109 protein-coding genes (1 of these 109 cut by a window edge) are annotated in these 115343 nt (G+C 51.5%); 52 read left to right on the plus strand and 57 right to left on the minus strand.

Features of this window, described 5'->3' with window-relative positions; translation table 11 throughout:
* The 4 genes in view from Kalk_RS14110 to Kalk_RS14130 are tightly spaced (each overlapping or abutting the next) and all read left to right on the plus strand, a layout consistent with a single transcriptional unit that may run on beyond the window.
* Window positions 1–27: the 3' end of a type I restriction-modification system subunit M gene (locus Kalk_RS14110; RefSeq protein WP_101894858.1), read on the plus strand. 2409 nt of this gene lie to the left of the window's left edge; 27 of the gene's 2436 nt are visible here — the last part of the coding sequence; the start codon falls outside the window, past its left edge; it ends in the stop codon at window positions 25–27.
* Window positions 24–1412, plus strand: a complete 1389-nt coding sequence (locus tag Kalk_RS21235; protein WP_158643495.1) for a restriction endonuclease subunit S — start codon at window positions 24–26, stop codon at window positions 1410–1412. The genes Kalk_RS14110 and Kalk_RS21235 overlap by 4 nt, the downstream gene beginning before the upstream one ends.
* Window positions 1412–2251 (plus strand): hypothetical protein, encoded by an 840-nt coding sequence (locus tag Kalk_RS14125; protein ID WP_101894859.1) that lies wholly within the window; start codon window positions 1412–1414, stop codon window positions 2249–2251. Before Kalk_RS21235 ends, Kalk_RS14125 begins: the two co-directional genes overlap by 1 nt.
* Window positions 2244–2861, plus strand: coding sequence for a Fic/DOC family protein (locus Kalk_RS14130; protein ID WP_101894860.1), 618 nt, complete (start codon window positions 2244–2246; stop codon window positions 2859–2861). The genes Kalk_RS14125 and Kalk_RS14130 overlap by 8 nt, the downstream gene beginning before the upstream one ends.
* Before the next feature lie 43 nt (window positions 2862–2904).
* Here Kalk_RS14130 and Kalk_RS21370 read toward each other — a convergent pair whose 3' ends face one another.
* Window positions 2905–3072 (minus strand): hypothetical protein, encoded by a 168-nt coding sequence (locus tag Kalk_RS21370; RefSeq protein WP_199767922.1) that lies wholly within the window; start codon window positions 3070–3072, stop codon window positions 2905–2907.
* 171 nt (window positions 3073–3243) lie between these two features.
* Between Kalk_RS21370 and Kalk_RS14135 the strand changes: the two genes are divergently transcribed.
* The 6 genes from Kalk_RS14135 (at window position 3244) to Kalk_RS14160 (ending at window position 11185) form a co-directional block, all read left to right on the plus strand.
* The gene (locus tag Kalk_RS14135; protein WP_101894861.1) at window positions 3244–6336 is read left to right on the plus strand and encodes a type I restriction endonuclease subunit R; all 3093 of its coding nucleotides are present in this window, start codon (window positions 3244–3246) and stop codon (window positions 6334–6336) included.
* Window positions 6336–7049: a M48 family metallopeptidase gene (locus Kalk_RS14140; protein ID WP_101894862.1), complete on the plus strand. Its 714-nt coding sequence runs from the start codon at window positions 6336–6338 to the stop codon at window positions 7047–7049. The genes Kalk_RS14135 and Kalk_RS14140 overlap by 1 nt, the downstream gene beginning before the upstream one ends.
* A 61-nt stretch (window positions 7050–7110) precedes the next feature.
* Complete coding sequence (locus tag Kalk_RS21795) at window positions 7111–7695, plus strand: TniQ family protein (RefSeq protein WP_101894863.1); 585 nt, start codon at window positions 7111–7113, stop codon at window positions 7693–7695.
* A gap of 96 nt (window positions 7696–7791) precedes the next feature.
* Entirely contained in the window at window positions 7792–8343 is a 552-nt protein-coding gene (locus tag Kalk_RS14150; RefSeq protein WP_101894864.1) for a sigma-70 family RNA polymerase sigma factor, read from the plus strand.
* Window positions 8340–9050, plus strand: a complete 711-nt coding sequence (locus Kalk_RS14155; protein ID WP_101894865.1) for an anti-sigma factor — start codon at window positions 8340–8342, stop codon at window positions 9048–9050. Before Kalk_RS14150 ends, Kalk_RS14155 begins: the two co-directional genes overlap by 4 nt.
* Before the next feature lie 131 nt (window positions 9051–9181).
* A complete protein-coding gene (locus Kalk_RS14160; RefSeq protein ID WP_101894866.1) occupies window positions 9182–11185 on the plus strand; it encodes a TonB-dependent receptor plug domain-containing protein in 2004 nt (667 codons plus the stop codon).
* 6 nt (window positions 11186–11191) lie between these two features.
* On the opposite strand, the gene Kalk_RS14165 is transcribed toward Kalk_RS14160, so the two are convergent.
* The gene (locus Kalk_RS14165; RefSeq protein ID WP_267892394.1) at window positions 11192–12943 is read right to left on the minus strand and encodes an ABC transporter transmembrane domain-containing protein; all 1752 of its coding nucleotides are present in this window, start codon (window positions 12941–12943) and stop codon (window positions 11192–11194) included.
* A 193-nt stretch (window positions 12944–13136) separates the two neighbouring features.
* Here Kalk_RS14165 and Kalk_RS14170 point away from each other — a divergent pair, with 193 nt between their 5' ends.
* From Kalk_RS14170 to Kalk_RS14180, 3 genes are all read left to right on the plus strand, one after another.
* Window positions 13137–13613 carry a VOC family protein gene (locus Kalk_RS14170; protein WP_199767923.1) on the plus strand — a complete coding sequence of 159 codons (477 nt, stop codon included), beginning with the start codon at window positions 13137–13139 and terminating at the stop codon, window positions 13611–13613.
* Window positions 13614–13877: 264 nt separating this feature from the next.
* The gene (locus tag Kalk_RS14175) at window positions 13878–15029 is read left to right on the plus strand and encodes a GGDEF domain-containing protein (RefSeq protein WP_101894868.1); all 1152 of its coding nucleotides are present in this window, start codon (window positions 13878–13880) and stop codon (window positions 15027–15029) included.
* A gap of 56 nt (window positions 15030–15085) precedes the next feature.
* A complete protein-coding gene (locus Kalk_RS14180) occupies window positions 15086–16267 on the plus strand; it encodes a GGDEF domain-containing protein (protein ID WP_158643497.1) in 1182 nt (393 codons plus the stop codon).
* Between the two features lie 36 nt (window positions 16268–16303).
* On the opposite strand, the gene Kalk_RS14185 is transcribed toward Kalk_RS14180, so the two are convergent.
* From Kalk_RS14185 to Kalk_RS14210, 6 genes are all read right to left on the minus strand, one after another.
* Window positions 16304–18814 carry an acylase gene (locus tag Kalk_RS14185; RefSeq protein ID WP_101894870.1) on the minus strand — a complete coding sequence of 837 codons (2511 nt, stop codon included), beginning with the start codon at window positions 18812–18814 and terminating at the stop codon, window positions 16304–16306.
* A 190-nt stretch (window positions 18815–19004) separates the two neighbouring features.
* A complete protein-coding gene (locus Kalk_RS14190; protein WP_101894871.1) occupies window positions 19005–20474 on the minus strand; it encodes an alkaline phosphatase D family protein in 1470 nt (489 codons plus the stop codon).
* An 8-nt stretch (window positions 20475–20482) separates the two neighbouring features.
* Entirely contained in the window at window positions 20483–21349 is an 867-nt protein-coding gene (locus tag Kalk_RS14195; protein WP_158643498.1) for an N-acyl homoserine lactonase family protein, read from the minus strand.
* A gap of 66 nt (window positions 21350–21415) precedes the next feature.
* Window positions 21416–21616: a SlyX family protein gene (locus Kalk_RS14200; protein WP_101894873.1), complete on the minus strand. Its 201-nt coding sequence runs from the start codon at window positions 21614–21616 to the stop codon at window positions 21416–21418.
* Window positions 21617–21660: 44 nt separating this feature from the next.
* Window positions 21661–22548 (minus strand): DMT family transporter, encoded by an 888-nt coding sequence (locus Kalk_RS14205; RefSeq protein ID WP_101894874.1) that lies wholly within the window; start codon window positions 22546–22548, stop codon window positions 21661–21663.
* Window positions 22545–23141: a GNAT family N-acetyltransferase gene (locus Kalk_RS14210; protein WP_101894875.1), complete on the minus strand. Its 597-nt coding sequence runs from the start codon at window positions 23139–23141 to the stop codon at window positions 22545–22547. The genes Kalk_RS14205 and Kalk_RS14210 overlap by 4 nt, the downstream gene beginning before the upstream one ends.
* Before the next feature lie 137 nt (window positions 23142–23278).
* Between Kalk_RS14210 and Kalk_RS14215 the strand changes: the two genes are divergently transcribed.
* Window positions 23279–24124, plus strand: a complete 846-nt coding sequence (locus Kalk_RS14215) for a LysR family transcriptional regulator (protein WP_101894876.1) — start codon at window positions 23279–23281, stop codon at window positions 24122–24124.
* An 8-nt stretch (window positions 24125–24132) separates the two neighbouring features.
* Here the strand turns inward: Kalk_RS14215 and Kalk_RS14220 are convergent, their stop codons facing one another.
* From Kalk_RS14220 to Kalk_RS14250, 7 genes are all read right to left on the minus strand, one after another.
* Entirely contained in the window at window positions 24133–24327 is a 195-nt protein-coding gene (locus Kalk_RS14220; protein ID WP_101894877.1) for a PA3496 family putative envelope integrity protein, read from the minus strand.
* 165 nt (window positions 24328–24492) lie between these two features.
* On the minus strand, window positions 24493–24846 hold the full coding sequence (locus Kalk_RS14225) for a hypothetical protein (protein WP_101894878.1): 354 nt from the start codon (window positions 24844–24846) through the stop codon (window positions 24493–24495).
* Window positions 24847–24951: 105 nt separating this feature from the next.
* On the minus strand, window positions 24952–25968 hold the full coding sequence (locus Kalk_RS14230; RefSeq protein ID WP_233716653.1) for a TIGR00266 family protein: 1017 nt from the start codon (window positions 25966–25968) through the stop codon (window positions 24952–24954).
* 8 nt (window positions 25969–25976) lie between these two features.
* The gene (locus Kalk_RS14235; protein WP_101894879.1) at window positions 25977–26660 is read right to left on the minus strand and encodes a TIGR00266 family protein; all 684 of its coding nucleotides are present in this window, start codon (window positions 26658–26660) and stop codon (window positions 25977–25979) included.
* A gap of 10 nt (window positions 26661–26670) precedes the next feature.
* Entirely contained in the window at window positions 26671–27333 is a 663-nt protein-coding gene (locus Kalk_RS14240) for a TIGR00266 family protein (protein ID WP_101894880.1), read from the minus strand.
* Complete coding sequence (locus tag Kalk_RS14245) at window positions 27330–28502, minus strand: M48 family metallopeptidase (RefSeq protein ID WP_101894881.1); 1173 nt, start codon at window positions 28500–28502, stop codon at window positions 27330–27332. Before Kalk_RS14245 ends, Kalk_RS14240 begins: the two co-directional genes overlap by 4 nt.
* 5 nt (window positions 28503–28507) lie before the next feature.
* Entirely contained in the window at window positions 28508–29116 is a 609-nt protein-coding gene (locus tag Kalk_RS14250) for a DUF4136 domain-containing protein (protein WP_158643499.1), read from the minus strand.
* 109 nt (window positions 29117–29225) lie between these two features.
* Between Kalk_RS14250 and Kalk_RS14255 the strand changes: the two genes are divergently transcribed.
* Entirely contained in the window at window positions 29226–29870 is a 645-nt protein-coding gene (locus Kalk_RS14255; RefSeq protein WP_101894883.1) for an MBL fold metallo-hydrolase, read from the plus strand.
* Here Kalk_RS14255 and Kalk_RS14260 read toward each other — a convergent pair.
* The 9 genes from Kalk_RS14260 to Kalk_RS14300 all read right to left on the minus strand — a co-directional run bounded on the left by Kalk_RS14260 (window position 29815) and on the right by Kalk_RS14300 (window position 39887).
* The gene (locus Kalk_RS14260) at window positions 29815–30753 is read right to left on the minus strand and encodes an alpha/beta hydrolase (RefSeq protein ID WP_101894884.1); all 939 of its coding nucleotides are present in this window, start codon (window positions 30751–30753) and stop codon (window positions 29815–29817) included. The genes Kalk_RS14255 and Kalk_RS14260 overlap by 56 nt on opposite strands.
* The gene (locus Kalk_RS14265) at window positions 30719–32593 is read right to left on the minus strand and encodes a DUF7840 domain-containing protein (protein WP_101894885.1); all 1875 of its coding nucleotides are present in this window, start codon (window positions 32591–32593) and stop codon (window positions 30719–30721) included. The genes Kalk_RS14260 and Kalk_RS14265 overlap by 35 nt, the downstream gene beginning before the upstream one ends.
* Window positions 32594–32674: 81 nt before the next feature.
* Complete coding sequence (locus Kalk_RS14270; protein WP_101896335.1) at window positions 32675–33157, minus strand: DUF3015 domain-containing protein; 483 nt, start codon at window positions 33155–33157, stop codon at window positions 32675–32677.
* A gap of 148 nt (window positions 33158–33305) precedes the next feature.
* On the minus strand, window positions 33306–33719 hold the full coding sequence (locus tag Kalk_RS14275) for a PaaI family thioesterase (protein ID WP_101894886.1): 414 nt from the start codon (window positions 33717–33719) through the stop codon (window positions 33306–33308).
* Between the two features lie 15 nt (window positions 33720–33734).
* Window positions 33735–35411 carry an isovaleryl-CoA dehydrogenase gene (locus Kalk_RS14280; protein ID WP_101894887.1) on the minus strand — a complete coding sequence of 559 codons (1677 nt, stop codon included), beginning with the start codon at window positions 35409–35411 and terminating at the stop codon, window positions 33735–33737.
* A complete protein-coding gene (locus Kalk_RS14285; RefSeq protein ID WP_101894888.1) occupies window positions 35408–36043 on the minus strand; it encodes a TetR/AcrR family transcriptional regulator in 636 nt (211 codons plus the stop codon). Before Kalk_RS14285 ends, Kalk_RS14280 begins: the two co-directional genes overlap by 4 nt.
* A gap of 60 nt (window positions 36044–36103) precedes the next feature.
* The gene (locus Kalk_RS14290) at window positions 36104–38077 is read right to left on the minus strand and encodes a sensor domain-containing diguanylate cyclase (RefSeq protein WP_101894889.1); all 1974 of its coding nucleotides are present in this window, start codon (window positions 38075–38077) and stop codon (window positions 36104–36106) included.
* A gap of 145 nt (window positions 38078–38222) precedes the next feature.
* Window positions 38223–39413, minus strand: a complete 1191-nt coding sequence (locus Kalk_RS14295; protein ID WP_101894890.1) for a GGDEF domain-containing protein — start codon at window positions 39411–39413, stop codon at window positions 38223–38225.
* Between the two features lie 81 nt (window positions 39414–39494).
* On the minus strand, window positions 39495–39887 hold the full coding sequence (locus Kalk_RS14300) for a hypothetical protein (protein WP_101894891.1): 393 nt from the start codon (window positions 39885–39887) through the stop codon (window positions 39495–39497).
* A gap of 250 nt (window positions 39888–40137) precedes the next feature.
* Here Kalk_RS14300 and Kalk_RS14305 point away from each other — a divergent pair, with 250 nt between their 5' ends.
* On the plus strand, window positions 40138–41052 hold the full coding sequence (locus tag Kalk_RS14305; protein ID WP_101894892.1) for a metal-dependent hydrolase: 915 nt from the start codon (window positions 40138–40140) through the stop codon (window positions 41050–41052).
* Here Kalk_RS14305 and Kalk_RS14310 read toward each other — a convergent pair.
* The 8 genes from Kalk_RS14310 to Kalk_RS14345 form a co-directional block, all read right to left on the minus strand.
* Complete coding sequence (locus Kalk_RS14310) at window positions 41039–42691, minus strand: outer membrane protein assembly factor BamB family protein (protein WP_101894893.1); 1653 nt, start codon at window positions 42689–42691, stop codon at window positions 41039–41041. The genes Kalk_RS14305 and Kalk_RS14310 overlap by 14 nt on opposite strands.
* Before the next feature lie 121 nt (window positions 42692–42812).
* On the minus strand, window positions 42813–43535 hold the full coding sequence (pqqC, locus tag Kalk_RS14315; protein ID WP_101894894.1) for a pyrroloquinoline-quinone synthase PqqC: 723 nt from the start codon (window positions 43533–43535) through the stop codon (window positions 42813–42815).
* A gap of 12 nt (window positions 43536–43547) precedes the next feature.
* Window positions 43548–44687, minus strand: coding sequence for a pyrroloquinoline quinone biosynthesis protein PqqE (gene pqqE, locus Kalk_RS14320; protein ID WP_199768089.1), 1140 nt, complete (start codon window positions 44685–44687; stop codon window positions 43548–43550).
* Complete coding sequence (gene pqqD / locus Kalk_RS14325) at window positions 44650–44922, minus strand: pyrroloquinoline quinone biosynthesis peptide chaperone PqqD (RefSeq protein WP_101894896.1); 273 nt, start codon at window positions 44920–44922, stop codon at window positions 44650–44652. The genes pqqE and pqqD overlap by 38 nt, the downstream gene beginning before the upstream one ends.
* A 28-nt stretch (window positions 44923–44950) precedes the next feature.
* Window positions 44951–45862 (minus strand): pyrroloquinoline quinone biosynthesis protein PqqB, encoded by a 912-nt coding sequence (pqqB, locus tag Kalk_RS14330; protein WP_101894897.1) that lies wholly within the window; start codon window positions 45860–45862, stop codon window positions 44951–44953.
* Window positions 45862–45933: a pyrroloquinoline quinone precursor peptide PqqA gene (gene pqqA, locus Kalk_RS21800; RefSeq protein WP_101896336.1), complete on the minus strand. Its 72-nt coding sequence runs from the start codon at window positions 45931–45933 to the stop codon at window positions 45862–45864. Before pqqA ends, pqqB begins: the two co-directional genes overlap by 1 nt.
* A gap of 129 nt (window positions 45934–46062) precedes the next feature.
* The gene (locus Kalk_RS14340; RefSeq protein ID WP_101894898.1) at window positions 46063–46830 is read right to left on the minus strand and encodes an SDR family oxidoreductase; all 768 of its coding nucleotides are present in this window, start codon (window positions 46828–46830) and stop codon (window positions 46063–46065) included.
* Window positions 46827–47450 carry a TetR/AcrR family transcriptional regulator gene (locus tag Kalk_RS14345; protein ID WP_101894899.1) on the minus strand — a complete coding sequence of 208 codons (624 nt, stop codon included), beginning with the start codon at window positions 47448–47450 and terminating at the stop codon, window positions 46827–46829. Before Kalk_RS14345 ends, Kalk_RS14340 begins: the two co-directional genes overlap by 4 nt.
* A gap of 218 nt (window positions 47451–47668) precedes the next feature.
* On the opposite strand from Kalk_RS14345, the gene Kalk_RS14350 reads away from it, so the two are divergent.
* The 5 genes from Kalk_RS14350 (at window position 47669) to Kalk_RS14370 (ending at window position 52633) form a co-directional block, all read left to right on the plus strand.
* Window positions 47669–48721, plus strand: a complete 1053-nt coding sequence (locus Kalk_RS14350) for a helix-turn-helix domain-containing protein (RefSeq protein ID WP_101894900.1) — start codon at window positions 47669–47671, stop codon at window positions 48719–48721.
* Window positions 48722–48819: 98 nt separating this feature from the next.
* Window positions 48820–49596, plus strand: coding sequence for an alpha/beta fold hydrolase (locus Kalk_RS14355; RefSeq protein ID WP_101894901.1), 777 nt, complete (start codon window positions 48820–48822; stop codon window positions 49594–49596).
* A 99-nt stretch (window positions 49597–49695) separates the two neighbouring features.
* Window positions 49696–51753 carry a type VI secretion system Vgr family protein gene (locus tag Kalk_RS14360; protein WP_101894902.1) on the plus strand — a complete coding sequence of 686 codons (2058 nt, stop codon included), beginning with the start codon at window positions 49696–49698 and terminating at the stop codon, window positions 51751–51753.
* An 11-nt stretch (window positions 51754–51764) separates the two neighbouring features.
* Window positions 51765–52040: a response regulator gene (locus tag Kalk_RS14365; protein WP_158643502.1), complete on the plus strand. Its 276-nt coding sequence runs from the start codon at window positions 51765–51767 to the stop codon at window positions 52038–52040.
* On the plus strand, window positions 52037–52633 hold the full coding sequence (locus Kalk_RS14370) for an HD-GYP domain-containing protein (protein ID WP_101894904.1): 597 nt from the start codon (window positions 52037–52039) through the stop codon (window positions 52631–52633). Before Kalk_RS14365 ends, Kalk_RS14370 begins: the two co-directional genes overlap by 4 nt.
* 25 nt (window positions 52634–52658) lie before the next feature.
* Here the strand turns inward: Kalk_RS14370 and Kalk_RS14375 are convergent, their stop codons facing one another.
* From Kalk_RS14375 to Kalk_RS14390, 4 genes are all read right to left on the minus strand, one after another.
* Complete coding sequence (locus Kalk_RS14375; protein ID WP_101894905.1) at window positions 52659–52982, minus strand: putative signal transducing protein; 324 nt, start codon at window positions 52980–52982, stop codon at window positions 52659–52661.
* Window positions 52966–54960: a sensor domain-containing protein gene (locus tag Kalk_RS14380; protein ID WP_101894906.1), complete on the minus strand. Its 1995-nt coding sequence runs from the start codon at window positions 54958–54960 to the stop codon at window positions 52966–52968. The genes Kalk_RS14375 and Kalk_RS14380 overlap by 17 nt, the downstream gene beginning before the upstream one ends.
* Window positions 54961–55024: 64 nt before the next feature.
* Entirely contained in the window at window positions 55025–56188 is a 1164-nt protein-coding gene (locus Kalk_RS14385; protein WP_101894907.1) for an iron-containing alcohol dehydrogenase, read from the minus strand.
* An 87-nt stretch (window positions 56189–56275) separates the two neighbouring features.
* Window positions 56276–56998: a TetR family transcriptional regulator gene (locus tag Kalk_RS14390; protein WP_101894908.1), complete on the minus strand. Its 723-nt coding sequence runs from the start codon at window positions 56996–56998 to the stop codon at window positions 56276–56278.
* Window positions 56999–57195: 197 nt separating this feature from the next.
* Between Kalk_RS14390 and Kalk_RS14395 the strand changes: the two genes are divergently transcribed.
* The 4 genes from Kalk_RS14395 to Kalk_RS14410 all read left to right on the plus strand — a co-directional run bounded on the left by Kalk_RS14395 (window position 57196) and on the right by Kalk_RS14410 (window position 62358).
* Window positions 57196–58716, plus strand: a complete 1521-nt coding sequence (locus Kalk_RS14395; RefSeq protein WP_101894909.1) for a flavin-containing monooxygenase — start codon at window positions 57196–57198, stop codon at window positions 58714–58716.
* A complete protein-coding gene (locus tag Kalk_RS14400; protein WP_101894910.1) occupies window positions 58713–59555 on the plus strand; it encodes an SDR family NAD(P)-dependent oxidoreductase in 843 nt (280 codons plus the stop codon). Before Kalk_RS14395 ends, Kalk_RS14400 begins: the two co-directional genes overlap by 4 nt.
* Before the next feature lie 113 nt (window positions 59556–59668).
* Entirely contained in the window at window positions 59669–61288 is a 1620-nt protein-coding gene (locus tag Kalk_RS14405) for a long-chain fatty acid--CoA ligase (protein WP_324772167.1), read from the plus strand.
* A 179-nt stretch (window positions 61289–61467) separates the two neighbouring features.
* The gene (locus Kalk_RS14410; RefSeq protein WP_101894912.1) at window positions 61468–62358 is read left to right on the plus strand and encodes a metal-dependent hydrolase; all 891 of its coding nucleotides are present in this window, start codon (window positions 61468–61470) and stop codon (window positions 62356–62358) included.
* An 83-nt stretch (window positions 62359–62441) separates the two neighbouring features.
* Here Kalk_RS14410 and Kalk_RS14415 read toward each other — a convergent pair whose 3' ends face one another.
* Window positions 62442–63422 (minus strand): NAD(P)H-dependent flavin oxidoreductase, encoded by a 981-nt coding sequence (locus Kalk_RS14415; protein WP_101894913.1) that lies wholly within the window; start codon window positions 63420–63422, stop codon window positions 62442–62444.
* 147 nt (window positions 63423–63569) lie between these two features.
* Between Kalk_RS14415 and Kalk_RS14420 the strand changes: the two genes are divergently transcribed.
* Window positions 63570–64319 (plus strand): spermidine synthase, encoded by a 750-nt coding sequence (locus Kalk_RS14420; RefSeq protein WP_101894914.1) that lies wholly within the window; start codon window positions 63570–63572, stop codon window positions 64317–64319.
* On the opposite strand, the gene Kalk_RS14425 is transcribed toward Kalk_RS14420, so the two are convergent.
* Window positions 64303–65340, minus strand: coding sequence for a methyltransferase (locus Kalk_RS14425; RefSeq protein ID WP_101894915.1), 1038 nt, complete (start codon window positions 65338–65340; stop codon window positions 64303–64305). The genes Kalk_RS14420 and Kalk_RS14425 overlap by 17 nt on opposite strands.
* Window positions 65337–66032 carry a 16S rRNA pseudouridine(516) synthase RsuA gene (gene rsuA, locus Kalk_RS14430; RefSeq protein ID WP_101894916.1) on the minus strand — a complete coding sequence of 232 codons (696 nt, stop codon included), beginning with the start codon at window positions 66030–66032 and terminating at the stop codon, window positions 65337–65339. Before rsuA ends, Kalk_RS14425 begins: the two co-directional genes overlap by 4 nt.
* A gap of 341 nt (window positions 66033–66373) precedes the next feature.
* Between rsuA and Kalk_RS21240 the strand changes: the two genes are divergently transcribed.
* Window positions 66374–66526, plus strand: a complete 153-nt coding sequence (locus Kalk_RS21240) for a hypothetical protein (protein ID WP_158643504.1) — start codon at window positions 66374–66376, stop codon at window positions 66524–66526.
* 76 nt (window positions 66527–66602) lie between these two features.
* Here Kalk_RS21240 and Kalk_RS14435 read toward each other — a convergent pair whose 3' ends face one another.
* Window positions 66603–67697, minus strand: coding sequence for a choice-of-anchor H family protein (locus Kalk_RS14435; RefSeq protein ID WP_101894917.1), 1095 nt, complete (start codon window positions 67695–67697; stop codon window positions 66603–66605).
* A 153-nt stretch (window positions 67698–67850) separates the two neighbouring features.
* Here Kalk_RS14435 and Kalk_RS14440 point away from each other — a divergent pair, with 153 nt between their 5' ends.
* Entirely contained in the window at window positions 67851–68252 is a 402-nt protein-coding gene (locus Kalk_RS14440; RefSeq protein ID WP_101894918.1) for a hypothetical protein, read from the plus strand.
* Window positions 68253–68295: 43 nt separating this feature from the next.
* Here Kalk_RS14440 and Kalk_RS14445 read toward each other — a convergent pair whose 3' ends face one another.
* Window positions 68296–70242, minus strand: coding sequence for an ATP-dependent helicase (locus Kalk_RS14445; RefSeq protein WP_158643505.1), 1947 nt, complete (start codon window positions 70240–70242; stop codon window positions 68296–68298).
* A gap of 136 nt (window positions 70243–70378) precedes the next feature.
* On the opposite strand from Kalk_RS14445, the gene Kalk_RS14450 reads away from it, so the two are divergent.
* Both Kalk_RS14450 and Kalk_RS14455 read left to right on the plus strand, forming a co-directional pair.
* A complete protein-coding gene (locus Kalk_RS14450; RefSeq protein WP_101894920.1) occupies window positions 70379–71287 on the plus strand; it encodes a cation diffusion facilitator family transporter in 909 nt (302 codons plus the stop codon).
* A gap of 107 nt (window positions 71288–71394) precedes the next feature.
* Window positions 71395–72156, plus strand: a complete 762-nt coding sequence (locus Kalk_RS14455; RefSeq protein ID WP_101894921.1) for a TetR/AcrR family transcriptional regulator — start codon at window positions 71395–71397, stop codon at window positions 72154–72156.
* Window positions 72157–72192: 36 nt separating this feature from the next.
* Here Kalk_RS14455 and Kalk_RS14460 read toward each other — a convergent pair whose 3' ends face one another.
* The 11 genes from Kalk_RS14460 to sufB form a co-directional block, all read right to left on the minus strand.
* Window positions 72193–73797, minus strand: a complete 1605-nt coding sequence (locus tag Kalk_RS14460) for an acyl carrier protein (protein WP_101894922.1) — start codon at window positions 73795–73797, stop codon at window positions 72193–72195.
* A gap of 405 nt (window positions 73798–74202) precedes the next feature.
* A complete protein-coding gene (locus tag Kalk_RS14465; RefSeq protein WP_101894923.1) occupies window positions 74203–76026 on the minus strand; it encodes an acyl-CoA dehydrogenase C-terminal domain-containing protein in 1824 nt (607 codons plus the stop codon).
* Between the two features lie 270 nt (window positions 76027–76296).
* A complete protein-coding gene (locus Kalk_RS14470; RefSeq protein WP_158643506.1) occupies window positions 76297–78927 on the minus strand; it encodes an EAL domain-containing protein in 2631 nt (876 codons plus the stop codon).
* A gap of 232 nt (window positions 78928–79159) precedes the next feature.
* Window positions 79160–79705, minus strand: coding sequence for a hypothetical protein (locus tag Kalk_RS14475; RefSeq protein WP_101894925.1), 546 nt, complete (start codon window positions 79703–79705; stop codon window positions 79160–79162).
* 102 nt (window positions 79706–79807) lie between these two features.
* Window positions 79808–80242: a SufE family protein gene (locus Kalk_RS14480; RefSeq protein ID WP_101894926.1), complete on the minus strand. Its 435-nt coding sequence runs from the start codon at window positions 80240–80242 to the stop codon at window positions 79808–79810.
* A gap of 47 nt (window positions 80243–80289) precedes the next feature.
* Window positions 80290–80844, minus strand: a complete 555-nt coding sequence (gene sufT / locus Kalk_RS14485; protein WP_233716655.1) for a putative Fe-S cluster assembly protein SufT — start codon at window positions 80842–80844, stop codon at window positions 80290–80292.
* Entirely contained in the window at window positions 80844–81203 is a 360-nt protein-coding gene (locus tag Kalk_RS14490; RefSeq protein ID WP_101894927.1) for a HesB/IscA family protein, read from the minus strand. Before Kalk_RS14490 ends, sufT begins: the two co-directional genes overlap by 1 nt.
* Window positions 81204–81221: 18 nt before the next feature.
* Entirely contained in the window at window positions 81222–82445 is a 1224-nt protein-coding gene (locus Kalk_RS14495) for an aminotransferase class V-fold PLP-dependent enzyme (RefSeq protein ID WP_101894928.1), read from the minus strand.
* Between the two features lie 5 nt (window positions 82446–82450).
* Window positions 82451–83779: a Fe-S cluster assembly protein SufD gene (sufD, locus tag Kalk_RS14500; protein WP_101894929.1), complete on the minus strand. Its 1329-nt coding sequence runs from the start codon at window positions 83777–83779 to the stop codon at window positions 82451–82453.
* Window positions 83780–83791: 12 nt separating this feature from the next.
* A complete protein-coding gene (gene sufC, locus Kalk_RS14505) occupies window positions 83792–84529 on the minus strand; it encodes a Fe-S cluster assembly ATPase SufC (RefSeq protein ID WP_101896338.1) in 738 nt (245 codons plus the stop codon).
* A gap of 14 nt (window positions 84530–84543) precedes the next feature.
* Window positions 84544–85983, minus strand: coding sequence for a Fe-S cluster assembly protein SufB (gene sufB / locus Kalk_RS14510; protein ID WP_101894930.1), 1440 nt, complete (start codon window positions 85981–85983; stop codon window positions 84544–84546).
* 231 nt (window positions 85984–86214) lie between these two features.
* Here sufB and Kalk_RS14515 point away from each other — a divergent pair, with 231 nt between their 5' ends.
* The 3 genes from Kalk_RS14515 (at window position 86215) to Kalk_RS14525 (ending at window position 88847) form a co-directional block, all read left to right on the plus strand.
* Window positions 86215–86688 carry an SUF system Fe-S cluster assembly regulator gene (locus tag Kalk_RS14515; protein WP_101894931.1) on the plus strand — a complete coding sequence of 158 codons (474 nt, stop codon included), beginning with the start codon at window positions 86215–86217 and terminating at the stop codon, window positions 86686–86688.
* Window positions 86689–86798: 110 nt separating this feature from the next.
* Window positions 86799–87551 (plus strand): M48 family metallopeptidase, encoded by a 753-nt coding sequence (locus tag Kalk_RS14520; RefSeq protein ID WP_101894932.1) that lies wholly within the window; start codon window positions 86799–86801, stop codon window positions 87549–87551.
* Window positions 87552–87623: 72 nt separating this feature from the next.
* Window positions 87624–88847: an alpha/beta hydrolase family protein gene (locus Kalk_RS14525; protein ID WP_199767924.1), complete on the plus strand. Its 1224-nt coding sequence runs from the start codon at window positions 87624–87626 to the stop codon at window positions 88845–88847.
* Between the two features lie 64 nt (window positions 88848–88911).
* Here Kalk_RS14525 and Kalk_RS14530 read toward each other — a convergent pair whose 3' ends face one another.
* Window positions 88912–89217 carry a hypothetical protein gene (locus Kalk_RS14530; protein WP_101894933.1) on the minus strand — a complete coding sequence of 102 codons (306 nt, stop codon included), beginning with the start codon at window positions 89215–89217 and terminating at the stop codon, window positions 88912–88914.
* 221 nt (window positions 89218–89438) lie between these two features.
* Between Kalk_RS14530 and Kalk_RS14535 the strand changes: the two genes are divergently transcribed.
* The 7 genes from Kalk_RS14535 to Kalk_RS14565 all read left to right on the plus strand — a co-directional run bounded on the left by Kalk_RS14535 (window position 89439) and on the right by Kalk_RS14565 (window position 98765).
* Window positions 89439–89939 (plus strand): YfiR family protein, encoded by a 501-nt coding sequence (locus Kalk_RS14535; RefSeq protein ID WP_101894934.1) that lies wholly within the window; start codon window positions 89439–89441, stop codon window positions 89937–89939.
* 2 nt (window positions 89940–89941) lie between these two features.
* Window positions 89942–91375: an ATP-binding protein gene (locus Kalk_RS14540; RefSeq protein ID WP_101894935.1), complete on the plus strand. Its 1434-nt coding sequence runs from the start codon at window positions 89942–89944 to the stop codon at window positions 91373–91375.
* Window positions 91376–91497: 122 nt separating this feature from the next.
* Entirely contained in the window at window positions 91498–91938 is a 441-nt protein-coding gene (locus Kalk_RS14545; protein WP_101894936.1) for a response regulator, read from the plus strand.
* A 37-nt stretch (window positions 91939–91975) separates the two neighbouring features.
* Window positions 91976–93646 (plus strand): GGDEF domain-containing response regulator, encoded by a 1671-nt coding sequence (locus Kalk_RS14550; RefSeq protein ID WP_101894937.1) that lies wholly within the window; start codon window positions 91976–91978, stop codon window positions 93644–93646.
* Window positions 93647–93663: 17 nt separating this feature from the next.
* Window positions 93664–94830, plus strand: a complete 1167-nt coding sequence (locus Kalk_RS14555) for a hypothetical protein (RefSeq protein ID WP_101894938.1) — start codon at window positions 93664–93666, stop codon at window positions 94828–94830.
* 129 nt (window positions 94831–94959) lie between these two features.
* Window positions 94960–95904 (plus strand): ABC transporter substrate-binding protein, encoded by a 945-nt coding sequence (locus Kalk_RS14560; RefSeq protein ID WP_101894939.1) that lies wholly within the window; start codon window positions 94960–94962, stop codon window positions 95902–95904.
* A complete protein-coding gene (locus Kalk_RS14565; protein ID WP_101894940.1) occupies window positions 95901–98765 on the plus strand; it encodes an EAL domain-containing protein in 2865 nt (954 codons plus the stop codon). The genes Kalk_RS14560 and Kalk_RS14565 overlap by 4 nt, the downstream gene beginning before the upstream one ends.
* Window positions 98766–98774: 9 nt before the next feature.
* On the opposite strand, the gene Kalk_RS14570 is transcribed toward Kalk_RS14565, so the two are convergent.
* On the minus strand, window positions 98775–99539 hold the full coding sequence (locus Kalk_RS14570; RefSeq protein ID WP_101896340.1) for a DUF4126 domain-containing protein: 765 nt from the start codon (window positions 99537–99539) through the stop codon (window positions 98775–98777).
* 113 nt (window positions 99540–99652) lie between these two features.
* Between Kalk_RS14570 and Kalk_RS14575 the strand changes: the two genes are divergently transcribed.
* Both Kalk_RS14575 and Kalk_RS14580 read left to right on the plus strand, forming a co-directional pair.
* Entirely contained in the window at window positions 99653–101314 is a 1662-nt protein-coding gene (locus tag Kalk_RS14575) for a Na/Pi cotransporter family protein (protein WP_101894941.1), read from the plus strand.
* Between the two features lie 189 nt (window positions 101315–101503).
* Window positions 101504–102028 carry a hypothetical protein gene (locus Kalk_RS14580; protein ID WP_158643507.1) on the plus strand — a complete coding sequence of 175 codons (525 nt, stop codon included), beginning with the start codon at window positions 101504–101506 and terminating at the stop codon, window positions 102026–102028.
* 2 nt (window positions 102029–102030) lie between these two features.
* On the opposite strand, the gene Kalk_RS14585 is transcribed toward Kalk_RS14580, so the two are convergent.
* Window positions 102031–103074 (minus strand): M14 family metallopeptidase, encoded by a 1044-nt coding sequence (locus Kalk_RS14585; RefSeq protein WP_101894943.1) that lies wholly within the window; start codon window positions 103072–103074, stop codon window positions 102031–102033.
* The gene (locus Kalk_RS14590) at window positions 103071–104561 is read right to left on the minus strand and encodes a glutamate-cysteine ligase family protein (RefSeq protein WP_101894944.1); all 1491 of its coding nucleotides are present in this window, start codon (window positions 104559–104561) and stop codon (window positions 103071–103073) included. Before Kalk_RS14590 ends, Kalk_RS14585 begins: the two co-directional genes overlap by 4 nt.
* Before the next feature lie 174 nt (window positions 104562–104735).
* Between Kalk_RS14590 and Kalk_RS14595 the strand changes: the two genes are divergently transcribed.
* From Kalk_RS14595 to parC, 9 genes are all read left to right on the plus strand, one after another.
* Complete coding sequence (locus Kalk_RS14595; protein ID WP_101894945.1) at window positions 104736–106808, plus strand: neutral/alkaline non-lysosomal ceramidase N-terminal domain-containing protein; 2073 nt, start codon at window positions 104736–104738, stop codon at window positions 106806–106808.
* Between the two features lie 224 nt (window positions 106809–107032).
* On the plus strand, window positions 107033–107566 hold the full coding sequence (locus Kalk_RS14600) for a hypothetical protein (protein WP_101894946.1): 534 nt from the start codon (window positions 107033–107035) through the stop codon (window positions 107564–107566).
* 57 nt (window positions 107567–107623) lie between these two features.
* On the plus strand, window positions 107624–108469 hold the full coding sequence (locus Kalk_RS14605) for an N-acetylmuramoyl-L-alanine amidase (RefSeq protein ID WP_101894947.1): 846 nt from the start codon (window positions 107624–107626) through the stop codon (window positions 108467–108469).
* A 159-nt stretch (window positions 108470–108628) separates the two neighbouring features.
* Complete coding sequence (locus Kalk_RS14610; RefSeq protein WP_101894948.1) at window positions 108629–108898, plus strand: YiaA/YiaB family inner membrane protein; 270 nt, start codon at window positions 108629–108631, stop codon at window positions 108896–108898.
* 5 nt (window positions 108899–108903) lie between these two features.
* On the plus strand, window positions 108904–109596 hold the full coding sequence (locus tag Kalk_RS14615; protein WP_101894949.1) for a PspA/IM30 family protein: 693 nt from the start codon (window positions 108904–108906) through the stop codon (window positions 109594–109596).
* Window positions 109597–109657: 61 nt separating this feature from the next.
* Window positions 109658–110377, plus strand: a complete 720-nt coding sequence (locus tag Kalk_RS14620; protein ID WP_101894950.1) for a sterol desaturase family protein — start codon at window positions 109658–109660, stop codon at window positions 110375–110377.
* Between the two features lie 177 nt (window positions 110378–110554).
* Window positions 110555–111112 (plus strand): PEP-CTERM sorting domain-containing protein, encoded by a 558-nt coding sequence (locus Kalk_RS14625; RefSeq protein ID WP_101894951.1) that lies wholly within the window; start codon window positions 110555–110557, stop codon window positions 111110–111112.
* Between the two features lie 100 nt (window positions 111113–111212).
* Window positions 111213–111482, plus strand: a complete 270-nt coding sequence (locus Kalk_RS14630) for a hypothetical protein (RefSeq protein ID WP_101894952.1) — start codon at window positions 111213–111215, stop codon at window positions 111480–111482.
* A gap of 170 nt (window positions 111483–111652) precedes the next feature.
* Window positions 111653–113896 carry a DNA topoisomerase IV subunit A gene (parC, locus tag Kalk_RS14635; protein WP_233716657.1) on the plus strand — a complete coding sequence of 748 codons (2244 nt, stop codon included), beginning with the start codon at window positions 111653–111655 and terminating at the stop codon, window positions 113894–113896.
* 132 nt (window positions 113897–114028) lie between these two features.
* Here the strand turns inward: parC and Kalk_RS21245 are convergent, their stop codons facing one another.
* A complete protein-coding gene (locus Kalk_RS21245; protein ID WP_158643508.1) occupies window positions 114029–114193 on the minus strand; it encodes a hypothetical protein in 165 nt (54 codons plus the stop codon).
* 317 nt (window positions 114194–114510) lie between these two features.
* Between Kalk_RS21245 and Kalk_RS14640 the strand changes: the two genes are divergently transcribed.
* Window positions 114511–115038, plus strand: coding sequence for a hypothetical protein (locus Kalk_RS14640; protein WP_101894953.1), 528 nt, complete (start codon window positions 114511–114513; stop codon window positions 115036–115038).
* Window positions 115039–115343: the final 305 nt, after the last annotated feature.

The raw sequence follows: 115343 nt of genomic DNA on the forward strand, positions 1-115343 counted from the left end.
GCCATGGGCTTGGAGTGGGCGCTGTGACTGTGAATAAAGTGGCCGAAGTCAGCGCGCAGTATTTGGCGGAGCTGGATGAGAATGCTGTGCCTTCGGGTTACAAGCAAACGGAAGTTGGGGTGATTCCTGAGGATTGGGACGTTGAAAATTTGCAGAAGCTAACGGTACTAATAATCGATGGCACACATCATACGCCAAGGTATACAACTTATGGAGTGCCCTTTCTTCGAGTGACAGATATTCAGGGCGAGTTGGACGATAGTGAATTCAAATATGTTTCTGAAGAAGAGCATGCTTACTTGATTCGAAGATGTAGACCGCAAAAAGGTGACTTGCTACTTAGTAAGAATGGAACAATCGGGATTCCCAAAGTCGTTAGTTGGGAGTGGGAATTTTCCATATTTGTCAGTCTCGCTTTGATAAAATTGAAGAAGAACCTCCTTGAAGTCAATTATCTAGAACAATTCTTTAAGTCTGATTTCCTAGACCTGCAATTGGCGCAGAGAGCTAAACAGGGGACGGTAACGAATTTACACCTAGAAGAAATTCGGGAAATACTAATCCCTCTTCCGAGAAATAAAGAAGAACAAACCGCCATCGCCAACGCCCTCTCCGATGTCGATGCCCTAATCAGCGAGCTGGAAAAACTGATCGCCAAAAAGCAGTCCATCAAAACCGCCACCATGCAACAACTCCTCACCGGCCGCACCCGCCTGCCACAATTCGCCCTGCGCGAAGATGGCTCGAAAAAGGGCTATAAGCAAAGCGAGCTGGGTGAAATTCCGGAGGATTGGGATGTGGTAACGCTGGGAGAGATATGTAACTTTGAAAATGGAGACAGAAGTTCAAATTATCCTTCAGCACATGAGTTTGTTGAATATGGGGTTTCGTTTATAAATGCCGGTCATGTTGCTGATGGTCTTATTGATTTGAGGTATATGGATTATATTCCCGAACATGTTTATGAGCGTTTAGGAGGGGGGAAAGTTGCGGCGGGTGATGTACTGTTTTGTTTAAGGGGTTCATTAGGAAAATTTGGTGTGGTTCCAGAAGAGTTTGGATCAGGAGCCATCGCTAGTTCTCTGGTAATAATAAGACCAAAAAAGCATAGAACAACAACAGATTATGTTTCTGTGTATTTTAAGTCCGAATTTTCAAAGGAAATGATTACTCTATGGGCGGGTGGTGCTGCGCAACCGAATTTAGGTGCAAGAGAGTTGGCTAACTTTTTGGTTCCTTTATCTAGCAAGGAAGAGCAAGGTTGCATTGCCACAATCCTCTCCGATATGGATACCGAAATCCAAGCCCTGCAACAACGCCTCACCAAAACCCGCCAAATCAAACAGGGCATGATGCAGGAACTGCTCACCGGCAAAACCCGCCTTATCCAACCCGCCGGGAGCACAAACTAATGCACGCCGACGTTCCCGCTAATGCCCTCTACATAGGCTGGGACGTCGGCGGCTGGAACTGCGATAAAAACAAAAGCAGCCGCGATGTCCTGGTGGTGCTGGATGCCAACCGCACCCTGTTGGGCCAACCCTGGCGCGGCAATCTGCGCAATGCCATCAACCAAGCCAACACCACCGCCGAGTGGGTGCAGGCATTACTGGATTGTTGTCAGGTAGCGTATTCCCCCGATGATCTGCCACCCGTGGTATTGGCCATCGATACACCGCTGGGTTTCTCACAGGCCTTTCGGCAACTGATCAATGGAGAAGGCGCTGCCGGGCCCATCGCCGATTCCGCCACCAACCCTTACCTGTACCGCCGCACCGCCCGTTATCTGTTTGAACAGGGCCTGGCACCGTTGTCGCCGGTGAAGGATATGATCGGCAGTCAGGCCACCAAAGGCATGCACGCGCTGGCCCGGTTTGCACCCCGGCCCAATCAGGTGGGTGTCTGGCAGGGCCTGATTGAGGGGCAGATTGACGGGGTTACTAAAGGGAATCGCTACCTGCACGCCATCGAGGCCTATCCCGCTGCCTGCAAACACTCCGGCGATATGGGCAGGTTACTGGAGCCGTTTATTGTTGAGCAACACATTGAAATGTTGCCTCTGAATGCCGTATGGCAGGGCGCAAACTTTGTGCCCGGGATCGATCACGATGACAAACGCGATGCCCTGATCTGCGCCTTATTGGCCTGGATGTATGACAATGAGCCGGATCGGTTGCAGGAGCCCCTGCCGGATACGCCCCCGGCGGAAGGCTGGATTTTTGTGCCGAAGGATGGCTTGGAGCATGAGTAAATACGAACTGACAGAATCCCAGACCCGTTATCAACCCGGCTCCAATGATCAGGTGCTGGCGAATACATTGGGCATCACCGATCCGGCGGACATGGATGAGGCCGAACTGGCGTTGCTGGAGAAGTTGTATCAACACGTATTGCTGGATCAACCCCTGCCGGACGTCCTCAGCAGCCCATTAATCAAGTCCTGGCATCGGCAATGGTTGGGGGCCATTTACCCATGGGCGGGAGAGGAGCGTTCGGTTAACCTGAGCAAAGGGGACTTTCACTTTGCCGCCGCATCTCAAATTCCTAACCTCTTGCATAAGTTGGATCGGGACTACCTGAGCCAGTTAACACCCTGTACCGAGTTGACAGACGAAACCCTGATTAAAGCGATCGCCGAAGTGCATGTGGAGTTTATTCTGATTCATCCGTTTCGAGAAGGTAATGGCCGCATTGCCCGCTTGATCGCCGATGTGATGGCGTCACAGGCTGGTTATGGAACATTGGATTACTCGCCATGGGATGAGAATAAGGCCGATTATTTTGCGGCTATTCAGGCCGGGCTTGATATGAATTATAAACCCATGATGCATTGGGTAGAGCAGGCGTTTAATACGCAATAAGCCCGCTTTAGGGCTTATTGGATGTTATTTGTGAGAGTGTGGATCACGCGGAAAGACCAAGATGGCTGAATTTGTTGCGCTTGGACTTCAGTTTGGCTTCTACGGCTTTCACGCTTTGCCCTGTCTCAATGGCGGTAGAGCTGGCTACGGATCGCATCATCATTGCTTTGGCCACCGGCTGGGCGGGCTTGCGCTGGCGTTTGATTTTCATGCTAAAAGACCTGTAGAGTCAGATAATTATATAAATTATAACAGAATATTCCTGTTACAACAGGATATAAGGTTGCCAGATCCGGGGTTGGCTGCCATAGTCTCTAATAGGGTTAGGTGCTTTTAACCTGCTGATTTATAACAACATGATCTCAAAATAAACGGGTGAATCATGAGTAAAGTAGGGCAGCGCGAACGACTGACTCAGCAACGCGTTGTGCAGTTCTTTCAATCTGAACTTGGCTACCGCTATCTGGGTAACTGGGAGGACAGAGCCCAGAACCAGAATGTGGAGCAGGATATTCTAACGGGCTGGTTAGCATCGCGAGGCTATAGCTCGGCCTTAATCAATCGCGCCCTGCGCCAGCTGGATACCGCTGCGGCATTGGGTGAAGGCAAGAAGCTCTATTACGCCAACAAGGATGTGTACAGCCTGTTGCGCTATGGCGTGAAAGATAAGGAAGGCGCTGGCCACCACAATGAAACCGTCTGGCTGATCGACTGGCAAAATCCTGAGGACAATGATTTCGCCATCGCCGAAGAGGTTTCCATCAAGGGCGAAAATAAAAAGCGCCCCGATATTGTTTTATACGTAAATGGTATTGCCCTGGGTGTAATTGAGCTTAAACGCTCATCGGTTTCCGTGTCTGAGGGTATTCGCCAGAATCTGGATAATCAGAAGAAAGACTTTATCCGAAATTTCTTTACCACTCAGCAATTGGTGATGGCAGGTAATGATTCCCAAGGCCTGCGCTACGGCACCATTGAAACCCCGGAAAAGTATTATCTGGAGTGGAAAGAAGATGTTGCCAACCCGTATGAGCACAAGCTTGACTTTCACCTGAGCCGTATTTGCAACAAACTGCGTTTTCTACAAATTATTCACGATTTTATTGTGTTTGACGCAGGCACGAAGAAAACCTGCCGCCACAATCAATATTTTGGTATCGAGGCTGCTAAGAACTACATCGCCAAACGCCAAGGGGGCATCATTTGGCATACCCAGGGCTCCGGCAAAAGCTTGACCATGGTGTGGCTAGCCAAATGGATACGGGAACACGTCTCTGATGGTCGGGTTCTGATCGTGACCGACCGCACCGAGCTGGATGAGCAGATTGAGAAAGTATTCACCGGGGTAGAGGAAGACATTTACCGTACCACAAGCGGTGCGGATTTGATTGCGACCCTGAATCAACCCAATCCCTGGCTGGTGTGCTCACTGGTGCACAAATTTGGCCGGCAATCCGATGCAGAGAGCGATGCGGCCACAGATGAGTTTATCGCTGAACTGAGAAAGTCACTGCCTTCCGATTTTAAGGCCAAGGGCGATCTGTTTGTGTTTGTGGATGAGTGCCATCGTACCCAGTCGGGCAAGCTGCACGAAGCCATGGAATCTATCCTGCCAGAGGCCATGTTTGTCGGCTTCACCGGCACGCCGCTGATGAAGAAGGATAAAAAGAAATCGGTGGAAGTGTTCGGCCCTTATATTCACACCTATAAGTTCGATGAAGCGGTGTCTGATGGCGTGGTGTTGGACTTGCGCTATGAGGCAAGGGATATTGACCAGCACATCACCTCTCAAAAGAAAGTGGATGAGTGGTTTGAGGCCAAAACCCGTGGCCTTTCTCGCATTGCCAAAACTCAGATCAAGCAGAAGTGGGGCACCCTGCAAAAGGTGCTTTCCAGCAAGTCGCGTCTGCAACAGATCGTGAACGATATCTTGCTGGATATGGAAACGAAACCGCGGTTGATGGATGGGCGCGGCAATGCGATGTTGGTGTGCGCAAGTGTGTATCAGGCCTGTAAAGCCTATGAGATGTTTAGCCAAACCGACTTGGCGGGCAAGGTGGCTATTGTCACCAGTTACCAGCCCACAGCGGCCAGTATCAAAGGCGAGGAAACCGGCGAAGGTTTGACCGAGAAGCTGTTCAAATACGACATTTACCGCAAAATGTTAGCAGACTATTTTGAACAGCCCGAAGACAAAGCCGCAAACCGGGTGGAGGAGTTCGAAAAAGAGGTTAAAAAGCGCTTTATTGATGAGCCGGGCCAGATGCGCTTGTTGATCGTGGTAGATAAGCTGCTGACCGGCTTTGATGCGCCTTCGGCAACCTATTTATATATTGATAAGCAGATGGCCGATCACAACTTGTTTCAGGCGATTTGCCGGGTAAACCGGCTGGATGGCGATGACAAGGAATACGGGTACATTGTTGATTATAAGGATCTCTTCAAGTCATTGGATAAGGCGATATCTGACTACACTCAAGGTGCGTTTGAGGGGTATGACCAAGAAGACGTTGCCGGGTTGCTAAAAGATCGTCTGGAGCAGGCAAAGCTCGATTTGGATAACGCGCTGGAGATGGTGCGCGCTTTGTGCGAGCCGGTGAAGGCCCCGCGAGATCAGAAAGATTACTTTCATTATTTTTGTTGTGATCCTGGTGCCGACCCGGATGTACTGATAGAAAGAGAGGCGCTACGCGTCACTCTGTATCAGTTGGTGGCCAAGTTGCTGCGGGCATTTGCCAATATTGCCAATGAGATGCCCGATGCAGGCTATACCGCACAGCAGATCGAAGCGATTCGCGAAGAGATCGCACACTATGAAAAGATGCGGGATGAGATCAAGCTGCATAGTGGCGATTTAGTGGAGATGAAGCGCTTTGAGCCGGCCATGCGTCATTTGCTGGATATGTATATCCGCGCCGATGACAGTGAGACCTTGATGGATTTCGAAGAATTGGGCCTGATAGAGTTGATCGTGGAAAAAGGCGCGGATGCGGCAGGTGTACTGCCTGACAGTATCCGCCGCAACCCTGAGGCGATGGCAGAGACCATCGAAAACAACGTACGCAAAACCATTGTCGACGAAAACCCGGTTAACCCGAAATACTACGAGCAAATGTCGGTGCTATTGGATGAGCTGATAGAGCTGCGCCGACAGAAAGCCATTGAGTACCAGGAATATCTTGAACGCATTCGCGAGTTATCGCGCAAGGTTATTCGCCCCCAACAAGCTGACTCTAATTATCCTTACTCAATGGACACGCTGTCAAAGCGGGCGTTTTACGACAATTTTGGTCAGGATGAAGTGCTGGCAACCAAGATCGATGACGCCATTCGTTACACTAAAAAGGCCATGTGGAAAGGCGACCGCTTTAAGGAGCGGGAGATCGCCAATGCGGTGCGAGAAGAAACCGCAGGCTACGATGTGGATATTCAAAGTGTTATGGAGTTAGCGAAAGCACAACGGGATTACGATTAATGTCGCTGATCCAGATCGGACCTATTGAAGTGCAGCTTAATCGCAAGGCGATCAAAAATCTGCATATCAGTGTATTACCACCGGATGGGCGGGTGCGAGTATCTGCACCCAAAACCATGAGTGATAACGCCATTCGCATGGCAGTGATCAGCCGTATTCCCTGGATCAGGAAGCAGCAAAGTGATTTCGCCAAGCAACCCCGCCAGTCTGACCGTGAAATGGTTAGTGGTGAATGCCATTATTTGTGGGGTAAGCGCTATCGGTTGGATCTTATAGAGCGTAAAGGTCGCCATGAGATTAAGGTTGGGCGTGGGCGATTGCATCTGCATGTAAGTGAAGGGACTACATTCGAAAGAAAAGTGCTGCAATTGGACTCGTTTTACCGTGGTTTGCTTAAGGAGCGGATTAGCGAGTTGTTGCCCTCATGGGAAACGAAGGTTGGCGTTTCAGCCGCCGATTGGGGTGTAAAAAAGATGAAAACCAAGTGGGGTAGTTGCAACACCAATGCAAAGCGCATATGGCTAAATCTTGAACTGGCCAAAAAGCCACCTGAGTGCTTGGAATACATCTTGGTGCACGAGCTTGTGCATCTGCATGAACGCAAGCATAACGCAAGGTTTAAGCACTATATGGATACTTTTCTTCCAGACTGGCGAGAGCGTAGAGATTTGCTTAACAAGATGCCACTAGCAAACACTCGTTGGGTTTATTAATTTAGACGGTGTTAAAGCTTAGTAGACTTCGGAGCTGGAATCAGTGGAAGATCCTAGGAAGATGCTATTGTCTCGCCCCAAACTCAATCCGGATGAGAGTTTGGTAGGCTATTTTCATCGAGTAGCTCATTTGAATGGATTTCAGAAAGTTAATGCTTTTCTATGTCATCTCTTGGGGAGGAAAACAGATATTAAGTCTCTCCAAACTCTCAAAATTACTAGGGAAGTTACGAAGGCTCTCTTGTTGGTAACAGGGAATCGTCGCAGTTGGCCTTTAGACTTCGAGGGCTCACACAGGTTAATCAGATCTGATGGCTTAAGTTTAAAGATATGTGTAGAGTGCTTCTCTTCGAGACCACACATTAAATGGGAGTGGCTCGCAAAGAATAATAGTGTATGTCATGAGCATAAACGTTGTTTGGAGTACGTGCCTAATATTGATTTGAATTCTGAACACTACCCAAAACAGGCGTGCTTCATTATCTTTTGGACAGCAATCGCTTCCGTTGTGATATCGAGGATAGCATTATGGAGCTTTGCGTTCGCAATACTACGACTGTGTTTTGCAACCCTTGTAGTTTACTTCATAAAGTCAGGCCACAGCTCTTATATCGTTGACCGCAAAGGCGGTTATACTCCTGATTGATTGGCAGGCCGATTCATTGATATATTTAGCTCATGAGTCCGCAGGCTCCCGCACTCACTCAATAAGCTCACCCTAAATCCATAACGGCCGGATAGTATGACAGACCACGACCACATAGCGCAGCTGTTATCCCGCTGCGGGTTGCGAGACCAGCAAGCATTTCTGGCATTATACGATGCGACTTCTGCGAAACTGTACGGCTTGATACTGCGTATAGTTAAAAGAGATACATGGGCACAAGACGTGCTGCAGGAGGCCTATATGAAAATATGGACGGCGTCCGGATCGTATGAGGCCGCTAAAGCTAATCCTATGACCTGGATGACCCACGTTGCGCGCAATCGTGCATTAGACTGGTTGCGCAGTCGCGAGGTCAGTCAGAGCAGCCGCAATGTCGACATCGATGAGCAATTGGAGTTGAGTGCGCACACTGACCCTTTGAGGGATGCGACCACCCACTGTGAGCTGGTTCGTCTGAATGATTGCATGCAGTTGCTCAATGAACAGCATCGTCAAAGCATTCGCCTGATGTATCTTGATGGCCTAACCTATGAGGAAGTCGCAAATCGTCTGAGCAAGCCCACTGGCTCTGTAAAATCGTGGGTTCGAAGGGGTTTGCAGCGAGTGCGGGAGTGCCTGGGCTTATGAAATACACGGATCCAACCTTACGACAAGCACTTGCTCAAGAGTATGTTCTGGGCGGCTTGGTTGGTGGTGCTCGTCGCCGTTTTGAGGCGCTGATGGCCCGTGATTCGAGTTTGTTCACGTTGGTCATGGATTGTGAGCAAGTGTTGCACCCCATTGCTGACAGTGTTGCTCCGGTAATGCCACCAACCCATATCCGGCGTAATTTAGCGCATGCCATCACCACGCCTTCTAGTAAGGCCCAATCCGTACGAAACCGCTTTTGGGATCGTCTCTGGCGTATGCTGGCGGTGGGTAATGGCCTGGCTGCTGCAACATTCGGGCTGTTTCTGTTTTTCAGCGCACCTGCGGTGATGAATCCTGCGTATCTGGGTGTGCTCTTTGATGATCAGGATAGGGCTGCGGTAGTGGTTGGGGCGGATAAAGCGCCTTGGCGCATCACGATTAAAACGTTGATTACGCACGATGATCCTGCCACCCGATTACAGTTGTGGGCGGTGGATCGTGATAGTGGCCTTTACACGCCGATCGACACCTTAGGCGCCACAACCTCAATCGAACATACAATCACTGAAGAGCTGTGGCAGCGTATTAAGAATGCGCGTCGCTTGGTGGTTAGCGCTGAGCCGGTTGATCGACCGTTGCAAGAAAAACCATCGGGGGCAATTCTGTATTCGGGTATTTGTGTCCAAACCGAGGGTGTGTTGTAAGGTGCAGTGGTGATAGCCCGCAGAGGATGCTCAAAGCATATACTTGCATGTTCCTTGAATGAAAATTAAGCTGAGGAGGATTGTACCGGTTTAATGACAACGGAATTGTGTGCGGCTGAGGCCAAAGGAATATGGCGGATCGAATCGCAAGGGTGGGTTGGCAGGTTACAGGATTGGGGTTCACAAGAGGGGCCCTGATATGGTTAGTTTCCTGTTGGTGTCGAGCAGAACCCACTGATTTTTTTGATTTATCTCTGCAAGAGCTGGCTGAGGTCAAAGTTACCGTGGCCAGCAAACAACAAGAGCGCATTGCTGATGCTCCCGGCAGTATTACCTCCTATTCTCAGCGCGATATTCAGGAGCTGGGTTACTATAACCTGGCTGATTTAGCGAACATCACTCCAGGCTATTCCTCCTATACCAGTATTGGTGAAAATACCTTGGAAACCCGAGGGCAAAAAGCTTCGGGTTTTGACAATAATCGCCATCTGTTGCTGCTGGATGGTATCCCCATCAATCATATACGTGCCTACTCCGTACAGTCTGATAATCACCTCCCACTTTACTTTGCCAAGCAAGTGGATTTTTTGCGTGGCCCTGCTTCGGCGCTATATGGCGTCAGCGCGTTTTATGGGGTGATTGATATTGAACCGTTGGAACAGCAAACACAGGGGAGTCATTTTTCAGCTCGAGCCTCCGCTGGATCACAGGATGGCGAAAAGCGTTTGGTGAGTAATTATCTGTTCCGAAATACGGTGGGCAGCGGTGGTGTGCGATTTGGTTATTATGATAAATCGGCATCCGAAGATGTGGTGGCAGGCGATGCCGGTCATCTCAATTACGATGATCAGCAGAGCGTATTTCTTTATGGCAGTTGGCAGTGGGATCAGGGGCCGTTAGAAGGCGTACGGTTAGGCACTTTGTATCTCAAAAAAGAAGGTGGGCTTGGTGATTTCTGGGCAGATTACTCCAGTGAAGATAATGAAATCAGCTGGGAGACGTTGGTAACCTATGTGAAGTATCAAACGGCCTTAACGAAAGCGTTGCAGTTCAACAGCCATCTAAAGTACGCCTACGCCACGGAGGCCTCTACGTTTTACGATGCTACCGAAACGGTGCGCTCCCAATACGATTATCCTTTTCATTCCTATGAAGGCCAAGCTGAACTGGACTGGCGATTGGGCAGTGATAGCAATCTGATCGCCGGTGTGAATTACGATACGCGATATGGTGAGTCTGAATGGGTGGAGGCAAGTGGCGTGTCGAGGCTTACTCCAAGAACGCCGGATGTGGATACCTTATCGTTATACACTCAGTTCAAAACAACCTTGCCACTGCTTGAAGGTACGCTGATTACGTTAGGTGCACGGGAAGATAAAGGTGAGGCCGGTAGTGATACCTATTCGAAGCTTTCGCCGCGGTTGGCGGTAGTGCAGCGCTTTACTAATCATTTCAATTTGAAATTGATGTATGGCGAAGCACTGCGCGGGCCCTCGGTGAAGGAGCTGGGTGTGAATGACGAAGTCAGAGCCGAGAATCCAGCGATCGATATTGCGGATTTGCAGCCAGAGCAGGTGAAAACATTTGAAGTGGCGCCGGTGTTTCAAAGTAACAAGTGGCTGCTGAGCCTGACCTATTTTGAAACACACACGGAAGAGTATCTAGGGCGAAACTGGGCGAGTTTGGGCGAGTATGTTAACAGTGCTGATGATGTGGACGTTCGTGGTTGGGAGCTGGAAGCACAGTATCATTTGAACAGTAATACCAAGTGGTTTTTTAACAGCTCTCGTGCTGAAAGTAAAACCAGCGCGACTCACAATTTGTCTGATGTCCCGGATGCCAAAGCCAACCTGGGTTTGATGTGGGGAGGTGTGAGTGGGTTACCGTTATCTGGATCGGTTGTGGGGCGTTGGGTAAATGAATACTCCACACCATCAGGAGACGGAGTGGGTGGTTTCACGGTGCTGGACTTAAACCTCAACTATATGATTGCTCCGAGCACCAGCGTTGGGTTGCAGTTAAGGAATCTATTCGGCAAGGAATACTATTTGCCTCTGGCAGGAACTGAACACCTGCCCATGCCGGGTGCCTCGTTCCTGGCTTCTATTGAGTATCATCCGGGGCGGGTTGATTAGGGCAGGTTACGCCTGTGTTTTGAATTGCAGTTCTGCCAGGCGTTTATACAGTTCATTTTTTTCTACCAGCTCTTCGTGTTTGCCCAATGCTTCCAGTTTGCCATGATTTAATACGGCGATTCGGTCAGCGTTTTTTACCGTGGCCAGTCGGTGGGCTATTACCAGGGTGGTGCGGCCAATCATCAGCTTGTCCACGGCCTGCTGTACCAGATGTTCGCTTTGTGCGTCCAGGGCGCTGGTGGCTTCATCCAGCAATAAGATGGGGGCATCTGCGAGAATGGCGCGAGCGATGGCAATGCGTTGTTTCTGCCCACCGGACAGCCCTATGCCTCCATCGCCCAAGCGGGTGTCATAGCCCTGCGGTAATTGCTCGATAAATTCATGGGCGTGTGCAGCCTTTGCCGCAGCGATGATTTCCTCACTGGTGGCATCGGGCTTGGCGTAGTGGATGTTTTCGGCAATGGAGCCATAAAACAGCGTGGGTGTTTGTGATACCAACGCGAAGCAGTTGCGTAGCACTGCCAGATCTAAGGCTTTGATATCAATACCATCCAGTTTTATGGAGCCCGCGTTGCCGTCTGCAAAGCGCAGCAACAAATCTAACAGAGTGGATTTGCCTGCCCCCGATGGGCCTACCAGTGCCAATGTTTCACCTGCGGCGATGTTTAAGGATAAGTGATCGATGGCGGGGTCGTTCGGCCGTGAGGGGTAGGTGAAGGTAAGATCCTCTATCTCGATATATCCCTGAATAGGCGTAGGCAGAGGCGTCGGGTGGGCCGGGTTTGTTATATCTGAGGTGGACTGCAGCAGTTCCACAATCCGCTGTGCAGCACCTGCGGCCCTTTGCAGTTCACCAATCACTTCGGATATGGAGGCAACCGCTGAGCCCACGATTACGCTGTAGAATACAAAGGCTGCCAGTTCACCGCCGGTTATGCGGCCTTCGATAACATCTATGCCGCCCACCCACAGCATCATACCGACCGCCCCCAACACCAGAACAATCACCAGAGTAATCATCAGGCCCCGCTGAATGTTGCGTTGTCTGGCAATGTCAAAGGCGCTATTAACAAATGACAGGAAGCGAGTTTGATCCAGCCCTTGATGGTTGTACGCTTGTACTATCTTGATATTGCTGAGGATTTCTCCTACATAGGCGCCTACATCGGCGATGCTGTCCTGGCTTTTGCGAGACAGCCCTCGCACTTTTCCGCCATAAATCAGAATGGGGGCGATCACCAGCGGCACGGCGATAGCCACGATTCCGGTGAGTTTTGGGTTAGTGATGAACAGCCAGATAATGCCTCCTACCATCATAATGAGATTGCGCAGAGCCATAGACAGAGATGAGCCCACCACCGATTGCAACAAGGTGGTGTCGGTGGTCAGGCGGGACTGAATTTCCAAAGAGCGGTTTTGCTCAAAAAAAGCGGGATGCAGGTGAATGAGGTGATTGAATACCCGCTCCCGAATATCTGCCACGACCCGCTCCCCCAGCCAGGATACCCAGTAATAACGGGTGAAGGTGCCCAGTGCCAAGGCTACGACCATCACCAGAAACAGCAGTACGTAGTGTTCCAGTTGATCTGGCGATGCCGTGGCGATTCCTTGATCGATCAGTAGCCGAACGCCCTGACCGATAGACAGAGTTATGGTGGCTGTAAACAGCAGTGCAGCAATGGCATAGGCGATCTGCCATTTGTACGGCAGCATAAACTCTGCGGCCAGTTTGGAGGCATTCCAGCGGGGTGTGTCCAATGGGGATTCCTTAGCGTCTGATTTTTACTGCAAGCTGGCCATTGTAGGGCGAATCGCTGCTGCTAGGCCAGTTGCGGCTGTGGTTCAGTGTGGAGTTTTCAGTATCTGTGTCCAACCGGTCATGTTCAGCGCACTCTTCAGCCTTTATAATGGAGGCTTTAACTCTTCGACTCATTATTAACAGGAATAGATTATGCAGCGTCCATTCAAAGTGCTTGGTATCCAGCAAATTGCCATTGGTGGCCCTTCTAAAGATCAACTCAAGAAGCTTTGGGTCGACATGCTTGGGCTGGAGATTACCGGCACCTTTGTCTCCGAGCGGGAAAACGTGGATGAGGATATCTGCGCCATGGGGAGCGGGCCTTTCAAGGTGGAAGTGGATCTGATGCAACCGGTTGACCCTGAGAAGAAACCGGCGGTGCATACCACCCCGCTGAATCACGTGGGGCTGTGGATTGATGATTTGCCGAAGGCAGTGGAATGGTTGAGTGCTAATGGCGTGCGTTTTGCTCCTGGTGGTATCCGTAAAGGTGCGGCTGGGTTTGATATCACTTTTTTGCATCCCAAGGCCAATGAGGAATTTCCCATCGGCGGTGAAGGTGTGCTGATAGAGCTGGTGCAGGCACCTCAGGAAGTGGTTGATGCCTTTGCGAAGTTGGCGGCCCAGTAGAGCAAAGGCCGTTATTGTCTGTCTGGAGGGGGCTGGTGATGTGCCTGCCCCTCTAATATTCCTAGGTTTATAAGGTGTATGCCTGGGATAGCCGATCGCTTTCAAATTGCCAGTTGCTTTGGTTCCTTTTTGTAATCTCTGCTTACCAACCGTAATACATCCATACCAATTTATAACTGCATAACCCGTCCATCGGAGGTAAAAAGTAAACATAGCCTTGTGCTTTTGAATACATAATAATAATCATACAAGCGTTATCTACTGATGAATCTCTGCGACAAAGTGTTCCGTCAAATTGGTAATCCGCTGGAATGGAGTTCGGCAAAAAAGGCAAATCTGTTGCTGTGGATTTATCTTGTGCAGCAGAGCATCTATCAGGTCTGGATAGAGATGGCGATGAGACTGCCTGAGTTCGCGGGCATGATCGATCTGCAACAGGTTGCCCATCATCGGGTTTATTTTAATAGTCTGCTGATGCTGTCAGCCGGTCTGATTCTTCTGACCCGCTTGGCGCAAACTCGAAATCGGCAGAGCGTGTTCTATGAGTATTTGGCAACATTGTATTTTGGTGTCAGCCATGTGTATTACGCCTATTGCGTTGGTTTGATGTCGTTACCTGTGGGCGTAGTGTTGGCAGGGGCACCGGTGGTTGGTTTTATATTTTTTGATCGTTTGGCTGTTGCCAGTGCGTTTGTGATTAGCTTGGTACTGGTTATTGGGCTTAGTTTGGCATCGTTCATGGATGTTCTGCCTTATGCGCCTTTAGCTCAGAACCTGTATCAGGGTGATGGCCGGTTGTCGATGGGGTGGCAGTTGACCTACATGGTGTTTGCGTCACCTCATCTGGTCTTTATTTTTGCATTGGCTTACTACGTGTTACAGCGCTGGCGGATCAGAGAGCAGGAGGCTATGCATTTGAGCCGCACTGACAGTCTGACCGGGCTGGTGAATCGGCGGCACATTCTGAGCTTGTTGGAGCAGGAAAAGGCCGCTTGTGAAAAGCGGGAGATGCCTTTGTGTCTGGTAATGGTGGATCTTGATCACTTCAAAAGCATTAATGATCGTTGGGGTCATGACGTGGGTGATCAGGTTCTGATAATGGCTGCTATGGCATTGAAAAATACGGTAAGACAGCTGGATCATGTGGGGCGATATGGCGGTGAAGAATTTCTGGTGATATTGCCCGGCTTGGAGGCAGAACAGGCGAGATGTCTTGCTGAACGAATTCGTACAACTATTGCTGCACTCGTACTAGAATTACCGGATGGCGAATCGCTTTCCTTGTCTGCGAGTTTGGGGATGAGTTGTTATACGGTGTCACAGATTGTCACGGTTGATGACTTGGTTAAGCAGGCGGATGTGGCGTTGTATAAGGCCAAGGGCACCGGTCGGGACCGGTTAGTGGTAGCGCCATAGCAATGGGGGCTGCATGTTTGATCTGAATTTTTTATGCGTATTGGGGCGCTACTATTGTGTGGAGTAGACTTAAGGCCATTGCAGTAAAACTGAACCGACGAATTGGCAACCCGTTGGAATGGGAGTCCAGTTCCAAAGCCATGTTGCTGGGGGCTGTGACTTGTGGGCTGTATCTGCACTATGCTCTTTGGGGGGAGTTGTTGCTGATTCAGGATGCTGATAATCATTGGATTGATCAGGCGCATTTGGCCAGTCAGTTAAGGTGGTTTTACGGGTTTTCCTTTACCTCGCTTTTGCTTATTGTCGGAACCTATCTGGTTCGTCAGCTAAAGGGTGATCTGGTGCTGTTTGAATACATCGCATCACTCTATTTTGGTTTGTCGTTGTGTTATTTCAGTTATCAGGTCGGTACGCTGTCATTGCCTGTGGGGGCAGTAATGGTGGGGGCGCCTGTGGTTGGATTTATCTTTTTTAACCGAGCTGCAGTGATGTTGGCGCTGTTTCTGTCGATGCTGGTGCAGCTGGCGTTGTCTTTCGGGGCCGCTTGGCAATGGTGGCCTTATGCGCCAATGTTTCACAATACTCAAGGGGCTATGTCATCGGCATCACCCTTTGTTGTGTTTCATATGTATTTTTACACCCTGCCTCATATGGTGTTTCTGATTACGGCGTCCTATCTGGTGCTGCGCCGCTGGCGCGATCGTGAAGAAAAGGTGCGCTTGCTGAGCATTACCGATCCATTAACTGGATTGTTTAATCGCCGCAGCATTCTTGTGCATTTGGATCAGGAGCAGGAGCGCAGCCGAAAAAAAGGGCCGGCGTTATCCTTGCTGATGGTTGACCTGGACAACTTCAAGTCCATTAATGACGATCGTGGCCATGAAGCTGGCGATTTTGCGCTGATCGCCGCAGCGGATGCTCTGCAGAAAAGCTTGCGTCAGAATGACCGGGTCGGGCGCTATGGCGGCGAGGAGTTTCTTATCATTTTACCGGGTACTGATTTGGAAGGTGCCCAGACTATCGCTGAGCGCTGTCGCCAGCAGCTGGAAAGTACCGATGTTATTTTAGCGAAGGGCGATCGTATCAAGCTGACCGGAAGTTTTGGGCTGGTGTGCAATGAAGGCGATGTGCGCATGGGCGTAGATGAAATGCTGCGGCGGGCGGATCGAGCCATGTATCGAGCTAAAGATGGCGGCCGTAATCAAGTGGTGGTGGATCATATGCACGGTGCAGCATAAGGAGCCGCTCAGGCGGCCCCTTGTTTGGTACTGTGGTTAATCCAAGGCCAACTCCAACCTGGTTTCTGACAGGGTATGGGCCTTGATGTCTTGCTCATTGAAATATAATGGCCTCAGTTGCGGTTGTGCTGAATACAGGCGAGTTTGATCATCTCTGTGTTCAGACTCTGGGTTAATGGATTGAGAGTAGGTCATCAGGCCACGAGCCACAGGCCCTTTCTTGGTGAATGTGACTAACATGATCCAGCTTGATCCTTGCGATACCTGATAGCCTTTACCTTCGGCGCTTATTTGGCTGCCAGCAATCGATGGGTATACGTTGCGGGGGATCAGTGAGCTGTCATCACTTATTGATCGAAACACATTAAAGCCCCCTTCGATGTTATTACTGCCTTCCCAGGGCAACTTCTCGCCTGAGGGGGTGCCGTCCAGGTTGCTGTGTTCTACGAATTGTACCTCACCCAGGCTGGCATCCAGGGCTACCTCTGCCTGCTCCAGTACTAGAACAGCCTGCGCCAGTTGTTTCAGCACGGTTGTGTTGCCTTTCAGTGTGTTGGGGGTGCCGGTGGGATCAGTCGGGTTGAATTCAACCTCCCACTGAGGATCACGGTAAAATTGTTGTGCAAATTCCCGAAACAGGTGAGCTCCTCGGCTGTGTTTTTTGAAACGGCCATCCCATTGATCTAACACAGTACAGGCAGGCGCAATATTCACAAGAACGGTCTGTGTGTTTTCATCAGCGGGAATTTCTACGCTGACCGGTTCCTCAGCTTGGGCTTCGCACAGTTCAATCAAATCGCTTAGCACGGATTCTGCCAGATAGGATCGTTCGCTGAATAGGGCGCTTTGCAGTTCGTCGATATTGAAGCGTTCATCGTCCCCTGCGCTGCTTGCAAACAAAGCGTGCGACATGCGGGAACGCAAGGATTGGGCTACATCTGTTTTTCCGTACAGGATGGAGCTGCCCGTTAAGGGGGCTGCAGGGTTAGTCAGCCAGTAGCTGTCATTGGAGTTTTGTACGTAGTCGCTGCGCTCAATCTTGGGTGCGTTTTCGTAGGGTACCGGGCCGTTGAAGTTGAAAATCTCCGAGCTGCCCGGCAGGATGCTGAATCCTGTCACTTCACGGGCTTGCATTAGCGTCGGATCAGTTCTCAGCGCTTGTTCGGCAGCGGGGGATAAATTCGGTACTGTGGAATCATCGATGTAAAACGTGTTGCCTTCCTTATCGACTACCAAAGTGTTGTTAAACAGCACACCATTGTATTGCTTGAAAGCATCTTTAAACTCCTCCATGTTCCGGGCAAGGTTCATGGCCATCCAGTGGTCAACAATATCAAAGTTGGCTTTGTTGACGTCCTTGATAGAGTAGGCCACTGAGCGTGATTGCTGATTGGTGCCCCAGGGCAAAACGTCTGGAATAACAATCATGGGTCCAAAGTCGCTGAAGTACACTTTCTTGGAAAAAGGCAGAGTGGTGTTTGGCCCGACGGCGACATTCAGAGTCAGTGTTTTCTCTTCAATTGTGCGGGGTAGGCCATCCACAACATAGGTCAGGCCTGCAGGGTCACTATCATCCAGTGCCAGCTCATACACAATAAAATGTTCGGCGGTCGAGTAGGTGTGCGACCATGCGACATTTTTGTTAAAGCCAACATTTACCATGCCGGGGGTTCCGTATAGGGATGAGCCCATGACGTCCATTACGCCGGGGATCGTTGAATGAAACTGCCAGAAGCGCAATATGCCCGTATGAGGAAAATGTGGGTTGGCCAACAACAGCCCTTTGCCGTTCTCGCTTTTATCTTTGCCGATGGCCCAGGCATTGGAGCCGAGATCATTAGGATTGCCTTGAGGTAATCGTGGCAAGGTGACATTTGCCGTAAGTTGGGTTGTGTTTAACGCCTGTTTTTGGGTGTTGGCAACCACAGGTGAAGGCAGATAACTGGTATTGGGGGGAGTGGCTATAAAAATGGGCGCCAGAAAGTTTCCTGAGCCTGGCAGCAGTGCAGTGCCCAGTAACGAGGTGAGCATGTCGACTTCGTCGATTGGCTGCACCCAGGGCTTGCCTGCGCAGTTGGGGTCCAGGTTTTCGCTCCCGGTATTGTTCAGATAATGATTAAAACCTTTACTGTAACCCGAGAGCATAGACTTGGTGTTATCGCTCAAAGAGTCCATTCCGGATTCGGCCTGCTCTCTGATTCCCAATGCCAGGTAACTGAAATCAGAAATAAGATTAACGCTGTCACCGGAACCTGGCACCTTGTCAGGCCCATAAAACCGCGAACGGCGGCTATTATAACGAGCCACAATATCCAGAAGTAAGCAGGCATTATCTTCTGAAAAGGCATAGCCGATACCGAAGGCCAGGCTTTCAAGGTTGTCTGCTTTGATGTGGGGAACACCATAATCGGTACGGCGGATTTTGGCGCTCAAGACGCCATCATCATCAAATGCTACGAGTTCTTTCTTGGGGCAGCCTGTTAGGGCCAGTGTTGATACACCGAGGGCAAGTGCACTGATGGCACCTGCAAAATGTAGAGTAGCCATTATAAATTCCTTATTATGTTTATACCCTGATCCTGGGTACTACTTTTTTATAGCGCAGATGTTGTTATGTGTGTATCAGAAATAAGGGTAAACAGACGGGAGGAGCGAAAGCTGGTCATCAAATATTCGATTGACCAGCGCGCTGAATGAATTAGAACCTAAATCCTAGTTTTAGATTGAGCTAGATGAACTAGCTTAGCGGGTAAACCGGCTTATCCTTCGATTCGCAGATCCATTGAGCCCAGAGTTTTTGGTCGGTTCCTTCCTGCAGGGTAACGAAATTTCGGCTTCGCAGGTATTTGTCGGAGTGGTAGGGCTGCAGCATGGAGATTTCTATGCTGTGATCTTCGTTCAGATATTCCTTTTTATCGTTGGTGACTGCCATGATACCCAGCCAGGCAATACGGCTGGGTGCAGGGTGGACGATGCCGGATGATACGATCTGATGAATGCGCTTATCATTGCGACGATCGTTGATGACACCGAGGCAGCCAATATGAACATCTCCAGACAGAATAACTGTTTTACCGCTGCGCGTTTGATGGTTGTTAAGTAGACGCATGATCAGTCGGGCGCGTTCCCCTTGATGTTCTTTTGCGCGCCAGTGATCTTTCAGGTCGTCAGTGAGTTCTTCTTCCCAGGGGGTGACATCCAAAGCGCTTTCGCTGAAGGAAAAGTCACGGTAAACCACCGGCACTGCCGACATGAGAAGTAAATGGCCGTGAGTTGCGTGTTCGTCCAGATATTTGATCAGGTCTTTCCACTGCTGTTGGCTCATCACCTGTTCCAAGGTGCGTTCGCCACGGTTGTCCAAGGCCAGGATGTGAAAGCCGCGAAAGCAAAAGCCTAAAGCATAGTGGCCTGCTGCTCCGTTGAGCAGACTCTGGTTTTTATTGGAACGGATCTGAAACAGCTCGAAGAATTGTTTGGCTGTTTTGAATATGCCTTGAAAAACATCACAAGAGTGTAAATCGTCAGGATAGCTTCCCCAGCCGTCGAAGATATCATGATCATCCCACATCATAACGCTGGGAATGCTGGCGTACATCTCTGCCATATTGGTGTCGCTCCAGCGCTGGCGATAGAGATCATCGTAGAAACGTTCGACCTGTTGTTGCATGGTCTGGCTGAAGGCGCTTTGCACTCTTTTTTTGCGAGATTTTTTTCCCCAGGCTTTCAGGCTGGGCACGCTGCCCCACATTTCGTCGGCGTAAAGCTGATCGCCGCCCATCAGCAGTAGAGAGAACGGCTCCTTATCATGGGAGACTTTCATCTTCTCCCACAGCGAATAGGGTTCGTCGGTCTTATTCACCAGGTCGGCGCTGGAAAACCCGTTGCAGGAAGCGTATGCAAAACGAGGTTGTTCACTCTGCGCGGGGACATAAAAAGTCCATTCGCTTTTGTTGTGGCTGTTGTTGGCCACCTCTCCGTCAAGGTAGATGTTGTAGCGCACTAACTTGGCGCTGGTATGGGGTGGCTCTTCATGTTCTGCTCGCCAGAACAGGCTGCCGCCGGTTTCACCTACTTTCAGGGCGCGTACACTGCGACCATTCAGGTTGACCTTGGCTTCTGTGATACTCTTGTCGGTGCTGAAACAGACTGTGTAGAGCTGCTCTGACTCCAGGCCCAGCAACGGGCCGATCTGTAATCTACTGCTCATAAATCCCCCTAGTTATAAAATTCCGGCGCATGGAGAATGGTGGCGTTCTGTTCTTTGTCATGCTGAATCCAGAATTGCGCGCCGGTTTGTTTCACATGCTGCTCGATTTGTTTCATGGCTTCGAGGGTTTGTTCTTTGTCAAAATTAAATGATGGAACCCGTTGATGTTCTCGGTTGCTGGTGAAGTGATACAGGTCGCCGGACAGCATGATGGGGCCGCTGTTGGATAGATCCAAATACAGCATTTGGTGTCCTGGGGTGTGGCCCACTGCGCGCTTGATAACAACACGTCCATCACCAAAGACGTCATGGTCGCCTTGCAATATTTGTGAGTTGCTGGCGTTGAATTGGCTATACAGATCGGGGTTGAAACCGTATTGCTGAGGGTTGGCACCAAAGGCAGCGTCGAACTCCTCTTTTTGAATCAGCAGGGTGGCGTTGTTGAACCAATTGGCGTTGCCGATATGGTCGGAGTGAAAATGGGAAATGCCTAGCCATTCAATCTCTTCAGGCTTGACCCCGATGGCGTCCAACTGTGCCCGCAGCGGGTTGGTCACGCTTAAATGCAGCGCCCCGTTGAAAACTTCGATGCCATCTGGCCCAATGGAGTCAGCCAAACCGGCATCCCAGAACAGATCTCCCTGTGGGTGACGAATCAGATAACAGCTATCGGTCAGCTCTTTGCTTTGCCCTTCGTTTACTCCTGGGGAGAATAGTGAAATGTCGCGACTGGAAATGTTGCCACACTTGAATACGTAGAGTTTGATATCCGGTGTTTGTTGGCTGTTGGTGCTGCAGCTTGCGACTACACTCAGTGCGGCGATGGCAGCGGCTGATAGTAGAAATGTGGTGATCGTTCGTAATGGTGTGCGCATGGTCATTCCTTGAATGTCGGTTGATGTGTTGATTGCGGGATCACGGCGTGCAATCAACTGGCATTGTTAATAGTGAGGCGGTCTTTCATCAACGATTTTTTCGTTGCCGCCTTCCATTAAATCCTGCACTTTGTTGAGCAAGGCCTGCAGTGTCTTTTCAAGTTGATCTATTTGTTGTTGTTGGCGGTAGATCACGTCACTCAGTTCTTGAATGGTATCATCCTGAAAAGCCAGGCGGGTTTCAATATTGACAATTTTTTCTTCCATTTTTTATTACCACTTTTATTGCTGGTATTGAGAGGCTAGTTGCGTTATCGAAGCAACGATTTTAGGAGTTGGCGCACGGAGCGCCAGCGATTAAGTAACAGCGCCAGAAAAATAAATGTGCAGCCAAGCATCTGCTGTGCGGTCATGGATTCACCAAACCAATATATGGCCATCAGTGATGCCCACAGTGGTTCCAATACCATAATGATGGCTGCATGACTGGCGCTGGCCATCGATTGAGCGTAGGCCTGAATCAGGAACCGGGCTGAGCTGGCCAGTAATACGCTGGCTAATATCCAGCCCCAGGTGTAGTCACTGATTTGTGGTGGCCATGGTTCGACAAACATTGCTACACCGGTGGCGCTTAGTCCAACAAAGGTGAGTTGAATTGAGGTCAGTGCGAATGCGGGCACTTGGATCAATGCACGGCTGATTAAATTGAAGTGCACGGCGAACATAATCGCCGCTACGATGAACAATAGTTGGCTGGTTTCGAAGCGGAAGCCATTGTTCAGTGACAGGCAAGCCAGTCCAACGATGGCTACGGGCAGTGCCAGCCAGGTGCTGCCTTCCGGCGTGTCTTTGAATACTAATTTTGCGACCACGGGGACCAGTACTACGCCCAGGCTGGTGATGAAAGCACCTTCGCCCACGTGGTCACTAAGGAACAGTCCATTCACCCACAGCATTAACGCTACGCTGAATAGTAGTCCCATGCCCAGGGTGGTGCGCCAGTGGGCTGCGGTCATGCGTTTTAGTTGTGGCGTACACATGACCATCAGCAGAACCCCTGCCATGAAGAAACGAATGCCGAGGAACGACAATGGCGCGATGCCCTGCAGTGCTTCTTTGGAAAAAATCCAGCCGCCAGCCGCCAGCAGGGTAACCGCCAGCAACAGTAGATCCGATAGCAGGGTTTTGTCTATTTTCATTGGGCATCCAGTTGTTGGCGGAGCCGACGTTTTATATGGGGCCATTCGCTGTCGATGATGCTGAAATAGACGGAGTCCCTTACAAAGTCATTGCGCACGATCATGTGCTTTCGAAACACGCCTTCTCGAGTGGCCCCCAGGCGAGTGATGGCCGCTTGGGAGCGTTCGTTACGGCTGTCACATTTCAGTTCTACCCGCAGGGCTTTGAGGGTGTCAAAGGCCTGGCTCAGCAGGCAAAGCTTGGCAGCCGTGTTGACGTGGCTGCGTTGAAACTCGCGGCCCAGCCAGGTGTAACCGATTTCCAACCCTTTGTGGGCAGGGCGAATGCTCAGGTAGCGACTGCTGCCGGCAACCCGATTGCTGTGGGTGTCGATGATGGTGAAGCTTATGTGTTCCCCTGTTGCTGCCAGTTGCTGGGCGGCTTCGATCCACTGATGAGTGTCTTCCAGGGATTCGAAAGCGCCTCTGGGCATGTATTGCCAGTCGTCTTGCTCCTGCCCGATTGCGTATAGCTCTGCTGCGTGATTCGTGCACAGAGGTTCCAGCCGAACCCCTATACCTTCCAGAACGACAGGGCTGATGGCAAATGGCATTGGGGATTCCTCGATTGATCGGGTGATATTTTGGGTGGTATCAGGGACATTACAGTAACACAGACCCGCGTATCTGCGCTTGATTTCAGCGTAGACCTTGGCCTAAGCTGCCCAAGTTTCTTTACTAGAGCCGCAGTATGGATATTGATTTACTGAAGACATTTCTGGAAGTAAATAAAACCCGGCATTTTGGGCGGGCTGCTGAAAATCTCTATCTGACGCCAGCGGCAGTGAGCGCCCGTGTGCGTCAGCTGGAGCAGATGCTGGGGGTGGATTTGTTTATTCGCAACCGCAACAACATTCAGCTGACCCTGGAGGGGGAGCGTCTGCTGCCCCATGCCGACACGATGTTGTTGTCGTGGTCACGGGCGTTGCAGGATGTCGCGTTGAAAGCCGATCAGGAGCAGCAGGTGAACGTCGGGGCTACCCATAGTCTCTGGAGCTTTGGTTTGCACCAACAGCTTTCCAAGATATTTCAGATGTTGCCCAAGGCGGCGGTGCGCGCCATCTCTCACCCGTCGGAGATGCTTGCCCGTATGCTGGTGGATCGGACGCTGGATGTGGCATTTTTGCTGGAGCCTTCCCGCTTGGTGGATTTCAAGGCAGAGAAGATTGGGCAGGTAAAGTTGGTGTTGGTGAGCAACAACCCTGAGCTTAATAGTAAAACGGCTTTTCAGTCCGGCTATGTCTATGTGGATTGGGGGGTGTCGTTCGAGATGTTCCACGCTAAGCGATTTGGTGATTTACCGAAGCCGGTTTTGCATACCAACATGGGTGCCATAGCGCTTGATTATCTGCATAACCAGCAAGGGGCTGCGTATCTGCCTCACAGCGTGTTGGAGCAGGAGCACACACCGACGTTGTTGCAGGTGCCAGGCGCGCCTACGTTTTCCCGCCCCTTGTACGCGGTGTATCGGGCATCCAGCGATCGTAAGGATATCGTGGATGAAGTTGTGCAGCTGCTGAAGCCCCTCTCGGTGTAGCGGCGGGATCAGTCCAGCCAGTAGCTGTCCAGCTCGGCAATTTCGCTCTGCAGACGCTTCATTTCCATTCGGTCTTCGAGTTTGCGGCGGATATCCAAACGTTGTTTTCGAGATAGCTTGGGGTCATCCAGAGTGGAGACATCTACGGAGTCTTCTTCTTCGAAGGTGTCGTCATCCCAATCTGCTGTTGACGCATTGCTCATGTTTAACCTCAGTGACGAATGCCTTGCTGGTTAAAGTTCAGGCTCAAGTGGTCGGGTTGGCGGTGTTAACCGCCGTGAACATGCGCATTAGAAAACAGGCGAATACCGTATGGATAGCAAAAAATATTTTACCTGATGTTTAATACTTTTAAATAAGCAGAAGGGTCAGAAACCGGTCTGGCTGTACACGCAATCTTCTATGTAGGCGTTTTTGTCTTCGTCTTCCAAGCCGGACTCCTGAGCCCACTGTTGGCAAAGCGTTTTGACTTCCTTCACGTGCGCGGCTTGACTGCTGTCCATCTCAGGTTCTTCCCGATAGGCTGGTTCCTGATAGGTTTCTTCGGTGTAGGATTGATCCTGGTAGGTTTCTTCGGGGTAGGCCTCATCCTGATAGGTTTCTTCTTGATAGTTGTCATCGCCGTATTGTTCTGCGTAGTTTTCATTGGCTGTGGCGAGTTGCGACAGCGCAAGCAGAGCGGCAATGCTGATCAGGTTAAACAGAGTGGCTACAGATTTCACAACAAAACTCCCCAAAGCACAGCGTTTAGTCAATGTAGCGGCTGGCTTTGGGGATGTGTATCAAAAATAATCATCCGTGATGATTAGATTTTTTTGATGTGCTGGTTACCCGTTTGATTTTTCGACCGGTCGGAACCAGTGGGCCCACCAGGCAAAGGCGGCGACGCCTCGGGTTTGAATCCAGACCTTGCCTTGACCTTTGAAGCGGCAGACAAAGCCTTCCCCGGAGAAGAACAGGGATTTATAGCCCCCCACTTTGGTGATGGTGTAGTCCAGGCCGTCGGTGAAGGCGACGATGTTGCCGGTATCCACCACGTAGTCTTCCTCTACATCGATTTCGATCAGGGCACCGTAGGTGTTGAACCACAGATCCCCGCTGCCGCTGGCGCGGATCAGGAACAGGCTCTCACCGGAGAAGAACCCCTTGGTGAGGCCTTGCCACTTGCTTTCGATTTCCACGCCCATGGTGGAGGCCACGAAAGCGGAGTTCTGCAGGTAGACGATGTTGTTGTCCAGGTAGAGGTGGGTCATGTCACCGGGGGAGCCCGGCGCGATGCCGATTTCGCCGGGGCCGCCTTCTGCGGTGAATTCGTTGATGAAGATGGATTCTCCGCTCAGAAAACGTCCAAAGCCACCCCGCAGTTTGGTTTTCATTTTCATGTGGGTGTCCATGGTGGCCATGGAGGAGGCTTCCACTTTCAGCGTTTCATTGGCGGGCACTTTCACCGTGAGGAAGGCGTAGTCCGGGCGGCCTTCGATGGTGAATGGGTAACCCTTGGGGTTGGTTTGCTCCAGAGCCGCCGCAGCCTGATGAAGGGCGGGCGCTGCCGGGGGAGGCGTGGTTTCTTCCACGGTTACCGGCTCGTCAAAGCTCAGGGGCGCTTCGCTGCCGGGCAGAGGCGGGTCGATGACGGCAATAGCGCCGATTTGCTCCAGGGCTTTCTGGAATTTGGCAGCGGTCTGCTCGTCGACACCTTTTTTGATGGTGACATTGCCACGGTCAAAAATGGCTTCGGCTTTCTGCTCATCAATATTGGCCATCTTGGCGAAGGCCGCGATGACCGTGTCGCGCTGGGCGTAGGGGCTGATGTCGCCGGTCACATTGACGTTGTATGTGCTCATGTTGCCTCCTAAACGCGTCGTGGGCGCAGGCCGCTGGTGAGGGCCTGACCGAAACTGATGGGGTTATGGGATTGGCACCAGACGGTACCCTGGCCGCTGAATTTACAGACCAGGCCTTCGCCCCCCAGCATGGAGTGAAACCAGCTGGAACCGGCTTTGGTGATGCTGAAGTTCAGGGTTTCGTTAAAGGCGACAATGTGGCCGGTGTCGACGATGTATTCGCCGTTCACCTGCACCGGGTAGATGGCACCGAAAGAGGATACGATGACTTTGCCTTTGCCCTTCAGGTTGACCCAGAACACGCTTTCGCCGGAAAACACGGATTTGAAGCCCTGCCAACCCAGGTCGATATCGATGTCCTCTTCGCAGGCGAGGAATGAGCTGCCTTGAACGATCAGGCTGTCCTGATCCAGTTCCATGACTTCCATGTCCCCGGCTAGTGAGGTGCCCAGCCAGACTTCACCGGCTTTGCCCTTGGGTTCAAAGTGGTTCAGAAACAGGGATTCACCGGCCACCATGCGCTTGATGGCTTTCATGATGCCACGGCTGCTTTTTTTGTGGGTCGTGGTGGTGATGTCCATATTGCCGCTCATGGCAATCATGGCCCCGGATTCGGCGGTGCAGGTTTCACCGGGTTGCAGTGTTACTTTCGCCGCCGTATTGCCGGGGCGGTTAAGCAGTTCAATGTGCATGATGCGCTCCTTATGGCAGCCGTGGGTTGATCCAGCTGGCGATGCCGCTGATGCTGCGGGATTGAATGACGATTTTGCCTTTACCCACTACGCGGGTGACCAGTCCTTCGCCACCGAACAGGCTGGAGAAAATGCCGCCGGCCAGTTGCAGTTTCAGCTTGATGCTGGGTTCGTAGGCCACCAGATGACTGGTGTCGACGATGTATTCGCCGTCGATTTCACGATCCAGCAGAGCACCGAAGGCACCGTACCAGACTTTGCCGGTACCGCTGACAGCAATGCGGAACAGGCCCTCACGGGCGATCCAGGAAATGAACCCCGCAAACTTGACGCCGACTTTGACGCCATCGGTGCAGGCCAGGAAGGCGCCCGGTTGCATGTACAGGGTTTCGCCATTGAGCTGCAGTTCGCGCACTTCGCCGGGGGTGGGCTGCACGATGGTCATGCGACGGGTGCCATCGGTGGGGTTGCTGAAGTCGTTGATGAAGAGGGTTTCGCCCCCCAGAAACTTGCGCAGCAAACCTACGAAAAAACCGCCGTTGAAGCGGGAGCGCAGTTCAATGTCGGCATCCATGCTGGACATGGCGTCGGATTCGGTGGTGATGGTGTCGCCGGGTTCCAGTTCTACATCAATGTAGGAAAAGGCCGGCTGACCTTTGATTTCCGTTTTCATTGCTCTTCTTCATCCTCTTCGGCTACGAACAGTTTGACCCGTTCCTGTAATGCTGTGAATTCGGTCTGCAGATCGCGCTCCCGTTGATGGGGCAGGGCGTCTATACGCTTGCGCAATTGGGCGATGCGGTCTTCGGTGGCGGGGTGAGTGCTGAGAAACTGCAGGGTGCTCTCCACCGCGGCACTGTTGTCCTCACCGGCCATTTTCTCTATTTGTTCCTGTTCCTGCTGGCGCAACTTTTCAAAGAAGGTGATCAGCCCTTCCGGGTTGATGCCGGCCCGATGCAGCAGGGCCAGGCCCTCGGCATCCGCCTCGGATTCGAAGCCCCGTGAATAGCTTTGGTTGATCAGAAACGGAGCGGCGTCTGCCATGACCGCCAGCAGGCCGGTCATATCCCCCAGGACTGCATTGATGGTGAGATAGACACCGGCGGTGCCCATAATATTGCGCACGCTGTGCTGCTGGGTGACATGGGCGATTTCATGGGCCACGACCCCCAGCATTTCGTCGGCGGAATCTGCTTTCAGAATCAGGCCGCTGTTGATCACGATGTAGCCTCCCGGCAGAGCAAAGGCGTTAACCTGATCATCGCGGCTGATGTGGAAGCGATATTGATAGCGATCCGAATCCAGATGATCCAGCAGTGGCTGGATCATCGGCTCCAGCAGGGTATCGGCTTCCTCTTGTGGCAAGAACTCCTGCCCCATCTGATATTGGCCGAAGGCTGTTTCGCCCAGCTTTTCTTCCCACTCGGCGGGCACGTGGCGGGCAAGGGGGCCGGTAATGCTGTCCATAAACAGCACAATGCATAAGGGAATGGCCACCAGTAGCATGCCGACGGAGCCGAATACGCCCCAGGCAAGACGTTTGGTGTTGCGGGCCTTTTTCACCTGAGCCTGTACCGCGGGATCATTGTGCAGCGCCGGATGCTTGAGGATGCTCAGGTCTGAGGTGTACAGATTCCAGCCGGGCTGACTGGGGTGGCTGATAAACAGCAGGCGATCACTGGCCCCCCCCAGTTTGAACTGTGCGCCGGTAATGCTGAAGCGCACGTTGCCCTGATCATTGCGAAACTGCACGTGGGCATCGGTAATCGTGATTTCGCCGGAGGCACGGCCATTGTTGAATGAATCATGAAAGGCGTGGCCGGCGTAATTCGCGTGTGACATCCCGCTTAGCCCTTCAGGTCAGGCAGCGGGCGCAACAGGCTGCGTATAATGTAGTCAAAGCGGTGATCCCGTTCCTCGGGGCTGAGCTCCTGAGAGGTAAACACCTGCACCACTGCACGCCAGTCTGTGCTGTAGCTGTTGGGATCTACCAACATCAGCAGCAGGCTGCCTTTTTCATATTTTTGTCCATGGGTCACCAGGCCGGGTTCAAATCCGAGAACATCCCGCAACTGGTTTTCGTTAAGCTCGTTTCCCAACACGATGATGCCATGCATCAGGTAGTCTGGCTGCTCGCCTATCTGAGTGAACCTGTAGCCTTTGGCAACCAGCTGCGTGTCGATTTTGGCTTTCAAATCTGCCACAAGCGCATCCGGCACGGCTTGGCCTTCCGGTGCGTGCACGGTTATATCGCCTCTCCAGGCCACAGTTTCACCTCGTTGTGGACTGAATTCGGGGGCGTTGGTGGACACCACAGACGACTGGCGCAGGGCAGGGTTGATTTTGTCGATGGGCTCTTCCACCGTAACGCAACCACTGTTCAGCAGTAAAACCGCAGCAGCCAGGGCAGGGAGAGTGATGGCTACAGCACGGTGCCAGAGTTGATTTATCTGCATGGTGTTCCTCATTATCAATTGCTCTTTCGATAGATGGTATGATACCGGTCTTAGTGCTGATGGATGTAGGAAATCGTCCTTTCAGTTAAGCCTGTTGAGAGAGTCTAGCATGTTGAAATATAGAATTATTCCTGTGACACCCTTCGATCAGAACTGTTCCCTCGTTTGGTGCGATGAAACCATGAGGGGGGCGGTGGTGGACCCCGGTGGTGATCTGGATCGAGTCTACGCTGTCATGAAGGAAGAGGGTGTGACGTTGGACAAGATTCTACTCACTCATGCCCACATTGATCATGCGGGTGCGGCAGCGGATCTGGCCGACGAGCATTCATTGCCCATTGTTGGGCCGCACAAGGGCGACGATTACTGGATTCAGGGCTTGCCCCAGCAGAGCAAGATGTTCGGGTTTAAGGAAGCGCGTATATTCGAGCCTGCCCAGTGGCTACAGGATGGCGAATCCGTGCAGGTGGGTAATGTTACCTTGAGCGTGCTGCATTGTCCGGGGCATACGCCGGGGCATGTGGTGTTTTTTGATCCGGTTACCAAGCTGGCCATCGTGGGTGATGTGTTGTTCAACGGTTCTATCGGGCGCACTGACTTTCCCGGTGGGGATCACGCTACCCTGATTCGTTCCATCAAAGAAAAGCTGTTCACGCTGGGTGGGGATGTGGAGTTCATTCCCGGCCACGGCCCGATGTCTACTTTTGATTATGAGATGAAGACGAATCCGTTTGTGGGGGGGCAGTGGGGCTGATGTTTACCCCTTGCTGCGGATCGGTATTCGGATCATTCAGAAAGTTGAGCAGAATCTGCCGATACAGTGGGTGGCCGAATGTGGCGATGTGCGGCCCATGACTGGTTACCCAATATTTTGGCGGTTTGGCCTGTTCATAAACATAACGACCTTGTTCGTAGGGTAAAATTTCATCATCTGGACTGTGAAAAAACAGTACGGGCGTGGGGCTGAATCCTGCCACATGATCTTTGGGGTTGTACTCTGTGGGTAGAAACAACGGCACAACAAATTGAAATGGCCAGGTGATCAGGCTGCGGGACAGCACGTCTTTAGCGATATCCTGATGGCCAGAGAACACGGAATCCAACACTACGGCTTCATAACGTCGCTGGTCATTACCGAGTTGACTGAAATAATAACTGGCGATGGTTGCCCCCAGGCTTTGCCCGAGTATAAATACCGGCAGCTCCTTATCTTGTGCGTAGAGCTTGAGCCAGTCGTACATCGCGTCCACATCCCAAAATACCTCAGGAAAATCAGGTGTACCTTCGGAGCGGCCGTAGCCGCGGTAATCCATCAGCAGCACGTCGTAGCCTTGCTCCGGCAGCCAATAAACGCTGCCAATATGGGTGCTGATATTCTCAGCATTACCGTGTAGAAAAAATACGATGCCCTTGGGGTGGTCGGCACGCAGCAACCAGCCGTGTATCTGTACGTTATCCTGGGTTGTGACCAGCACATCCTCATAGGTCAGCCCTGCTTTCTCCGGGCTATGAATCAGATCTTTCATCGGGTAAAAAAAGTAACGGCTGCATCCATTCATTGCGATCACCGCGCAGGCCATTAGAGTGCTATAAACCACCACTCTAGAAATAATGGCGGAATTCCAGGCTGAACTCATCGATGTTGGTTTCCACTTGTTTCTGGTGCGTTGCCTTTAATCGTACAGCGTTGTCGCGACCTATGTTGATGTTTTGGATCAGTTGATGCTGATAACGTTCCAGTCCGTCACTGAATTGGTAGTAGTTGGATTCCAGTTGCAGAGTACCAAAAGGGAGATAAACCAGGCCACCGGCCAACGCACCGGCGCCCACTGCCCAGTTGTGATTCAGCAGTTCATTGTATTCCAGTCGGCCCATGGCCATGGCGTATACCAGGCTGTGTTCGCCCAGCGCATAGGTTGCGCCGGCACCGCCGTTGGTTTGGGCGACCAGATCGTCATCCTGTGCGGAATAGATGCGTTCAAAACCAGCCCTTACCCGCCAGGTCACTGGTTTTAGGAACAGGGTGCGAGGGGCGTGAGAGTTGATGTCGACGAAGTTGATCGTTTCAATCTGCAGCGAATCATTGTTGCGTTGGCGCAAGCGAAGCTCGCCGATATTGATGGCTGCACCATCCAGATAGCCGTCACGATTGTCCGTCAGATCATGATAGCTAAGACGTATGCGCAGATCGGCAAAGTTGATCGCATCTTGTGTGCCACCGGTTAAGCCGAGCAGTAACGTTTTATGGCCTTGGTCAGGCGCGATCTCCGGCGTCGGTGGTGGTGTTTTGTTCAGAGGCAGGGTGCTTATAGCTTTGAGCAGCGACAGACTGTAGTTCGCAGTCTGCTGGTCGCGGGGGTTCTCCAATTCAAGATATCGCAGGTACTCGTAGGCGGATGCAATAACCATGGCCTTGCTTGCGGGTGTCAGAGGGGTGAGTCGCTCATCATCCAGATCCGTTTGCCGTCGAGCCAGTTGCCATGCCAGCATTTGCTGCTCATCATTCAACTGGTTCACATGGTGTTCCAGCTTGGCGGCCATGGAGGGGCGATAAGTGACCGAATCAACCAATTCACCATCAATTACTGCGCGAATGGTGTCGATAGGAATGGCCCGCATGCCAAAATCCTCACGTAATGACGTACCGGGGCGAGCGTACTCTAACAATTCCAGTAATCGATAAGAGCAGTTTTCATCGAAGAAGTAGTAATCGAATGTCACATTGCGCAGTTCCCACAGGTGCGAGACTAGATTGCGGGTTTCTTGCGGCGATAGATTCAGGTTGTATTCCCATAGATCACGATTTTCGATGCGACTGTATTCTTTAATTTTTTCGTAATACCGGACCACGCTGAAAAAGCCGGGGTAGCCGCCAAATAGCCCTTTATAGGCATACAAAAAGGAGTTGTCCTCGGCGTGAAGCTCGGCACCAAAATTGACCGCGTAAGAAAGCCAGGTGGATCCGTTTTCGATGTCTTGTGGGTCGACCCGCAGGAATGTGTGTCCAAACATGGAAGATGGGCTGTTTAGATAGGAAGAGGCGAACACAAGACTGATGCTGTGGGGGTTGAGCGTATTGAGCCACTGATTGTATTCGGGGCAGTCGGCGATGCTGATCGCTGCTGCCGGTAACGATAGTTCTGATTGGAGGAAGCGCCAGCGCGCTGGAAATCGACACACTGCGTGTTCATCAAGATTGGCAGGTGCAGCATAGAATGCATCGATAGTGGCGACCGCTTCAGCCAACGGATTGTGTTTGCCTGCTGGAGACAGGAAGAAACCCGTGTCGTCTACCTGACTGGTGAAGCCGTTGTTGCTGGCGGAGGCTTCATAGTGCAATAAGCGGTGCCAGGTTGGGTGTGCGCCGATGGGCTCGAGTTGCTCGCTGTTCAGTGATGAGACAGATGCGTAGTTGTTGGTATTAAATAACAGGAGAAGCAACCAAAATACCATCGCAGGGTGCTTAAATAAATTCATGAAGTGGGGCTGTTTGAGGGGTGATTATTATAATTAATTCAGGAAAGGAGCACTGCTCCTTTCCTGACGGGCGAAGACGTTTTAGCCTACATATTTGGACAGGCGAGCATCGGTTTTCATAACGCTGACGATATTGCCAAATACTTCTTCGGCTGTGGCATCTGCAGATGCGAAGATGTCGGAGAAGTTGCTGTGGACAGTGCTGGCAAAGTGCGCACGATCTTCAGGAGCGATGCCCATGGAAACGGCAACGGCAGTCATGGCTTCGCCTTGACCTTGTGCAGCATCAGCAACGAATTCGTCCATTACCTTGGAGAGATCAACCAGTGCCTGGCCACCGTAGGTCAGGGTGCCGTTTGAGGAACAGCCGTTGGTACCAGAGGTCATGCCGAAGGTGGCATTACCGGTAGTGCCGTTGGTCCATGACGCCAGGAAATGAGGGCCCAAGCCGCTTTGACCTTCAAACAGCATGTTGCCCCAGCCGCAGTCTGGGCCACCTGGTGCTTCTGCCATGGCGATGGAAGAGGAACCCAAAAGTACTGCGCCGATTAATAGCTTTTTCATATCCATTGATCTCCAGATTATTAGTTTTGGTATGTTTCGGTATCCATATCGGTACTACACCGCAAACAGTAACCCCCCGATATTGAGCGAAACATTCTTGTAAGTAAAGGATATTATGGCAGAAAATCCAGTGCTGTTTATGGGTGGATTACTGCGGTGGAATTGAGTACGTCAGCGTGACATGGGCTACGGATTGATCGACCCCTTCGCTGTACAGCAGTACATCGCCCACTGCAAGACGGGCTCCCATTTTCAATATTCTGGCTTCGGCTCTTAATGTTCCCGGCCCTGGTTTTCGATAGAAATTGATGTTGAGGTTAGTAGTGACTGCCAGCGCCACCTTGCCCAGGTTGCCAAGAATAGCCACGTACATGGCGGCGTCTGCCAATGCCATCATGGTGGGGCCGGAGACGGTGCCGCCCGGACGCAGATGGCGCTCGTCGGTAATCTGCTCCAGCACCGCTCCCTCCTTATCAATACGGGTAATGACGGCATCAAATTGAGGGAAGATCTCCTGCAGGTATTGCTGCACTTCCTTGGGGGTGAGGGTGTTATTGGTCATGAGCGCTCTCGGAGTCTAGTGCTGTGGTGAGGCGCGACTGATGATTGCTTCACAGTCAATGCCCGCTGGTAATGTTCCATACATTTGATGGCTGCCCTGTTGCAAGCGAGCGGCACAGAATGCATCTGCCACGGTTTCGTTGTCGGCGCGCAGCAGTACGCTGGCTTGCAGTGCCAATGCAAGGTGTTCAACCAGTGTGCGTGCTCGGTACTCCACATTGGAGAGGTCGCTAAACTGCATCTTGGCTTGATTCACAAATTGGTCGAAGTGTTTGTTCAGTCCCTTGGCTTGATCTATTTCGACAAATAGCGCTTCCAGTGAGCCTGGTGTGCGGCTCATTGCTCGCAGCATATCAAGGCACTGCACATTGCCGCTGCCTTCCCATATCGCATTGACTGGAGCCTCTCGATATAGTCGCGGCATGATGGAATCTTCCATGACCGCGCTGCCGCCGATGCATTCCATGGCCTCATAGGCATGGCCGGGTGTGCGTTTGCAGATCCAGTATTTGCCGATGGCGGTGCCGATGCGGGCCACCAACTGCTCATGCTCATCCTCGGGCGCGTCCATGGCACGAGCCATACGCATGGTCAGGGCCATGGCGGCTTCGCTTTCAATACTGAGGTCGGCTAACACGTTCTGCATCAAAGGCTGCTCAATGAGCAGTTTGCCGAAGGCCTTGCGCTGGCTGGTGTGATGAAGAATCTGTGCCATGGCTTGGCGCATTCCAGAAGACGATCCAATCATGCAGTCGAAGCGGGTCAGGGCAACCATTTCCAGTATGTTGGCGATACCACGTCCTTCGTCACCGATAAGCCAGCCCATTGCACCGCGCAGCTCGGTTTCCGACGATGCGTTGGAAACGTTGCCCATTTTATTTTTGAGCTGTTGCAGTTGCAGTGGGTTTTTGCTGCCATCCGGTCGCCAGCGGGGTACCAGAAAACAGGAGATTCCACCTTCTGCCTGAGCCAGCACCAGGAAGGCATCGCACATCGGGGCGGAGACAAAATATTTGTGTCCCACCAACTCGTAGATCTCACCACCGCCCCGCTGGCTGACCGGATAGGCGCGCGTGGAGTTGGCGCGTACATCGGAGCCACCCTGCTTTTCGGTCATGGCCATGCCGATGGTGACGCCCTGCTTTTGTTGGGCGGGTATGTTACTTGGATCGTAGAATCGGTTGGTGATCAGAGGTTCCCAGAGCTGGGCGACGGAAGGTTGTTTACGGATGGTGGGAATTGCTGCAAAGGTCATCGTAATAGGGCAGCCGTGCCCGGCTTCCACCTGGCACATCAGATAAGACATCCCGGCTCGGAACACGTTCTTTCCAGGGCGCGGATCAGTCCAGGGGATTGAGTGTAATCCGTTAACAACGGCGGTTTCCATCAGCTTGTGGTAGGCGGGATGAAACTCGATTTCGTCCACTCTGCGACCATAACGATCGTGGCTGCGGAATTCCGGCTTGTGCTTATTTGCCTGAAACCCCCATTTGATGACCTCGGCTGATCCTGTGATCTGGCCGAAGGCAGTTAGGTCGGCTTTGGATTGGGCTGCGCCTTCTCGTGTCATGGCCTCTTGTAGGGCCACGTCGGAAAGAAACAAATTGTAGTTTTCCAATGGCTCTGGTTGGTTTTCCACTTCGTGGGTGACGGCACTCATGGATTCGGCCATCGGGTTATGAGTTGAAGTCATGATGTGCTCACAGGTTTCACCACTGCTCGCATGCAGAAAGCAACGATTTGTTCGCAGTGGGTTTGGGTTAAAGGGGATGCTGTTTTGGTGTTGTCGTGGCGGGCTAGCTGCAAGGGGATAATGACGGTTTCTGCCATCGCTCCCACCAGTGCGGTGGCACAAATATCTTCAGGTTGCGGAATGAAGTCGCCCTGCTCAATGCCACTACTGATCAGGCGCGCAAAGGTTTCTGCCCATAAGGCGCGATAGTTAAGGCGGGTTTGTTCCAGCTCAGGATCCACCGGCTCGGCGATTAACGCATAGGCCAAATTTGGATTTTTCAGAGCCCTTTGCACAAAGCGCTCTAGCGCCTGCTGTAATTGTTGTGCGGGCGACTGTGGGTGATCACTGGGCTCGGTTACCGCTTCGATTTCTCGTTCGGTGGCGCGTATAAACACAGCGACGCAAAGTTCTGATTTAGAAGGAAAGTAGCGATAAACAGTACCGGTGGCAATACCACTGCGGGCGGCCACCTCGGCCACGGACAGGCCACGAAAGCCTGCCTCGGACACCAGGCCTTTGGCTTCTTTGAGTAGCCGGGCTCGGGTCTGGGCCTTGCGGTTTTCGGTGAATGCAGTAGCACGGTAAGCCATAAAGTGAATCCGTATTCATTTTATGGCTACAGTAAAGCACGCCCACTGAGGCGGGTCAACTTATCCCTTGTTTTGATTGAGGGTCGATGAGAAGTCGGGTAAGGCGAAATTAACCTGATTGCGGCCGTTGGCTTTGGATTCGTAGAGGGCGGTATCCGCCGCCGCGATGAACTTGTCTACATCATGGTGCCGTTCAGGAATGCAGGCACTGACACCCAGGCTTGCGGTCACGGTGATTTTCTGGCCGGAGGCCTTGAATTGAACCGCTCGAACGGCATCGCATATCTCTTCTGCAACTCGCATGGCACCGGCTTGATCGGTGTTGGGCAGCAGCACGCAGAATTCCTCGCCACCGTAACGGGCGACCACATCGTTGTCCCGCAGCGCGCATTCGTTGATAGCCATGGCTACCTCGCGCAGGCAGTCGTCTCCCACAAGATGCCCATGGGTGTCGTTAAATTGTTTGAAATGGTCTATATCGATCAATATTGCCGTCAAGGGTGCCTTCTCCCGGCGTGCCCGCGAAAATTCCCGTTCCAGTGCCCGGTTCAGGTAGCGGCGATTGCGGATACCGGTTAGGCCGTCGGTATAGGTCAATTCTTCCAGACGTTGATTGGCGATTTCCAGCTCGTGGGTGCGTTCTTTAACTTTGTACTCTAAAGTCTCGGTGGCCTGGCGCTGCACTGCCAGTGCAGATGCCTGCGCTTCTCGGGCTTCCCGTTCGTGTATCAGTGCCTGCTCTTGGGCCTGGCGTGCATTTTTTTCCTGCTGCAAAGCTTCTGCTTGGGCCAGTCGAGCCACCCGTTCATTTTCCAGAGCATGGAGTTGGGCTTCAAAGCGACGGCGTTTCTCGATGTTGAGTCGATCTGCCAGCGCAAATGAAAGCAGTATAACTTCCAGCGCAGAGCCGAACTGGGTAGCGTTCTCGGTGAGAAAGTTGCGGGGAATTACGTCGAACTTGTTCAAGGCGAGTATCACGCCACCAATGAGAAAAGTGAACCACGAAATGCAATAGTACTTGGCAGATGAATCCCCAAGCATCCAGCGATACATACCGATCACGATGGCGATGGTAATGCCGACGACTGCCCAGCTAATCACTACTGCAATCATGGTGCGATATTCAATCAGCAGTGAGCAGGCCACAATCGCCGCGCTGATGACTACCACCAATGTCCCTACGTATTTAAGGCGCGGAAACGTTTCGGCGATGCGTAAGAATCGAATCGTAAACAGGGCTGCAAACAGAACGACACAAGATAGAAAGAAAACGATGCTTTGATCGTTCCACCAGATGTTGTTGGGCCACAGATACTGAAAGGATATTCCGCTGAGGCTGGAAAAGAACATGGCGATGCTGGCCACGTACAATACATAGTACAGGTAGTTGGATTCCCGTACGGAGAAAAACACAAACAGGTTGTATAGCACCATCACGCCCATAGTGCCGAAATAAATACCCAGCCCCAACATTTGCGATTGGGTTATTTTCAGCAGGCTGTGATCCCGCCACAGAAACATGGGCACCTGCATGGAACTGGTGGTCTGAATGCGCATGTACACTGTTGCACTGGCTTCAGCGGCTAAATCCATTGGGATAATAAAGTTACGATGATCCACCAAACGTTCGGGGAACGGATGTTTGTCGCCTAGCTCGATCAGCCGGGTTTCCTTGTTGGGTTGAACAATATACACGTCCACAAAATCGAGTACGGTATAGCCTAGCTCGATGTTGGTAAGTTGCCGTTTGTTGGTGCTGTTTTCGATATTAAAACGGAACCAGTACACATCATCGGTGTAACCGAAATTAAGGTTTTCTCGAGTACGAGGGGCGGTGCGCCAACTGTCTGCTGAACTCAGGTGGCTGACGTCTTCAAATGACAGGGCATGAGTGGAATCCGGTACGTATTCCAGGTAGGGCAGCAGGTTAACGTTGTCAGTTTGATCTGAAATAATCAGCGATTGCACCGACCACGCGACAGAGCTGGCCAGAGCAAGGAAGCAAAGCACTGATGTTTTAAGTAAGTTCTTCAAAAATTGACCTTTTTCCGTTACTACTGGCGAGCTGGCTCACTGAATTACGTTGGTTATTTACAGTTTAGACGCTGTTTTGGGGAAAAAGTGTCGTATTTCAATTTATAACAAATTGAGTTCGGTCTCTACGTTCTGTTACCTGTGTTTACTTAACCAGATCGGCGATGTTGTTTTCGTCACCCAGATCCTGAATAACGATACGGTTGCGGCCGCTTTCCTTGGCGCGATAAAGGCACTGATCGGCCTGGTTAAGGATGGTTTCGGCTTGGTTGGCGTGGCTGGGCACGCCGGTAATCATGCCCCCAGAGAGGGTAACGTGATCACTGACCTGGGACTGTTGGTGGGGTATCTGCAACCGGTCAACGCTGGCCTTGGTTTTTTCGGCAAACCCCTTCGCCTCGTTAGGGGCGGCATCAAACCACATTAACAGAAATTCCTCGCCACCGTAGCGGCCGACGAAGTCCAGCGGCCGCTGACAATTTTTGGCCAGCGCAGCAGCCACTTCCACCAGGCAGCGGTCACCTTTGATGTGGCCATAGAAGTCGTTGAAATTTTTGAAATAATCCACATCCACCAACATTAGTGTGATGGGTTTTTTTTCACGAAAAGCGTATTCGGTAAGGTGGGTAAGTTTTTGATTCAGCGCGCCACGATTGTATAGGCCGGTAAGGTGATCTGTTTTGGCCAGGCATTTCAAGGCACCGCGCTGCAGAAACGAGATTCGTACCTGATATTCGAAGGTGTATGCGCTGACCCCACCTATCAGGCAGGTGGCAAATATAAAGAAATAGCGATGCAGTTGGTATTGCTCATGGGGCAGGTAGATCTCGCTTAGCACTAGGTAGCTAAGCGCAATGATGACGATGCAGGACAGTGACTGGCGAAAGTACATGCCACCCAGAAAAAAAGCCACCATAATCAACAGCATGGCACCTTCGTAAGGGGCGTAGATGTGCGTCATCTGGCTGTAAATCACCGAAACGTTGGTGGTTATCCCGATAAACGTGATGATAAAGAAGCTAAATACAGAAAAGTAACGCCTGAGTCTCTCCTTGAACGTAAACAGCAGGGCTACTATCAGAACGGGGACTGTAATCCATACCCGACTGATAAGATAAAATTCAAGAACATCCCCTTCCAGATAGGCAACGTCCAGTGGTACCAATATCAACAGTAAAATAATGCCAACAAGAATAGCGCCCCGCTGTTTTACAACATTGCGGGCGTGAAAGAAATTTCGGAACTCTACTTCCAGCTCTTGCGTAAAGCTAAGAGATTTAAATCCTTTTTTGAGTTGCCGATCATACTTTTGTAGATCCCAGTCAAGCTCTGGCATTTCACCGACACACTAGATTGATTAGTACGAGTATAGCAACTAATCAAACCATAAATCGCCTGTTAGCAAAATGCCACAATGTTACTGGAATAGTGTCAGCGTGGTCTGCTGGCTGGCTTGACTGGCCTGAGCGTCCAGTGCGGTTGAGGGATTATCGCCGATCTGTTGCTGCAGTTGCTGGCTAAGTGCTTCCGCTTCGGCCTGGCTGTTTATATCCCTCTCCGACGGCTGTGCAGCGGGGAACGGTTGGCTTGTCTCCAATCCGGATTGTTGAGCCCTGCCCAAATCCACCACCACCTGGCTGCGTTGTAACTGCAGTTCACTGACAGGGTTGCTGCTGCTAAAGCTGTCGCTGGAACTTCTGGTTTGGCTTTCAGATCGGGTCTGAGCCTCAGAATCATCCCGCGTCTGCTTCTCTTCTGCTGCTTTGGGTTGAACTAATGTGGTTGCGCTGTTGCTGCTAATGGGTTCCATGATCAAGCCTGTGAAACAATCACAAATGAATACACAACATAGTAAATCTAAAGGGCAGCGTCCAATAACCTCCGGTTGTTAAACATCCGGTTTATATGCGAACAAGTCATTCTGCGTGCCATATCGGCCAAACCCCTATGGATGACCTTTCTAACCTGTAGGTTAGCCGTCTCATCAATTGAAGCAGCCAACTTATTCGCTTTAGCCTCTAGCAAACACTCTGATCAAAGCAAAACAAAGAGGCGTAAAAATGATTAAGCCAAGAAATTTCAACGGATACTGGGAGGATGTTCCTCCGGTGTGGATTCCGCAGCAACAGTTTGCCTGTTCTGTATTGAATGTGACTCATCTGGTGTTGCCGCCCGGAGAGTTGTGGTTTTGTCGGTTGTTCAATCAGGCACTTCCGCTGATCCGTGACCATGACTTGAGGGAGCAGGTTAAGGGATTTGTTGCTCAAGAAGGTGCGCATGCACGAGGCCATCGAGATGTGTTGAGTTTCTATGAGTCGCAAGGCTGGAATTTTTCAGTGTCAAAGCAGCGCTTGAATAAGATTTTTGGAACCCTGTTGGGTGATAAAGTGTTGGGGCGTTTTGCTGTGAAGAGCAAGGGGCAGCTGCGCTGGTTGCGGATGCGTATTGGCATGGTGGCAGCAATCGAGCATGTTACCTGCGTGCTTGGCAGCTGGATTTTGGAAAATGAAACATTGAGGCAGGCCGGTGCCAATCAAGCAATGCTGAATTTATTGTTGTGGCACGGAGCAGAAGAGGTAGAGCATCGAACGGTGGCATTTGATCTATATCGCCATTTGGGTGGAGGCAATGTAGGGCGTATGTTTTGGTTTCTGCTGGCGGTATGGGCTGTGGTGCTAACCTGGAAACGGGGTACGCAGGTGTTCATTGAACAAAGCCCTGGTGAAGGTGATGTCCGAGAAAAACCACGTTACGGTTTTAGGGCTTATGTGGCAGCCAGTCGCGCAGGATATTTGCCTACAGTTGGTTATTTGGCGAGGTCGTTTCTGCGTTATCTGCGCTGGAGTTATCATCCCGTAACCGAAGGCAATCCGCGGCGCGCCGAAGCCGTGTTGAATGGTATGGAAGTGGGCCAATATCAGTCAGCCCACTTACCGGCACAGCTAAATGTAGATAAGCCAACTATCTCAGTTTAAATACAAACAGAGCATTGCCCGGGCCAGCTTGGAATTCGTTGGTGCCACCGAATGTATTGTAGCCCGAATTCACCAGAACGTTGTCCCCCGCAATGATCGGGCCAGGCCCTTCGATGGTGCCGCCATTGCCTGTTCTTCCCTGCAGGTCGGTAATTGATATAGCGGTATTGAAGCTCCACAATTCATCGCCATTGCTGGTGCGGAATGCCTTGACGACGCCATCCAAAGAAGCAGCGAAGAGCACATCATTGGTTACGCTTAGCGCGGCAGAATAAATGCTGTCGACCATGGCGTTGCCATAGAAATGAGTGTCGTGTATTTCCCAGTTTATCGCACCTGTATCTTTGTTAAGTGCGTATATTCCTGGCATGGCGTTGGGTACTTGGATCATGGGCACTTCGAGGCTGGTCCAACCGAAAATATCAGTGCCCAGGGCTGAATCAATCACTGATGATTTGGCGGCAGTGACATCGGCAACCCCAGCATAGATCTGATTGTTATCGACGGCCATACCCCAATGAATACCACCGAGCTTGCCACCGGCTCCCAGGCGAGTTTCCCAGTTTACTTCACCAGTGCTTGGATTCAGTTGATAAACAGATCCTTTTTTATCGCCTGCAATGATGATGTCGTCACCGGCACTGGTTTTGGTCAGCAGTGCAGTAATGACATCCCAGTCATGGTCAGGGCCATCGCATTGGTTAATGGGTTCGCCGGTGACGTCACAGGTGGCGTTATAGGCATCGTTGGCAGTGGCTTGGAACACCCAATTCACAGAGCCGTTATTCATGTTGATGGCCACGACTGAATTTTCCATGGCAGTAGTGGGTTGGGTTAGATTTTGGGCTGTGCCTATGATGATTTGATTGCGGGCAACATCCAGTAATGGAGTAGACCAGATGGAAACTCCATTAGGTGCCATTCTATTGATGTTGACGCGGAAGGCTTCTTCGGTGCTATGGAAACGCCATACTTCATTGCCATTGGCTGAATTTAAAGCCACCAATGAGCCGTGGGATTCACAGCATGAAAACTGTGTAACTGCCAGAATGACGGATTTGGTTGCCAGGGGCACATACAGTCGCCCATTATGATACTGGATACCACCGGTAATCATATTGGTATCGAATTCTCTGGCGTCCACTCGCCAAACTTCTGTGCCGGTTCTGGCGTCCAGCGCGATCACTAAGCCGGTCCAGGTGCCAACGACGATGATGCGCTTACGTAAAGTGGGTTCATCCACCAAGGTAACTGACGCGCTGCGCACACGGTCGGGGGCATCATAAGTCCAGAATAGGCAACCGGTTTCACGGTCAACTGCGTCCACTGAGTCTGGTGTATGGTAGTAGATGGTTTGCTGAGTGACTGCAGGGGCGCCGCGGCGTTCCTTGGCGTTTTTTGCGTTAAGTGTGAAATCTAACTCGAGATTGGCAACATTGCTGGAGTTTATGGGTGAAGGCTGATTGCGGGTGTTGTTCAGGTTGAAACCAAAACCATTATTGAGTACCGGAGAGCTGGTGTTAACCGGCTGATCACACATCACCCATTGTGGAGTTTGCTCCCCGCCACAGGCAGTCAGGAAAACAGATACCAGCAGCGTGCACGCGAGGCTGATAGATCGTGCCAAATTACTATTCATGGATTCACCATTTGCTTATTGTTGTCGGTTGGCTTTTAAAATAAAAAGCAACCCCCAGAATACGCCGATGATGTGAACAGCTTCAGTCTATGTGTTTGCTCTAGTGGTCAGTCCAATCAGGTTAGTTGCAGTTATGATAGGGCGGCTTTTCAAACACGTACGCCATTTCCATGGCATCAAGCATGCTCCAGAGTATGTCGAGTTTAAGCTGTAAAATGGTCAGCGCTTTTTCTTGTTGTGCTCGAGTCTGGAAATGATTCAGTGTAATCTTCAGTCCGTGTTCTACATCAACCCGTGCTTCGCGAACACGCTTACGAAAATATTCGTAGCCTTTGGGTTCAATCCATGGGTAATGCTCAGGCCATCCTTCCAGTCTTTTCTGATGAATCGTGGGTGCAAACAATTCGGTGAGAGATGAACAGGCGGCTTCCTGCCAGCTGGCGTTACGTGCAAAGTTAAGGTAGGCATCGCAGGCAAAGCGCACCCCTGGCAACACGTGATGGAACGAGGTTACGGCTTCTCGCTCAAGGCCAACGGCTTCACCCAGGCGCAGCCAGGCTTCCAGGCCACCGTCGTTACCATCGCCGCATCCGTCATGATCGATAATGCGTTGAATCCATTTTCTGCGTATGGCGGCATCATTACAATTTGCCATGATGGCGGCATCTTTCACTGGAATGATGGCTTGGTAGTAGTAGCGATTGGCAACCCAGCCCTGAACTTGTTGTTTGGTGCTGTTTCCGCCGTTCATAGCAAGATGAAACGGGTGGTGAATATGATAAAAACGACCTTTTTCATACAGCCTTTGCCGAAATTCGTCCTGGCTCCAGGGTTGATTGCTCATGTACAGTTTCCATTATTCATGCAGGTTAATAATGTTGCGCTGGGTGCTACGCATAATCAGTTGATCGCTGGGATGTTGTGCTGCTCGTTTAATCAATCGCAAGACGGACGCATGTTGTGGTGATTTGCTGCAGGCTGGATCCGTTGCTGCCGGGTCTCCGGTCAGTGAGTATGCCTGGCAGCGACAACCGCCAAAGTCTTGCTCCTTTTCATCGCAGCTGCGGCAGGGCTGTGGCAGCCAGTCCAATCCGCGAAAGCGCTCAAATAAGGGGGAGTTGTTCCAGATATTCTCCAGAGAGAACTGTTTTACATTGCACGGAGTGTAGCCTGGTAAATCGGCAGCTCCTTGGCAGGGCAAAACATTTCCGTCCGGGCTGATGCTCATTAATGTTGTGCCCCAGCCGTTCACGCATGGGCGGGGTCTGCCTTCGTAAAAATCAGGCACCACGAACAGAATAGGCATCGCTGTTTTGTGTTGTTGGCGAAAGCGGTGTACGGATTCTTCTGCTTGCCGCAGTTCGTCGCGGGTTGGAAGCAGTGCGTCGATATTCTGCATAGCCCAACCGTGATATTGGCAATTTGCCAGCTCCACGGCTTCGGCATCCAGTTCCACGCCCAGTTCAAGAACCTGCTCTATTTGATGCAGGTTGTGCCGATGTACAACGAAGTTCAATACCATGGGGATGCCCGCCGCCCTTAGGTGTTTTGCCATCGCCAGTTTGTGTTCGAAGAAATCGCTGCCAGCAAAACGCTGGCTGATGCGTTGGTCGGCACCCTGCAGGCTCACTTGAATGTGATCCAGCCCCGCCTGCTGTAATCGGTCGATGCGCGCCCGGTTAAGGCCAACAGTGGAGGTCAGCAGGTTGGTGTAGTAGCCCATTTCGCGGGCGGCCGATACGATTGCTTCCAGATCCTGACGTACACAAGGCTCACCGCCAGACAGGCCCAGTTGTACAGCGCCCAGTTTACGCCCCTGTTCTAACACGTCGATCCATTGGGCTGTGTTCAGTTCGCGCGTGCGTGAGCTGGCAAAATCTTCGGGGTTGGAGCAGTAAGGGCACTGTAAAGGGCAGGCGTAGGTGAGTTCTGCCAGCAACCAGAATGGTCGATGGGGGTTATTCTGTGGGTTCGAGCCATTGTTGTGCACAGGCATCCTCCAGAAATTCGATGATGTCATTCTGGATTTCTTCGCCAGGGAAGGTGGCTTCCAGTTTGGTGATGGCTTCATGCACGACAGTGGGCTGTTGAAATTGCCGTAAAATCATCGCTGCGGTATCGTTGAGTTGGATCATACCTTCTGGAAACAGTATCACCCATCCTGCCTGAGCTTCTTCCCATTGCAGCCGATAACCTTTTTTTATATTCAGACTGCATTCGCGCCCTATCATTCGTGTGCCTCTCACTAATACATTTTTGTTATAGGGTCAGCGTCATGCCGTCATAGGCCACTTCGATTTCCTGTGCTTGCAGTTGGCGGCGTTCCGGGGAATCTTCCTGTAGTATCGGGTTGGTGTTGTTAATATGAATCAGTATTTTGCGTTTTCCGGGTAGCCCATTCAGCTGTTCTATCATGCCACCGTCTCCGCTTTGAGGCAGGTGGCCCATCTCTCTTGCCCGTTTGGTGGAGCCCACTTTCTCCATTTCGTTATCCTGCCAGCAGGTGCCATCCACCAGCAGGCAGTCAGCCTTTTCCATATAGGTCTTTATTAATGGTGTGATGCGCCCCAGTCCGGGAGCGTACAACAAGCTACGGCCACTCACGCGATCTTTGATATACAAGGCAATGTTGTCGCCTTGCTTCGGATAGTTGCGGCGCGGGGAGTATGGGGGTGCATTGCTGATCAGCGGCACCGCATGCCAATCCAGTGTCGGTGTTTGGTCCAGGTGAAACGAAAGACTCCCACTCTCTGGTATGTTTTTATGGGCAAAACCACCGTTCCAGTGGTGCAGTACCGGTATTAAAGGAAACGAATCACAGAGTTCCTTGTATACAAGGTCGGTGCAGTAGAGATCCATCGGCAGGCCTTCCCGTAGTGCCAGTAGCCCGGCAACGTGATCAATCTGTGCATCCGTGAGCAGCACGGCTTTAATGGGAGTGTGGCGGGTGTCTTTGGGCCAAAGTGCTTGATTCTCGGTAAGCTGTTGGCGAATGTCCGGGGAGGCATTCACCAATACCCAGTTCACACCATCACTGCTGACAGCGATGGAGGATTGGGTGCGGGGAGAGGCTTGTATGGCGTTGTTGCGAACACCTTGGCAGAGTTCGCAACCGCAATTCCATTGCGGGCAACCGCCACCGGCGCCTGAGCCCAATACCAGGATCTGCATTAGCGTGCAAAGGCGTACATGGTGATTTCAAAGCCAAGGCGAGTACGGGTATAGGTAGGTTTCTGCCACATAAGGTGTTCCTCTTTTTATTATGATGAGGATCCAGTATAGGCTGAGGTGCTTTGCACTTTTGGACAATGGGTGTGCAGATAAGCGTGCTTTGCCTCCGCCCATTGGGTCGCTGTTGGTTTGGTTGCGCTTTAAATGGCCGTGTAACCACCGTCTACCATAAGTTGATGGCCCAGTATGAACGCGGATTCTGTTGAGCTTAGGAACAGCACCGCATTGGCGACGTCTTCAGCTTCGCCCAGTCGACCAATTGGATGGGCTTGGGTGGCTATGGCCTCACGGCGGGGGTCGCGAGCGAAGGCCTGGCGGGCCATCTCGGTGTTGATCACACCGGGGCATACTGAATTCACCCGAATTCCTTTGCGGCCATATTCAACGGCAGCGGTTTTGGTCATGCTAACCACCGCGTGCTTGGTCGCGCCATAAATGGGCATGCGTGGTGAGCCGATGACTCCGCCAATGGATGCGGTGTTTACGATCGCTCCACCACAGCCTTGGGCCAGCATCTGTTCTATTTCATATTTCATACATAGCCAGACGCCTTTGACGTTGACGGCCATGAGTTTATCAAAGGTGTCTTCTTCTACTTTCGCCAAGGGCGTATTTTCAAGATCGATACCGGCGTTGTTAAAGGCTACATCCAGCTGGCCGAACTCGTCCACAACCTTGCTGATGATGGCAGCCACCTGGTCGCCCTGAGATACATCGGCACGGATTGCGATTGATTCTCCGCCCACAGAGTTGATGTCGCAGGCTACCTTGTTGGCTTGTTCTTCGTTGATGTCCACGATCGCAACGCGCATTCCTTGTTGCGCGTAAGCTAACGCGGTGGCCTTGCCTATTCCTGAACTTCCTCCGGTGACGAGAGCGACTTTGCCGGTCAGATCCTGATACTTCATTTAAAACCCCGTGCGTGTTGTGTAGGTGGTGGATACAGTCGATCCAGAATCAAGGCAATGCTCTGTTGTACCGGCTGTGTGGAGCGTTCTATTTTCATGCGCAGCAGAGCGCCTTCCCATACACTCCAGGTGGTGCCGGACAGGGTTTGGGCATCGACGTCTGTTCTTACGGAGCCTGCCTGTTGAGCTTGTTCGATCAGATTGGCCAGGCGATCTCGCCAAGCTTGCTGAGCGGCGATCAGGCTTAGGCGACAGCATTCACTGGAGAGCGCGATTTCCGCTGCGAAGTTTCCAATCAGACAGCCTGCGGGGCTGCTGGCTCGTTGGTGGTGATCAAGCATGCATTCAAATACATGCCTGATGGCTGCCATGGGGTCGTGCGGGGCCGATGCCATCATGTGTTGCCAGGCCTCGGCACTGTTTTCGGCATAGTAATCCACGATTACAGCGGCAAAGGCCTCTTTGCTGGTGAAGTGATTGTAAAAGGAGCCTTTCGGTACACCGGCGTGATCCGTAATCTGTTTGATGCCTGTTCCGTTGTAGCCTTGGTTCAGGAAAAGTGAGAGACCGGACTTGATCAGGCGCTCTGGAATGTCGTTGGGGTCAGATGTTCTACTCATCGGATCATAATATGACCGGTCGTCTTAAAGTGCAAATTGAATCGTAGTATGCACTTTTGGACAGAGCCTGTGCCCGACTGGATAGACATAAGTAAACATTTGTAGCTAGGTAAGTCTCTTGTTGCTTTATTGTAAATCACACGGATTAATGGCTTCTGTGCTGGCCAAATCTGCATACAATTGATGGACTCATAATAATTACAAAAAACGATGCGCCTATGTTCTGGTTTAAACTTTGGAACCTGCCCCCTGATCAGCCTAATGATCCGCTTGTGCCTATTTTCGCGTTTATGCTGTCACAGAAAACGTTCAATCGTATGGGCGTTGGGGCGAAAGTGTGGGAGCAATTCCTCAAGCATTGCGTCAACATTGATATTTGCAACGTCGATGAGTTGAACACGTTCATCAGCGTCAAAACCTATCTGCAGGTCATTCGCTTTGGCACATCAATGTGCGGCACCGAAAAATTCATTCATTGGTACGTTGAGGATTCAGGGCCGCATCATTTTGGGCCGGTGGGTATGGCCGCTGCAACGGCACCTACGGTGTCTGCCTGTTTGGATGTGTGGCTACAGCATGCTTATATCACAGCGCCTCTTATTAATATCGAGCAGGTAAAAAGTCAGAACGATGTCACCATTTATTTCGATGACGTGCTCGATATGGGGCCGGTGAAAGATCTGTATATAGAGCTCAGTATGCTGTTGATCCGGCGCAAAATTCAGGAGGCGAGTAACGGCACAAGTCAGGTTCGTGTCCGGCTGGCCCATGAGCCTATTCATGCTTTGGAATATTACGATCGGTTCTTCAACTTACGGCCGGAATCGGGTCAGCGTAATGCCTTGATCTTCCCCCGTGGCGATCTGGAGATCGAGAGCGAAAACTACTCACCGCTACCATATATCAGAGCGTTGGAAGACTGCGAAGGGTTGAGGGAAAACTTTAGACGCCATGAACGAGTCAGCCATCAGGTGCGCCAACTGTTGGTGGAAGGCAGCAAAAACAATCGGTTCTACACCCTCGACCAAGTTGCGGATCGGCTATGTATGTCGGTGCGCACCCTTACCCGGCGCTTGGGGAATGAGCATGCCAGCTTTCGCGATCTGCTCAGTCAGGTGCGGCTGGAGCTGGCCAAGAAACAGCTCCAGAACACCGAGTTACCGATAAAAACCATTTGCAGCAACGCCGGTTTCACGAATGTTTCTGCTTTCTCCAGAGCATTTCGTAAATACATGAAGGTATCCCCTACGGATTTTCGTCAACGTGAATGACGTCTAGATCAAGCTGCGTGGCGAATTCCATAAGGTGTTGCCCCGTGATAAGCTTGCCAGCCTACAATTAAACCAAATGACTTAATATCGAGGGAAGCATGATTTGGCACCATATTGAAAAGGGTCACGGACGCCCCCTGATACTCTTGCATGGAATTGGCATGAACAGTGAGGCCTGGGCTCCGGTAATGGAGCGTTTGGCGATTCAGCGTCGAGTCATCTCGTTTGATATTCCGGGATTTGGCAAGACTCCAGGTATTCAGGATCGCGAACCCAACTCCGAGGCCATGGTGGCGAGTCTGGCCCAAAGCCTGGCCAAGATGGGGATCGACGAACCTGTGGATATCGTCGGAAACTCTCTCGGCGGCCGCATTATGTTTGATGCTGCTGCTGAAGGGCTGGCACGCAGCATTGTCGGTATCTCCCCTGCGGGTCTGTGGCGCGAAAAAGGGCCTGCCCATATCGAGCCTTTATTCGGTGCTATGCGCAAGATGTATAAAACCATGCCGGGTGTGGTCGACCGAATGCTGAAAACTACAGCAGGAAGAACTCTGATCATGGCAGGCGCTGTGTCCGCCCGTGGTTGGAAAATGCCTGCCCATGAAGCCATTCGTTCGGCCCGTATGTTTGCCGATTCCCATCAATTCGACCCGATATTTGAAGCGTTCCGACCACCGTTCCTGCGGAGCAGCGAAATCAGCGTGCCGTGTACGGTGGCTTTTGGTGATTTGGATATGGTGTTTCCGGTGGGTACCCGTGATAAAACCCGTGCCCCTGCCCACACCAAATGGGTCCGGCTGCCCGGATGTGGCCATGTGCCCATGTGGGATCATCCGGAGCTGGTGAGTCACGTGATTCTGCAAGGTACTCACTAGCAGTTGGCCTAAATTCCTCAAAAAGCTGCGCTCCTGCTGTCTATGTAGAAGGCTCCTACGGGCCTTAAGGTTCCAACCGCATGACAGTCAGGGAGCGCCATGTCTACCGCCGCTAAACGTCCAGTTGCCAATCACAGTCGATTTGTTCTTCAGATTCCTTCCCTGCAGGATGAGGTTCGCGTAGTGTCATTCCGGTTTCAGGGGGGGCTTGACTCACCTTATGAGTGCGCTCTTGAAATAGCCAGTTTGCGCAGGGATTTGCCACTGGATGAGCTGCTGGGCAAGGCTGCAGTATTGACCCTGTTTGATGAGCGCCACCCGCGTTACATTCATGGTGAGATGACAAGCCTGACGCAGGGCAGTATTGGCAAACGTTTCACAAGCTATAGCGTCACCCTGCGCCCCAAAATCTGGATGCTGGGCTTGCGCAGCGGAATGCGTATATTCCAGGATCAATCGGCCGTTGATATCGTCACAACAGTCCTGAAAGACGCCGGTATAAAAGGTACGGACGTTCGCTGGCAAGTCAGCAGCAAGCCACTGCTTCGTGAATACTGTGTCCAATATCGTGAGACTGATCTTGCGTTCATCAGCCGCTTGTTGGCAGAAGAAGGGCTGTTCTACTATTTTGAGCACGCTCTGGATCGGCATACCCTGGTGATCGCCGATGGCAACAGCACTTTTCAGCCCATGCCAGGCAGTGCCACCTTACCCTATCGTACCCGCACCGGGATGGTCAGTGCAGAAGAGTCAGTGTATGAATTTCATGCGGCTCAACACCTGCAGAGCGGTGCCGTTGCCATGCGTGATTTCGGCTTTGAAAAACCGGCTAATCGGTTGGAAGCCAATCACAGCGCAAAGCATTATCCTGAGTTGCAGCACTATCAATACCCAGGCCATTTTGCGGACACATCCGAGGGTAAGGCCTATGCCAAAGCGCAATTGTTGGGTCATCAGGCATTGCGGGATCAGCGCTACGCCCAATCCGATTGCCTGCGGGTTGCAATAGGGTCACGTTTTACACTGAGTCAGCACAGTACGCAGGCATTTAATTGCGAATACGTAATTACAGCGTTGCGCATGGAAGGCAAACAACCCCAGGTACTTGAGGAGGGAGCCTCAGAAGAAGGCAGCAGCTTTGTGGCACATGTTGAATGTATGCCCGCCTCGGTAGAATACAGGCCTTCGCATAATCAGCCTCGCCCTCGTGTCAGTGGTGTGCAAACCGCCTTTGTCACCGGCCCCAAAGGGGAAGAAATATACACAGATCGATATGGTCGGGTAAAAGTTCAGTTTCATTGGGATCGTGAAGGCAAGCGCGACCAAAACAGCAGCTGTTGGCTGCGCACCAGTCAGGGGTGGGCTGGCAACCAATGGGGAGCAATGGCACTACCCCGAATTGGTCAAGAAGTGATAGTAAGCTTTTTGAATGGCAACCCTGATCGGCCCATTATTACCGGGGCATTATATAACGCCAGCACCCAGCCGCCCTACGATTTGCCTGCCCATAAAACCCGTACCACGTTCAAATCCCAGAGCAGCCCTGGTGCCGATGGATATAACGAGCTGCGAATGGAGGATAAAAAGGGCAATGAGCAGCTTTTTATCCATGGACAGAAAGATGTTGACCTCTATGTTAAGCATGATCGGATGGACAGCATCGATAAAGATCGTCACCGCATCGTTACTAATGTTGCCCATGAAAATATCGGAAACGATCTCAGCAATAAAACCAGTAAAAACCGCAACATCAAAATAGGGCAAACACTGTCACAGCAGGTGGGCGGAGGCGTCCAGCAAAAAGCAGGGCAGAACTGGCTGGAACAAACCGGCGCTGACTATAGCCTCAAGGCCGCCACCAGTGTAGTGCTGGATGCCGGTATGTCCATAACGCTAAAGGCTGGCAGCGGTACCGTGGTGTTAAACCCGGCAGGTGTCTCCATCAGCGGCTCGCAAGTGCGTATCAATAGTGGGGGTGGTGCAGGGTCTGCCAAAGGCGCATCACCGACGGCACCGAAATCTGCGCAAGCTGTTGATTCTGGCAAGCCTGGGTCGGCCGTCAATGCGGTGGGAGCCAACGCTAGATTTAAACAGCAGCCGGTAAGGTTCGATACGAGCAAAGGCAAGCAAGCCGATGCGGCAGAGTCTGAACAATAACAGTCCATGCCGTGTTTCTGGGTGACCCAACTCGAGTGGCGTTGTTGTATAACCAGCAAAGCTATGACTTGATAGCGCTGGACATACATATGCCAGTAATGAATGGCTTTGATGTAATGGCTGCCCTATCTGATTCCTATCCTAATGAGTTTATTCCCATCATCGTATTGACTGCCGATGAGGACAATTACACCCGTGATTTAGCGCTGGCCAGTGGAGCCAGAGATTTTATCCGCAAACCGTTCAATCACCGGGAGGTGTTGCTGCGCTTTCGCAAGTTAAGTTGATAGAGTGTCTGGGGCGTGCAGCGGAGTTCAAGGATAATGAAACGGGTGCCCATGTCATGCGCATTAGTAAAATGACCGGTATCGTGGCGCGGGGCCTGGGCATGACGCCCCATGACGTTGCATTGGTTGAACAGGCCAGCCCCATGCATGATATTGGTAAAATTGGCATACCGGATCGTGTTCTTCTGAAGCCCGGTAAGCTGTCGGGCGATGAATGGACCACTATGCAGACTCATTCCTCATTAGGTGCACACATTCTGCGGGATGACGATAATGATTCAGAGCTGCTTAAAGTGGCGGCGGAGATAGCGTTAAACCATCACGAGCGTTGGGATGGAACTGGCTACCCGAACCGTTTGAGAGGGGAAGAGATACCTTTGTTCACTCGAATCACCAGTGTGTGCGATGTGTTTGATGCATTAACGTCACGACGCCCCTATAAAGAGCCATGGTCAACGGAAGAGGCCATAAAGTTTATGGATGATCAGAGTGGAGGCGCATTCGACCCTGTGATCGTAGAGTGCTTTAAATCACAGCTTCATAAAATTATGGCGATCAAAGCGGAGTATCCCGATTCTTCAGATAGTGCTTGAATCGGTGCAGGGCGGTGAGTCTATGCTATCCCACAAGCGCAATGAGTATCACCACCGAAACCAGAAACAAAGTTATGGCAAAAAGTGCTGACAGGTTAGGTGATTCAATGGTTTTCTGCTGAGTGCTACGCTCAGGGTATGCTTGTTGCTCGTATTGTGTGATTAATGTGCGTGCCGCCGCAATGTTATCGTTGCTTACCCTGATGACAGCAAAGTCATTCATGCCCAATTCGCCGACACCTCCTTGTAGGTAGTGTCCACCCACATGGCTCTCAATACCGTTCGAACGTAGCAACCCCGCAACTATGTGAGCCTCAGTAATGTCCCGTGCTTTATAGATGATTTGCATCGCTTTTTGGCTTTTTTTGGTAGAGGTAGTAGTGGGTGTCATCAGCGGCTTTGGCAGCGTACATGGCGATATCAGCGGCGCGGGTAAGTTCAATGCCCGTGCATCCATGTTGTGGGTAAATGGCTATGCCAATGCTGCAGCCAATGGTGATGGAATTCCGGCCTACGTTAAACGGTTGGCTTAGTTGATGAACCACTTTCTCTGCAATGTGGGTTACGATACTGTCTTCTGTAAGCCCTTCTACAATGATTACGAATTCGTCGCCCCCCAGTCGACTTAATGTGTCAGCGTCACGGGTGACTGATTTCAATCGCGAGGCCACTTCTTGTAAAATTTCGTCGCCGATGGCGTGGCCATACTGATCGTTAACGGGTTTGAACTTATCCAGATCGACGAATAAAAGCGCACAATCTTTTCGACTTCTTTGGGCCCGAGCAATGGCGGTATCCAAACGATCTGAGAACAGGCTGCGGTTGGCCAGTCCGGTAAGATGATCATAGTGAGCCATGTTTTTGAGGTTGCGCTCCAACGCTTTACGTTCACTTATGTCTGCGAACACGGCAACGTAATGGCGCGTTTCATTGCCCTTGCCATACACGGCACTGATGCTTGCTCTTACCGGTAGCTTTACGCCTGCAGAAGTTAGCAATTCAGTGTCTTCTTGCCAGTAACCATGTGTTTTCAATGAATCTTCGATTTTCTTGGATTCTTCTGCGTTGGCTGAGTGATAAAAGTGGGCGGTTTCTCCGATGATGGCTTTGGAAGGATAACCGCTCATATAGCAATAAGCGTCATTAACTGTAAGAACTTTCCGATTGTGGTCACATATTAAAATACCGTCTCGACTGGCTTCCAGAACCGTAGCTGACAGGCGCAGTTGATCCTCCATCTTTTTGATGTTGGTTCGGTCCACCATAAATGCCACACCTAGATCATGGCTGCCATCCATCAACGCACCGCCTAAAAACACGGGTACTCTGTGGCCAGCTTTGTGTATGAAATCCTTGTTGAAGGGGGTGCAGTGGCCAACAGTCATGATTTGTTGCATGGCTTTGTCATCCAGGTCACTATGATCCGGAGGGGTCAGCTCCCGCCAGTTAAGTTGGCCGCTATCCAATTCAGCACGGGTATAACCCAGTATTGATAAAAAGGCGTCGTTGGCATCGTAGAGCTCACCATCCTTGCCCCATATCAGAATGCCGATGATGTTCGAATCATAAAGGGTTTTGAATCGACTCTCGCTGTGTCGTAACTCCGATTCAGTTGCGTCAATTTGCACAATGGTTCTGCGCGCAACCCAGGTCGCTGCTGCCAGCATTGAAAAAAGCAAAAGAATGTTGACGATAAGAAAGGTTCTGGTCATCCAACGGGAGCCCTGGCTCAATTCAAGTGAGAACGCGATTTCCAGCTCGTTAAGTTTTGCATTGAGTCGATCCAGTTCCGGCTTGAACTGAGTCAGATCGGAGAGGGGCAAGGCTTTGTGGTGGTTGCGTATGCGGTTGGCGAGGTCTATAAGTTCAGCAATGTGGCGATCGGCTTCGGTCCAGATTTCAATCGCCCGTTTCATATGTTGAACGCGGTCGGACATCAGAAACAGCCGCATCATGTTGTCTACGTCATCGGGGTGGTTCTTTGCCGCGATGAATCCCTCTCTGGCACTGGTAAAGTCGGGTGTATTTTGCTGTAGTGCCAGGCGTGCCCGCTGATCCTCCAGGTTGATTTGTAAGGATCGATTGAAGTCTTGAAAGGTTCTGTCATCGGGATGATGAATGTATTCATAAAGTTGAATGACTGCTTCTTTCTGGCTCTTGGCCCATAAGCCCTCACCACGAATATAGGCGGTGATGCCACTCATGACTTGAGATTGGAGGTAGCCGAGCATGAACACCACAACGCTCACTGTGAGTAGAATCAGCACAATGACTTTGACCTGCCGCTTTAACGGAGGGGGGACTGGCTTGCGTTCCTTGTTTTTCAACTAAAGGCCCTTATGACGCTGTAGTATTGATCAACTATGACAAATATGACATGCAAATCAAGCTTTAGTCCTGCCATAGCGATTGGTAGATCGACACCATTTCTTCAATAGTGGGTATTCTCGGGTTATTGCCCGGTGATCCGGATGCCTGTGCTTGCTCTGCCATCAGTTCCAGTTTGTTTAGATAGCTCGTTTTATCTATGCCGTATTGTTGCAGTGTGGGTACCTGCAATTCTTGATTCAGGCTCTTCAATTCTTGCAGCAGCTTTTTGTTAGCGATAATCACGTTGTCGTGCTCTTCGGCTATCCCCATGGCTTTCGCGCAGCGGGCGTAACGTAGTTCCGCCCCGGAAATTGAAAACTCGGTAACAGTGGGTAGCAGCATGGCATTGGATAATCCATGAGGCACATGAAAGTGGGCACCAATGGGCCTGCTCATGCCATGTACCAGGGCGACGGAAGCCGCCGAAAATGCAACACCGGCAAGGGTCGCCCCCATCATCATGGCTTCGCGGGCAGCTTCGTTTTTACCATCGTGGTATGCCGTACGTAGATTGGGAGCCAGTAACCTCATGGCGGCCAGAGCCTGGCTGTCGCTATAGGCGTTGGCTTTCTTGCTGACATAGGACTCAATGGCGTGGGTCAGAGCGTCAATGCCGGTATCAGCGGTGACTCGAGGCGGTACGCTCAATGAGAGAGTGTAGTCCACGAGCGCTGCGGCTGGTAAGAAACCCATGCCTACACACAGCATTTTCTCATCCACGTGGTCGTCGGTGATGATGGTGAAGCGGGTCATTTCTGAGCCTGTGCCTGCCGTGGTGGGTATGGCAATTACGGGCAGGCCGGTTTCGGTGACGTTGCGAGGGAATTTGTAATCGCGCATGGTGCCGCCGTGTTTTGCCAGTATGGCGATGGCTTTAGCGCTGTCGATGGGGCTGCCGCCCCCTAAACCAATCAGACAATCGAAGTTGCCCTGTCGTGTGGCGGCGACCCCGGCGTCAATAGACGCTACGGTGGGCTCTGGTACGGTGTCGGCGAATACTTCACTGTGAATATCGGATTCTGTCAGTACAGCTTGAATGCGCGTGACATAGCCCAGTTTCACCATCATGGCGTCGGTGATGATCAATGGCCGCTGGCAATGCAGCTGGGTAACAATGGAGGCGACCGCTTCGCAAGCATTTTTACCGATCTGCAGAATTCGGGGCAGGATGATGGTGGCAGACATGGTATTCCCTCGTGTTTGTCGCGCTGGTTATTATTGTAATATCCATGCTTATCCTGAGCACGGTTGTTCTACGCTCTGCCTTGCGGGTTATAGCGATGTCCAATCTGTACCTGCAAGGGCCCCCAGTAACAGTGGGCCGTAACCGTGCAGCACTGCACTGCCGGTGGTTAGGGAGATTATCAGTTTCTCGGCTTTAAGGCAGATTTCATCCCGCTTGTCAGGCTGTTCAATGTAATCCATAGACAGCTGAAACATCTCCCGGCTGACGGTTTCAGACACATCATACAAAATTGCCGGATCCAGTTCGGGCAATAAATTCAGGTCCTGAATGTCGTCGGCCATGTCTTGCGCAAAATCCACCATCACCTTGCGCAGGGCTTTGCGCAGAACCGGTGAGGCCCCGTGAAGCTCCCGTACGCCCAGGATGAACGCATTGGGATTGTTGGCCACGTAGTCAAAAAACAGCTTCACTGTCGCTTTGTTAACCTGCATGGACTTGGCCAGGTTCAATTGCGGGTTTTCCTGCCAGGAATCCTGTGGTGTACCCGGAGGCACCACTGATTCTGCCGCTTGGCGTCGTAATGCCCGCAGTGGTTGGCGTATCTCTTTGGTCATCTCTTCAATTATGGCCATCCCAAGCTCGTCAAAGTCTTTGAAATGCCTATAAAAAGTGTTCGGATTCAGGCCAGCTTCCCGTGCCAGCTCCCGCAGGCTCAGCGCGTTGAGGCTGCGGGTGTTGGCATTAAGCTTGAGGGCGGCTTCCATCAACAGGCGCTTGCCCTGGGCCAGTACAGACTTGGAAAGACTCATGGTTAGGCTATTTTTTATACTTTGGTAAACAGGAATGTGAGGAATTGTACCGCCTCTTGACCGGGAAGTATACGCTTGTATACTTAAGTCCATTGGGTAGACACATGTCTACCTGTTGGTGAGATATACCGGGATCAGGCTGGCCCTCCCAATAAAGGTTTTGGCCTGCACAACATAAAAAAGATCAGGACTACAACATGAGTAAGCAGTCAATTGAGCATCATAAGGTGGCCATTGTCGGCAGCGGGTTTTCCGGCCTGGGCATGGCAATTCGTTTGAAGCAAAAAGGCGAGAACGATTTTATCGTATTTGAAAAAGAGGCGGGTGTAGGTGGTACCTGGCGAGTAAATCACTATCCCGGATGTGCGTGTGATGTTCCTTCTCATCTGTATTCGTTTTCTTTTGCGCCCAATCCCAACTGGAGCCGCATGTTTGCTCCTCAGCCCGAAATCAAAAAGTATCTGGAATATTGCGCCGATAAGTTTGGCGTGATGCCCCATATTAAATTGAACAATGCTGTGGCCGGTGCCCGCTGGGATGAAGCGCAGCAGCTATGGATTATTAAAGATCAGAGCGGCAAGCAATACAGCGCCAATATGCTGGTGGCTGGAGCTGGCGGCTTGTCGGTGCCTGCCTATCCGAATATTCCCGGGTTGGAGAGGTTCGAAGGCAAGGCCTTCCATTCCCAGGATTGGGATCATAATTATGACTTGAGCGGCAAGCGAGTTGCGGTGATCGGCACCGGTGCGTCGGCCATTCAGTTTGTGCCTGAAGTGCAGAAGCAGGCCGCTAAATTGGAATTGTATCAGCGTACGCCGCCGTGGATTTTATCCAAGCCTGATCGCGCTATGACCTTTGCAGAAAAGCTGTTGTTTAAGCGCTTCCCCACGGCGCAGCGTGCTTTGCGCGATGGTATTTATTGGTCTTTGGAATCTCGTGTTGTAGGTATGTTGATTAATCCGCGTTTGATGACCATTGCCAAGCGATGGGCCCTGAACCACATTCGAAATCAGATCAGTGATCCTGTGTTGCGCGAAAAAGTGACGCCCGATTACACCATTGGCTGTAAGCGTATTTTGATGTCTGATAATTACTATCCTGCCCTGGATCAGCCTAATGTCGATGTCATTACCACTGGCATTAAAGAGGTTAAGGCCAACAGTATTGTGACAGTGGATGGAGAGGAGCGCGAAGTAGACGCCATCATTTATGGCACGGGCTTCCGCGCCACTGACCCGGTACCAAAAGGTCTATTTTTTGGGCGTAACGGTGTGGATCTAGTGGACACCTGGCCAGAAGGCCCGGAGGCCTATAAGGGCACCACCATCTCAGGCTTCCCTAATTTCTTTATGTTAATGGGCCCGAACACGGGTTTGGGGCATAACTCCATGGTGTTCATGATCGAATCCCAGGTGAACTACGTGATGAGTGCCATGGACTTTATGGAGCGTAAGCGCGTCAAGCAGATAGATGTGGCACCGTCGGCACAGTCTGCCTATAACCATCGCATCCAGAACAAATTAAAGGGCTCTGTGTGGAATGATGGTGGATGCCAAAGCTGGTACCTGCACCCGGTCAGTGGTAAAAATGTGACCTTGTGGCCCGGGTTTACCTGGCAGTTCCGTCAGCAAACCCGTCACTTCGATGCAGGTGCATATCAGCTTAACGGCGCAGAAGAACAAACAACAACACAGGGTACAGTAGGGGCATCTGCATGAAATCATTTAAAAATAAAGTAGCCGCCATTACCGGTGCGGCGTCGGGTATTGGGCGTGCATTGGCGGTTGAGTTGGCCAAGCGGCAATGTCATGTGGCCTTAAGCGATGTTGATGAGGCAGGATTGGCGGAAACAGCACAACAGGTGTCTGCGCTGGGTGTTAAAGTAACCACAGCTAAAGTAAACGTGGCGGATCGCGATGCTGTGCAGGCTTGGGCTGACCAGGTGGTGCAGGATCATGGCAAAGTGAATCTGGTATTCAACAACGCCGGGGTGGCGCTGGGCGGTACGGTTGAAGATACGGATTATGCGGATTACGAGTGGATAGTGGGAATCAATATGTGGGGTGTGGTGTATGGCACCAAAGCCTTCTTGCCCTATATCAAACAGGCCGGTGAAGAAGGCCATGTGATTAATATTTCCAGCGTGTTCGGATTGTTCGCTCAGCCCACCCAAAGTGGTTATAACATGTCCAAATTTGCGGTGCGGGGTTTTACCGAATCCCTGCGTCAGGAGCTGGACATTGAAGGTGGTAAAGTGTCTTGTACCTGTGTGCATCCCGGTGGTATTAAAACCAATATCGCCCGCAATGCACGCATGAGTAACAGCATGGAAAAGCTAACCGGAACTGCCAGCGCTGAGAACATGCGTGATCAGTTTGAAGCCTTGTTTATGACAACATCAGAAAAAGCAGCCAACGTCATTCTATCCGGTGTGATGGCTGACAAGCGTCGGGTGTTAATTGGGCCGGATGCCAGAGTGCTGGACATTATGCAGCGGACGTTGCCAGTGGTTTATCAACGAATCGTGACAACTTCATTCAAGTTAGCGAGCCGATAAGAAAGTAGGATATGATAGCCCGGGTGAAAACCCGGGCTTTTTAGTTTGTAGGTGCCAGAACTGAGCGCCATTATAATAACCAGAACAGACACACCCAAAATAGCGAGGAGATCATGATGCACGGATTGATGATGGATACCCAGCTTTCCATTTCTTCCATTCTAAAGCATGCGGAAACGGTGCATAAGCACTCTGAAATTGTCAGTCGTAATCCTGAAGGCGGTATCTTTCGTTACACCTATGCCGATGCTGGCCGTCGCGCCCGCCAGGCTGCCAATGTATTGAATACCTTAGGTGTGAAACAGCAAGACAGGGTCGCTACCTTAGCCTGGAACAGTCACCGTCATTATGAGCTTTATTTTGCAGTATCCGGCAGCGGTGCGATTCTGCACACAGTGAATCCACGACTGTTTCCTGAGCAGATCATATACATATTGAATCATGCCGAAGATGAAGTGCTCTTTCTGGATATCCAGTTCGTACCGTTGATAGAGGCCGTTCGCGATCAACTTCCCAAGTTAAAACACATAGTGTTAATGGTGGGTAAAGACAGCATGCCAGAATCCAAGCTGGACCTGTTGTGCTATGAAGAGTTGGTCGAGCAAGCCAGCAAAGATTATGAGTGGCCCAGTTTTGATGAAAACCTGGCAGCGACACTGTGCTACACATCGGGAACCACGGGCAATCCTAAAGGGGTGCTCTACAGTCACCGTTCCACTGTGATCCACGCCCTGGCTTCCGTCAGCAGTGATGCGCTGGGCATCAGCAATCGCACGTCGGTGTTGCCGGTGGTGCCGATGTTCCATGTGAATGCCTGGGGTGTGCCTTATGGAGCGACCGCCGGTGGGGCCAAGTTGGTGTTGCCCGGTGCAGGTATGGATGGCGCATCACTGTATGAGTTGATTGATGGGGAAGATGTTTCTCTGTTGTTGGGTGTGCCTACTGTTTGGTTGGGCTTGCTGCAGTATTGTGAAAAAGAGAACCTCACCCTTGCCTCGGTGAAGGATGTGGTAATTGGTGGTTCTGCTGCGCCCATGTCTATGATCAAAGCATTTCAGGAAAAGCACGATGCATTTGTAATACATGCGTGGGGCATGACAGAGCTGTCTCCGATGGGCACGCTTAACAGCATGAATACCTATATGGCGGGGCTATCGCAAGAGGAACGCTACAAGCTGCAAACCAAGCAAGGGCGACCGATATTCGGTATCGAAATTCGTATTGTTGGCCCTGAGGGTGATGAGCTGGCTCACGATGGTAAAGCGTTTGGTCGCCTGCAGGTGCGTGGGCCCTGGGTCGCCAGCTCCTACTACAAGCATGAAGATCAATCCGATTGGGAAGGCGGCTGGTTCGACACAGGTGATGTTGCCACTATAGACGAACAGGGCTACATGAACATCGTAGATCGTGCCAAAGATGTCATCAAGTCTGGCGGAGAGTGGATCAGCTCCATTGATGTTGAAAACATTGCTATTGGTCAGGAGGCTGTGGCGGAGTGTGCTGTAGTCGGTGTGCCTCATCCAAAGTGGGATGAGCGCCCGCTGTTGCTGGTGATCGTTAAAGAAGGCCATAGCCTGACCAAGGAAGAAATGCTCGACTATCTGTCGGATAAAATCGTGAAATGGTGGATGCCGGATGAAGTGTTGTTTGTGGATGAATTGCCACATACACCAACGGGCAAGCTGCTTAAGCGAGAGCTGCGTGACCAATTTCAGGATGTGTATATCAAGTAGTGACAGGAGAATGGTAGACTGAGCTTAACTACGAAAAGGCGCCCCGCAGATATGGGCGCCTTTTTTGTGCCTTTTGCGGTGTTGACGTATTTTCACAATACTTCGTCACTGATTCACCTAACATAGCTCAAAGTACTGGACTAGTCTTAACATTGGACTGAAACAGAGGCTGAATAATTATGTTAGGCAAGCGTCGAGCGCGCACCCCAGATGCATTAAAGCTGATAGCCCGCAGTGTTCGTTTTAACTATCTGGATGCGATGAAAAAAAATCGTTATTGGCATGATAACGACCCGGTTAAAACCCATTTTTTCAATGCGTTACAAGCCCTTTTCCCTGAGGGTGAACGCTTTTTTATGGACTCTGCACGTGATGTGCGAGATCAGGTGGGAAAAGACAAATTGCCGCCACAGTTGCTGGAACAGATCCAGTTGTTTATACGCCAAGAGGCCATGCATGGTCGTGAGCATGATGGCTGGTCTCAAGCCCTGATTGATATGGGTTATCCTGCCATGAAAATGTTTGATGAAAAATTAAAACGCGATAATAAGTGGTCACGTAAAAATCTTTCAGCGTTATCGCGGCTGGCGATGACATCGGCGTCTGAACACTTTACCGCTTCGTTGGCTCACCTGTTCATATATCATCGTCCAGATTTGGTTGAGAAGGCGGGCACGCCGTTTCGTGAGCTGTTGGTATATCACGCCTTGGAGGAAGTAGAGCACAAGGCCGTGTGCTATGACCTGTATCAGGAAGCCAACGGTGGATACTTTATGCGTGTATCGGCGATGGTGTTTGTGACTATGGATTTGTTAGTGCGGTTGCGCAATCGCATGCGTTATCTGCTGGAGCAGGATGGATTGTGGGATGCCAAGCATCGTAAGGCAACTCGAGAATTACTCTGGGGCAGGGATGGCATTATGCGTGCGTTAGCGCCTTTCCTTCTGCAATATTTTCGCCCTAATTTTCATCCATGGGAGACGGACGAGCGCCATGACTTATTGGAGAAATTCAGCGCAGAGTTAACGATTATTGATGAGATGCAGGGTCAAGAAGCGAAAGCGGCCTGATTGGAGCCATTGGTTTGGCTTCATATTTAGAAGGGTGGTGCCGATGCGCCACCCTTTTTTGTTGTCTCGATAACAATTTAAGCTTACTTGTACGTATCCAGTAGCTTGGCCTGGGCCTGGATCGCGCTGGTGAACTCTTGGTGCATGCGGGTGATCAGTTCTGAAACGGGCACTACATCGTGAATACCAGCACAGCCCTGGCCAGCAGACCACACTGTTTTCCAGGCTTTCGCCTCATCGCTGATGGGCTTTAGTTTATTGCCGTAATCCACTTCACCTGGCTTATTGATGGCGTCCATATCGAAGCCGTTGGCTTCCATGCTGGGACGCATAAAACTTGCAGGAATACCGGATACTGCCGGTGTGTGTATGATGTCTTTACTGCCACAGTCCACGATCATCTGTTTGTAATCGTCAATTGCTTCACTTTCGCTGGTGTTAATGAATCGTGTGCCTAGGTACGCCAGATCTGCGCCCATTTGCAGTGCCGCAGCGACATCGGAGCCACTGTTGATGCAGCCCGCCATGAGCAGGGTTTTGTCGAAGAAGCTGCGGATTTCCTGCACTAATGCGAATGGGTTGGTGACACCCGCGTGGCCTCCAGCCCCATTACAGACCGCAATCAGGCCATCTACACCGGCTTCGGCGGCTTTCTCTGCATGGCGACGGTTAGTGACATCATGGAATACCGCGCCACCGTAACTGTGTACGGCATCCACCAGTTCTTGTACTGCGCCCAGCGAGGTAATAATCAGAGGTACCTTGTGCTTTATGCAGATCTCTAAATCCGCTTGCAGGCGTGGGTTGGTTTTATGCACGATCAGGTTGATACCGTATGGCGCTGCTTTTTTCCCGGTTTCGGCTTCGAAAGCAGACAATGCCTGTTCGATCTCCACCAGCCATTCTTCAAAGCCTTCGCTGGTCCGCTGGTTGAGTGCGGGCAGCGTGCCAACAACACCATTTTTACAGTTTTCGATCAACATTTTCGGGCCAGACACCAGGAACATGGGGGCCGCCACAACGGGTAATTTCAGTCTGCCTTCAAAGCTGCTCGGAATCGGCATAGGTACACCTTTATTCAGGATTAAGTGGGAAAGTCATTATATAAATCGGACTGGAAGAATAGCACGTAAAACCTCTGCGCGTGAAAGCAGGAAACGCTACAATGGCAGTTTTGACCACATAAATCGAACATTTCACCGGACGACACTATGGCCATAGTTTTTGAGAAGCATCATCAGGGGCGACATTATCAGGTGCGCAGCGCGGGGCGCAGTCGCAGGCTGTATACCGATGGTGTTTTCCACAGTCAATTCAACCCGGCCCATGTACTTACCGGAAGCGTTTGGGATTTACTGTTTTTGCCCAGCCAGTTTTATCAGCCCGAAGAGATAAAGCGCGTGTTGGTGTTGGGTGTTGGGGGTGGTGCTGTAATCCACATGCTGAATCGTTTCATGAAGCCGGAACAAATCCTGGGTATTGAATTGAGCGACTTACATATACGGCTGGCACGGAAATTTTTTGACTTAAGGTACGATAATCTGGAATTGGTTCATGCCAATGCAATTGATTGGATAATTGACTATCAGGGTGAGCCGTTCGATTTAATTATTGATGATCTATACTTTGAGGCCGATGGTGAGCCCCAGCGCGCTATTGCGGCCGATGCCAGCTGGTTTGATTTGTTAATGGAGCATTTGACTGAGCAGGGTGCTTTGGTAATGAACTTTGTTAACTATCGTGAGTGGCGTGACAGCGCGTATTTTTCAGATGAATTTGTTGCCGAGAACTTTGCTTCGGTATACCAGTTCGCAACACCAACTTGCCATAACGCGGTGGTGGGTTTTTTACGTAAGCAGACTGAAACCAAACAGCTACGACAGTCACTAAAGCAAACGTCGGAATTAAATCCAGAGCGTGCTGCGTGTCGTTTGCGTTATGCCGTTAAGAAGATAGCTTGAATACCTTGAAGCTTTTATCCCTAAACACCAGCTCTGTGCTTTTGAAAAACGCCGGGGCCAGAGTTTCTACGGGGATAAACTGGTTTACCACCACGAAGGCTACACCATCATTTTTTAAGTGATTGCGCGCACTGCGCAAGAATTTTTCTGTAAGATCTTTTTCGGTATCAAACCCTTTATGAAACGGGGGGTTGCACAGTACAGCGTCGTATTGATGATGTATGCCGCCTGCGCAATCATCAGCGATAACTTCAGCATCAATATTGTGTCGCTGGATATTTTGGCGACAACTTGCCAATGCAGCGGCATTGTTATCCGTGGCAACAATATGCTTAACACCCAATGCCCAAGCCATCACCGACAAATAGCCGTAGCCACAGCCTAAGTCCAGTAAGGTAGACGGAGGTTCGGTTTGTTCAACATGTTCAGCGAAGGCGCTGATCAGCTGTTCGCTGCCTTTGTCGATCTTATTCCAACCATACTGTCCCGGTTTGCTGAGCAATTCGTGCTGGCGCTGTTCGCCAATGACAATGATCGCTTGGTAGTCGCGGTCGTCCAGTGGTTCGTCCAGTTGCACGGGGTGCAGTTCCGCCAGTTTCAGTTGGCGTTCTCCCTTGCTGACATCTGCCTTGCAGCCGAAGTATTGTTCCGCTTTGCTGATGTAGGTTTTAATGCCTTCGTTTTTGAATCCGCACATTAACAGACAACCTTTCGGGTTGAGGTGCTGGGCAGACTGGTTGATCACGTGGTGTACGATGGCTTTTTCTTTGGATACGCGGTAGGCAATGACATCGTAGGTGGTGTCTGTTTCAGTCAGATCCATGTCGTTGAATATGCAAGGAATATTGTTAGCGGTGGCGGCCTGATGAACATCGAAACGATTGCTTAACAGGGTTAGGTTTTCCATCGCTTTCAGGGATAATAGTAGGGTGCTGTCCAGGTGCTCATCGGCTATCAGCAAGCGTTTTCCCGGGTAGTTCGACAGGGCTTCGCATAAAAATTCAAGTGCGGGATCAGTCATGACAGGCTAATAATCTCTTCCTGAGTAAGTGGGCGGTATTCACCGGGATGCAGGTTCGGATCCAGGCACAGATCTCCGATACGGGCACGATGGAGGGCTGTAACATGGTTGCCGATGGCGGCGAACATGCGCTTAACCTGGTGGTATTTGCCCTCATATATGGTGAGTTCAACCTGATGTGGATTGATCACGTTCAACTGTGCCGGACGAGTGCGCTTATGTTCATTGCGCAGTAGAACACCTTCGGCAAACAGTTCTGCTGCGTTGGCGGCGATGGGTGCTTCCAGTGTGACCTGGTAACGCTTCGGCATCTTATGTTTTGGGGAGGTGATGCGATGACTCCACTGTCCATCGTCAGTGATCAATACCAGACCTGTGGTGTCCATATCAAGGCGGCCTGCCACATGTAACTCCATGAAGTCGTCTTCTTCACTGAACAGCCCGATCACAGTGGGGTGTTGGGCATCGGTGTTGGCGCACACGCAGCCTTCGGGTTTGTGCAGCATATAATAACGAGGCCCTCGCGGGCTGATGCGCATACCATTCAGGTGTACGTTTTGTTGTTCGTCCACTGTGAACCGAGGATCGGTTACCGCGTTGCTGTTCACCAGAACGTCACCACTTTTTATGGCTTCTTTGGCCTCTTTACGGGATAGCCCTGAATAGTTGCTTAAATATTTGTCAAGTCTCATGAGTACTGTGTGACGGAAAAGTGGAACGATTCAATGCTCTAGTGTGTCAGGAAATCAGCTACTTCGTCTAGGAAGAAAGTCGCCACGTAGGTCAATTGTATGTCATTTAGACTTATTCGTTACATCATCTTTCAATATTCAGAATATGAGTAATTTGTCAGTGCGGAAAAATTCCTCATGGATCAGTGGGCTTGCGTGACAAAGGTAAAGTTGGGCTCAGGTTTTGTGGAAAACTGCCATGATCCTTTTCGTTTGCAGGTTCACAATAGCCCATTACACTGATCAGTAACGATTCAAAACACACCGATCAGGATGCTTGGTGCGACAGCTAGGAGGGTAGTATGGACAACGTAAGATTTTTGGATAGGTTGGGTTCAGCAGCTTTGACCATTGCGTTGTTGTCAGTGTTTCTTCTGTTTGTTCCGGGCTTGGTGCGTGCTGACTGCGGTGTTATTGATACTGCGCAAGAATTTATTGGTCGTGCCGACCTTTAAAAGACCGGGGAAAGCCACAGATTTCAGTTGGCAGTCTGAAATGCTGTGGCGCTCGCCGTAACCGCCTTTGCCGTTTTTACTTCTCACTTTTATACCTGCGTTTCAGTATCAACAGTATCATTAATGTTGTGAGCAGAAGCATGCCTGCTCCACCACCACTACCGGCCACGTAATATTCTTCCTCTACCGTAACGCCATATGATGCGTCCCTGTCGCTACTTTCCAGGCGTAGCCGTGCGCTGGGTGGTGTGGTGCTGGTAAGAAGTAGGGCGTGCGTGTCTGCATCGTATAATTCTACGATCAGTTGATAGGTGTCAGGTTCAAAACCATGATTCAAATTGATTTGTGTGGAATACGCATCGTTGCTTGCGTAGTCGTAAAGCATGAAATCGTTGCTGAGGCTTATTTCATGCTGTTGGCCGTATGAGTCGATCAGGCTGATGCGCGCATAGATCCATTGTTCTGCACCGGGAGCATCTGCATCAAAGTCTACGGTCAGTTCGGTATAGTAACCATCGCTATCGTAATCCGCCCTAAGCTCATAGCTCAGTTCATATAGGGATAGCCTGTGATTGCTAACGGATTCGTATTGGCTGTCTTCCAGGTTGAGGGTGTTGGCGTCGTTATGATCACGGGTGTTGTAGGTTAATAGTAGTTCATCACTGTTGGCATCAAATACACGCAAGGTGAGGTTGTATTGATGAGGCGGGTATCCATCCGTGAGCAGAACGTTGGCTTGATAGCTGTCGTTGCCACTGTTTCCGTATAGGGTGTAAGGGGTGGTTTGAAAGAGGGTTTGGGTTGTAAGGCCGTTCAGTTCGGCGATGACGTAGATGGTTTGCGAGTTGTAGTGTGTATCCAGATCAAAACTAACATCAAATTGGTGATAGTAGCCATCACCATCAATGTCGCTTTTCATGTCAAACCAGATATCGTAAAGAGAGACAGACCCATGGGCGCTGTGGCTGGCGTCTTGGTAGGAGAGCGCGCGCGTATTCAGGGTGGATTCTGTTTTACTGGGATTGTTTACCAGCTGCCCTTTTGTTTTGCTGCCGGTGGCAGTGTTTGGGGTCGCCGTGATTGCCGTATCTGCTGCGGCCGCATGAGCCTGGGGGTGATTGGCCAGAATCAATAGTAGTAGGGTGACTACAGTAAAGGGGATTTTGTACATGATGTTCACTCCTGTGTTTTGCTGCTATTACAGCGTGGAGCGGCTGAATTGTGCCTGAATCGGAATGTGCGCTCAGTTCAGGTTGGATTCAGTTACTGCGGACTAGTATGGGCCTAGTGTTAGACACATATAGTCAATTTGAGGAGACTCCTTATGTGGTATAAGAAAATGATGTTACCAGCGGCGGTGATGATTGCGGCTACGGCGTTCAGTGCCAATCAAGCCTATGCCTTAAATGACGATGAGGCTGCGTTGTTGGTTGGGTTGGCGGTGGGCACGGTGGCTGCAGTGGCGGTGAAGCACCATCGTGAGCATGATCGGCGAGATTGGCAGTATCGGGATCAGTCCCGTTATAACGATCATCATCGTCCGCCGCAAAGGGTGGAGCATTATGTGATTCATAATCCACCTCAGTATCGTGAGCGTCACAAGCATCGCCATGATCGGTATTGCGATGATCGTGCCAGTAATCGCAAGAAGCATCGTCGCGACAATGGCTACTCTCGAGCTGGATATGAATATGAATACGAGTATGAAAAACGCGTTAGATTTTAGGAGATCATGCTAGATAAAAAGGGCCTGTTGTTACGGGCCCTTTTTATTCGAAATCCAACAGTTCATCCAGTACAGATCCGCCGCCGTGCCCTAAGTGATAACCGAAGTGTTTAAATTCAACCAGTTCAATTGGTAGGTATTCGAGGAAGTAGCTGCTGCTGGCCCCGTGTACAAAAGAGCCGCCGTGGAACTGGGTTCGGTTGTCGTCACCGGAGCGAGTGATCAGCAATTCGTTTTGGGCCCGGGTCAGTGCAACATAGAGAATGCGGCGCTCCTCTTCTTCTGCTTCTTTGTCCCCCAGGCTGCGCATGTGGGGGTACATACCGGGCTGCACGCCGAGGCAATAGCATACGGGTGCTTCTGTGCCTTTGGCGCTGTGTACGGTGATCAGGGTCAGGCAATCTTCTTGGTCGGTTTTTTCAGCCTCGGAGTTGGAGACCGGGTCAAGGGTGTAGGCTTCCACAAACCCCAGTAGATCCTTGTAGCGCAGCGCCAAATCCGATAGGAGGCGCAAATCCGCCAAGCGACTATCCCAGCGATCGTAGCGCAGGGCGAGGGCTTTGCTCAGGTGTTCGGCTCCCAGTTTTAAGGCGGTTTGTGGTTCTGCCCGGTATTGCTGTATGAGTGCAATGCCCTGACGGATGTCTTCCCGTTTGGCCAGGGCGCTGTCCAGCACTTGCAGGGGGTTGTCCGCCGGATCCAGCTCGATCAGCTGTTGTACGATTTTGGCGGCCGTCGCGTCACCGATCTTGGGCCAGCACTTGAGATAGCGAATCCAGGCCAGTTCATCGTAGGCGCTGATGGCGGCTCGGCACAGTGATAGCAGATCTTTCACGTGGGCCGCTTCCAGCAGACTGGTGCCGCCGACAAATTTATAGGGTATTTGACGCTCTATCAGTGCCCCTTCCAGGGTTTTGGCAGACCATGCCGACCGTACCAGTATCATATGGTCGCTCCACGCTGCACCCGCCTCATGACGCTCCTGCAGGTCGGTGGCGATCCATTCGGCTTCATCGAATTTGCTCTCAAAATCCAACAATTGAGGTTTTAGGCCCCGGCCCCGGTGAGCGTGCAGTTCCTTGTCATAGCTTATGGTGGATTCTTGTAACAGCCAGTTGGCGATATCGAGAATTTCCTGTGTGCTGCGGTAATTTTCCTGCAATTTCAGGGTGGTGGCGTTGCTCAGCCGTGCTTCAAATTCGTGTACATTGCGAAAGTCGGCACCACGAAAGGCGTAGATGGATTGCGCATCATCCCCTACGCAGAATAGGTTGGCGTTGCTCAGGGCGTTGAGGATTCGCCATTGCAGAGGGTTGGTGTCCTGCATTTCGTCCACCAGAACATGCTGATAGAGGCCAGCGATACGCTCTCGCAATTTGCTGTTTGTCTCGATGCCTTGTACGAAGAGATGCAGAATATCGTCGTAATCAAGATAGCGCCGCTCGTGCTTGCGTTGCTCGTACAGATTGGCGATTTCCACCAGGCGCTCCATGGTGCCGGTGTCCAATTCAGTAAATTGAGCCAGGTAGTCATCCAGCTGCAGGCAGCAGTTTTTGGCGTAGGATATGTAGTTCAGAATGGTGGGAGCCTTGGGGAAGTCACGTTTTTCCCCTTTTTTCAGCCGCTCCCCCCGTATCAGTTGCAACAGGCTCTGGGCATCATCCCGATCAATGACGGTGCGATCCTCTACCGCAAAGGCCTTGGGCACCCGCCGCATTACCTGCAGGCAGAAATGATGGAAGGTTCCGGCGGTAATGCTCTGTGCGACCTTTCCCACTTCGTTATTGAGCCGCAGCAGCATCTCTTTGGCGGCACGACGGGTGAAGGTGAGCATCAGCACCCGTTCCGCGGGGACGCCCTGTTTGATCAAAAACAGGATGCGGCCAATGATGGTGCGGGTTTTACCCGTACCTGCTCCCGCCAGCACCAGCAAGTGCTGAGCCTGACCCTGATAGTGGGCGGCTGTTTCTTGTTCGGAATTCAGTTTCATCGTCGGCATCATACCTGACCGGCCAGACTGCGCAAAGCGTACAGGCGAGGGGGGTAGCACAGGGGCTAGTATGGGGGGGCTGTGTCGGTATAATGCGCCCATCGTCGCCTTGCTTTATTGATCTATAGGATGGTTCATGTCTCACGGAGCTGATTCACTTAAAAGTATACTGTTTGCCTTATGCGCTAATACGGCCATCGCTGTGGCCAAGCTGGCTGCCGCACTGGTGACGGGGTCTGGAGCTATGTTGGCGGAGGCGATTCACTCGTTTGCCGATGCGGGCAACCAAAGCTTGTTGATCCTGGGTTTGAAGCGCGCCAAGACGCCCCCCAGTGAGGATTACCCCCTTGGCTATGGTAAGTCGATTTACTTTTGGTCATTCATTGTGGCGATTGTGCTGTTCAGCCTGGGTGGTTTGTTCTCGCTATATGAGGGTTGGCACAAGCTGTCCCACCCTGAGCCCTTGAGCTATCCCTTTGTGGCCATCGGGGTTTTGGTGTTTGCCATTGTGGCGGAAGGGATCTCCATGTGGGGCTGCGTGCGCGAAGTAAATAAGGTGCTGGCGGGGCGATCCTATTGGCGCTGGTTCCGCGAAAGCCGCCAGAGCGAGCTGTTGGTGGTGTTCGGTGAGGATTTGGCGGCGTTGGTTGGGTTGGTGTTTGCGTTGCTGGCCATTGGGATGACGCTGATTACAGGCAACCCCATGTACGATGCCGCAGGTACCATGGTGATTGGTGCTTTGTTGCTGCTGATCGCCCTGTTGATTGGTAATGAGGTTCGAGCCCTGTTAATCGGGCAAAGTGCCGATCCTGTGGTGCGGGAACGGATGCGGGTGTGGTTGCAGCAGCGCCCGGAAGTGGAGCATTTGTTCAATCTGCTGACCATGCAAATGGGTAATGATCTTATGGTGGCAGTAAAAGCAAAAATGGCCGAAACCGGCTCAGAACAGGGCTTAATTGACGCGATCAATGACGTGGAAGCTGAGTTACGGCAGGCGTTTCCCGGTGTTCGTTGGTTGTTTTTTGAACCGGATGTCCGTGACTGATAGGTTTAAACCCCTCCCTTTAGGTCTTAGATCGCTGGGGCTAAAACGCTATACTTTTGGCAATAAATGACCTGCCGCACATCCAATAGAATAAAGGAAGAAGTCGCGTGATCGCAGAAAATCGAGCAGACCATAAAGCAGATACCCGTGAAAAATTGATTCTGGTGGCCATTAAAATGTTCGCCGAGCAGGGGTTTAGCGGCGTATCCATGCGCAATATCAACAGCGCAGCCGGTACCCGTAATTCGTCTGCCGTGCATTATCATTTTGGCAGCAAAATGGGCATCATCGAAGCGGTCATGGAAAAGCTGAATGAGCAGCTTCGGCCTATCTTTGACCAGGTTTTATCGGGTCTGGATGAGCGTGCCAGTGAGGGTAAGCTTCAGGCCGAGGATATTGCTATGGCCATCATGTTGCCCTTTTGGGTGCTTAATTGCACCCCTGAGTATGGTCGATATGCGGTGAAGTTGAGCGCCCGCTTGATGTTGGAGGCCGATAACGACCTTAAAGCTCTGTATAACCGGTATATGGAAGAGCCCGTTGGTCGAATTATGGATTTGATGGCGAAGTTACAGCCGGAGAAAAACCCCCATCATCTTAAATTCCAGATCCTGCATTTCTTTATGGCCACGATCTCCGGTGTATCGACCATAGATCTGTTGGATAACACTCCGCTTGGGGATATCCGGTTCGAGCACAGCAGTGAGATGATGATGGTTTACGTGTTCCATCTTGCCCGTGGCTTGGGCTGCGAAAAACCGGAGTATGAAAGTTTTGATATGGCGTTCTGGTCACGTTATTCAGGCTATCTTGGTATGGAGCCTGAAGTAGAGCCCGCCGCAGATGATGCAATTACGCCCCTGTCTTAATCAGCAGGCCTTGGGCAGCACTTGATCGGGCACCCTTTATAGGGTGCCTTCTTCCTCTTCGACTTCTTCTGTTTGGCCTTCAGGTACCCAGCCCAGGCTGTTGCCGTGGGTAGCCAGGATAAAACTGCTGAGCTTTTCAATAGTGGGCAGCTCGTAGAGCACCGAAATGGGAATGTCGAGCTTCAACTGTTGTTTTATGCGGAACTTCATTTCAGTGACTTGCAGGCTGTGGCCGCCCAGCTCGAAGAAGCTCTTGCCCGGTGCGATGTCTGGCACCTGCAAAAGATCTTTCCAGATCGCACGCAGCTGGTCTGCCAGGCTAGGCCGGTTGGCGGGATCGTTGTGGGTATCCTGTTTTAGCAATGCCAGCAGATCCCGCACCAGAAACTGAATCTGATCACTGCCCATCCGATCTGAATCAAAGTGTATGCTGAGATTGATGTTGTCGACTTGCTCGATAATATGCACTTCAAAGGGTGCCAGCATCAATCCGCTGCTGATATGTTCTGCTGAGATCAGTTCAAATTCGTTTGCATCGGCGTTGTCCACATCGAACCAATGGTAGTGAACCAAAGGTACCGGTGAGCCTTTCTGGCAAAGGCTTTGTGCCAGCTGTTCTGAAACCGGAGAAAAGCGGGTGTGTAAATTGGCGAAATGACTGGCGGCGTTAAAGCGCTGGCCTTCGACTTTTTGCGATTGCACCGGGACATAGTATGGGAAGTAGCCCAGCAAGTTCTCGAACTCGCTGTCCTTCAGGCTAGGGTCCGAGAACCAGTAGGTAATATCCTGGTGGGAGAGCCATGAATACAGGCACTGGTTAATGGCTTCGCATAGCCACTGCTTGGCACTGATGCCGGCAGGCAGGTGCGCCAGAAGAAACTCGCTGTTCAGCTGCTCCGTGTGGGTAGCGCTGGTGGAGCTGGTTGCTATCTCGGGCTGTTCCAACATCGACTTTGGTGCCAGGCGAGACCATTCGTTAGCGAGGAACTTTTTGTCCAGCACCTGTTGTGACCAATTGGCAAAACTGGCTTGGCTGCATTGATCTGGCAGTTCAATGTTGGCAACCGGCGTAAACAGCATGGCCAGCAGCTGGTTGCCCAGACGCAGCAGGGAATAGCTATCGAGTAGCAGCGGATGAGCAGCCAGTAAAAGCCGTGAGGGCTGATTGTCTTGCTGCACCAAGGTCAGGTGCAGTGCGTTGTGCCCGTGCTGACGATGCTGAAGTTCGCTGCGAACCCCTGACAATGGGCTGTCGCTGTCTGGTGCGTCCAATGATAGTTGTATCAGTTCGGCCGACGGACATTCGCCCACCTGGAATTGTTGACGGGTGGAATCCAGTTTGGCTCCGAGTGTCGGATAAATGGCGTGCAGTTGTTGTAGCTTCTGCTGCAGCCGTTCCAGTTGCAAGACACCCTTAAATGACAGCTCTACCAGTCGGTTGCTGACGGTGTCTGCGGTTCGTGGGAACAGTGTAGCCTGATGCGGCGACAGGTGAACCGGGTTGCCCTCGGCAGATAATGGCTCTTGGTTGACGGGGCGGCGCGCACTGTTTAATTTTTTCTGTCGAATTTTCTCAAACAGCAGCTGCCGTTTTTCCGGGCTGAGATCAGCGAATTGAGACAGTGCACTGTTGGACGTCATGGTCTTACCTTTATCGTCGTCGATTTATAATTTTTTTAGTTAACGATCAAACTGGTTTGGTCTGGTTAGAAAGACCGTCACCGACTTTTAGAACCCGATTGGTCTATACCCGTATTATACGCCTATCTAGTTTGGACCATGATTGTATTATCTGGCCCATCGTGAGCAGAATTCTGCGTATTTTTTTGTAACGGTACGCAGTTAACAGTGCAACTATGACTTTTATACGGATTGAGTGATTACTACAAACCAAAGGCGGTGGAAATAGTAGGGTATTAGTGCAAAAGTTTGTTGATGTCAGTAACAAAAGGTTACAGAGTTTGGGATAAAAAAAGGCCCTCCTGAAGGAGGGCCATAGGTAACCCAGTGCGAGGTGGGTTGGAAAGCGTCGGAACGATCCTCAGATCAATCCAGGAATGAGAAATTATCTTCCTTCATTTTCATCAGTGACTTGGGTGAGGCCATCATGCATTCAGCGTGAGCTTTTGCTCTGGGCAGCAAACGATCAAAGTAAAATTCAGCGGTTTGAATTTTAGCTTTATAAAACTCGGGGTTGTCTGTGCCTTCTGCCAGCTTTTCGTAAGCGGCTTGCGCCATCATTGCCCACATATAGGCCATGCTGACGTAACCGGAATACATTAAATAATCCACTGATGCGGCACCCACTACATCGAAATTCTTCCGAGCGCGCATAGCCAGGCGCACGCTGTACTGCTGCCAGTTAGTGGTGTACTTGAACAGTGGCCAGATGAACCGATTCATTTCTTTCTTGTGTGGGTTGCCCGAGATCAGGCCGTTATCTTTACAGAATTTCAGCACATCCAGGCTGAAGGTTTTCAGGGTTTTCATTTTACCCAGCAGCACTTTACGGCCGAGTAAATCAAGTGCTTGAATTCCGGTGGTGCCTTCGTAAAGGGTGGCAATGCGAGTATCTCGCACAATTTGTTCCATGCCCCATTCTTTGATGTAGCCGTGACCACCGTAAACCTGCATGCCAAGGTTGGCTGCTTCACAGCCGGTTTCGGTCAGGAAGGCTTTCAGGATCGGGGTCAGGAAGCCTAGCTGATCGTCGGCTTCGTTGCGCACGGCTTCGGTCTCTCCGAACAGCATAAAGTCGGCGTATTTTGCCGCGTAATACACCATGGCGCGACCGCCTTCAGCGAACGCTTTTTGGGTCAGCAGCATGCGACGTACGTCGGCATGACAGATGATTGGATCGGCAATTTTGTCGGGGTATTTCTTGCCGCTTAGAGCGCGCATGGAGAGGCGATCCTTAGCGTAAGGCAGTGCGCCCTGGTAGGACAGCTCAGCTGCGCCCAGGCCTTGTAAGGATGTTCCTACACGGGCAGAGTTCATGAAGGTAAACATGCACTCCAGGCCCTTGTTTGGTGGGCCGATCAGGTAGCCTTCCGAGGCTTCAAAGTTCAGTACGCAGGTTGCAGAGGCCCGGATACCCATTTTGTGTTCAATAGAGCCGCACACTACGTTGTTGAAGTCACCCAGGTTGCCAGCAGGATCGCATTTGAACTTGGGCACGATGAACAGCGAGATACCTTTGGTTCCGGCGGGTGCATCGGGCAGGCGTGCCAGCACGATGTGAACAATGTTGTCGGCCAGGTCGTGATCACCGGAAGAAATGAAGATCTTGGTGCCGGTAATGGCATAGGAGCCATCGGCATTGGCCGCCGCTTTGGTTTTCAGCTGGCCCAGGTCGGTGCCGCAGTGGGGTTCGGTCAGACACATGGTGCCAGACCAGGTGCCTTCACACATCTTGGGCAGAAAGTGGTGCTTCTGCTCTTCGGTACCGTGAAGGAAAATAGTATTCATGGCGCCGAGGCTGAGGCCGGGGTACATGCCCCAGGACCAGTTGGCGGTGCCGATCATTTCGGACTTCATGACGCTTAGGGAAATCGGCATGCCCTGACCGCCGTATTCCTCCGGATGGGACAGGCCCTGCCAGCCACCCTGGCAGTATTGATCATAGGCTGCTTTGAAGCCTTTGGGTGTGGTGACTTTGCCGTCTTCAAAATGACAGCCTTCTTGGTCACCGGTCTGGTTCAATGGGGAGAGTACTTGCTCACAGAACTTGGCACATTCACCCAGAATGGCTTCTACCATATCGGGTGTAGCATTTTCGGCGCAGGGCAGTTTGCCATAATGCTTGGGGTAGTTCAGAACGTCGTTCATCACGAAGTTCATGTCACGTAAGGGCGCTTTATACTGAGGCATCGCACTGTTTCCTGTATTTTGATTGTGGGAACCATGGGGTTATTCAGGTGCGCAAGTGTGCACTAAGGGTATATCAGCGCCATTGGCAGCAATTTGTGTCTAGGATGTCACTGTGGCCAACGGGCGTTTTAATTGGGCCATAACTGCATACCTGTCCAGCGTGAACAGGTGAAGCTGTACGCAATTCAATCAGTTGGCGGCGGTGTTAAGCGCTGTAAGTATAGGTTCTATTCGGTGAGCATTTGTTATGGGGGGCGGTGCCAGCCGTGGTTATTTGATGATGGAGGCGACCGGTGATGGGCTTGCATCATTGCGATAGTTCGACAGCCAGGTGAAGAACTCATTGGCGGGCATGGGGCGAGCAATGTGGTACCCCTGAGCCAAGTCGCAACCCATTTCCTTCAATTTCAGCAATGTCGCTTCATCTTCAATGCCTTCTGCGACCACTTCCAGGCTAAGGTTATGGCCCATGGTGAGGGTGGTATGAACAATAACCTGATCGTCGTTGTTCTTTGCCATTTCCATTACAAAGCTGCGGTCGATTTTGATCTCGTTCACCGGTAGTTTCTTCAGATACGACAGTGAAGAGTAACCTGTGCCGAAATCGTCGATGGAGAGCCGTATGCCTGCGGCGCTGAGTTCGCCCAGAACGCGCAGGGCCTCATCGGGGTTGTGCATCACGGCGGTTTCAGTCAGCTCCATGATGACTTTTTCCAATGTGACATCCTGTTCTTTCGCGATCTTGCAGACCTGATCTTTGAAATGGGGATCCTGCAGGTTGCGTGCAGAGATGTTGATGGACAAGTTCAGGTTGTAACCCTGGCTGGAAAGGCTGTGCATGAACTGAAATGCCTTACGGCAGATCCAGTAGGTTAATGGCTGGATAACGCCGGTACGCTCTGCCAGAGGAATGAATTCGTCGGGGGGAATGAACCCGTACTCGGGGTGTATCCAGCGGATCAATACTTCGGCTCCCGAGACCTCCATGGTGTCCAGGCAGATCTGCGGCTGAAAATAGAGCTGCAGCACGTCTTTGTCGATGGCGTTACGCAGCTCACCCAGCAGCGATATGCGGCGCTGGTTGTAGGGGTCGATTTCCTGCGAGTAGACAGCGTATTTCTCATTGATGCCACTGGCTGCTTCCAACGCAATATGGGCGTTGCGCAGTAAGTTCTCACTGCTGCTGCCGTGTTCGGGGTGAAACGCAATACCTGCACTGGCATCGACATCAAGGGTCAGCCCTTGGTATTCAAATGGCTTCTCCATATCTTTCAACAGTTGCAGTACAACCGAATTAATCACATCAGAATCCAGTTCCCGGATCATCAAAGCGAAGCTGACACCCTCCACGCTGGAGATGTAATGAGCCCGTGCGTCGGTATCTTCGATGGGAACGATATTCTCAACGCACTGACCCAGAGCGCTTAGGCGTTCAGTGAGAATATAAAGAATGGCATCGCCATTGGAGTGGCCCAGCGTCTTGTTGAATTCATGGAAATTATTGATGCTCACCAGAACCAGGGTGAACCCCGTCTGCTGCGTTTCCTGCAGCAAACCGTCCAGTGTGCTGCGCAACAGCGTGCGGTTCGGCAGGCCGGTGGTGCGGCTGTGCAGCGCGCGATGCATCAGTCGATCTTCGGCCTCTTTAAGGCGCACTATGGCCTTATGCTGTTCTTGCAGTGCAGAGTATTTGGCTTTGCGTTCGTAATTGATGCGATCAGCCAGCCCCAGTGACAACAGCACCATCTCGGCAGCAGAGCCCGCCAGCACTGCATTGTTGGTAAGCGCATTGGAGGGCAGAACACCCAGCAGTACCAAGGTGTACATCACAGCACCCACGATCAACAGCATCCACGCCAGCAGGAAAAAGCCGGCCGGGCGAGAGCCCTTTATCCAGCAATAGAACATCATCGGCGGAAACACAATGCTAACGATGGATATGTACGCTGAGACCTGAGTGCTGAGGAAATAATCGGTAGTGAGGCGGGCCAGGGCCAATCCGACGCCAAATGCCGCAGCTATGTTGATGCTGGTGGTGATAAAGCGGCCGTAGAGTTCGGTTTTGACGAAATGTTTGGAGAACAACAGCCCACTCACTGTCGCCATGCAGGCAAACACTTGGGTGACGTATTCATTCAGGTTGGGTGAGTCACTCCAGAATAACAGAAACCCGAATCCGGTCAGGGTTTGGAATGTCAGAAAAGAAAACCCGATATAGGCAATGTAATAGAAGTAGGCCCGGTTTCCGACTGCAAAAAACAGAAACAGGTTGTAGGCCATCATGGCGATAAAGATGCCAAAGAAGATGCCGAAGACGTGGTTGTGAATCAGCTCGTTATAAATAAACTGAAGAGGTTTGGATAATTTTAACGGCAACTGTACGTTACCGCCGACACGCATGGTGTTGATGTAAATGTCGTACTCAACGCCCGGCTGCAAATGCAGGGGTTGGGCGAAAAACCGGTGGGGTAACATCCGCGCCATGATTGGGCGGGAGTAGCCGATGCGGTGACTTTCTTGTATTACGCCATCCTCTACCACAAAAATGTCAAAGCGGTGTAATAGTGGAAACGCGGATTCCAGAATCCAGGATTGAGGTGTATTTTGGTCGCTGTCCAATCTTAGGCGGAAGTGAGCCCAGATGGAGCTATCTGTGTGCCCCAGGTTGATTACGTCCTGATCCACTTGCGTAAAAAGCAGGCCTGAATTTGTTGTGATTTCGTTAATGGTGAGCCGATCACTGGAATCTTCAAACAATTCCAAATGCTTTTGATTGAGATCCAGCTCATTTGCCTCGTCGGAAAGCATGACGGTCTGCACGCCATGACTGACACCACTGATGCAGAGCAGGCACAGAGTCAGAATAGCCTTCATCAGGTTATGGCGTTGAATTGCAAACAAATTTCGCATCCGTTGTACAAAGAGTGGAACGTCGGTAATGTGTGTGGGCTGCCTGTCCGGCCGTTTTTTACGGTATTCAGTGTGCTTTAGGAAAGGGCCCAAGTTTCAGTATAGTTCAAACTTGGGCGTTGCTTTGTGGCAGTAACAGGAAGGTGTCTGCGCTGCGTGGCAATGCTCGTCAGCAATCTGGCAGATTGGATAAGGCTATGGTTTTACTGTCAAAAAATCACTCTTACTGCTCGCCAGAATCGAAAACAGTATTCAGTAGGGCCTTGTTGCGTTTGACCGCAGCTTTGTCTTCGGCTGGAGCTTGGGCTGCGGCGGCCAATGCCTTACTGCTTTCATTGAGCATCTTTTCCATCATCTCTTTTTGATCGGGTGGAATCATACCGCTTGCCAGCATGGCCTTCATCTGCTGAAGCTGCTGTTCCACTGCCGCCTGGTTGCCATCCATTTCATTGGCCATGAATGCCACCATGATACGGTCGCCCATGGCCGCCCAGTTGGCTGGATCGGCGTAGCCGTTGCTTTTTAGAATGTTGAGAATGCTCTGATGGTGCTGGGTGGTCTGGGCCTGTTCCAGCATTTGGCTGAATACCTGATTGTATTCCGTTGCGCTGGTGCTGTTTTCAAGTTCGTCTTCGATGTTGGTGCTTTCGGCCCAATTTACCACCGCTTTGTATGCTTTGGTCCATTGCTGTATGTCGGCATCGGTCAGGGTTGCGGCGTTCATCAAGGTGGAGCTGAGGCAGAGCAGAGTGAAAAGCAGTATGCGCATGAGGTGAGTCCTTGCGGGCAGATAATGGCTAGCCGCCATTATCTGCATTGAATTATAAAGGGCAAAGTGAATTCGTCACGAAAATGCTGTGGCTTTGCCGTGTTATAAGCTGGCTTGGGCGGCGGCGCGGATTTTGGCCACCATGGATTTCAGGCCATTGCCACGGGTAGGGCTAAGATGCTGTATAAGCTGGGTTTTGCCGAAGTAATCATCCACGTTAAAATCAATGATTTGCTGTGGGCTGCGGCGGTTGAATGCAGCCATGACCATGGCGGCCAAGCCGCGTACAATGTGGGCGTCACTGTCTACCAGAAAGCAGAGGGTGTTATCGGCGGCATCAAACTTGGAGCTGATCCACACTTGGCTTTGGCAACCGTGAACGAAGTTGGCATCGGTTTTTTCATCTTCAGGCATAGCAGGCAATTTTTTACCCAGATCAATGAGATAGCGATAGCGATCTTCCCAGTCGTCAAAGAATTCCAGGTCTTCCAGAATGTCGTCGCTGGTAATGCTGGTGCCAAAGGGGTTGTCACTCATGCTGCTGCCTTGAAGGTTGGAAAGTTCGGTCGTGTTACTTGTGCAGATTAAAAGATGCCCAGTTCTAACTGCGCTTCCTCCGATATTTTATCGCGGGACCAAGGTGGGTCAAACACGATGTTCACTACCACCTCGTCCACATTGGGGACTTTCTTCAAGCGGTAACGCACGTCATTTGCCAGCACTTGGCCCATACCGCAGGTGGGGGAGGTCAGGGTCATGGTTACGGTAACCACGTCGTGACCGCTGGTGTTCTCACTGATCTCAACGTTGTAAATAAGGCCCAGGTCGACAATGTTGACCGGTATTTCAGGGTCGTAAATGGTACGCAGTGTTTCCCACACGTGTTCAGATACCGGCGCGCCTTCTTCTACCTGACCGAAGTCCAGCTCTTCAACCTCAAGCCCCAGTGCGTCGGCATCGGTACCATCCACTCGGGCCAGATTGCCTCTGAAGCTGATGGTGTAGTTGCCACCGCGGGCTTGGGTGATGGTGACAAACGCATTTTTTGGCAGTGTGATCGGTGTGCCAGAGGGAACGGCTCTTGCCGGGCAATCCCGCATCACTGCAACCATGCGTTGCTCGGCAGCTTGCTGCATCATTATTTGGTCACCGAGAAACTTTCGCCGCAGCCACACTCTGAGGTGGCGTTGGGGTTACGAAACTGCAGAATTGAATTCAGGCCCTGCTTCACGTAATCCAACTCGGTGCCTTGCAATATGGTCAGGCTGTCCTGGGCCAGATACACCGTCAGGTTATCGGCGGCCTGGATGGTAATGTCATCTGTTTGGGGGGCGCTCACCAGTTCCATATCATACATAAAGCCGGAGCAGCCGCTGGGCTTTACCGATATGCGCACTGCGCTTGCACCGTCTTGTTTCGATACTTCAGCTGCCATATGTTTGATGGCCGCCGGTGTCAGTGTGATGGATTGATCGGGAATAAATGTTTGAACGGTCATGATGCTCTCCCTCTATTCCTACAGTAAAAAGGTTTTGGATTTTTCGAGCGCAGTGAAGAAGCGATCCACTTCTTCGAGCGTATTATAAAACGCGAACGAGGCGCGAACCGTACCGGGTATGGCGTACTGATCCATGATGGGCATGGCGCAATGATGGCCCGTGCGTACCGCTACCCCTTGTTGATCCAGCAGTGTGCCCAGGTCGTGGGGGTGGGTGCCTTCCAGCAAAAAGGAAAACACCCCGGCCTTATCAGCGGCGCGGCCGATCAGTTTGATGGTGGGGTCGGCGGCAGCCCGTTCCAGGGTAGCGGTAAGCAGGCTGTGTTCATGATTGGCCAGTTGCTGTCTGTCGAATTGGTTCAGGTACTCAATAGCCGCTGCCAGGCCGATGGCACCAGCGATGTTGGGGGTGCCGGCCTCGAATTTATAGGGCAGGGCATTGAAGGTGGTGCCATCAAAGGACACCTTTTCAATCATTTCACCGCCAGACTGATAGGGCTGCATTTTGTCCAGCAGTTCTGCCTTGCCGTACAGCACGCCTATACCGGTGGGGCCATATACTTTGTGGCCAGAGAACGCGTAAAAATCGCACCCCAATTCTTGTACATCGACGCTCCAATGGGGCGTTGCCTGTGCTCCGTCCAGCAGTACCACCGCGCCCGCGCGGTGGGCTTTTTCGATTACGGTTTTTACCGGGTTGATGGTGCCCAGCGCATTGGAGACGTGAACCAAGGATACAAGTTTGGTGTTGTCAGACAAGAGCGCATCAAAGGCGGCCATTTCCAGTTCAGCATTATCGGTAACGGGAATCACTTTGAGGTTTGCACCGGTTTGCTGTGCAACCAATTGCCAGGGCACGATATTGGAGTGGTGCTCCATGGCTGAAATGATGATGTCGTCGCCGGGCTTTAAGAATGCGCGGCCATAGCTGTGGGCTACCAGGTTGATGCTTTCGGTGGTGCCGCGGGTCCAGATGATTTCGTTGCTGCTGCGAGCATTAATAAAACGTTGGACGCTGTGACGGGCCTCTTCGAACTCCCGTGTAGCTAGATCGCTTAGTGTATGAGCGCCGCGATGCACGTTTGAATTGATGGTGCTGTAGTAGCGGCTCAGCGCGTCAATCACTGCCTGAGGCTTTTGGGTGGTGGCGGCATTATCCAGATACACCAGCGGCTTGCCTTTTACTTCCTGATGCAGGATCGGAAAGTCTGCGCGGATGGCGTCGATATCAAAGCTGCGCATGACGCTTACCCCAGAGTCCATAAGTGGTTGAGTTTGTCCACGTCGTTGAAGAACTCTGACAGGCGTTCCCGTGCCAGATCAACCACTGCTTCGTTGGGGAACTGTTCTACCATCTCGTTCACAAAGCCCAGGCATAGCATGGCCTCTGCTGTGGCGCGGTCAATCCCTCTGGACTGAAAGTAGAATAGGGATTTGTTGTCCAGTTTGCCGATGCTGGCACCATGGGAGCATTTTACGTCGTCAGCGTAAATTTCCAGTTCCGGTTTGGTATCCAGTTCAGCCTGCTTGGATAGCAGCAGATTTTTGTTGTTGAGGTGCGCTTCAGTCTTTTGAGCATGCTTATGAATGTGGATGCGGCCGTTGAAAACAGCCCGGCTGCTATCGGTGATAAAGCCTTTGTATACCGTATCGCTATTGCAGTGTGGAACGGCATGCTCCAGGTTCAGGTGGTTGTCTATGTGTTGCTTGTGTTTGCTGAGGAATACACCGTTCAGGCGGCAATAGGCATTGCTGCCGTTAAAATTCACGTTGATGTCGTTACGCTTCAATTGGCTGCCGAACGCGATGGCGTGTTGCTCATAGTGGCTGCCTGCCGCCAGCTTGATATGCGTACCGTTGATGTGGCTTAGCTGTTCATCTTCCACTTGCAGGCGTAAGTGCGTGAGCCTGGCGTTGGCGTGCAGGCTGATTTCGGTCATGTGGTTGTGGAATACATTGCTGCTGCCCAGGCTGTCGAACTGCTCTACCAGTTCCAGGCTGGAGCCGCTCTCTGCGCAGATCAACAGCCGGGTTTGAGCCAGGCTGTCGGATGGCTCGGTAGTGCTCAAGTAAACCACGTGCACAGTCTGTTGCACTTTGAAATCTTTGGGGGCGTGCAGCAGTACGCCTTCATCGATGCTGCCATAATTGAACGCGGCAAACAGATGTTGCTGGGGCTCGAAGGCGGTGCCCAGCTCGCGATTGATCAGTTCCTTTTGGGCGTCATTGGCGTTGCTGAACAGGGTAACGATGCCTTGGTTCTCTAAATCGCTGTAGCTGGACAGATCCTGATGAAAGTGGCCGTTGATAAACACCAGGCGACTGGAATCAGTGAGTTGGCCAAAGCGCTTTTTTGCGGCGCGCTCGTCCACATTACCGCTTGCCGTTTGCTGGAGATAGTCGTGGTTCAGCAGCGCGGTGAGCGGAGTGTATTTCCATGCTTCGGTTTTGCGGGTAGGGATATCCATGTCCGCAAAGGTGGCCTGTGCTTTGGCAGGCAGGTTCAGCCACTCCAACGATTCGGTTTGCCGGAGACTGGTTTGTGCCTGTTGTTTAAATTCTAGGGGTGTAATCATGACTGCTCGCCGTTATTGAATCCAGCTGTACCCTTTTTCTTCCAGTTCCAGTGCCAGCTCGCGGCCACCTGATTTTACGATTTTTCCGCCTGCCAGCACATGTACATAATCCGGTACGATGTAGTTCAGCAGACGCTGATAGTGCGTCACCACGATAAAACTGCGTGCTTCGTCGCGCAGGGCGTTAACGCCCTCGGCTGCCACTTGCAGGGCATCGATGTCGAGGCCGGAATCGGTTTCATCCAGCAGGCACAGGCTGGGTTCCAGCAGCGCCATTTGCAGAATTTCGTTGCGTTTTTTCTCGCCGCCGGAAAAGCCTTCGTTGACGCCGCGTTTCAAGAACTCCGGTTTCAGGCTCAGCTCCTTGCATTTCTCCCGCGCCATCTTCATGAAGGTGGGGGCATCCAGCTCCGACAGTTCACGGTGTTTGCGCACGGCATCCACTGACGCCTTCAGGAACTGCATGTTGCTGACGCCGGGAATCTCCACCGGGTATTGGAACGCCAGAAAGATGCCTTCACGGGCGCGTTCTTCCGGTTCCAGTTCAAACAAATCGTAGCCTTTGAAGGTGACGCTGCCGCTGATCACCTCGTAATCATCACGCCCTGCCAGTACGTTAGCCAGGGTGCTCTTACCGGAGCCGTTTGGCCCCATGATGGCGTGAACTTCACCAGGATTGATGGTGAGTGAAATGCCGTTAAGAATGGTTTTGCCATCTACAGCTGCCACTAGATCTTTCACTTCTAACATGGGTTTTGTGCTCATTAACCTACAGCCCCTTCTAAACTTACTTCCAACAGCTTGCCTGCTTCAACCGCAAACTCCATTGGTAATTCTTTGAATACTTCTTTGCAGAAGCCGTTCACGATCATGGACACGGCTTTTTCTTCATCAATGCCCCGCTGACGGCATAGGAACAACTGGTCATCACTTACTTTTGAGGTGGTGGCCTCATGCTCCAGGATGGCGTCCGGGTTTTTGTTTTCTATATAAGGGAAGGTATGGGCACCGCTCTTATCCCCAATTAACAGAGAATCACATTGGGTATGGTTACGGGCACCATCGGCGCGAGGTGAAATGCGCACCAGCCCACGATAGGCGTTCTGGCTTCGGCCGGCAGAAATGCCTTTGGAGACAATGGTGCTCTTGGTGTTTTTTCCCAGGTGAATCATTTTGGTGCCGGTGTCCGCCTGCTGGCAACCATTGGTCAGCGCCACAGAGTAGAATTCACCGATGCTGTTATCGCCCCGTAGAATTACGCTGGGGTATTTCCAGGTGATGGCGGAGCCAGTCTCTACCTGGGTCCAGGAAATTTTGGCGTTGGGGCCATCACATACGCCCCGTTTGGTAACAAAGTTGTAGATGCCACCTTTGCCGTTTTCATCGCCGGGGTACCAGTTCTGCACGGTGGAGTATTTGATTTCGGCATCGCCCAAAGCAACCAGTTCCACAACCGCGGCGTGCAATTGGTTTTCATCCCGCATGGGGGCGGTACAGCCTTCCAGATAGGATACATGACTGCCTTCATCCGCTATGATCAGGGTGCGTTCGAATTGCCCCGTGTTCAACTCGTTGATGCGGAAGTAGGTGGATAGCTCCATGGGGCAGCGCGTGTTTTTGGGGATATACACAAAGGAGCCATCACTGAATACGGCTGAATTCAGTGCTGCGTAGAAGTTGTCCTGCTGAGGCACCACGCTGCCCAGATACTTTTTGATCAGCTCTGGATGATCCTGAATCGCCTCTGAAATGGAGCAGAAGATCACGCCTTCTTTGGCCAAATCATCTTTAAAGGTGGTACCGATTGAAACGCTGTCGAAAACCGCATCCACGGCGACACCCGCCAGCTTGGCGCGCTCATGCAGGGGGATGCCCAGTTTCTCGAAGGTTTCGAGAATTTCGGGATCCACTTCATCCAGGCTTTTGGGGCCATCTTTTTTGGATTTTGGCGACGAATAGTAGCTGATGGCATCAAAGTCGATAGGTGGATGATGCAAATGTGCCCACTGTGGCGGGGTCATTTCTTTCCATTTGCGATAGGCTTCCAGCCGCCATTCCAGCATCCACTCCGGCTCGTTTTTCTTGCCGGAAATAATGCGGACGATGTCTTCATTCAGGCCCGGGGGGAGCGTTTCTGATTCAATGTCGGTTATAAAGCCGGCTTGGTATTCACGACGTATTAACGCATCTATTTCGTCGCTCATGGCGTATCTCCGCTTATCGCTTGGGCGTGTCGGGGCGCAGGAGTGCAATCCGCGCTGACAGAGGTGCCGCAGGCCGCTAGGTTGAAACCAGGTCGGGCCGGGCGGGCTGATTAAATATTAGGGCTCTCTACGATAAAGCAGACTAAAATAGTCGGCTTTAAAAATCAATACCAATTTGGTATTCTTTGGCCCTCGGCTTCGCTCAAAGAGGCCATTTCAGGCGCGCATTGTATGTTACGCATCAGCAAAATGACAGATTATGCACTGGTGATTATGCACCGGCTGGCCAAGTCCCCTGCGCAGCAGTTGCGTATGGAAGAGCTGGCGGAGTCCACCCAGCTTGGTTTGCCCACTGTGCGCAAATTGATGCGTCAACTGGTGGGGGCTGGGCTGGTTCGATCCGAGCGGGGGGCCAAAGGCGGCTATCTGCTGGCCCGTTTACCAGAGATGATCAGTATCGCCCAGGTGGTCTCGGCGGTGGAAGGCCCCATGGCCATTACCGAGTGCTGCGAGGATGATGGTGGCTGTGAGCTGTCCGGTGGGTGTGAGGTGGAATACCATATGCCCACGATCAATGAGCTGATTGTGCAGATTTTGAGCACGATATCGCTGACGGATATGGCGGGTCTTGGTGCAGGCGTACATCACAATATTCAGACTATCATTTCTCGTTTGAGCCAGCGCTCAGCGCAGATAGCATCCTAACGTCTTGCATTATCACGCTTTCTTTTTAGACTATCCCCACTTCGCTTAATTGAACCCTGATCATGCTAACGGTCATACCGATCCTGGCAGAACCCATAGAGAGAGGCCCTATGAAACGAATTGTGAGTGCAGCCGCCCTGGCCGCAGCCCTTAACCTGTCCGGCTGTGCCACTGATGGCAGCTTTGATAGCAACAAAGCCATGGCCGTAGGGATGGGCGTGGCTCAGGCAGTGACCCTGGACGAAGACAGCGTAAAACACACTGCCAGTTTGGCGGCTAAAGAGATGGACGGAAAAAACCAGGTGGCGGCAGCCAGTAATCCGTATTCCGTGCGTTTGGCAAAGATCACTGCCAATTTGCAGAATTACCGAGGCATGAATTTTGACTTCAAGGTCTACTTGGCGCCGGAAGTGAACGCATTCGCTATGGCTGATGGCGCGGTGCGGGTCTATTCGGGCCTGCTGGACGCCATGCCGGATGATCAGGTGCTGGCGGTAATTGGTCATGAGATCGGCCACGTCTATCACAAACACAGTTATGAGCAGATGCAGAAACGCCTGCTGACAGACTCGGTGTTTCAAGGCGTGGTTTCTGTGGGGGGCACTATCGGTGAGCTAACGCAGGGGCAGTTGGGGCAGCTGGCCTATGCCACGGTGAACGCTCAGTTCTCCCAGCACGATGAGTTGGAGTCTGACACGTTTGCTGTAAAAATGTTGCACAGCCTCGGCCAGGATCCTTATTCGATGAAGCGTGCAATTCAGACCCTGGAATCCAAGTACGGCTCTGATAGCAGCTTTTTGAGTTCTCATCCCTCCAACAAGAAGCGCGTCGAGCGCATTCAGGGCGCTATCGACAAACTTTGATCGCTGTAGCCATTGCGACACAACCCTCTGAACGGTCTATACTTTTTGTAGATTGTTCGGAGGAGTTGCACAATGTCCACTGCTTATCAAACTGTGTCTCGGGTGGCCAACGAAACCTACGGGCATTCCCGCCGCATCATGCCCAGCCAGCCTTGGTGGGATAATCTGGAAAGCAGTTTTCATAAGTTCCCTGATGATTTTGATCTGGATCTGCCGACACAAGTGCTGGTGGATGGAACGGCGGCGGTGGATTTGGCCGTCAGAACAGCGGTGGCATCGTTAGTATCGGTGCTGGCTTTGCCCTTGTCGGCCAACCCCCGTCGCTTGTTACAGGATATGGAGGATGGGCAACTTTATCGAGAGTTGGCATCCAGCCATCGGGCTGACCGGTTCTTCGCCGCGCCGGATCGTCAGGTGGAAGTGAGGGAGCGCAAGCCTGGTTTTGTGCATTTTCACCCACCGGACGGCCAATGCCGAGAGCTGGTGTTTCAGAGCCCGTTTCAGCCAGTTAACCCCCGTTTGCGCAAGCGCTATCTGAAAAATAAGCACAACATGCAGGCGGTGGCACAGTATTGGACCCATGATACAGGCCCGCGCCCGACCATCTGTGTGGTGCATGGCTTTATGGCCGATCCCTATTGGGTGAACAGCCTGTTTTTAGGGTTACCCTGGTTTTACAGCATGGGTTACGACATTTTGCTGTATACGCTGCCTTTTCATGGGCATCGGCAAGGCCCGTTTTCTCCATTCAGCGGGCATGGTTATTTTGCCAATGGAATATCCCATATCAGTGAGACGGTTGCCCATTCGGTGTACGATTTTCGATTGTTTCTGAACTATCTGGAGCAACGGGGAGTGCCACGTTTCGGAGTTACCGGTATCAGCTTGGGGGGCTACACCAGCGCCTTGTTGGCGGCAGTAGATGAGCGTCTTCAGTTCAGCATTCCCAATGTGCCGGTGGTTTCTCTGTTTGATCTCATGCTGCAATGGTTTCCGGCCAGCGCAATGATCAAGACGGCGCTGCGTTTGAGTGGCGTCAGTATAAAGGATGCGCGCCATATTATGGCGGTGCACTGTCCGTTAACCTACGATCCGGTTATTCCTAAAGACAGGTTGATGATTATTGGTGGGGCGGGCGATCGATTTGCGCCCCCCAAGCATGCCCGTTTGTTATGGGATCATTGGGATAGGCCAGGAATTCACTGGTTCCCCGGCAATCATATTATTCATTTGGATCAGGGTAAGTACTTGAAGGATGTTGCGCAATTTCTTGAGCGTATCGGTTTTGCAGAGTAAAGAGGGCCGCGACACGGCAGCCCTCTCACACTTGTACAGGGGTTTGGCTATATAAAACAGGGGCTTAGATGTAGGATGCCACCAGATGCTTGGCCTTAAACAGTCGATCTGCCACCAGCTTGGGGGTTTTGGCGATCCACTCATCTGATTGAGCGTCCAGCTGATCCCGTAGCTTCTCAATTCGACGCTTCTGAATTTTGGCTTTCAGTTCAAGTCGTGCCATTTCGCCCATCAGTTTCTCTTTTTCGGTCATGGCGATAGCAATAAGGTTGTGGCGATTTACCTGGTCGGTGATGCCGTAACGAGTCAAGTAGTAACCTGCGTTGTCGAGCTGTTTCAATCCAAAATTGGTGATGGAATCAAGAGTCATGGCGGTGCCTCGGACGGTAATGTCAGTGAAAATTTGAGGCTAATGTAGCGGCTGGAATTAGAACTATCCACCTAACTGGTGCGGTGTGGCTGCGCTGCAAGTTTTTCAATAAAAATCAAGGCAGTTCACGATCGGTCACACTATAATGAACTATTATACATATGGATTTGGCATAGGAAGGGCGTTTGAAGGGGATCGCTAGGCCTGACTCAGGCCATAAGATGCTGCGAGCTTTGGTATATACCTTGGGTGTGCTGTTAAGCAGCCTGGGTTATGCAGAAGATGAGGCTCAACTTAAAGCGGCGTTCGTATATAACTTCACCAAGTATGTGACCTGGCCCCTGGCGACAGAGCAGGCCAACGGGCAGCTGCGTGTCTGCGTTTCGGGCAAGGGTGCGTATACGGACGAGTTATCGCAGCTTGCTGGTCGCGAAGTGCGTACATTCCGTATCGAAGTTGTGAATCTTTCCATGGGGGACGCTTTGGACGGCTGCCAGGTCGTCTATGTCACCGGTGAAGACGTCCGTAAGATTCTGCCAAAGACTCAAGATAAAGCCATATTAACCATCAGTGACGATCCGGATTTTGTTGAGAGAGGCGGTATTATTGGTTTAATCACCGAGGGTCGCCGTATTCGCTTTGATATCAACCTGGGGCGTGCCAAGGCATCCCAGCTTCAGATCAGCTCCCGGTTGTTACAGCTGGCTCGGAGGGTCGAATAGAGATGTCGACTCTGATGCGAGCGCTCAGTATTAAGCAAAAGCTCACCATGGTGATGCTGTTAACCATTTTCGCCGGTGTGGTGTTGATTGGTGTGTTTTTTATGGGGTATGAGCGGGTGCAAACCCGCGAGCAGCTGGTGCACGAAATAGCAGTGATCACCAAGGTAGCCTATTCCCAGGTCACGGCAGCACTGCAGTTTGATGATCTTAATACCCTGCAGGAAAGCGCAAACAGTCTGGACTTTGATTACACAATAGACGTGGTGTGTATCTACGATGGCGCGCTTGATCTTAAGGCGCGCTCTTTCCCCGGCTCTGCCAGGGCAGTACCTTGCCCGGATAACCCCCATGCCGATACCACCGGTTTTGTGAATTCGAAGTACCACCATATCGAGGACGTGTTTTCTGAATCGGTGCGTGTTGGCACGATATTCATCGGTGCCAATATGGATTACGTCAACAGTCAGATTCAACGCTATTTTTATATGATGTTGACCGCCTTGGGAATTGTTTCCATTGTCTCGTTACTGGTGGCAATGGTGTTGCAGAAAGCCGTTACCGATCCGATCTCCGAGCTGGCCGTTACCGCCGCCAGCATCGCAACAGAACGTGATTTCAGTCTTCGAGCTAACAAAACCAGTGATGACGAAATTGGTCAGATGGTGGATGCCTTCAATGCCATGCTGGTGGCGATTGAGCAGCGGGATCAGGAGCTGCGCTCCCATAAGGTAGAGTTGGAATCCAAAGTTGAAGAGCGTACGTCGGAACTGAAAGCCGCAAATCAGGAGTTAGAGGCATTCAGTTACTCGGTATCCCATGATTTACGTTCCCCGCTGCGGGCGATTGATGGCTTCAGTCAGGCATTGATGGAAGACTATTCCCAGGATCTGGATGCCACAGCCCTTGGTTATCTGGAGCGCGTTCGCATGGCCAGTCAACGCATGGGGGTGTTGATCGACAGCATGCTGTGGTTGTCCCGCGTAACGCGGCAAGAGATAGTTGCGCGTACAGTTGATTTCACCTTGATGTGCGAGGAGGTGGTTAAGGATGTTCGGGAGCGGGATCCAAGTCGTAATATTAAAGTAAGCGTGCAGCGGGGTATGACCATGCGTTGCGATTCCCGGTTAATGCGTATTGTTATAACCAATCTAGTGGATAATGCTTTTAAATATACCCAAAAGGTAGCGGAGCCGGAGGTTGTTATTGGCTGTAAGGAGGGTGTGTATTATATCCAGGATAACGGCGCAGGCTTCGATATGAGATACGTCGATAAGCTGTTTGGGGCATTTCAGCGACTTCACAGTAAGGATGAGTTCGAAGGTACCGGGGTAGGCTTGGCGACGGTTGCCAGAGTGGTTCATCGTCATGGTGGTGATATTTGGGCCGAGAGTGTTGTTGATCGGGGCACCACTTTCTATTTTACCGTTGCAGGCTGAATATTTTGATTGTAGCGGGCTTTCTCAAATCCACAGTCTATGGATTGACTTAGCAATCATCAGGTTATAAGGTCGATATCATGTTTCTTTAGTTCTGATATACGCTATCGGAATCATACTGTATGAATGATATGACTATTTTATTAGTAGAAGATAACGCTGACGACGAGCTTCTCGCCTTGCGTGCGTTGAGAAAAACAGATGTACCCAATAGTGTAGTTGTTGCCAGAGACGGGGAAGAGGCGCTGGATTATATATTTGCCCGAGGTAAATATAAGGGGCGTGATGTGCGTGCTTTGCCAAAGGTGGTGTTTCTGGATCTGCAGTTGCCAAAACTGAATGGTTTGGAAGTGTTGCGGCATATCCGACAGGATGATCGCACGCGGCGCTTGCCCGTGGTGTTGCTGACCTCTTCGGATGAAACTCAGGACATGAAAGCGGGTTATGATATCGGTGTAAACAGTTACATCAATAAACCCGTGGACTTCGATGAATTCGTCTCCCAGGTAAAATTGCTGGGTCAATATTGGCTAGGTGTTAATCGCGTTCCCGCACTATACTGAAATAATAAAAATTCAATAGGTAACGTAATTGGAACGCATGTTAAATGTCTTGATCGCTGATGATTCGGAAGACGATGCGCTCTTGCTAATTCGGGAGCTGCGCAAGGGTGGATTGCGGTGTGAATTTGACCGGGTGGAAAGTGCCGAGGGTTTAAAAGCTGCTCTCAACCGCCAGACCTGGGATCTGGTAGTTACCGATCACAATATGCCGTCTTTCAGTTCTTCAGATGCATTGCGCATCGTTAAGGCTATGCAGCCAGAAGCCCCAGTCATTGTCGTTTCTGGTGCTATCAGTGACGATGTTGCCGTCAATTCCATGAAGTCTGGCGCACAAGACTACATCATGAAAGAAAACCTGGCTCGACTGGTGCCAGTGGTTGAGCGCGAACTGCGGGAAGCAGCACAACGTTCGGCGCACAAAGCTGCTGAAATGAAAGTAGCGTATCTGGCCAATCACGATACCCTCACCGACCTTATTAATCGCGACCAATTCAAAGTGCATCTGGAGCAGGCGTTGCAGTCGGCATTGCGTGAAGATGCACAGCATGCGCTGGTGTATGTGGATCTGGATCAGTTCAAAATTATAAACGATACCTGTGGCCATCTGGCTGGTGATGAGCTGCTGAAGCAGATTGGCTGCGTGATAAAAGCGGTTTTGGGCGATTCTGATTATATCTCCCGCATGGGGGGGGATGAATTTGGTGTGCTCCTGCCTGATTGCTCGCTAAAGGAAGCCAGCGCTATGGCCGGGAAGATACATGAGGCGATTAAGCAACATCGGTTTTTATGGAATGAGCAACCATTCACCGTCTCCTCGTGCATTGGTGTGGTTCAGATCCATGGTTCCAGCACCACAGTAGAGGAGTTGCTGGCCAGCGCAGATATGGCGTGTTATGCGGCCAAGGATAAAGGGCGAAGCTACATCCAAGTATACGATCTGAATGACGAGGACTTAACCCATCGTCGCGATCAAATGCATTGGGCTTCCCGTATTCGAAGGGCGCTGGATAGAGATGATTTCGTTCTGTTTAGGCAGGCAATTGTCGGGCTGGTTGAGGACGTTACCCATTATGAATTCCTGGTGAGAATGAAAGATGGGGACAATATTGTGCCCCCTGGATTGTTCATTCCGGCAGCGGAGCGCTTCAATTTGATGACGCTGATTGATCGCTGGGTGATTAATCATGCTTTCTCTTACGTCAGAGACAGGTTGAATCAGGTTGGTGATCAGAAAGGCCTGTTCTTCATCAATTTGTCGGGTTCGTCGTTGAATGACGAAATGTTTTTTGATTACGTGAAACAATGCAAAGCTCAATATGATATTCCCGCCAACAGTATCTGCTTTGAAATCACCGAAACAACGGCTATTTCCAATATTGAGTCTGCATCGGTTTTTATCGCCGAGATTCGCGATCTGGGGTTTTTGTTCGCGCTGGATGATTTTGGTGTGGGCATGAGTTCTTTTGCCTATCTTAAAGCGATTCCGGTGGATGTATTGAAGATCGACGGCGGTTTTGTGCGCAACATGCTGAATGATCCGATGGATCTGGCCATTGTTAATGCCTGCAACACCATCGCCCATTCCGCCGGCCTGAAAACGGTGGCAGAATTTGTGGAGAATAAGGCAATTGAAGACCGTTTACGTGAGCTGGGTGTGGATTTTGCCCAAGGATACGGAATTGAAAAACCCAAACCTCTTGAAGAGTAGGTATACCTTCACCAGTAATGGCGGTACCACCATTACTGTGTGGTGCCAATGAATCTGTGCGCTTTCTACCCGCTATGGAATTTCGACAACTGGCTTGGATGTGTTTGCTGTGTTGTCTTACGTGCTATGGTCAGGATGATCTAGGTACTTCGAATTGGTTAGCCCTGTCTGGAAACCAGCTGCGCTATTATAACCAGCCTGCGCCAGAGCCTGAGTTTGCTGCTCCGGCTTTAGATGATGCCGATATATCCGCCGACCCTTTCCACGACTACCCCTCCCTGAAGGATTATTATGTGCCTCGCCTGCGTCCGGGTTATCTGGATCAGGGTGTGCAGTATTTGCTGGATTCCAGAGAGTCGGTTTCTTCGGCGGTGTCTGTTATGGGTGAAAGGATGGACGCCTATTTTGCTGGCGAAAATTACCAGATGAATGAAAACGACACTTATCTCAGAGTGCGGGTGGCTGAGAAGTGGATAGAGACAGGGCGATTTGAGCCTGAACTGGACTATAAGTTTCGTTTGGATTTGCCGGGCACGAAAAAGCGCTATCGCCTGGTGCTGTTGTATACCGAAGATAATGAGCAGGGTTTGGAGGAGCGCAATCGCCCCAGTGAAACCGCAGTGCCTTCTAATGATCAATCTCTGTTTGCTGGTCTGCTACGAACCCTTTCTGACGAAAGCGGCCAATGGGAAACCAAGCTCAGTGGTGGTATCAAGGTGAAACTGCCGCCAGATCCGTTTCTGAGGGCCTCAGGAAAACGCTTGGTGCCCATTGGCAAGGAGTGGGAGTTGGTATTGCACAGCACTGCCGAGTGGTTTAATTCCAGTGGCTTTCACGCGGATGCCGATGTGGTGTTGGAACGATTGCTGACTCAGAATTACCTGTTTCGAATGACAACTCTTGTTGACTGGCGGGATGAGAACGACACCCTTGAGTTTGGTCAAACCTTTAAGATATTCAATGATTTAAGCGAACGCGATGCGATTGTTTATCAGCTTGGAGTTTTCGGCACCAGTTTTAGTCACCCCAGTATCGATACCTATTATATCAGCGCAGACTATCGTAGGCGTTTATATAAGGATTGGTTATATATGAATGTTATTCCCGAATTGGCCTTTCCCCGTGAAGAGTCGTTCTCTGGTGTCGCTTCCATCACTTTGTCGTTTGAAGTTTATTTCCGCTAAGACAGCCTTCCGTGCCCCTCTGTTAGAACAGTGCTTTTGTCGAAGAATTACCCAAGTTTTCAGCAGGTAAAGGGCTTCATTGCTATAGTGAAAGGAAGTGAAACGGTGCTCGGGATTGTTGCTGGATCAATGAAATTCTTTCGAACGTTAGGTTATTTGTGGCTTGGCCTGGTGCTGATGGGGTGTGCGTTCGAGCACAGCCGTCCTCTGAAGGTTGCCACCAACCTCTGGCCAGGGTACGAGCCATTGTATTTGGCGCAGTATTTAGGTACCTACGGTAAGAGTGTGGGCATCATTCAGCTTGCTTCTGCCACGGAAGTGATGCGGGCCATGGCCCATGGTAACGTTGATGCTGCTGCGATTTCGCTGGATGAGGCCATTTTGCTGATGGCCAAAGGAATGGATCTGGTGGTGCTGATGGCGCTGGATCATTCCCGCGGCGGGCATGCCGTCGTTGCTTCTGCAGGTACCAAGGGGGGCTTGGAAGGGCTGAGAATCGGCGTTGAGAATACTGCTCAGGGAGCAGTTGTGTTGTCCGAAGCCCTTAGTCAGGCTGGGTTGCAGTTCAGTGATATTAACATGGTTAGCCTTAGCCCTGATGAGCATGAAGATGCATTTCTGCAGGGGCAGGTTGATGCGGTAGTCACCACAGAACCGGTTAAGACCCGCTTGTTGTCCAAGGGTGGCAGGGTATTGTTTGATACCTCTCAGGCGCCTGAGCTGGTGGTTAATGTGCTGGTTGCCAGACAAGCGTCACTGCGGGCTTACCCAAAACAATATGAAACGTTGATAGCTGGGTATCGTGAGGCCAGGGCTTTTATGCTGAGCCACAGGAGTGAGGCTGAGGTGTTTTTTTGTAAGCGCCTGCAGCTGGATGAGGAGCAGTTGCGACGGGCTTTCTCCGGTATTTACCTACCCTCGGAGCAGGATAATCTTAACTGGCTCTCGGGGAACCCCAGTCCATATACGAAATCGTTTCATCGGGTTTTGGATGTCATGAAGGCGCGAAATCTGGTTCAGGGGAGCCCGGTACCAAAACCACCGCCGGATTGGGTGCTGGAGGTCTCTTCTTGATATTGTTCAAGCGGTCGCTGGCGTGGGTGGTGGTAGCGGTCATATCCATCAGTTTTGCTATTCTGTCGGCGGTGTTTTCCTACAATCAGTACGTGGCGTTGAAGGCGCATGCTTTCGACGAGGCCAAGTTGAATCTAAAAACCATCTTGATGGTGGCACAGGCCCGTTTCGATAAAGAATTTCGTCATGATGACCTGAGAAGTGTAGAGCGCGAGGTTATGGCCCTGAATCTGCTGGATGATGTCGGGCTTTCGGCTGTGGTGGATCATCAGGGTGTGGTGCAGTTCTCTTCCAGTTTTGTGATGTTAGGGCAGCCAGCACGGGGACAGCTGCCCCAGTTCAATGACAGTTTGTTTCGCCGCGTGAAAGAATCACGTAACCCGGTGATCATTACCAATCAAAACAATGACGTGCTTTATGCCTATTATCCGCTGTTGATGAACACCCCTGAAACGGGCTTACGGCCTGATGAAATCGGGGTGTTGTATGTGGAGTGGAGCTTATATCGGCCCTACGAAAATATACGTAATTCTGTTTGGCAGAATCTGGTGTTTCTGTGGCTATTGATGGCTATGGTGTTAGCTACATTGCTGTATGTTTTGCAGAGAATAGTGCTTACGCCGCTGAAATACCTTACCCAAAAAGCCGATCGTGTTGCATCAGGTCAGGAAATTGAAATCTTCAAAGATAAAGGTATTGCTGAGCTGGGTGCTTTGTCTTCGGCGCTGAATAGAATGAATAGGAATCTGCACAAAAGCCTGAGCGATGTGCGAATCAGCGAGGAGCGCTGGGTTTTTGCATTGGAGGGAGCCGGGGATGGTGTGCAGGATTGGGATTTGCGCACAGGTAAGAGTTTTTTCTCGCCTCAGTTTAAGAAAATGATGGGCATTAGCGCCAGCAAGGATCTTGCATGGGATCAGTGGAAAACATTGGTTGATGCAGAAGACTGGCCCTATCTGGAGCGTAAGGTGCAGCGCCATGTGCAAGGGCTATCGGATGTGTGCCGAGTGGAATACTGTTTGCGTAAAGCAGATGGAGAGCCTCGCTTTGTGTTGATGCGGGGGAAAGTGGTGGAGCGCGATGCCAATGGCACAGCATTGCGGTTTATCGCTATACATACCGATATTACTTTGCAACGACGCACGGAAGACGCATTGCGTGGTAGCGAAGAGAAGTATCGAATGTTATTTGATATGGCTCAGGAAGGTATCTGGGTGCTGGACGACGAAGGCTTTACAACGCTGGTTAATGATTCTATGGCATCCATGCTGGGTTATGCCAAAGGGGATTTAATCGGTCATTCCATGCTGGAATTTATGGAGCCGACCAGTCGCGCCCTTTTACAGGAAAAACTGATCAGAAAAGGGCGTGGCCCGGACGCCCATCAAGATTTTGAGTTGGTGTCCCGTACCGGGCGTCGAGTTCACGTCACCCTGAAGTCGGCCGCTATGCATGATAGCTACGGCCATTATACTGGTTTGATTGCAGGGATCATGGACATCACCGAGCGCAAGCGGGCCGAGGAACGCATTCGTCAGCAGGTGTTGTATGACGAGCTTACACGGCTGCCGAACCGGCGTATGTTGAATGATAAGCTTAGCCAGGAGCAGGCCCGTTCAATTCGACATGGTCACAGTGGAGCGTTGTTGTTCATCGATCTGGATCACTTTAAGAATGTGAATGATTCCCTGGGGCATCCTATTGGGGATGGTCTGCTGGTTGCCATCGCAGAACGTCTGCGACACGTTATACGGGAAGAGGATACGCTGGCCCGCTTGGGTGGTGATGAGTTTGTAGTATTGTTGCCAGAGTTGAGTGCTGATCCAACCGTAGCAGCGTCTTTGGCGCGCAATGTGGCCTTGAAAGTGCAGTCTGCGCTAGCGGAAACCTTTGATGTCTCTGGGCACAAGTTGAATATTGGTTGCAGTATAGGAATAGCGCTGTATCCGTTGGATCAGGAGACGATTCACGACATCATGAAGCAGGCAGATGCCGCCATGTACCGTGCCAAAGAGGAAGGTCGCAGCACTGTGTGTTTGTTCAGTAAGGAAATGCACGAGGAAATCGAGCAGAACCTTAAGCTGCAGATGTTGCTGCCCGGTGCGATGGAGGAAGAGCAGTTTGTGCTTTATTTTCAGCCTCAGTTTAATGATCTTGAGGAGCTGATTGGCGCAGAGGTTCTGTTGCGTTGGGAGGAGCCGACGCTGGGTTTTATTCGCCCTGACTTGTTTATTCGTGCCGCCGAGGAATCGGGGCTGATTATTCCGTTGGGGGACTGGGTTTTACGCAAGGCCTGTCAGCAAATGCAGGAGTGGATGGTTAAAGGTTTGCCGGCGAGCTTTGATCGCCTGGCGATAAATATCAGTGCGCGTCAGTTCTCGCAGGATGATTTTGCTCTTAAAGTGGATGCTTTTACGAAAGAGGCAAATATCAGCCCCAGCAAGATTGAACTGGAAATCACCGAGAGTATGTTGCTGCATCACCTAGATCAGGTGGTGGAGAAGATGAAGCTGCTGCATGGGATGGGCTTTTACATAGCATTGGATGATTTTGGTACTGGGTATTCGTCGCTATCTTACCTGCGTGAACTGCCGTTGCATAAGTTGAAAATTGATCAGGCGTTTGTGCGGGATATTAGCAGTGATAACAACGACAGGGTCATCGTGGAAACCATTATTGCCATGGCCAGGTTGATGGAGTTGGATGTTATTGCAGAAGGGGTTGAGGAAGAATACCAACTCAATTTCCTTAAGGAAAAGGGTTGTTATCAATATCAAGGCTACTATTTTGACCGGCCGGTGCCCGCCGACGTGTTTTACGAGCGCTGGGTGGAGAACCCTAAGCCACCCAGCGCGCAATAAAGTGCCTGATCAGGTACTGGCTTTATTTCTTTGGGTTAGCAGCAATGCTTTCTCGGCTTCGAATTCTTCCTGGGTCAGCGCCCCTTGGTCCAGCAGTTGCTTTAGCTGTTGCAGCCGGTCCAGATAGTGCTGTTGTAACTTGTTGTCAGCCCCGCCTTGGTCTTTTTCCACCAGCCCTAACCATTGCCCGATTTTGCGTACCATTAATTTGATGGCGCGGAATATTTTCGGCAGCAGCCATATTACCAGTACGATAAATACCAACAGGAATACAAGAAACAGGATCGGATGATTCAGGGCAGCCCATAGGCCGCCGAATACCAGCAAGTCTTCACTGAATGATGCAATCCAGTTGGTGACAGGCTCAGGTGAGGTATTAATCAGCAGACGCGTACCTGCTTTGGTGGCGTGGGATGTGGCAGCCATACCGCCACCGAGAATACCGGCAGCAATTTCCAGTGAGGGGGTGACGTCTCCGACCGCCCCTGCTGCCAGCATGGCTCCGGCGGGAATGCGTACAAAGGTGTGCAGGGTGTCCCAGCCGGAGTCGACACCGGGTGTTTTATCCGCAAAGAACTCGACCGCGTACATGGCCCCGGCGGCCATGATGACCAGAGGATCTTGCAATGACTGCAGGTCGGGGGGCAGATCAATATTACCGGTTGAGCCGCCAATGCCCAGTACCAGTAAGGCTGCATAAAGGTTGATGCCACTGGCCCAGGATATTCCCATAGTGAGGGCAATGGTGCTGATGAGTGCTTGATATTCTTCCAAGAACGCCTCTTTTATGCTGTGTGTTCTTTTGTACGCCAAGGTGGATTGGCTTCCCATAACAAGGGTGCCAAGGTTAACCTTAACGTTGCCTGAACAGGATAACTATCTGAATTATGTCGCTATCTTTAAGTATTGTAATGTTTCTTGCGGGACTGGGCCTGTTTCTGTTTGGCATGAGCCAGTTGGAGGAGGCCCTCAAAGTGCTGAGCAGCACTTCATTTCGCCGCTTTCTGCGTCGCACGACCAGCAACCCTGTCAGTTCGATGCTGGGCGGAACTCTAACCACTATGCTGGTGCAGAGCAGTTCGATGGTCGGGCTGATGATGATGGCGTTGGTGGGGGCGGGTGTGATTCCGCTCTACAATGCCGTTGGTGTGGTGCTGGGAGCGAATTTGGGCACTACCTTCACCGGCTGGATTGTGGCGACGCTGGGGTTCAAGCTGGATCTGGCGACGCTGGCGGTGCCTTTGATGGGGGCGGGTGCGCTTTGGAGTGTGTTGCTTGCCCGTCGCGAATATTGGCTGGCCTGGGGGAGATTGGTGTTGGGGCTGGGGTTGTTGTTGTTTGGCCTGGATGCCATGAAAGGCAGTATGGAGGCCGTGTCAGCCCTGTTTGATGTGTCCGTATTGCAAGGTTATCCGGCCATTCTCTATTTGCTGGTTGGGGTGTTGTTTGCTGCCCTGATTCAATCCAGTTCGGCCGCCATGATGATCACTTTAAGCGCGCTCAATGCCGGTATTGTGGATTTGCCATCTGCGGCCGCTTTGGTGATTGGGGCCGATCTGGGCACTACCAGTACCCTTATGTTGGGGGGTATGACCGGCAGCGCCATTAAGAAGCAGTTGGCGCTTGCTCATGTGCTGATCAATGTGGTCACTGCGGTGTTGGCGTTCAGTTTGTTGCCGTTATTGCTGCCGCTGATTCAATCTTCCGGCTTGTCTGATCCTCTGTATCACCTGGTAGCGTTCCACAGTGGTTTCAATCTGATTGGGATTCTTTTAATGCTGCCGTTTATCAAGCCATTCTCGCATTTTCTGGAGCGGCGTTTTCTGGAAAGCGAAGAGGATGTGCGCACCTATATTCAGAACGTGCCTGTTACCGTAGTGAGTGAAGCGGTGGATGCAGTGCGTAAGGAGGTGGAATGTTTGTTGGTGAGAGTGGTGGCGCTGGCGCTGCAGAATATGAAGCTGGATGGGAGCAGTCTGGAGCTTGAGGACGAGTTGCAACAGCGACTGGATAAGGCGCTGATCGATGCGGGATCTTTTGAGTCGCGCTATGACGATATCAAAACGCTGGAAGGCGAAATTCTTGAATTTTGCGGCGCTGTTCAGGCCGGTACGGTGACACCGGAGCAGGTAAAGTGCTTGCACCGTTATCTCAATAGTGCTCGTCATGGTGTGTATGCGGCCAAGTCGCAGAAAGATATTCGTACAAACCTGGTGGAGCTGCGGCGTTCCGAAAGGCCAACACTGGTGCAGTTCTATCAGGATCAAATGGCACAGCAGGCGCTGCAGTTGAGTGCATTGCTGACGTTGTTAACCACCGAGCACAAGCCTGGCCACTTGCGTGAGGCGTTGGATGGTTTGAGGGAGCGCAATCGAGCTGCTCATTATGCGACACAGCAAGCTCTGTTTGTGAGAGGCTTGCATGAGGGGGCCGATGAGCGGGAGACTTCGACTTTGTTGAACGTGAATCGCGAGTTTCGTGCTTCTATCCATAACTTTTCTAAGGCTATTGGGTTTCTGCGGTTGCAAGATGAAGCGCTGGTTGATTAATGTGCGACTGGATACAGTGCTTGCGGTCTGTGTATATTGATGCCATCGATGAACTGTGTGCCGGTTCCCGTTTTGATGAGGGCGTTTTTTTTTCTTATAAAATTTGGATGCAGTCCACAGATTCCGAACACAATAGTTTCTAGGATCGCAGCCTTCGGACCATTAAGAGTTTCGGGGGTTTCCGCCGTGGTGTCTGCACCTAAATTCAAGCTCTCGGTATTGGGTGTGTTGAAAGGATTCGACTCAGCCAAAGTTCGTTTGCAGTTATCCAGACAATTGAACATGAATGATCAGCAAGTTGAATCGTTGTTGCAGAATAGCGCGCCGGTTTTGCAAAAGCTGATGGCACATGAAGATGCCTTCAAGCTGAAGGCCGCCTTACGTGAGGTTGGGGTTGATTGCATGATCAAGCCGGTACCGCTGACAGGCCTGGCAGAACGAGCTGGCAGTTTGAGCCTGTATAGCGGTGCTGAGCCGAAACCGGCCAGCCGTGCCCCGGTGGCGCGATCGAGTCGCCCTTCGCCGGTGCGCACCGGCAGAGCCTATGGGCGGCCTACGGCTTCCACTAAAGGCAGTGTCAGTATGTGGTCGGTCGTGGCGATGGCTGCTTTGGTGGTGCTGGCCAGTTGGTTGTTCAAGCAGCCTTCTTCCAGGTTGGATGGCGCGCGCAGCAATCAGGTTGCGTCGATGCTGGATTCTCGCTCTATTGATTGACGTTATTTCAGGTGACTGCCGTCGTCGGTAACGGCGTAGAACAGGCAGTCGCTCTTGGCGATGGTGGCGTTGGTTGTGATCATGAACAATTTAAGAGGCTGCGCCGGATGCAGCCGGTTGCCTTCCAGTTTCAGTATTTTGTCTTTTACATCCTTGCCTGCCGGTGTGTTGACGATCAATTTGTCCCAGCTTTCCGGCTTAACCCAGCCCAGTTGTACGTCCGTGGTGATACGGCCGAAGTTGTGACGCTCGACATTCGGTGGCAGGGTGATGTCGGCGTACACATCTTCTGCTTCGCTGTAGGTAATGGTGGCATCTGTCCGTAATTCCAGTCGTACCGGTTCTTTCAGCACATCCAGCTCCCAGTCCGCCTGTTGTGGCGTCAGTACGTCGGTTTGGCTGACGTAGCGGAGAATACCTTCATAGGCGATATCATCGGCTCTTGGATCCTGGGCGCCGCCGCATTCAATGGTCACGGTTGGCACGTTGCGTTCACTGTATTCGAAGAGTGCTCCCAGGCGTAAACCGGTTACCAGCATGCGCTCGGTGAACAGGCTGGTGAGTGCTTCATGTTGTGCATCCTGTTTCATCGAAACGGAGAAGGATGGGCCCATGCCGGATGTGTTGTGGATATCGATCAGGGCTTCTGGCTGCATGTCTTGCAGTATATCCAGAATCGCTTTGGCTAGGCGGCCTTGATCGCATTCGAAGGGCGCTTTAAAGCAGCGGTTCAGGTCTTTGTCGTCGGGCAGATGGCGATAGAAAAACAGTGGTTCCTGCAGTGATGTTTTGACCGAGCCGAAGAAGCAAAGGATATCCACAGCGGGTTCGACCCCCTGTTTTAACCAGCGAAAAATGCCACGGGTGCCGGAGGGTTCATTGCCGTGTAGAAGGGTGCAAATGGCACGCTTGCGCTGCCGGTTCTTGCCGGGAATATGGAGCAAGGTGGGCCCGGCCATTTCCTGAAGGAACGCCTCTACGGTGTCTCCCAAGCTGTCGGCGGTGGGATGGTACCAGTAGCGAATCAGGGGGCTGCCCAGGCTCATAGTTCGGTGCTCCATTGGCTGATGGATTGATGGGAATGATAGTTTGCACGATAGCGGTTTAGCATTTGGTGGCGCGCATCCTCGGCATTAAGGCCTGATTGCTGTAACCGGTGGAGTACGTTCAGCTGCCACTGAGCACCGTTGGTACGGGCAGCAATTCGATCGTGGATATTGCGCATCAGGCGTTTGGCTTCTGCTGTATCCATGCCGGCTTGTTGCAGGGCATCTTCCGCCAGGGGCAGTAAGCGTTTGGCCAGTTCCAGTACGTTGTATTCCACGACTTTGATCTGGCTGGAAGAGGGCCACAGCATGTCGGCATTAAGGCCATGTTGGGCTGCCCGATAGAAATTGTGCTCGGCGAATTTGAACGGCAACATGTTGGTTCGTTCTGGCATGGAATCCCGCAATGCCAGTGCGCTGCCCAGTAGGAACGCAGACGTGGCGCTCATGTCCTGCAGGCTGGGCCCTGAGGGAAGTGCGCGCACCTCCATGCGGATGTGGCCTCCATTGTGGTGATCGTAAATCGCTCGATTCCAGGGCCAGGTGCTGCCTTGATGCAGTTTCAGTTCATGCAGTTGTGGCAGCTTGCCTGCGGCTATCTGGGCCAGCGGATCTTCTTCATGCAGTATGGGCATGATGGGCGGGAACAGGGCTACTGTGGAGGCAAATAACTCCAATGGGCCTGTGCGCAGCCAGCCATTGCCAAAATAAACTCTGGGCGGATATTTGGTTTGGCCGTGTGCATCATCGCGACAGTCAATAGACTGTTTGAACAGGGCGATGCGGGTTTCTTGCCACAGCTCATGGCCAAACAATAGAGGAGAGTTGGCCGCTAACGCCAGAGCAATGGGGGTGACCAGCTGCACCGCATTAAAGCTGTTGGTGAACTGATCGGGGTTCAGGCGCCAATGTAATTGAAAGGAGGTATTGGCCCCCTCCAGCGTCACGTCATCCCAGGTCAGGTTCAGTGGTGGTTTGCCATCGATGTGGATGGCGAAGGGGGCGCCCCGCAGTTTACGCAATGCTTTATCCATGGCGCGGTAACGGGGTTGGTCTGTCATCATGTGCGGCCCAAACTGGCTGGGTTGGGCTGTGGGCAGGATGCCGATGGGCAGCAGTTCGGCGCCGTGCCCGGCTGCAATGTGGTCGGTGGCGGTGATGGCGCTACTCAGCTCCTGCTCGAAGGCTGCAAAGGGGCTGCCAGCGAAAGGTTGTGGTTGCAGATTGTATTCAAGGTTGAATTGGTTCAGCTCGGGGGTCAGTTGCGGGTTGTTGGCCTGTTTCAGAATCGCGAGGTTACAGGGCGCTGGATTGCCTTTATTATCCACCAGATAGAATTCCAGCTCCGCACCTAAGGAATCATCGCCCATACCAAAGCCGGGGCGCAGCAGTAGCTGTTGCAGTGCCTGCAGGTTGTGGCGAATCTTGTCATTAAAGCGGCGGTAGTCGTCTTCGCTAAAGGTATCCTGCCGAATATCAATGCCCATGCTGTGTGTTCCAGATGACTTTCCCTTGAGAATGAATCAGTTGGCATGATTAGTCCATGTTCTCGGTCATGGGATGGCGTGTTAGGGTTGGGTAAGTCAATCATGATTGTGGTTGTGATGTTGATTGTTGTTTTGGTACGATCGTTCAGAATTTAATGTCAGGTATGATGCCGCATGAAAAAAACAATAAAACGTACGATTTACGGTGTGCTGCTGGTGTTGGTGGTGGCAGTGGGTGCAGGTGTCCATGCTGTGTGGCCATTTTTGGCCTATCCCGTGGTGGATGTGCAGATCAGCCGTGTAGCACCGCAGCCTATAAGAGGGGAGGCGGAAGCTGAATTGCCGCAGCAGTTTATGGCGGGGATTGCAGTACGTGATATTACGCCGCCGATTGGTATTCCGAAAATGGGCTATTCCGCCTGGGCGCGGGATGCGGACGGTTTTCGTAATCGGCTGAAGGCGCGAGCCTTTTATTTGAAGCCAGTTGACGGAGAGCCGCTGCTGGTGTTGCAGGCGGATCTGCCCGCCAGCTCTTTGGTGCTGCAGCGGCGGGTGGCGGAGTTGGTGGCGGCTAACACCGATGTTGCGGTTCATAACCTGAGTATTCATGCCACCCATACCCACAGCGGGCCGGGGCAGTACTTTGCCAGTGATTTTTATAATGTATTTGGCTCTAACCGGCCGGGTTTTGATCCAGAAGTGTTCGAGTTTCTGGCTGAGCAAATGGCTGCGGCGGTCCAGGAGGCGTACCAGCAGCGACGCCCCGCCAAGATCGCCATAGGCAGTACACAGATGTACGGTGCCACTAAAAACCGTGCGATGGGTGCGTATGTGCGCAATGAAAATGTGGTGGATAAGCAGGAGAACGATGCTGCCGCACTGCGGGCGGTGAACCCTCTGATTACGCTGGTGCGCCTGGATGGGTTAGCGGCAGACGGATCTTATCAGCCGATGGGGGCGTTCTCTACGTTCGCGATACATGGCACCGGGATTCCGCCTTTTACCCATCCCTATCACGGGGATGTCTGGGCCTTTTTTGAGCGACAGTTGGAAGCCAATATCCGTGAACACTATCAGCCACCCTGGCCAGTCGTTCATGGACCGTTTGAGGCGAATCATGGAGACAACAACCCTAATTATCGCACCGGTCTGCGGGGTGATATTGAAACCCGCCGTATTGGTTTGGCGCTGGCGCAGCGAGCCTGGCAGCTGTACCGCAGTTTGGATGACCAACTTACCGATCAGGTTACCCTTTATTCTGCACAGCGCGAGTTAGATGTGCTGGATTTATCGGATGAAGATAAGGGTATGCTGTGTGAGCGGGCCGTTGTTGGCGCTGCCACGGTGGGTGCAGCCAAGAACGATGAAGTGTTTCCCATCAGCTACCTGCCGCCGTTTCAGCGCGGTTGGCCCGATGATCCGGTTGGAGATTGTCATGGCGAGAAACGCTGGATGTTGTCCAAATTACAGGCCTGGGGTTTACAACCCTGGCGTTACCCACACCGTATCTCCATCAGCGCTTTCCGCATCAATGAATTGTTGTTGGTGGGGCTGCCCTTTGAAATCACCTTTGAAGCGGGCAACCGCATGGCTGATGCTGTAGCCACTGCCGCAGGGCTGCAGAATGTGGAGCTGGCGCATGTTGTGATCAGCAGTCATACCAACGGCTTTTTCGGCTACAGCACCACTCCGGAAGAATATAGCGCCCAATGGTATGAGGGCGGGCACACCATTTATGGCGCCAATACAACACCGTTTTTGGCGAGAGAGTCCGCTGAACTGGTGGCCAGCATGCTGCGACAACCGGGCTATTATGACCTTCCAGAGCATTGGCAGTTCAATTTGCTGAGCGCACATTACTACCCCAAAGCGGTGGCACCTGAGGGTAAGCGCGTTCAGTTACTACCACCTGCGTTTACCGATGCGACCACCCACCAGGAACCACACTGGCAAACCCAGATGTTGGATGTGTCGCCCAGTCATATCAATTTGCATGAGCCACTGCTGTCTATCGAATTCAGCGATGATGGTAAGCACTTTTCGGTATTGACGGATCAACAAGGCACGCCGGTGGATGATGAAGGCGTTGATCTTCAGATCATTTATGACGGCGATTCAGATGCGGGTATGGCGCGTTATTTTTTGCGTTGGTACAACCCGGAAATTGCTGCTCCCGGTCGTTGGTATCGCTTCAGGGTAGAGGCGAGACAGGGTCAGGATACGTTTTTCTCCAGCCCTTTCCGTTAAAACGCATCACCTATAAAGCATCGGTTGATGTAAAACTGCACAAAGTCTAATTGGCATTCGTCACAACCGCGCTGCAAGGGGGTGACGCTATAGCGAGTTTGCATTACAGTAATTAGTCTTGATGTCTTTGAGCTGGCGCTGCCACCGCCGTGGTGCGCCTGCCTCTTTGTAAGATCCTATTCCATTTCGATCCAGCACCAGTCAGGCAGACTAAAGGGGGCTATATGGCATTATTTGGAAAAGTGGTGGATTTTCTCAGTGGCGGCATCGGCGAGAAAATCGTCGACACAGTCAAAGACTATTTCCCTCCCAAGCTCAGCGAGTCTGAGCGTTTAAAACTTGAAGAAGTCATTCGTAAAGCGGCACGAGAGCATGAATTGCAACTGCTTACCCTGGCACAGCAGGAGCAGGAGATGTTTGATCAGCGCATCCGAGAAATGGAAGGCACTGCGAAAGATCTTCAGCAATTCGGTATGTTTGGGCAACTGGTGGTGTTTTTGCGCGGTATGCAGCGGCCGATTTGGGGCTTTTTTGTGCTGTATCTGGATTACGCCGTGTTTGTGCAGAACAAATGGCCAACCGTCGAAATAGAGCAAGCGACAGGCTCTGTGGGTTTGGATTTTCAATCGGCATTCTGGATGATCAACTTTTTAGTGTTGGGTTTCCTGTTTGGTGAACGCGCTATGCGCAATGTTCTGCCTCTGTTGCAGAAGCGCATGGGCGGTACCACCACGCCTGAATCAGAGGCAAAAGGTTAACAGATATCGTTGCCGCCAAGCCCATATAGAGTGCCCACTCATAAAAGGGAGTTGAGTATGACATTTTCAATTGATGACCAAGGCTTGCTGCATGGGGATAGGGTCGAGCAGCGCCTGATTTCCGGCAAAAATTCCGGCAACTTTGAGCCCGGTCAGCTGGATATGATCGTGATGCATTACACCGCAGGCACCACCCTTGAGGGTGCAGTAAGCCACCTTGCCAAGCCTCACGTGCAGGCATCTGCCCACTTGGTGGTGGGGCGCGATGGTAGCATCGTGCAGATGGTTCCTTTCACCAAAAAGGCCTGGCATGCGGGGCGCAGTGAATACGCCAACCGGCAAGGCATTAATCAGTACAGTATCGGTATTGAAATGGTGAACGCGGGGCCGTTGCAGAAATCGGGCGATGGTTTCGTATCTCAATACGGGGGGCGTTTTGAAGAGAACGATGTGATTCAAGCGGTGCATCGTAACGAAAGTGGTGCCCGCTATTGGCACACCTATACCGAGGCGCAGATCATGTGTGCTTTTGAGTTATGTGGAGCCTTGGTGAATACCTACAACATGAAATACATTGTGGGGCACGAAGAGATAGCACCGCAACGCAAGAGCGATCCCGGCCCTGCGTTTCCATTGGAGACCCTGCGGGATCAGCTGTTACTGAGCCGTTCCGACAATGCCCCGCTGGCCCCTGATTTAAACCTGGCGCCTGCGGCCACCAAGCAGGCTCGGGTCAGTGCTTCAAAACTCAATATTCGCGAGCTGCCATCTTTAAACGCCAAGGCGATTCGTGACCCCCTGCCCAATGGCACGCGAGTCACCATTCTTAAACAGGAGAATGGTTGGGCCAAGGTTCGAGTGGAGCAGGAAGGCTGGGTGAAACAGGATTTTCTGGAAAGCTAAGCCACCCTTGCAGCCTTCGTTCATATCTGTATACAGCCCAAAGGTATCGAAATTTGATACCTTTGGGCTGCCTAGCTAAGACTTCTACCAGTCAGGTTGCTCATACCGATACACCCCGCCAAACTGATCGTGTTGCTTTCATCAATGGAGAAAACGCACATGATCGATACCATTAACGACAACTCCAAAGGCTGGCTGTTCTTTGTAAAGGCATCTTTTGCCGTCGCGCTGGCTGCGACTGCTGCCGGCATTCTGTTTATCCCTACTGATTTTCTGGTTAAAGGCTATATGGGGCTGTGCGCGCTGTTTCTGGTGAGTACCAGTATTACCTTGTCGAAAACCATGCGCGATGAACACGAAAATCAGCGTCTGATCAACAAAATATCCGATGCCAAAACCAAACAACTGATCAAAGAATACGCGGAGTAACTGCCATGAGCTTATGGACAAAATTGAACACCCTGTTTCGTGCCTCTGCCGAAGAACCACTGCATCATTTGGTGGACGCCAACAACATTCGTATTTTTGAACAAGAGATCCGTGATGCAGAAAAAGCCATCCAGCATGCGAAGTTGCAGTTGGCGACTGTCATGGCGGAGAAAAAGCAGTTGCAGCGCCACAATCAGGCGTTGGAGGAAAACATCAGCAACAAGGAGCGTCAGGCAGGCGAAGCCTTGGATAAACAGGCAGAAGAACTGGCATTGGAGTTGGCTGGGGTCATTGCTGAAGATGAGCACCTGCTTCAACAGCAGCGTAAGCAAGTCATCTGTCTGGAAAAGCAGGAGACGCACTTAAAGCGCCAGCTTAGAGTAGCCGCCAACGGTATTCAGAAGTATCAGCGTGAATTAACGTTGGCGAAGGCCAACCGTAGTGCACAGAAAGCCTTGGGCAGTTTGCAGGGATATTCCAATGGTTTGTCTGCGTCTATGGAGGAAATGGCATCGTCACTTAACAGCATTAAGCATCAGCAAACCCGGGCTACCGAAATGGATGAAGCCATGCGTGAGATAAACGCCGAGCTGAATGGCGAGCACCTGAATGATCGCCTCAAACAGGTAGGCATTACCTCCGGCGAGCAAGATGCCAGCGCCGTGCTGGAGCGGCTTCGAAAGCAGCGGGCGGCATGACGGGCCGCGCAACGTTGCAGCGTGCGCAGTTCGAAGTTCTCATCTACAGGGAGGGTTGGTGATGCTATTGAAAATTCTGGCGGTATTCTGTTTTTGTTTTGTTGTTGAACGCAGCATGCCCGGTTGGAGGTTACCACAAGTTAAGACTTGGCCGCTGCGTGTGCTTCTGATTAATGCGGTGCAGCTTGGGGTGGTGCTGCTAGCAGGAATTAGTTGGGAGCATTGGCTATCTTCTGCTTCTGTTATGCATTGGTCCGACTATATGCCCAATTGGGCTGGTGGATTGTTAGCGTATTTTATCGCGACGTTTGTATTTTACTGGTGGCATCGCTGGCGGCATGAGTACGATATCCTGTGGCTGGCGTTCCATCAGATTCATCACAGTCCCCGCCGACTTGAGGTAATCACCTCGTTCTACAAACACCCCGGAGAAATGGTCGTAAATTCTCTGATCGGCAGTGTTCTGGTGTACAGCGTGCTTGGCTTGTCTGTTGAGGCTGGATTGGTTTACACGGCCTGTACGGCCTTGGGGGAATTTTTCTACCACACAAATATCAAAACGCCGCATTGGATAGGGTTTGTTTTCCAGCGGCCTGAGATGCATCGTATTCATCATCAGGCCGGGCGTCACAAGAATAACTACGGTGATATCGTATGGTGGGACATGTTGTTTGGCACCTACGAAAACCCTAAGGAGTGGAGTGGGCAATGCGGGTTTACCGCAGCCAGAGAAGAGCGCTTGGTGGCTATGTTGATGTATCGGGATGTCCACAAAAAATGACATGATGCTGGCCCATAGTGTCATGTCACTTTTTTTCGTAATCGTAAACTGACCGTCGATGTGCGCGATTATCGGTAAAATTCCCATTTCTTTTGGATACTTGTTACAGCGCTCTGTGGATGGCATTGCGATTGCCTTATCCCAAGTAGATCAACACATTCTACTGGGGAAAGGATCATGAAATTACGTTTGGCCACTGCCATTATCATTGCATCGCTGGTTGCCGTATCCGCTTCTGCCATGCCGGTTGGCTATGATTTTTATCAGGGTGGCTATACCGGCGGGGCTTTCCTGCACGGGCATTTTGTCGGTGAGGATCTGGATGGAAATGGTCAGCTATCTTCTTTTTCCGGTGAGATCAGCGGCTTCGCGTTGAGCTTCAATGGTCAAGGCGGTTTGGCTTCCTTTGTTTTTGGTTTGGATGACCTGTTCGGGCTGGTCTATGACCTGAACGGCGGGCTACTGGGGGATGGGCTCTCCCGGCATATAGAAGGTCTGCTGGCATTCGACGGCAATTCACTGTTGGCGGTAGGCCCCGGGCCACTGTGGCGCACGTGTGGTGGCGGTTATGCCTGTGCTGTGGCTGCCAGTGGCCACAAACGATTTTACAGTGGTGAGGGTATCCAGGTCATGGCGCGCGGAGTTGCTGTGCCAGAGCCCGGATCAGTGGGTTTGATCGTGCTGGGCCTGATCGGTTTGGTGCTGGTGCGACGCAAGATCGGGGCCCAGCAGTAAGCGAAATTCCGGTGGCTCTTTGGCGTGGCTTTGTGGCAAGGTAGCTCTCAGGTCAATGCCAAAGCCTCAACATGAAAGTCTCAACGCAAGGATCGCTACCATGAAACCCTTGAAACAGCTTCTGATTGCCGCCGCGTTATCCACCCTGGTTGCCTGTGTTACAACCGAGCCTGCGCCCACTGCGGTGGATTACAACTATGATAGTTGGCGCACGATGATTCCCGATTCCTGCACCCATTTCTTTGATGGCTGTAATACCTGTAGTCGCGCTCCAGGGGCGGAAATGGCCGCCTGTACCCGTATGGCCTGCCCGAAATACGAAAAGCCGGTGTGCCTCGATGATCAGACCCAGGCTACGGTGGCTGAGTGATCGGGTTGTAAATCATGGAACTGTCCACTGAGCTTACAATGTCGCTTTGGTTATGCCGATCTGGCAGATTAAGCCACTGAATCAATTCTGGTTTTTTCAGTCTCTTCTATTAGAATGAAGGCAATCTGTCAGATCCAAATCCGCACACGAGCGATGAAAAACAGAACATTATGACTCAGCCTATGGATTTTGAAGGTGTTGAACGCCTTCCCCTAAAAGAATACACCGAACGCGCCTACCTCGATTACTCCATGTACGTCATTCTGGATCGGGCGCTGCCCAGTCTGGGGGATGGGCTTAAACCGGTACAGCGTCGCATTATCTACGCTATGTCCGAGCTGGGGTTAAAGGCCAGCTCCAAGCACAAAAAATCCGCTCGTACGGTGGGTGACGTGCTGGGTAAATATCATCCTCACGGTGACAGTGCCTGTTACGAAGCCATGGTGCTGATGGCACAACCTTTCTCCTATCGCTATCCATTGGTGGACGGGCAGGGTAACTGGGGGTCCCCCGATGATCCCAAATCCTTCGCTGCCATGCGTTACACCGAATCCCGTATGGCCCCTTACGCTGAAGTGCTGTTGGCGGAGCTGGGGCAGGGCACAGTGGAGTGGCAGCCTAATTTTGATGGGTCTCTGGATGAACCTGTTGTGCTGCCTGCACGTCTACCCAATGTGCTGTTGAACGGTGCGATGGGTATTGCGGTGGGCATGTCCACTGACATCCCCCCCCATAACCTGCGGGAGGTGGGCAACGCCTGCATCAAGCTGCTGGAAGATCCCGGTTGTTCGGTGGATGATCTGTGCGACATCGTGCAGGGCCCTGACTTTCCCACCAATGCCGAAATCATTACGCCTCGCAACGACATCATCAAGATGTACGTGACCGGGCGCGGGTCTTTGCGTATGCGCGCTCGGTATCTGATGGAAGACGGTGACATCATCATCACTGCGCTACCCCATCAAGTGTCCGGCAGTAAAGTGCTGGAACAGATCGCCGATCAGATGAACAAGAAAAAGCTGCCCATGGTAAGCGATCTGCGGGATGAGTCGGATCACGAAAACCCTACCCGTCTGGTGGTGACGCCCCGCTCCAATCGTATTGACGTTGAGCAATTGATGGGCCACCTGTTTGCCACCACCGATCTGGAGCGTACCTATCGTGTCAATATGAACATGATCGGTAACGATGGCCGCCCTGGTGTGAAAGGTTTGCTCGACCTGCTCAGCGAGTGGCTTGAGTTCCGTATCACCACCGTGCGCCGCCGTTTGCAATACCGTTTGGATAAAGTGCTGGATCGGCTGCATATACTGGAAGGTTTGCTGATTGCGTACCTGAATATTGATGAGGTGATCCATATCATCCGTACCGAGGATGATCCCAAGCAGGTCATGATGGGGCGGTTTGGGTTGTCGGATATTCAGGCTGAAGCGATTCTAAATATTCGACTGCGTAATTTGGCCAAACTGGAAGAGTTTAAGATTCGCGGTGAACAGGAAGAGCTGGAAGCCGAACGTAAAAAGCTGGAAGCCATTCTGAACTCCAACGCCAAGCTGAAGAAGCTGATCGTGGATGAAATTCGCGAAGACATGGAAAAGTACGGTGATGACCGCCGCTCGCCCATTGTGTTGCGGGGTGAGGCCAAGGCGCTGGATGAAACCGAGCTGGTGTCTGCCGATCCGGTTACTGTGGTGCTGTCTACCAAAGGCTGGGTGCGCGCCGCCAAAGGCCATGACGTGGATGCTGTCGGCTTAAGCTATAAAGCAGGCGATGAATACAAAACCTCTGCTTTGGGCAAATCCAATCAGAATGCGCTGTTTATTGATAGTACCGGTCGCAGCTACTCATTGCCTGCCCATACTTTGCCATCGGCCCGTGGCCAGGGTGAGCCTCTGTCGGCGCGTTTGTCGCCGCCTTCTGGTGCCACGTTCGATGCAGTGTTGATGGGGTCTGACAGCCAGCGCTATTTGGTGGCCAGTGATGCCGGATACGGTTTTGTGGGTAAATTAGGTGATGCTCAAACCCGTAATAAAAATGGTAAGGCGTTTATCAATCTGCCCAAAGGCAGTCGCGTGTTGCAGCCCCAGCCAGTGGTCGATGCCGAGAACCAGTATGTGGTGGCGGTGACGAATGAAGGCCGTATGTTGATGTTCCCGGTGGCAGAGCTGCCGGAATTGGCCAAGGGTAAAGGCAACAAGATCATCAGCATACCCGGTGCGCGGGTGGAAAGCCGTGAGGAATTTGTGATCGGCATAGTGGTGCTGGGGCGTGAAAATCAGCTGAAGGTATTCGCCGGTAAGCGCCATATTGGTTTGAAGTTTGCGGATTTGGAGCATTATCTGGGTGAGCGGGGCCGTCGTGGTAATAAGTTACCGCGAGGATTCCAGAAAGTTGATGCTATTGAGGTAGTGTAATCCCTGCCATACTTCCAAAAAGGTTGTTTGGAGCTGAGAAAATGAGCGCTGCCAAGCTGGATGAACGCCCTGATTTTATGCGCGGCATTTATATTCGGTTATTATACTTTGCGTACCCAGAGCAAAAGTTAATTACGCTTTCTCTTTAAAAGATGCTTCTTCTTTCTTCTGGTTCTTAATATTGAAGTTGTTAAAGATATTCTCAAGCGCCTCGTCAGATTCGTCACAACCTAAACGTTTAGCAATTTCCTCGAAGCTATCTTTGTTTGATTCTTGATTTTTTTTTGCTTCATTCATTCGTTATCCTCATTACGCAGGATTTTTGAGTACTTGTTGAATCGGTAAAATGCCAAGAATATTCATACTTATCAATAGATTAACTAATTATTCGTGCTGCTCGCTTTGCTCTCGCTTTCGCGATTCGCGGATATCACATAATGTTTGACCATGACACCGATCTTAGATATGATACTTTCATCAAATAAAAAGCGCCGCGTCCCGGGCTAATGAGAGGCGGCGCTTTTTATGGGCTGTTTTAGACATTTAAAGCTCCTGTTTTGGAGCTACCCAGTCAATTTTTACGTGTAAGAACAAGCGCAGTGAGGGCAAGCTCTATGGACGAAAGTATACTAGAATCAATCAAATTCCTCAAGTCAAAGAAATCTTTCCAAGAGCGCAAGCAGCGTCAGTTGGAGAAATCAAACCCAAATGCTGCAGCAAGGCACGCTGAGTCTGCAGAAGGCTTCGCAAAGATAATAAGCTGGTTTGAAGAGTGCTTAGCTAACCCTCCCAAGCGCCCAGTAAGCAGTGATGACGTAGAAGGCTTGTTTTCCCTGAATCCACTTGATATAGACGATTTGCCCGAAGACTTTCGGGAAGAAATCAGCATTACCGAAGGGGACAAACAGGATGCTCAAATCATTGAGCTAATGCGAATTGCAAACAGGCCCCTCGATCTCAACGAAATTCTTATCGCATGCTGGCGCAAATACAACGTCCAGCACAAGCGAAACCAGCTCACTGCACGACTTTATCGTCTTTCAAAGCGCGGCGAAATTCATCCCGTAAACAAAGGCACGTATGCGCTTGGTGCTGGACCTGAATCTGGCCAAGAAGATGAAGCTCAAGAGCAGCTAATCTAAATAGTTCTGGGGGAATAGTATGAAAAGAAGAGCGTGCAGCCTGGTTTGTGCCCACCTGCTTACCAGGCGATGAAACTGCTGTTCACATTCGATAGGGCTCAGAATCCGTCACGAATGTGAACAGCAGGTGGTCATGCTTAAGGAGGCGTTGCATCCTTTTAACTCCGAACCAAGTCGGTCTGCGTGGTGCAACACGCAAATCTTGGCCGAATAAGGAGGTGATGCAAATGGCCGAACAGCAAAAGCTTAACTTGGATGTTCCGGAAGGTTATGTAGTAAAGTTTGTAGCTTATATAACCCTAAAG

The sequence above is a fragment of the Ketobacter alkanivorans genome, assembly GCF_002863865.1.
GTDB lineage: Bacteria > Pseudomonadota > Gammaproteobacteria > Pseudomonadales > Ketobacteraceae > Ketobacter > Ketobacter alkanivorans.

What these genes read in the sequence shown, in the direction of transcription:
- Kalk_RS14555 (WP_101894938.1), top strand. Translation starts at nt 93,664, where the DNA reads ATGGCGGTACCACCATTACTGTGTGGTGCCAATGAATCTGTGCGCTTT.
- Kalk_RS14310 (WP_101894893.1), bottom strand. Translation starts at nt 42,691, where the DNA reads ATGAATAGTAATTTGGCACGATCTATCAGCCTCGCGTGCACGCTGCTG.
- Kalk_RS14160 (WP_101894866.1), top strand. Translation starts at nt 9,182, where the DNA reads ATGGCGGATCGAATCGCAAGGGTGGGTTGGCAGGTTACAGGATTGGGG.
- Kalk_RS14250 (WP_158643499.1), bottom strand. Translation starts at nt 29,116, where the DNA reads ATGCAGATAAATCAACTCTGGCACCGTGCTGTAGCCATCACTCTCCCT.
- Kalk_RS14305 (WP_101894892.1), top strand. Translation starts at nt 40,138, where the DNA reads ATGATTAAGCCAAGAAATTTCAACGGATACTGGGAGGATGTTCCTCCG.
- sufC (WP_101896338.1), bottom strand. Translation starts at nt 84,529, where the DNA reads ATGTTAGAAGTGAAAGATCTAGTGGCAGCTGTAGATGGCAAAACCATT.
- Kalk_RS14520 (WP_101894932.1), top strand. Translation starts at nt 86,799, where the DNA reads ATGAAACGAATTGTGAGTGCAGCCGCCCTGGCCGCAGCCCTTAACCTG.
- Kalk_RS14235 (WP_101894879.1), bottom strand. Translation starts at nt 26,660, where the DNA reads ATGCACATTGAACTGCTTAACCGCCCCGGCAATACGGCGGCGAAAGTA.
- Kalk_RS14395 (WP_101894909.1), top strand. Translation starts at nt 57,196, where the DNA reads ATGAGTAAGCAGTCAATTGAGCATCATAAGGTGGCCATTGTCGGCAGC.
- sufD (WP_101894929.1), bottom strand. Translation starts at nt 83,779, where the DNA reads ATGATTACACCCCTAGAATTTAAACAACAGGCACAAACCAGTCTCCGG.
- Kalk_RS14175 (WP_101894868.1), top strand. Translation starts at nt 13,878, where the DNA reads ATGAATCTCTGCGACAAAGTGTTCCGTCAAATTGGTAATCCGCTGGAA.
- Kalk_RS14125 (WP_101894859.1), top strand. Translation starts at nt 1,412, where the DNA reads ATGCACGCCGACGTTCCCGCTAATGCCCTCTACATAGGCTGGGACGTC.
- Kalk_RS14625 (WP_101894951.1), top strand. Translation starts at nt 110,555, where the DNA reads ATGAAATTACGTTTGGCCACTGCCATTATCATTGCATCGCTGGTTGCC.
- Kalk_RS14400 (WP_101894910.1), top strand. Translation starts at nt 58,713, where the DNA reads ATGAAATCATTTAAAAATAAAGTAGCCGCCATTACCGGTGCGGCGTCG.
- Kalk_RS14390 (WP_101894908.1), bottom strand. Translation starts at nt 56,998, where the DNA reads ATGAGTCTTTCCAAGTCTGTACTGGCCCAGGGCAAGCGCCTGTTGATG.
- Kalk_RS14475 (WP_101894925.1), bottom strand. Translation starts at nt 79,705, where the DNA reads ATGCGCATACTGCTTTTCACTCTGCTCTGCCTCAGCTCCACCTTGATG.
- Kalk_RS14605 (WP_101894947.1), top strand. Translation starts at nt 107,624, where the DNA reads ATGACATTTTCAATTGATGACCAAGGCTTGCTGCATGGGGATAGGGTC.
- Kalk_RS14260 (WP_101894884.1), bottom strand. Translation starts at nt 30,753, where the DNA reads ATGAGTTCAGCCTGGAATTCCGCCATTATTTCTAGAGTGGTGGTTTAT.
- sufT (WP_233716655.1), bottom strand. Translation starts at nt 80,844, where the DNA reads ATGATGCAGCAAGCTGCCGAGCAACGCATGGTTGCAGTGATGCGGGAT.
- Kalk_RS14245 (WP_101894881.1), bottom strand. Translation starts at nt 28,502, where the DNA reads ATGTCACACGCGAATTACGCCGGCCACGCCTTTCATGATTCATTCAAC.
- Kalk_RS14545 (WP_101894936.1), top strand. Translation starts at nt 91,498, where the DNA reads ATGAATGATATGACTATTTTATTAGTAGAAGATAACGCTGACGACGAG.
- Kalk_RS14420 (WP_101894914.1), top strand. Translation starts at nt 63,570, where the DNA reads ATGGCCATAGTTTTTGAGAAGCATCATCAGGGGCGACATTATCAGGTG.
- Kalk_RS14240 (WP_101894880.1), bottom strand. Translation starts at nt 27,333, where the DNA reads ATGAAAACGGAAATCAAAGGTCAGCCGGCCTTTTCCTACATTGATGTA.
- Kalk_RS14600 (WP_101894946.1), top strand. Translation starts at nt 107,033, where the DNA reads ATGGCATTATTTGGAAAAGTGGTGGATTTTCTCAGTGGCGGCATCGGC.
- pqqD (WP_101894896.1), bottom strand. Translation starts at nt 44,922, where the DNA reads ATGATAGGGCGCGAATGCAGTCTGAATATAAAAAAAGGTTATCGGCTG.
- Kalk_RS14135 (WP_101894861.1), top strand. Translation starts at nt 3,244, where the DNA reads ATGAGTAAAGTAGGGCAGCGCGAACGACTGACTCAGCAACGCGTTGTG.
- rsuA (WP_101894916.1), bottom strand. Translation starts at nt 66,032, where the DNA reads ATGAGACTTGACAAATATTTAAGCAACTATTCAGGGCTATCCCGTAAA.
- Kalk_RS14215 (WP_101894876.1), top strand. Translation starts at nt 23,279, where the DNA reads ATGGATATTGATTTACTGAAGACATTTCTGGAAGTAAATAAAACCCGG.
- Kalk_RS14585 (WP_101894943.1), bottom strand. Translation starts at nt 103,074, where the DNA reads ATGAGCCTGGGCAGCCCCCTGATTCGCTACTGGTACCATCCCACCGCC.
- Kalk_RS21370 (WP_199767922.1), bottom strand. Translation starts at nt 3,072, where the DNA reads ATGAAAATCAAACGCCAGCGCAAGCCCGCCCAGCCGGTGGCCAAAGCA.
- pqqC (WP_101894894.1), bottom strand. Translation starts at nt 43,535, where the DNA reads ATGAGCAATCAACCCTGGAGCCAGGACGAATTTCGGCAAAGGCTGTAT.
- pqqB (WP_101894897.1), bottom strand. Translation starts at nt 45,862, where the DNA reads ATGCAGATCCTGGTATTGGGCTCAGGCGCCGGTGGCGGTTGCCCGCAA.
- Kalk_RS14415 (WP_101894913.1), bottom strand. Translation starts at nt 63,422, where the DNA reads ATGCCGATTCCGAGCAGCTTTGAAGGCAGACTGAAATTACCCGTTGTG.
- Kalk_RS14640 (WP_101894953.1), top strand. Translation starts at nt 114,511, where the DNA reads ATGGACGAAAGTATACTAGAATCAATCAAATTCCTCAAGTCAAAGAAA.
- Kalk_RS14285 (WP_101894888.1), bottom strand. Translation starts at nt 36,043, where the DNA reads ATGGCTTACCGTGCTACTGCATTCACCGAAAACCGCAAGGCCCAGACC.
- Kalk_RS14550 (WP_101894937.1), top strand. Translation starts at nt 91,976, where the DNA reads ATGTTAAATGTCTTGATCGCTGATGATTCGGAAGACGATGCGCTCTTG.
- Kalk_RS21240 (WP_158643504.1), top strand. Translation starts at nt 66,374, where the DNA reads ATGGACAACGTAAGATTTTTGGATAGGTTGGGTTCAGCAGCTTTGACC.
- Kalk_RS14480 (WP_101894926.1), bottom strand. Translation starts at nt 80,242, where the DNA reads ATGAGTGACAACCCCTTTGGCACCAGCATTACCAGCGACGACATTCTG.
- Kalk_RS14465 (WP_101894923.1), bottom strand. Translation starts at nt 76,026, where the DNA reads ATGCCTCAGTATAAAGCGCCCTTACGTGACATGAACTTCGTGATGAAC.
- sufB (WP_101894930.1), bottom strand. Translation starts at nt 85,983, where the DNA reads ATGAGCGACGAAATAGATGCGTTAATACGTCGTGAATACCAAGCCGGC.
- Kalk_RS14425 (WP_101894915.1), bottom strand. Translation starts at nt 65,340, where the DNA reads ATGACTGATCCCGCACTTGAATTTTTATGCGAAGCCCTGTCGAACTAC.
- Kalk_RS14460 (WP_101894922.1), bottom strand. Translation starts at nt 73,797, where the DNA reads ATGACGTCCAACAGTGCACTGTCTCAATTCGCTGATCTCAGCCCGGAA.
- Kalk_RS14615 (WP_101894949.1), top strand. Translation starts at nt 108,904, where the DNA reads ATGAGCTTATGGACAAAATTGAACACCCTGTTTCGTGCCTCTGCCGAA.
- Kalk_RS14155 (WP_101894865.1), top strand. Translation starts at nt 8,340, where the DNA reads ATGAAATACACGGATCCAACCTTACGACAAGCACTTGCTCAAGAGTAT.
- Kalk_RS14170 (WP_199767923.1), top strand. Translation starts at nt 13,137, where the DNA reads ATGCAGCGTCCATTCAAAGTGCTTGGTATCCAGCAAATTGCCATTGGT.
- Kalk_RS14490 (WP_101894927.1), bottom strand. Translation starts at nt 81,203, where the DNA reads ATGACCGTTCAAACATTTATTCCCGATCAATCCATCACACTGACACCG.
- Kalk_RS14295 (WP_101894890.1), bottom strand. Translation starts at nt 39,413, where the DNA reads ATGCCAGAGCTTGACTGGGATCTACAAAAGTATGATCGGCAACTCAAA.
- Kalk_RS14130 (WP_101894860.1), top strand. Translation starts at nt 2,244, where the DNA reads ATGAGTAAATACGAACTGACAGAATCCCAGACCCGTTATCAACCCGGC.
- Kalk_RS14140 (WP_101894862.1), top strand. Translation starts at nt 6,336, where the DNA reads ATGTCGCTGATCCAGATCGGACCTATTGAAGTGCAGCTTAATCGCAAG.
- Kalk_RS14630 (WP_101894952.1), top strand. Translation starts at nt 111,213, where the DNA reads ATGAAACCCTTGAAACAGCTTCTGATTGCCGCCGCGTTATCCACCCTG.
- Kalk_RS14375 (WP_101894905.1), bottom strand. Translation starts at nt 52,982, where the DNA reads ATGCAAATCATCTATAAAGCACGGGACATTACTGAGGCTCACATAGTT.
- Kalk_RS14410 (WP_101894912.1), top strand. Translation starts at nt 61,468, where the DNA reads ATGTTAGGCAAGCGTCGAGCGCGCACCCCAGATGCATTAAAGCTGATA.
- Kalk_RS14540 (WP_101894935.1), top strand. Translation starts at nt 89,942, where the DNA reads ATGTCGACTCTGATGCGAGCGCTCAGTATTAAGCAAAAGCTCACCATG.
- Kalk_RS14515 (WP_101894931.1), top strand. Translation starts at nt 86,215, where the DNA reads ATGTTACGCATCAGCAAAATGACAGATTATGCACTGGTGATTATGCAC.
- Kalk_RS14590 (WP_101894944.1), bottom strand. Translation starts at nt 104,561, where the DNA reads ATGGGCATTGATATTCGGCAGGATACCTTTAGCGAAGACGACTACCGC.
- Kalk_RS14345 (WP_101894899.1), bottom strand. Translation starts at nt 47,450, where the DNA reads ATGAGTAGAACATCTGACCCCAACGACATTCCAGAGCGCCTGATCAAG.
- Kalk_RS14300 (WP_101894891.1), bottom strand. Translation starts at nt 39,887, where the DNA reads ATGGAACCCATTAGCAGCAACAGCGCAACCACATTAGTTCAACCCAAA.
- Kalk_RS14360 (WP_101894902.1), top strand. Translation starts at nt 49,696, where the DNA reads ATGTCTACCGCCGCTAAACGTCCAGTTGCCAATCACAGTCGATTTGTT.
- Kalk_RS14620 (WP_101894950.1), top strand. Translation starts at nt 109,658, where the DNA reads ATGCTATTGAAAATTCTGGCGGTATTCTGTTTTTGTTTTGTTGTTGAA.
- Kalk_RS14610 (WP_101894948.1), top strand. Translation starts at nt 108,629, where the DNA reads ATGATCGATACCATTAACGACAACTCCAAAGGCTGGCTGTTCTTTGTA.
- Kalk_RS14595 (WP_101894945.1), top strand. Translation starts at nt 104,736, where the DNA reads ATGAAAAAAACAATAAAACGTACGATTTACGGTGTGCTGCTGGTGTTG.
- Kalk_RS14195 (WP_158643498.1), bottom strand. Translation starts at nt 21,349, where the DNA reads ATGCGCACACCATTACGAACGATCACCACATTTCTACTATCAGCCGCT.
- Kalk_RS14535 (WP_101894934.1), top strand. Translation starts at nt 89,439, where the DNA reads ATGCTGCGAGCTTTGGTATATACCTTGGGTGTGCTGTTAAGCAGCCTG.
- Kalk_RS14265 (WP_101894885.1), bottom strand. Translation starts at nt 32,593, where the DNA reads ATGAATTTATTTAAGCACCCTGCGATGGTATTTTGGTTGCTTCTCCTG.
- Kalk_RS14150 (WP_101894864.1), top strand. Translation starts at nt 7,792, where the DNA reads ATGACAGACCACGACCACATAGCGCAGCTGTTATCCCGCTGCGGGTTG.
- Kalk_RS14440 (WP_101894918.1), top strand. Translation starts at nt 67,851, where the DNA reads ATGTGGTATAAGAAAATGATGTTACCAGCGGCGGTGATGATTGCGGCT.
- Kalk_RS14450 (WP_101894920.1), top strand. Translation starts at nt 70,379, where the DNA reads ATGTCTCACGGAGCTGATTCACTTAAAAGTATACTGTTTGCCTTATGC.
- Kalk_RS14575 (WP_101894941.1), top strand. Translation starts at nt 99,653, where the DNA reads ATGTCGCTATCTTTAAGTATTGTAATGTTTCTTGCGGGACTGGGCCTG.
- Kalk_RS21795 (WP_101894863.1), top strand. Translation starts at nt 7,111, where the DNA reads ATGCTATTGTCTCGCCCCAAACTCAATCCGGATGAGAGTTTGGTAGGC.
- Kalk_RS14185 (WP_101894870.1), bottom strand. Translation starts at nt 18,814, where the DNA reads ATGGCTACTCTACATTTTGCAGGTGCCATCAGTGCACTTGCCCTCGGT.
- Kalk_RS14525 (WP_199767924.1), top strand. Translation starts at nt 87,624, where the DNA reads ATGTCCACTGCTTATCAAACTGTGTCTCGGGTGGCCAACGAAACCTAC.
- Kalk_RS14205 (WP_101894874.1), bottom strand. Translation starts at nt 22,548, where the DNA reads ATGAAAATAGACAAAACCCTGCTATCGGATCTACTGTTGCTGGCGGTT.
- Kalk_RS14405 (WP_324772167.1), top strand. Translation starts at nt 59,669, where the DNA reads ATGATGCACGGATTGATGATGGATACCCAGCTTTCCATTTCTTCCATT.
- Kalk_RS14210 (WP_101894875.1), bottom strand. Translation starts at nt 23,141, where the DNA reads ATGCCATTTGCCATCAGCCCTGTCGTTCTGGAAGGTATAGGGGTTCGG.
- Kalk_RS14200 (WP_101894873.1), bottom strand. Translation starts at nt 21,616, where the DNA reads ATGGAAGAAAAAATTGTCAATATTGAAACCCGCCTGGCTTTTCAGGAT.
- Kalk_RS14230 (WP_233716653.1), bottom strand. Translation starts at nt 25,968, where the DNA reads ATGAGCACATACAACGTCAATGTGACCGGCGACATCAGCCCCTACGCC.
- Kalk_RS14445 (WP_158643505.1), bottom strand. Translation starts at nt 70,242, where the DNA reads ATGAAACTGAATTCCGAACAAGAAACAGCCGCCCACTATCAGGGTCAG.
- Kalk_RS14435 (WP_101894917.1), bottom strand. Translation starts at nt 67,697, where the DNA reads ATGTACAAAATCCCCTTTACTGTAGTCACCCTACTACTATTGATTCTG.
- Kalk_RS14385 (WP_101894907.1), bottom strand. Translation starts at nt 56,188, where the DNA reads ATGTCTGCCACCATCATCCTGCCCCGAATTCTGCAGATCGGTAAAAAT.
- Kalk_RS14190 (WP_101894871.1), bottom strand. Translation starts at nt 20,474, where the DNA reads ATGAGCAGTAGATTACAGATCGGCCCGTTGCTGGGCCTGGAGTCAGAG.
- Kalk_RS14255 (WP_101894883.1), top strand. Translation starts at nt 29,226, where the DNA reads ATGTTGAAATATAGAATTATTCCTGTGACACCCTTCGATCAGAACTGT.
- pqqE (WP_199768089.1), bottom strand. Translation starts at nt 44,687, where the DNA reads ATGCCTGTGCACAACAATGGCTCGAACCCACAGAATAACCCCCATCGA.
- Kalk_RS14275 (WP_101894886.1), bottom strand. Translation starts at nt 33,719, where the DNA reads ATGACCAATAACACCCTCACCCCCAAGGAAGTGCAGCAATACCTGCAG.
- parC (WP_233716657.1), top strand. Translation starts at nt 111,653, where the DNA reads ATGACTCAGCCTATGGATTTTGAAGGTGTTGAACGCCTTCCCCTAAAA.
- Kalk_RS14560 (WP_101894939.1), top strand. Translation starts at nt 94,960, where the DNA reads ATGAAATTCTTTCGAACGTTAGGTTATTTGTGGCTTGGCCTGGTGCTG.
- Kalk_RS14350 (WP_101894900.1), top strand. Translation starts at nt 47,669, where the DNA reads ATGTTCTGGTTTAAACTTTGGAACCTGCCCCCTGATCAGCCTAATGAT.
- Kalk_RS14280 (WP_101894887.1), bottom strand. Translation starts at nt 35,411, where the DNA reads ATGACTTCAACTCATAACCCGATGGCCGAATCCATGAGTGCCGTCACC.
- Kalk_RS14530 (WP_101894933.1), bottom strand. Translation starts at nt 89,217, where the DNA reads ATGACTCTTGATTCCATCACCAATTTTGGATTGAAACAGCTCGACAAC.
- Kalk_RS21245 (WP_158643508.1), bottom strand. Translation starts at nt 114,193, where the DNA reads ATGAATGAAGCAAAAAAAAATCAAGAATCAAACAAAGATAGCTTCGAG.
- Kalk_RS14270 (WP_101896335.1), bottom strand. Translation starts at nt 33,157, where the DNA reads ATGAAAAAGCTATTAATCGGCGCAGTACTTTTGGGTTCCTCTTCCATC.
- Kalk_RS14220 (WP_101894877.1), bottom strand. Translation starts at nt 24,327, where the DNA reads ATGAGCAATGCGTCAACAGCAGATTGGGATGACGACACCTTCGAAGAA.
- Kalk_RS14340 (WP_101894898.1), bottom strand. Translation starts at nt 46,830, where the DNA reads ATGAAGTATCAGGATCTGACCGGCAAAGTCGCTCTCGTCACCGGAGGA.
- Kalk_RS14355 (WP_101894901.1), top strand. Translation starts at nt 48,820, where the DNA reads ATGATTTGGCACCATATTGAAAAGGGTCACGGACGCCCCCTGATACTC.
- Kalk_RS14495 (WP_101894928.1), bottom strand. Translation starts at nt 82,445, where the DNA reads ATGCGCAGCTTTGATATCGACGCCATCCGCGCAGACTTTCCGATCCTG.